The 114,136-nt window shown below is 66.7% G+C and carries 102 protein-coding genes, 2 pseudogenes and 1 riboswitch (1 of these 105 only partly in view); of the genes and pseudogenes, 62 read left to right on the forward strand and 42 right to left on the reverse strand.

What is annotated here, in order from left to right; translation table 11 throughout:
- The 9 genes from GGC47_RS00260 to GGC47_RS00300 all read right to left on the reverse strand — a co-directional run.
- A protein-coding gene (locus tag GGC47_RS00260; protein ID WP_038362052.1) for a putative FMN-dependent luciferase-like monooxygenase crosses the window boundary here: on the reverse strand, positions 1–510 show its 5' portion. Its footprint begins 537 nt before the window's first position; only the first 510 of its 1,047 coding nucleotides appear in the window; it begins with the start codon at positions 508–510; its stop codon lies beyond the left edge, outside the window.
- Between the two features lie 11 nt (positions 511–521).
- A complete protein-coding gene (locus GGC47_RS00265; protein WP_142020495.1) occupies positions 522–1,298 on the reverse strand; it encodes a VOC family protein in 777 nt (258 codons plus the stop codon).
- Positions 1,295–2,029 (reverse strand): ABC transporter ATP-binding protein, encoded by a 735-nt coding sequence (locus GGC47_RS00270; RefSeq protein WP_142020494.1) that lies wholly within the window; start codon positions 2,027–2,029, stop codon positions 1,295–1,297. Before GGC47_RS00270 ends, GGC47_RS00265 begins: the two co-directional genes overlap by 4 nt.
- A gap of 9 nt (positions 2,030–2,038) precedes the next feature.
- Positions 2,039–2,944, reverse strand: a complete 906-nt coding sequence (locus GGC47_RS00275; RefSeq protein ID WP_370954048.1) for an ABC transporter ATP-binding protein — start codon at positions 2,942–2,944, stop codon at positions 2,039–2,041.
- Positions 2,945–2,954: 10 nt separating this feature from the next.
- Positions 2,955–4,778, reverse strand: coding sequence for an ABC transporter permease (locus GGC47_RS00280; protein WP_038362045.1), 1,824 nt, complete (start codon positions 4,776–4,778; stop codon positions 2,955–2,957).
- Positions 4,779–4,870: 92 nt separating this feature from the next.
- On the reverse strand, positions 4,871–6,028 hold the full coding sequence (locus tag GGC47_RS00285) for an ABC transporter substrate-binding protein (protein ID WP_113253294.1): 1,158 nt from the start codon (positions 6,026–6,028) through the stop codon (positions 4,871–4,873).
- A 382-nt stretch (positions 6,029–6,410) separates the two neighbouring features.
- On the reverse strand, positions 6,411–9,590 hold the full coding sequence (locus GGC47_RS00290) for an efflux RND transporter permease subunit (protein ID WP_142020492.1): 3,180 nt from the start codon (positions 9,588–9,590) through the stop codon (positions 6,411–6,413).
- Between the two features lie 77 nt (positions 9,591–9,667).
- Positions 9,668–10,867 (reverse strand): efflux RND transporter periplasmic adaptor subunit, encoded by a 1,200-nt coding sequence (locus GGC47_RS00295; protein WP_142020491.1) that lies wholly within the window; start codon positions 10,865–10,867, stop codon positions 9,668–9,670.
- Positions 10,868–10,917: 50 nt separating this feature from the next.
- Positions 10,918–11,754, reverse strand: coding sequence for an alpha/beta hydrolase fold domain-containing protein (locus GGC47_RS00300; protein WP_112764159.1), 837 nt, complete (start codon positions 11,752–11,754; stop codon positions 10,918–10,920).
- Between the two features lie 108 nt (positions 11,755–11,862).
- Here GGC47_RS00300 and GGC47_RS00305 point away from each other — a divergent pair, with 108 nt between their 5' ends.
- The 3 genes from GGC47_RS00305 to GGC47_RS00315 all read left to right on the forward strand — a co-directional run bounded on the left by GGC47_RS00305 (position 11,863) and on the right by GGC47_RS00315 (position 15,371).
- On the forward strand, positions 11,863–12,876 hold the full coding sequence (locus GGC47_RS00305; RefSeq protein ID WP_081925315.1) for a LysR family transcriptional regulator: 1,014 nt from the start codon (positions 11,863–11,865) through the stop codon (positions 12,874–12,876).
- Positions 12,877–13,171: 295 nt separating this feature from the next.
- The gene (locus GGC47_RS00310; RefSeq protein ID WP_038362037.1) at positions 13,172–13,825 is read left to right on the forward strand and encodes a hydrolase; all 654 of its coding nucleotides are present in this window, start codon (positions 13,172–13,174) and stop codon (positions 13,823–13,825) included.
- A gap of 148 nt (positions 13,826–13,973) precedes the next feature.
- Positions 13,974–15,371, forward strand: coding sequence for an alginate export family protein (locus tag GGC47_RS00315; RefSeq protein WP_210245558.1), 1,398 nt, complete (start codon positions 13,974–13,976; stop codon positions 15,369–15,371).
- 206 nt (positions 15,372–15,577) lie between these two features.
- Here the strand turns inward: GGC47_RS00315 and GGC47_RS00320 are convergent, their stop codons facing one another.
- A complete protein-coding gene (locus tag GGC47_RS00320; protein ID WP_142020490.1) occupies positions 15,578–16,471 on the reverse strand; it encodes a LysR family transcriptional regulator in 894 nt (297 codons plus the stop codon).
- Between the two features lie 326 nt (positions 16,472–16,797).
- Between GGC47_RS00320 and GGC47_RS00325 the strand changes: the two genes are divergently transcribed.
- From GGC47_RS00325 to GGC47_RS00335, 3 genes are all read left to right on the forward strand, one after another.
- Positions 16,798–17,634 carry an alpha/beta fold hydrolase gene (locus tag GGC47_RS00325; RefSeq protein WP_185747810.1) on the forward strand — a complete coding sequence of 279 codons (837 nt, stop codon included), beginning with the start codon at positions 16,798–16,800 and terminating at the stop codon, positions 17,632–17,634.
- Between the two features lie 38 nt (positions 17,635–17,672).
- Complete coding sequence (locus tag GGC47_RS00330) at positions 17,673–18,407, forward strand: SDR family NAD(P)-dependent oxidoreductase (RefSeq protein WP_429066411.1); 735 nt, start codon at positions 17,673–17,675, stop codon at positions 18,405–18,407.
- Between the two features lie 95 nt (positions 18,408–18,502).
- On the forward strand, positions 18,503–19,465 hold the full coding sequence (locus GGC47_RS00335; RefSeq protein ID WP_429066413.1) for a quinone oxidoreductase family protein: 963 nt from the start codon (positions 18,503–18,505) through the stop codon (positions 19,463–19,465).
- Positions 19,466–19,549: 84 nt separating this feature from the next.
- Here GGC47_RS00335 and GGC47_RS00340 read toward each other — a convergent pair.
- A pseudogene (locus GGC47_RS00340) lies at positions 19,550–19,938 on the reverse strand (integrase core domain-containing protein); the annotation flags it as partial.
- A gap of 329 nt (positions 19,939–20,267) precedes the next feature.
- On the opposite strand from GGC47_RS00340, the gene GGC47_RS00345 reads away from it, so the two are divergent.
- The 6 genes from GGC47_RS00345 to GGC47_RS00370 all read left to right on the forward strand — a co-directional run bounded on the left by GGC47_RS00345 (position 20,268) and on the right by GGC47_RS00370 (position 27,921).
- The gene (locus GGC47_RS00345; protein WP_429066416.1) at positions 20,268–21,602 is read left to right on the forward strand and encodes an NAD(P)/FAD-dependent oxidoreductase; all 1,335 of its coding nucleotides are present in this window, start codon (positions 20,268–20,270) and stop codon (positions 21,600–21,602) included.
- 174 nt (positions 21,603–21,776) lie between these two features.
- Positions 21,777–22,652: a GNAT family N-acetyltransferase gene (locus tag GGC47_RS00350; RefSeq protein WP_429067074.1), complete on the forward strand. Its 876-nt coding sequence runs from the start codon at positions 21,777–21,779 to the stop codon at positions 22,650–22,652.
- A 458-nt stretch (positions 22,653–23,110) separates the two neighbouring features.
- Positions 23,111–23,980, forward strand: a complete 870-nt coding sequence (locus GGC47_RS00355) for a GNAT family N-acetyltransferase (RefSeq protein ID WP_429066419.1) — start codon at positions 23,111–23,113, stop codon at positions 23,978–23,980.
- A gap of 10 nt (positions 23,981–23,990) precedes the next feature.
- Entirely contained in the window at positions 23,991–25,142 is a 1,152-nt protein-coding gene (locus tag GGC47_RS00360) for an alanine racemase (RefSeq protein ID WP_429066421.1), read from the forward strand.
- A 47-nt stretch (positions 25,143–25,189) separates the two neighbouring features.
- The gene (locus GGC47_RS00365; protein ID WP_429066423.1) at positions 25,190–26,467 is read left to right on the forward strand and encodes an NAD(P)/FAD-dependent oxidoreductase; all 1,278 of its coding nucleotides are present in this window, start codon (positions 25,190–25,192) and stop codon (positions 26,465–26,467) included.
- Entirely contained in the window at positions 26,464–27,921 is a 1,458-nt protein-coding gene (locus GGC47_RS00370; RefSeq protein ID WP_429066426.1) for an aldehyde dehydrogenase family protein, read from the forward strand. The genes GGC47_RS00365 and GGC47_RS00370 overlap by 4 nt, the downstream gene beginning before the upstream one ends.
- 136 nt (positions 27,922–28,057) lie before the next feature.
- Here GGC47_RS00370 and GGC47_RS00375 read toward each other — a convergent pair whose 3' ends face one another.
- The 11 genes from GGC47_RS00375 to GGC47_RS00425 form a co-directional block, all read right to left on the reverse strand.
- The gene (locus tag GGC47_RS00375; RefSeq protein WP_038362012.1) at positions 28,058–28,936 is read right to left on the reverse strand and encodes an ABC transporter permease; all 879 of its coding nucleotides are present in this window, start codon (positions 28,934–28,936) and stop codon (positions 28,058–28,060) included.
- A gap of 29 nt (positions 28,937–28,965) precedes the next feature.
- On the reverse strand, positions 28,966–29,916 hold the full coding sequence (locus tag GGC47_RS00380) for an ABC transporter permease (protein ID WP_112764150.1): 951 nt from the start codon (positions 29,914–29,916) through the stop codon (positions 28,966–28,968).
- 72 nt (positions 29,917–29,988) lie between these two features.
- Entirely contained in the window at positions 29,989–31,656 is a 1,668-nt protein-coding gene (locus GGC47_RS00385; protein ID WP_113253279.1) for a peptide ABC transporter substrate-binding protein, read from the reverse strand.
- A 31-nt stretch (positions 31,657–31,687) separates the two neighbouring features.
- Positions 31,688–33,352, reverse strand: coding sequence for an ABC transporter ATP-binding protein (locus GGC47_RS00390; RefSeq protein WP_038362005.1), 1,665 nt, complete (start codon positions 33,350–33,352; stop codon positions 31,688–31,690).
- Between the two features lie 354 nt (positions 33,353–33,706).
- Positions 33,707–34,192: an Lrp/AsnC family transcriptional regulator gene (locus GGC47_RS00395; protein ID WP_038362002.1), complete on the reverse strand. Its 486-nt coding sequence runs from the start codon at positions 34,190–34,192 to the stop codon at positions 33,707–33,709.
- Positions 34,193–34,273: 81 nt separating this feature from the next.
- The gene (locus tag GGC47_RS00400; RefSeq protein ID WP_142020479.1) at positions 34,274–35,602 is read right to left on the reverse strand and encodes an aspartate aminotransferase family protein; all 1,329 of its coding nucleotides are present in this window, start codon (positions 35,600–35,602) and stop codon (positions 34,274–34,276) included.
- 89 nt (positions 35,603–35,691) lie between these two features.
- Positions 35,692–36,801, reverse strand: coding sequence for a phosphotransferase enzyme family protein (locus tag GGC47_RS00405; RefSeq protein ID WP_142020568.1), 1,110 nt, complete (start codon positions 36,799–36,801; stop codon positions 35,692–35,694).
- Between the two features lie 245 nt (positions 36,802–37,046).
- On the reverse strand, positions 37,047–38,321 hold the full coding sequence (locus tag GGC47_RS00410; RefSeq protein WP_142020478.1) for an alpha/beta hydrolase: 1,275 nt from the start codon (positions 38,319–38,321) through the stop codon (positions 37,047–37,049).
- A 38-nt stretch (positions 38,322–38,359) separates the two neighbouring features.
- Positions 38,360–41,458, reverse strand: coding sequence for an efflux RND transporter permease subunit (locus GGC47_RS00415; RefSeq protein ID WP_142020477.1), 3,099 nt, complete (start codon positions 41,456–41,458; stop codon positions 38,360–38,362).
- On the reverse strand, positions 41,455–42,546 hold the full coding sequence (locus GGC47_RS00420) for an efflux RND transporter periplasmic adaptor subunit (RefSeq protein ID WP_142020476.1): 1,092 nt from the start codon (positions 42,544–42,546) through the stop codon (positions 41,455–41,457). Before GGC47_RS00420 ends, GGC47_RS00415 begins: the two co-directional genes overlap by 4 nt.
- The gene (locus GGC47_RS00425) at positions 42,543–43,553 is read right to left on the reverse strand and encodes an efflux RND transporter periplasmic adaptor subunit (protein ID WP_429066433.1); all 1,011 of its coding nucleotides are present in this window, start codon (positions 43,551–43,553) and stop codon (positions 42,543–42,545) included. Before GGC47_RS00425 ends, GGC47_RS00420 begins: the two co-directional genes overlap by 4 nt.
- A 223-nt stretch (positions 43,554–43,776) precedes the next feature.
- On the opposite strand from GGC47_RS00425, the gene GGC47_RS00430 reads away from it, so the two are divergent.
- Positions 43,777–44,448, forward strand: coding sequence for a TetR/AcrR family transcriptional regulator (locus GGC47_RS00430; protein WP_142020474.1), 672 nt, complete (start codon positions 43,777–43,779; stop codon positions 44,446–44,448).
- A 23-nt stretch (positions 44,449–44,471) separates the two neighbouring features.
- Here GGC47_RS00430 and GGC47_RS00435 read toward each other — a convergent pair whose 3' ends face one another.
- Entirely contained in the window at positions 44,472–45,401 is a 930-nt protein-coding gene (locus GGC47_RS00435) for a LysR family transcriptional regulator (protein ID WP_038361990.1), read from the reverse strand.
- Positions 45,402–45,559: 158 nt separating this feature from the next.
- On the opposite strand from GGC47_RS00435, the gene GGC47_RS00440 reads away from it, so the two are divergent.
- The 7 genes from GGC47_RS00440 to copC all read left to right on the forward strand — a co-directional run bounded on the left by GGC47_RS00440 (position 45,560) and on the right by copC (position 52,697).
- Positions 45,560–47,107 (forward strand): MFS transporter, encoded by a 1,548-nt coding sequence (locus tag GGC47_RS00440; RefSeq protein WP_142020473.1) that lies wholly within the window; start codon positions 45,560–45,562, stop codon positions 47,105–47,107.
- Between the two features lie 311 nt (positions 47,108–47,418).
- Complete coding sequence (locus GGC47_RS00445) at positions 47,419–48,423, forward strand: PLP-dependent cysteine synthase family protein (RefSeq protein WP_142020472.1); 1,005 nt, start codon at positions 47,419–47,421, stop codon at positions 48,421–48,423.
- A gap of 467 nt (positions 48,424–48,890) precedes the next feature.
- A complete protein-coding gene (locus GGC47_RS00450) occupies positions 48,891–49,427 on the forward strand; it encodes an OsmC family protein (protein WP_038361988.1) in 537 nt (178 codons plus the stop codon).
- A 50-nt stretch (positions 49,428–49,477) separates the two neighbouring features.
- Positions 49,478–50,500: an ABC transporter substrate-binding protein gene (locus tag GGC47_RS00455; RefSeq protein WP_142020471.1), complete on the forward strand. Its 1,023-nt coding sequence runs from the start codon at positions 49,478–49,480 to the stop codon at positions 50,498–50,500.
- A complete protein-coding gene (locus GGC47_RS00460) occupies positions 50,487–51,506 on the forward strand; it encodes an ABC transporter permease (protein ID WP_038361986.1) in 1,020 nt (339 codons plus the stop codon). The genes GGC47_RS00455 and GGC47_RS00460 overlap by 14 nt, the downstream gene beginning before the upstream one ends.
- Positions 51,500–52,306 carry an ABC transporter ATP-binding protein gene (locus GGC47_RS00465; RefSeq protein ID WP_429066441.1) on the forward strand — a complete coding sequence of 269 codons (807 nt, stop codon included), beginning with the start codon at positions 51,500–51,502 and terminating at the stop codon, positions 52,304–52,306. Before GGC47_RS00460 ends, GGC47_RS00465 begins: the two co-directional genes overlap by 7 nt.
- Before the next feature lie 37 nt (positions 52,307–52,343).
- A complete protein-coding gene (copC, locus tag GGC47_RS00470) occupies positions 52,344–52,697 on the forward strand; it encodes a copper homeostasis periplasmic binding protein CopC (RefSeq protein ID WP_142020470.1) in 354 nt (117 codons plus the stop codon).
- On the opposite strand, the gene GGC47_RS00475 is transcribed toward copC, so the two are convergent.
- Entirely contained in the window at positions 52,687–53,115 is a 429-nt protein-coding gene (locus tag GGC47_RS00475; protein WP_429066444.1) for a hypothetical protein, read from the reverse strand. The genes copC and GGC47_RS00475 overlap by 11 nt on opposite strands.
- Between GGC47_RS00475 and GGC47_RS00480 the strand changes: the two genes are divergently transcribed.
- The 11 genes from GGC47_RS00480 to GGC47_RS00530 all read left to right on the forward strand — a co-directional run bounded on the left by GGC47_RS00480 (position 53,077) and on the right by GGC47_RS00530 (position 66,350).
- Positions 53,077–54,474, forward strand: a complete 1,398-nt coding sequence (locus tag GGC47_RS00480) for a CopD family protein (protein ID WP_429066447.1) — start codon at positions 53,077–53,079, stop codon at positions 54,472–54,474. The genes GGC47_RS00475 and GGC47_RS00480 overlap by 39 nt on opposite strands.
- 196 nt (positions 54,475–54,670) lie before the next feature.
- Positions 54,671–55,312: a TetR/AcrR family transcriptional regulator gene (locus tag GGC47_RS00485; protein ID WP_370954301.1), complete on the forward strand. Its 642-nt coding sequence runs from the start codon at positions 54,671–54,673 to the stop codon at positions 55,310–55,312.
- Between the two features lie 210 nt (positions 55,313–55,522).
- Positions 55,523–56,758 (forward strand): metal-dependent hydrolase family protein, encoded by a 1,236-nt coding sequence (locus tag GGC47_RS00490; protein WP_142020468.1) that lies wholly within the window; start codon positions 55,523–55,525, stop codon positions 56,756–56,758.
- A gap of 118 nt (positions 56,759–56,876) precedes the next feature.
- Positions 56,877–58,112, forward strand: a complete 1,236-nt coding sequence (locus tag GGC47_RS00495) for a metal-dependent hydrolase family protein (RefSeq protein WP_142020467.1) — start codon at positions 56,877–56,879, stop codon at positions 58,110–58,112.
- Positions 58,113–58,277: 165 nt separating this feature from the next.
- Positions 58,278–59,096, forward strand: a complete 819-nt coding sequence (locus GGC47_RS00500) for an ABC transporter permease (protein ID WP_142020466.1) — start codon at positions 58,278–58,280, stop codon at positions 59,094–59,096.
- Between the two features lie 21 nt (positions 59,097–59,117).
- Positions 59,118–60,176 (forward strand): ABC transporter ATP-binding protein, encoded by a 1,059-nt coding sequence (locus GGC47_RS00505; RefSeq protein ID WP_142020465.1) that lies wholly within the window; start codon positions 59,118–59,120, stop codon positions 60,174–60,176.
- A gap of 36 nt (positions 60,177–60,212) precedes the next feature.
- The gene (locus GGC47_RS00510; protein ID WP_142020464.1) at positions 60,213–61,259 is read left to right on the forward strand and encodes an ABC transporter substrate-binding protein; all 1,047 of its coding nucleotides are present in this window, start codon (positions 60,213–60,215) and stop codon (positions 61,257–61,259) included.
- A 51-nt stretch (positions 61,260–61,310) separates the two neighbouring features.
- Positions 61,311–62,198 (forward strand): ABC transporter permease, encoded by an 888-nt coding sequence (locus tag GGC47_RS00515; RefSeq protein ID WP_113253258.1) that lies wholly within the window; start codon positions 61,311–61,313, stop codon positions 62,196–62,198.
- Between the two features lie 465 nt (positions 62,199–62,663).
- Positions 62,664–63,671 (forward strand): iron ABC transporter substrate-binding protein, encoded by a 1,008-nt coding sequence (locus tag GGC47_RS00520; protein ID WP_038361967.1) that lies wholly within the window; start codon positions 62,664–62,666, stop codon positions 63,669–63,671.
- Between the two features lie 55 nt (positions 63,672–63,726).
- The gene (locus tag GGC47_RS00525) at positions 63,727–65,307 is read left to right on the forward strand and encodes an ABC transporter permease (protein WP_142020463.1); all 1,581 of its coding nucleotides are present in this window, start codon (positions 63,727–63,729) and stop codon (positions 65,305–65,307) included.
- Positions 65,304–66,350 (forward strand): ABC transporter ATP-binding protein, encoded by a 1,047-nt coding sequence (locus tag GGC47_RS00530; RefSeq protein WP_429066455.1) that lies wholly within the window; start codon positions 65,304–65,306, stop codon positions 66,348–66,350. The genes GGC47_RS00525 and GGC47_RS00530 overlap by 4 nt, the downstream gene beginning before the upstream one ends.
- Before the next feature lie 79 nt (positions 66,351–66,429).
- Here GGC47_RS00530 and GGC47_RS00535 read toward each other — a convergent pair whose 3' ends face one another.
- Positions 66,430–67,554, reverse strand: coding sequence for a trans-sulfuration enzyme family protein (locus tag GGC47_RS00535; protein ID WP_142020461.1), 1,125 nt, complete (start codon positions 67,552–67,554; stop codon positions 66,430–66,432).
- A gap of 128 nt (positions 67,555–67,682) precedes the next feature.
- On the opposite strand from GGC47_RS00535, the gene GGC47_RS00540 reads away from it, so the two are divergent.
- The 7 genes from GGC47_RS00540 to GGC47_RS00570 are packed head-to-tail and all read left to right on the forward strand — an operon-like array spanning position 67,683 to position 73,636.
- Positions 67,683–68,873, forward strand: a complete 1,191-nt coding sequence (locus tag GGC47_RS00540) for a M20 metallopeptidase family protein (RefSeq protein WP_142020460.1) — start codon at positions 67,683–67,685, stop codon at positions 68,871–68,873.
- Between the two features lie 36 nt (positions 68,874–68,909).
- Entirely contained in the window at positions 68,910–69,776 is an 867-nt protein-coding gene (locus GGC47_RS00545; RefSeq protein ID WP_038361954.1) for a transporter substrate-binding domain-containing protein, read from the forward strand.
- 19 nt (positions 69,777–69,795) lie between these two features.
- A complete protein-coding gene (locus tag GGC47_RS00550; RefSeq protein WP_142020459.1) occupies positions 69,796–70,521 on the forward strand; it encodes an ABC transporter permease in 726 nt (241 codons plus the stop codon).
- A gap of 2 nt (positions 70,522–70,523) precedes the next feature.
- Positions 70,524–71,225 (forward strand): ABC transporter permease, encoded by a 702-nt coding sequence (locus GGC47_RS00555; protein ID WP_142020458.1) that lies wholly within the window; start codon positions 70,524–70,526, stop codon positions 71,223–71,225.
- Positions 71,222–71,995 (forward strand): ABC transporter ATP-binding protein, encoded by a 774-nt coding sequence (locus GGC47_RS00560; protein ID WP_142020457.1) that lies wholly within the window; start codon positions 71,222–71,224, stop codon positions 71,993–71,995. Before GGC47_RS00555 ends, GGC47_RS00560 begins: the two co-directional genes overlap by 4 nt.
- Positions 71,996–72,005: 10 nt before the next feature.
- Complete coding sequence (locus GGC47_RS00565; protein ID WP_185747798.1) at positions 72,006–72,728, forward strand: GntR family transcriptional regulator; 723 nt, start codon at positions 72,006–72,008, stop codon at positions 72,726–72,728.
- Positions 72,725–73,636, forward strand: coding sequence for a homocysteine S-methyltransferase family protein (locus GGC47_RS00570; RefSeq protein WP_142020455.1), 912 nt, complete (start codon positions 72,725–72,727; stop codon positions 73,634–73,636). Before GGC47_RS00565 ends, GGC47_RS00570 begins: the two co-directional genes overlap by 4 nt.
- 99 nt (positions 73,637–73,735) lie before the next feature.
- On the opposite strand, the gene GGC47_RS00575 is transcribed toward GGC47_RS00570, so the two are convergent.
- The 4 genes and pseudogenes from GGC47_RS00575 to GGC47_RS00590 all read right to left on the reverse strand — a co-directional run.
- A complete protein-coding gene (locus tag GGC47_RS00575; RefSeq protein ID WP_142020454.1) occupies positions 73,736–74,275 on the reverse strand; it encodes a GNAT family N-acetyltransferase in 540 nt (179 codons plus the stop codon).
- Positions 74,276–74,290: 15 nt separating this feature from the next.
- Positions 74,291–76,660 (reverse strand): Orn/Lys/Arg family decarboxylase, encoded by a 2,370-nt coding sequence (locus GGC47_RS00580; protein ID WP_370954032.1) that lies wholly within the window; start codon positions 76,658–76,660, stop codon positions 74,291–74,293.
- 173 nt (positions 76,661–76,833) lie between these two features.
- Positions 76,834–77,322 carry a MurR/RpiR family transcriptional regulator gene (locus tag GGC47_RS00585; protein ID WP_429066465.1) on the reverse strand — a complete coding sequence of 163 codons (489 nt, stop codon included), beginning with the start codon at positions 77,320–77,322 and terminating at the stop codon, positions 76,834–76,836.
- Positions 77,323–77,507: 185 nt separating this feature from the next.
- Positions 77,508–77,603, reverse strand: a pseudogene (locus GGC47_RS00590) (hypothetical protein); the annotation flags it as partial.
- A gap of 210 nt (positions 77,604–77,813) precedes the next feature.
- Here GGC47_RS00590 and GGC47_RS00595 point away from each other — a divergent pair.
- The 5 genes from GGC47_RS00595 to GGC47_RS00615 all read left to right on the forward strand — a co-directional run bounded on the left by GGC47_RS00595 (position 77,814) and on the right by GGC47_RS00615 (position 83,073).
- Positions 77,814–78,881, forward strand: a complete 1,068-nt coding sequence (locus GGC47_RS00595) for an ABC transporter substrate-binding protein (RefSeq protein ID WP_370954030.1) — start codon at positions 77,814–77,816, stop codon at positions 78,879–78,881.
- A gap of 26 nt (positions 78,882–78,907) precedes the next feature.
- Positions 78,908–79,765: an ABC transporter permease gene (locus tag GGC47_RS00600; RefSeq protein WP_370954029.1), complete on the forward strand. Its 858-nt coding sequence runs from the start codon at positions 78,908–78,910 to the stop codon at positions 79,763–79,765.
- Positions 79,762–80,508, forward strand: a complete 747-nt coding sequence (locus GGC47_RS00605; protein ID WP_429066469.1) for an ABC transporter ATP-binding protein — start codon at positions 79,762–79,764, stop codon at positions 80,506–80,508. The genes GGC47_RS00600 and GGC47_RS00605 overlap by 4 nt, the downstream gene beginning before the upstream one ends.
- A 29-nt stretch (positions 80,509–80,537) precedes the next feature.
- Positions 80,538–81,887, forward strand: coding sequence for an LLM class flavin-dependent oxidoreductase (locus GGC47_RS00610; protein ID WP_429066472.1), 1,350 nt, complete (start codon positions 80,538–80,540; stop codon positions 81,885–81,887).
- 157 nt (positions 81,888–82,044) lie between these two features.
- The gene (locus GGC47_RS00615; protein ID WP_142020449.1) at positions 82,045–83,073 is read left to right on the forward strand and encodes an ABC transporter substrate-binding protein; all 1,029 of its coding nucleotides are present in this window, start codon (positions 82,045–82,047) and stop codon (positions 83,071–83,073) included.
- A 23-nt stretch (positions 83,074–83,096) separates the two neighbouring features.
- On the opposite strand, the gene GGC47_RS00620 is transcribed toward GGC47_RS00615, so the two are convergent.
- A complete protein-coding gene (locus GGC47_RS00620; RefSeq protein WP_142020448.1) occupies positions 83,097–84,221 on the reverse strand; it encodes a mandelate racemase/muconate lactonizing enzyme family protein in 1,125 nt (374 codons plus the stop codon).
- A 90-nt stretch (positions 84,222–84,311) separates the two neighbouring features.
- Here GGC47_RS00620 and GGC47_RS00625 point away from each other — a divergent pair, with 90 nt between their 5' ends.
- The 7 genes from GGC47_RS00625 (at position 84,312) to GGC47_RS00655 (ending at position 90,843) form a co-directional block, all read left to right on the forward strand.
- Complete coding sequence (locus GGC47_RS00625; protein WP_038362567.1) at positions 84,312–84,956, forward strand: GntR family transcriptional regulator; 645 nt, start codon at positions 84,312–84,314, stop codon at positions 84,954–84,956.
- Complete coding sequence (locus tag GGC47_RS00630; RefSeq protein ID WP_142020446.1) at positions 84,953–85,882, forward strand: alpha/beta hydrolase; 930 nt, start codon at positions 84,953–84,955, stop codon at positions 85,880–85,882. The genes GGC47_RS00625 and GGC47_RS00630 overlap by 4 nt, the downstream gene beginning before the upstream one ends.
- 22 nt (positions 85,883–85,904) lie before the next feature.
- Positions 85,905–87,125, forward strand: coding sequence for an ABC transporter substrate-binding protein (locus GGC47_RS00635; protein ID WP_142020445.1), 1,221 nt, complete (start codon positions 85,905–85,907; stop codon positions 87,123–87,125).
- Between the two features lie 67 nt (positions 87,126–87,192).
- Positions 87,193–88,092 carry a carbohydrate ABC transporter permease gene (locus GGC47_RS00640; protein WP_142020444.1) on the forward strand — a complete coding sequence of 300 codons (900 nt, stop codon included), beginning with the start codon at positions 87,193–87,195 and terminating at the stop codon, positions 88,090–88,092.
- Positions 88,089–88,925 (forward strand): carbohydrate ABC transporter permease, encoded by an 837-nt coding sequence (locus tag GGC47_RS00645; protein WP_142020443.1) that lies wholly within the window; start codon positions 88,089–88,091, stop codon positions 88,923–88,925. The genes GGC47_RS00640 and GGC47_RS00645 overlap by 4 nt, the downstream gene beginning before the upstream one ends.
- The gene (locus GGC47_RS00650; RefSeq protein WP_142020442.1) at positions 88,922–89,824 is read left to right on the forward strand and encodes a sugar phosphate isomerase/epimerase family protein; all 903 of its coding nucleotides are present in this window, start codon (positions 88,922–88,924) and stop codon (positions 89,822–89,824) included. The genes GGC47_RS00645 and GGC47_RS00650 overlap by 4 nt, the downstream gene beginning before the upstream one ends.
- Complete coding sequence (locus GGC47_RS00655; protein WP_142020441.1) at positions 89,824–90,843, forward strand: Gfo/Idh/MocA family protein; 1,020 nt, start codon at positions 89,824–89,826, stop codon at positions 90,841–90,843. Before GGC47_RS00650 ends, GGC47_RS00655 begins: the two co-directional genes overlap by 1 nt.
- 183 nt (positions 90,844–91,026) lie before the next feature.
- Here the strand turns inward: GGC47_RS00655 and GGC47_RS00660 are convergent, their stop codons facing one another.
- Complete coding sequence (locus tag GGC47_RS00660; protein ID WP_142020440.1) at positions 91,027–92,154, reverse strand: ribonucleotide-diphosphate reductase subunit beta; 1,128 nt, start codon at positions 92,152–92,154, stop codon at positions 91,027–91,029.
- 88 nt (positions 92,155–92,242) lie between these two features.
- Positions 92,243–95,158 (reverse strand): ribonucleoside-diphosphate reductase subunit alpha, encoded by a 2,916-nt coding sequence (locus tag GGC47_RS00665; protein WP_142020439.1) that lies wholly within the window; start codon positions 95,156–95,158, stop codon positions 92,243–92,245.
- A gap of 112 nt (positions 95,159–95,270) precedes the next feature.
- Positions 95,271–95,472: riboswitch (cobalamin riboswitch) on the reverse strand.
- 538 nt (positions 95,473–96,010) lie between these two features.
- Between GGC47_RS00665 and GGC47_RS00670 the strand changes: the two genes are divergently transcribed.
- The 3 genes from GGC47_RS00670 (at position 96,011) to GGC47_RS00680 (ending at position 97,090) form a co-directional block, all read left to right on the forward strand.
- Positions 96,011–96,220: a cold-shock protein gene (locus GGC47_RS00670; RefSeq protein ID WP_038361902.1), complete on the forward strand. Its 210-nt coding sequence runs from the start codon at positions 96,011–96,013 to the stop codon at positions 96,218–96,220.
- Positions 96,221–96,359: 139 nt separating this feature from the next.
- The gene (gene rpsU, locus GGC47_RS00675; protein ID WP_038361899.1) at positions 96,360–96,626 is read left to right on the forward strand and encodes a 30S ribosomal protein S21; all 267 of its coding nucleotides are present in this window, start codon (positions 96,360–96,362) and stop codon (positions 96,624–96,626) included.
- 194 nt (positions 96,627–96,820) lie between these two features.
- Positions 96,821–97,090 carry a hypothetical protein gene (locus GGC47_RS00680; protein WP_038361897.1) on the forward strand — a complete coding sequence of 90 codons (270 nt, stop codon included), beginning with the start codon at positions 96,821–96,823 and terminating at the stop codon, positions 97,088–97,090.
- A gap of 35 nt (positions 97,091–97,125) precedes the next feature.
- Here GGC47_RS00680 and GGC47_RS00685 read toward each other — a convergent pair whose 3' ends face one another.
- From GGC47_RS00685 to GGC47_RS00700, 4 genes are read right to left on the reverse strand one after another with little or no spacing between them, the layout of a single operon-like run.
- A complete protein-coding gene (locus tag GGC47_RS00685) occupies positions 97,126–97,743 on the reverse strand; it encodes a sarcosine oxidase subunit gamma (RefSeq protein ID WP_142020438.1) in 618 nt (205 codons plus the stop codon).
- Positions 97,736–100,720: a sarcosine oxidase subunit alpha family protein gene (locus tag GGC47_RS00690; protein ID WP_142020437.1), complete on the reverse strand. Its 2,985-nt coding sequence runs from the start codon at positions 100,718–100,720 to the stop codon at positions 97,736–97,738. The genes GGC47_RS00685 and GGC47_RS00690 overlap by 8 nt, the downstream gene beginning before the upstream one ends.
- Positions 100,717–100,992 carry a sarcosine oxidase subunit delta gene (locus tag GGC47_RS00695; RefSeq protein WP_133561664.1) on the reverse strand — a complete coding sequence of 92 codons (276 nt, stop codon included), beginning with the start codon at positions 100,990–100,992 and terminating at the stop codon, positions 100,717–100,719. The genes GGC47_RS00690 and GGC47_RS00695 overlap by 4 nt, the downstream gene beginning before the upstream one ends.
- 24 nt (positions 100,993–101,016) lie before the next feature.
- Positions 101,017–102,267 carry a sarcosine oxidase subunit beta family protein gene (locus GGC47_RS00700; RefSeq protein WP_113253233.1) on the reverse strand — a complete coding sequence of 417 codons (1,251 nt, stop codon included), beginning with the start codon at positions 102,265–102,267 and terminating at the stop codon, positions 101,017–101,019.
- Between the two features lie 55 nt (positions 102,268–102,322).
- Here GGC47_RS00700 and GGC47_RS00705 point away from each other — a divergent pair, with 55 nt between their 5' ends.
- From GGC47_RS00705 to GGC47_RS00735, 7 genes are all read left to right on the forward strand, one after another.
- A complete protein-coding gene (locus GGC47_RS00705; RefSeq protein ID WP_142020436.1) occupies positions 102,323–103,324 on the forward strand; it encodes a GlxA family transcriptional regulator in 1,002 nt (333 codons plus the stop codon).
- Positions 103,325–103,412: 88 nt separating this feature from the next.
- The gene (locus GGC47_RS00710) at positions 103,413–104,234 is read left to right on the forward strand and encodes a transporter substrate-binding domain-containing protein (protein WP_142020435.1); all 822 of its coding nucleotides are present in this window, start codon (positions 103,413–103,415) and stop codon (positions 104,232–104,234) included.
- A gap of 116 nt (positions 104,235–104,350) precedes the next feature.
- Complete coding sequence (locus tag GGC47_RS00715) at positions 104,351–105,091, forward strand: amino acid ABC transporter permease (protein ID WP_113253230.1); 741 nt, start codon at positions 104,351–104,353, stop codon at positions 105,089–105,091.
- Entirely contained in the window at positions 105,088–105,939 is an 852-nt protein-coding gene (locus GGC47_RS00720) for an amino acid ABC transporter permease (protein ID WP_142020434.1), read from the forward strand. The genes GGC47_RS00715 and GGC47_RS00720 overlap by 4 nt, the downstream gene beginning before the upstream one ends.
- Positions 105,940–105,941: 2 nt before the next feature.
- Positions 105,942–106,694, forward strand: coding sequence for an amino acid ABC transporter ATP-binding protein (locus GGC47_RS00725; protein WP_038361875.1), 753 nt, complete (start codon positions 105,942–105,944; stop codon positions 106,692–106,694).
- A 98-nt stretch (positions 106,695–106,792) separates the two neighbouring features.
- Positions 106,793–108,403: an FAD-dependent oxidoreductase gene (locus GGC47_RS00730; protein WP_142020433.1), complete on the forward strand. Its 1,611-nt coding sequence runs from the start codon at positions 106,793–106,795 to the stop codon at positions 108,401–108,403.
- An 8-nt stretch (positions 108,404–108,411) separates the two neighbouring features.
- Positions 108,412–109,578, forward strand: coding sequence for an NAD(P)/FAD-dependent oxidoreductase (locus GGC47_RS00735; RefSeq protein WP_112764216.1), 1,167 nt, complete (start codon positions 108,412–108,414; stop codon positions 109,576–109,578).
- Positions 109,579–109,632: 54 nt separating this feature from the next.
- Here the strand turns inward: GGC47_RS00735 and GGC47_RS00740 are convergent, their stop codons facing one another.
- Together GGC47_RS00740 and GGC47_RS00745 are read right to left on the reverse strand one after the other, a co-directional pair.
- Positions 109,633–109,920 carry a hypothetical protein gene (locus tag GGC47_RS00740; RefSeq protein WP_133561678.1) on the reverse strand — a complete coding sequence of 96 codons (288 nt, stop codon included), beginning with the start codon at positions 109,918–109,920 and terminating at the stop codon, positions 109,633–109,635.
- Between the two features lie 8 nt (positions 109,921–109,928).
- The gene (locus GGC47_RS00745; protein ID WP_038361865.1) at positions 109,929–110,195 is read right to left on the reverse strand and encodes a hypothetical protein; all 267 of its coding nucleotides are present in this window, start codon (positions 110,193–110,195) and stop codon (positions 109,929–109,931) included.
- Between the two features lie 251 nt (positions 110,196–110,446).
- Here GGC47_RS00745 and GGC47_RS00750 point away from each other — a divergent pair, with 251 nt between their 5' ends.
- Entirely contained in the window at positions 110,447–110,635 is a 189-nt protein-coding gene (locus tag GGC47_RS00750; protein ID WP_038362563.1) for a hypothetical protein, read from the forward strand.
- A 42-nt stretch (positions 110,636–110,677) separates the two neighbouring features.
- On the opposite strand, the gene yacG is transcribed toward GGC47_RS00750, so the two are convergent.
- From yacG to GGC47_RS00765, 3 genes are all read right to left on the reverse strand, one after another.
- Entirely contained in the window at positions 110,678–110,881 is a 204-nt protein-coding gene (gene yacG, locus GGC47_RS00755; protein ID WP_038361863.1) for a DNA gyrase inhibitor YacG, read from the reverse strand.
- Entirely contained in the window at positions 110,874–111,695 is an 822-nt protein-coding gene (locus GGC47_RS00760) for an SDR family NAD(P)-dependent oxidoreductase (protein ID WP_133561680.1), read from the reverse strand. Before GGC47_RS00760 ends, yacG begins: the two co-directional genes overlap by 8 nt.
- A gap of 134 nt (positions 111,696–111,829) precedes the next feature.
- Positions 111,830–112,438 carry a Maf-like protein gene (locus GGC47_RS00765; protein WP_112764098.1) on the reverse strand — a complete coding sequence of 203 codons (609 nt, stop codon included), beginning with the start codon at positions 112,436–112,438 and terminating at the stop codon, positions 111,830–111,832.
- Positions 112,439–112,758: 320 nt separating this feature from the next.
- Here GGC47_RS00765 and GGC47_RS00770 point away from each other — a divergent pair, with 320 nt between their 5' ends.
- Positions 112,759–113,142: a hypothetical protein gene (locus GGC47_RS00770; protein ID WP_133561682.1), complete on the forward strand. Its 384-nt coding sequence runs from the start codon at positions 112,759–112,761 to the stop codon at positions 113,140–113,142.
- 27 nt (positions 113,143–113,169) lie between these two features.
- On the opposite strand, the gene GGC47_RS00775 is transcribed toward GGC47_RS00770, so the two are convergent.
- Positions 113,170–114,006 carry a CDP-alcohol phosphatidyltransferase family protein gene (locus GGC47_RS00775; protein WP_038361838.1) on the reverse strand — a complete coding sequence of 279 codons (837 nt, stop codon included), beginning with the start codon at positions 114,004–114,006 and terminating at the stop codon, positions 113,170–113,172.
- Between the last annotated feature and the right edge of the window lie 130 nt (positions 114,007–114,136).

The following is a 114,136-nucleotide window of genomic DNA, read 5'->3' on the forward strand; positions in this document are numbered from 1 at the left end:
CGAGAAGGTGGCGTGCCAGGTGCGCTCCTGCAGGTTGTCGGCGGCCGGATAGAGCCGGTTCTGCGGATGGCCGAGTTCCGCCCCGCTCCAGGCACGATGCAGCATGTCGAGCTTGCGCGCGAAGACGTCGGCGCGCTCGCCCTTTTCGATGCCGAAGGCGAGGAAGGTCTCGGGTGTCGTGCCGGTGCCGAGACCCACCTCGAGGCGCCCGCCCGACAGAAGGTCGACCGTGACGGTGTCCTCCGCGATGCGCACGGGGTCCTCCATCGGCAGGATGATGATGCCGGTGCCGAGGCGGATGCGGCTGGTGCGGGCCGCGACGAAGGCCAGGAAGGGCAGCGGCGACGGCAGGCCGCCCTCGTCCCGATGGAAGTGATGCTGAGCGACCCAGGCGCTGTCGAAGCCATGGCGCTCGGCATGGACGATCTGCTCGGCCGCAAGGCGATAGCGTTCGCCGGCAGGCGCGTCGTCGAGCAGACGAGTGAAGAAGCCGATGCGTTTGCCGGCCATGGCGAGACCTTTCAAGAGATACCGGCCGAAGCCTTGCTGTAGGAAATGGCTGGATCGGTGCCGGCGAAGGAGAGGCCGAACAGACCTTCGCCCCGCCGCGCGAGATGGCTCGCCACGATGCCGCTGCCGGCACGCTCCGGCGCCAGCAGGATCAGCCGGGTCCCGCCGAGCTCGAGGCTCGTGGCCACCGCCTCCAAGCCCGGTTGCGGACCGATGGGCTGGGCCGGCTGGCCGATCAGGGCCGACCAGCGCCGCGAAGACCGATCGAGATCGTTCACGGCCAGGCTGATCGTGGCAAGGCCGGTCGCGCCATTGGCGTGACGCGGCGCTGCCGGCACTCTCAGCGCGCGCGGCGTGACGTCCGAGCAGAAGAACGGCAGGTCGGTCCCGGCCGGCCGCGCCGTGCGCCAGACCAGCGTTTCGCCGTCGGGGCGCTTGCGGCCGCCATCCTGCGGCGCCCCGTAGCCGAGCTCAACCTCGGCGGCCCGATCCAGCACGGCTTCGAGATCCTCCGGCAGCAGGGCCAGGTCGATCGGCCCCTCCCCGTCCTTCTGCAGCACGCGCCACCAGAAGAAGTCCTCCTGCGGGAGCGGGAAGGCGATGATCTCGATATAGGCGCCGTCGGCGAAGGAGATCAGCGCGTTGACGCTGCCGCGCGGATGGGTGCCGCCCGGCTCGACGGTGAAGCCGCGCTCCCGCCACGCGGCGATGGACCGGTCGAGATCGTCGGTGACGATCACCGCATGGTCGACCCTCAGGGTCTGCCGGGTCGTGTCGTTCAAGCTCATGCCGCCTCCGCGCCGCCGAGATAGGCATCCCTGATCCGGGTATCGGTCAGAAGATCGGCGGCCTTGCCTTCGAGAACGATGCGGCCGGTCTGCAGCACATAGCCGCGATGGGCGATCTGCAGCGCCAAGCTGGCATTCTGCTCGACCATGAAGACGGCAACGCCTTGCCTGTTGATGTCGCGGATCAGCTCCAGCACGCGTTCGACCCAGAGCGGCGAGAGCCCCATGGTCGGCTCGTCCATGATGATCACGCGCGGCCTGCTCATCAGCGCACGCGCCATCGCCACCATCTGCTGCTCGCCACCCGACAGGGTTCCGGCCTGCTGGTCGAGCCGCTGGGCGACGCGCGGGAACAGCCCAAGCACGCGGTCGAGATCGGCGGCGATGCCGGCCTTGTCGTCGCGCACGAAGGCGCCCATGAGCAGGTTCTCGCGCACGCTCATCGCCCCGAAGAGGCGGCGCGCCTCCGGCACGGTGCCGACGCCGAGGCGCACGATCTCCGGAGTCTTGAGCTTCAGCGTCGAGACGCCGTCGACGAGCACGTCGCCGGCGGTAGGCTTCACCAGCCCGAGGATGATCTTCATCGTCGTCGACTTGCCGCTGGCATTGCCGCCGAGCAGGCAGACCGCCTCGCCCTTCGCGACATGCAGCGAGAGGCCGAAATGGGCTTGCACCGGACCGTAATAGGTGTCGATGGCCTTGAGTTCGAGGATCGGCGTGTCATTGCTCATCGCAGCACCTCAGGCCGGGGCGGTGGCGCGTTCGGCCGCCGCCGCCGGCGAACCGGCCGGTGAGGCCGCCCCGACGCCGCCATGGCCGAGATAGGCCTCGATCACCGCCGGATCGTTCCGCACCGCCTGCGGCAGGCCTTCGGCGATGGTCTTGCCGTCGTCCAGCACCAGGACGCGGTCGGACAGCCGCATCACCATGTCGAGCTTGTGCTCGATCAGCAGGATCGTCTGGCCGCGCGCCTTCAGCCCGGCCAGGATCTCCAGCATCTCGGCCGTCTCGGTCTGATTCATCCCCGCCGTCGGCTCGTCGAGCAGCAGGAGCTTCGGGCGCGCAGCCAAGGCCCGCGCGATCTCGACGCGGCGACGGTTGGCGTAGGACAAGCTGTAGGCCGGCTGGTCGATGCGCGGCAAAAGCCTGTCACCGAAGATCGCCAGGATCTCGCGGACCTCCTCGCGCAGCGCCTCTTCCTCGCGCCTGACCGAGGCGGGCCGGACCAGCGCCAGCGCCAGTTCGGCCACCGGGCCGACGACCGGCCAGTCCGGACGCACGGCCTTCAGCCGCCGGTGGGCTCCGACGAGAACGTTGTCGGCGACGCTGAGATTGGCGAAGACCCGGCCGTGCTGGAAGGTGCGCAGCAGCCCGGCCCGTGCGATGGCTTCGGGCGGCCGGCCGGCAACGTCCGCACCGTCGAACCGGACCGTTCCCTCGTCCGGCTTGTCGAGGCCGCTGATCAGGTTGAACGCGGTCGTCTTGCCCGCGCCGTTCGGCCCGATGACGCTGACGAACTCGCCTTCCGCCACTTTAAGGTCGAGCCCGGCGACGGCGGTGAGGCCGCCGAAGCGGCGCGTCAGCCCGCTTACCTCCAGAAGAGGTTTTGCGGCGGGCAGGCTCGAAACAGGAAAATGAGCGGTCACCGGCATTTCCTCAGACGGTTCCGAGCAGGCCCTGCGGCCGGAAGCGCACCAGCAGCAGCAGCGCGATGCCGTAGAACAGGATGCGGTACTCGGCCGCGACACGGAAGATCTCGGGCAGCCCGATCAGGGCGAGCGAGCCGAGGATCGCGCCACCGACATTGCCCATGCCGCCGAGGATCGCGATGGTCAGTGCCAGAACGGAGATCTGCGTGTTGAAGGTCTCGTGGTTGATGTAGGAATACATATGCGCGGTGAAGGCGCCGCTGATCCCGGCGAAGAAGCCGCCGAAGGCGAAAGCGAGGCCCTTGTAGCGTTCGAGCCCGATGCCGAAGGAGCGCGCCGCGACATCGTCGTCGCGCACGGCCCTGAGCGTTCGGCCGAGATGCGAGCGGAGCAGGCGCAGCTGCAGCAGCGCAAGCCCCGCCATCAGGGCGAAGGCGAACCAGTAGATCGCGTTGGTGTCATAGAGGTCGCGGCCGAAGAGCGAGAGCGGCGGGATGCCGGCAACGCCGATGGGTCCGCGCGTGACGCTCTCCCAGTTCAGGATGACCAGCGCCACGATCTCGCCGATGCCGAGCGTGGCAATCGAGACGTAGTGCCCGCGCAGGCGGAAGGCCGGCGAGACGAGGAGCGTGCCGATGCCGGCGGCAGCGAAACCGCCGATCAGCAGCGTCAGCCAGACCGGCCAGCCGAGATTGGAGGCGAGCAGCGCCGAGGTGTAGCCGCCGATCGCAAGCAAGGCGGCATGGCCGAGCGAGACCTGCCCGCTTGTGCCGGCCACCAGCGTGATGCTCAGGCCCAGCAGCGCATAGAGCCAGGCATTGGTCAGCGTCTGGATGAGATAGCCGTTGTCGACGATCAGCGGCAGCGCGATCGCCAGCGCGGCCAGCGCCGCGATCAGCAGCGGCGGCAGCCTGACCGGCTTGCTCGGCGCGACGAAGGTGCCGGTCATCGGCTCGGGCGGGAGCTGGCGCCGGCTGGCGAAGAGGCCGTTCGGCCGGATGACGAGGATCGCGATCAACAGGACGAAGGCGAAGAGATTGCGATAGCTGGTGCCGAGCAGCGCCACGCCATAGCTCTCCACCAGCCCGAGCAGCAGCGAGCCGACGATCGCGCCCGGCACGTTGCCGACACCGCCCACGACCTCGGCGACGATGCCCTTCAGCGTCGCCTCGAAGCCCATCGTCGGGGTGATGACGTTATAATACATGCCGACCAGCACGCCGCCGACGCCGCCCAGAGCCGAGGCGATGGCAAAGACGATGCTGTTGACCCGGTCGACATCGACGCCCATCGCCCGAGCGGCATCCCGGTCCAGCGCCGTCGCCCGCACGGCCCAGCCCCATTTCGACAGCTTCAGGAAGCCGAACAGGGCCGCTGCGGCGCTGATGCCGATGCCGGCGATCAACAGGTCGAGCACGCCGATCGAGCCGCCGCCGATCGCGATGCGCCAGTTCGGCACCTGCATCGGGACCGCACGCGGATCGGGGCTGAACAGGATCTGGACCGTCTGGTCGAGCACGAAGCTGAGCCCGATCGTCGCCAGCAGCGGCGCGATCCGCGGCGCACCCGCCAGCGGGCGGATGCCGAAGCGCTCGATCACCACGCCGAGCGCGGCGGTGACGATCACCACGATCGCCAGCGTCAACGGAAAGGGCGTCTGCAGCACCGAGACCGCGACCCAGCCGACATAGGCGCCGACGACATAGACCGAGCCATGCGCGAAGTTGATCAGCCGGCTGACGCCGAAGATCAGAGCAAGACCCACGGCCAGCAGCCCGTAGATATTGCCGATGATCAGGCCGTTGATCGTGTGGTCGAACCAGGAGGTCATGGCGATGCTTCAGCGCGGCGGCGAACAGTGAACGGCATCGGCCACGCAGCGCCGCCGCGGCGACGCTGTGCCCCCCGAAGCCGTGCGGTCTCTCAGTTGGTGACTTTCTGGCCGTCCCACAGCGTGAAGCGGCCATTCTTCACCACGAGCTCGGCGCTCTTGGCTCCGGCGACGCGCCGTGTCGCCGGGTCGAAGCTGGCCTTGCCGTAGATCACGCTCGGCACGTCCTTCACCTTGGCCAGCGTGTCGCGGATGGTCTTGCGCTCCAGATCCGGCGCCTCGCGCAGCACCTGTCCGAACAGGATGACGGTGTCATAGGCGTAGGAATTGAACGCGTCCGGCTCCTTGTCGTATTTCGCCTTGAAGGCCTGGACGAAGGTCTGCACCTCGGGCCGCGGATCCTCCGGGAAGAAGCGCGACGAGGTGAACACGCCCTCCGCCGCATCGCCGCCGAGCTCGACGAATTTCGGCGAGTAGATCGAACTCGCCGCCGCCACCGGAACCGTGAGCCCGGTCTGCCTCGCCTGCCGCACGAGCAGCGCGGCATCCGCATAATAGGACACCAGGAACAGGCTGTCGGGCTTTGCGTCTCGGACGCGCACCAGGGTCGAGCGGAAATCCTTCTCCTCCGGCAGATAGCCTTCCGTGGCGACGACCTCGGCGCCCAGCGCCTTGGCGGCGGTGACGAGATGGTCCTTGCTGGTGCGGCCCCAGTCCGTGTTGAGGTGCAGCACCGCGATGCGCTTGAAGCCGAGCCGCTTCACCGCGAAGGCGGCGTTGAGCGGCTGCTCCTCGGCCTGGCTGACTGAATTGCTCCAGATGAAATCGCCCGTCTTGGTGAAGTCGGGATGGGAATTGGTGAAACCGAACTGCAGGAGGCCCGCCCGCTGATAGATCGGCGAGGCCGCCATCGAAGCCGGGCTGGAGAAATCGCCAAGCTCGGCGACGATGCGCTTGTCGGCAATGAACTTCTGCGCGACCGCGACCGTCTGCTTGGGGTCGCTCTGCGTGTCCTCGAAGAGGTAGCGCAGGGGCCGCCCCTTGATGCCACCAGAGCCGTTGATCTGGTCGAGCGCGAGGTCGAAACCCTGCTTCCACTGCGCGCCGTACTGAGCATTGGGACCGGTCAGCGGACCGCTCACGCCAAGATAGATCGGCTCGCCCGCGGCCTCCGCCGCCCCGGCGCTTCCAGCACCAACGGCCACTGCCAAAGCCGAGCCGCCAGCCAGAAAAAGACGACGATTGATCACAACGCGCTCCACAGCATTCAGAAAATCGAACTGCCCGAAAAGCTGCGCCCGATCGGAGCGGCGGTCAAGAAAACGTTCTTTTAAAGGAACAACCTCACGGAGAATAATGATCCAACGCCGGACGAAGCGACGCTATTTGTTAGCTAATTTCTCTCGAATGGCTTCCAAGATCAAATGCCGGCCAACAGAAAAGTTCGTTAAAACGAACCATCATCACCGTGATCGCCGCGACGAACCATTCCGACCGTATCGACCCCGCTGTGAAGCGCGCGGGGCGGCTCGACCGTGATCGCCCATCTCACCGTGCAGCGGTGTTCTCGCTGAGACGGCGCAAACGAAACCGCCTCCGGCAGGAGTGGCCGGAGGCGGGCTTCTCGTCGGCTTACTCGGCAGCCTGCAAGACAGGCGCCTCGATATCGTGCCGGGCGAGCGGGCGGTTGCCCGCCAGCTTCCTCATCAGCACGTAGAAGACCGGCGTCAGGAAGATGCCGAAGGCGGTGACACCGATCATGCCGGCGAAGACCGCGACGCCCATGGCCTGCCGCATCTCGGCACCGGCCCCGGTCGAGATCACCAGCGGCACCACGCCCATGACGAAGGCGAGCGAGGTCATCAGGATCGGACGCAGGCGCAGGCGGCTGGCCTCGATCGCGGCCTCGATTGGTGTCTTACCTTCGAATTCGAGCTCTCGCGCGAATTCGACGATCAGGATGGCGTTCTTGGCGGATAGTCCGACGAGAACCACGAGGCCGATCTGGGTGAAGACGTTGTTGTCTCCGCCCGAGAGCCAGACGCCGGTCAGAGCCGCGAGCAGGCCCATCGGGATGATCAGCAGGATCGCGATCGGCAGAGTCATGCTCTCGTACTGGGCCGCCAGCACCAGGAAGACGAGCAGGATCGCCACCGGGAAGACGATCACCGCCGAATTGCCGGCCAGGATCTCCTGATAGGTCAGCTCGGTCCATTCGAAGGCGAAACCCTTGGGCAGGGTTTCGTCGGCGATGCGCTGGACCGCGGCCTGCGCCTGTCCTGAGGAGAAGCCCGGCGCCGCGCCGGCATTGATGTCGGCCGAGAGGAAGCCGTTATAGCGCATCGCGCGCTCCGGCCCGGAATCGGCACGCACATTCAGCACGGCGCTGAGCGGGATCATGTCGCCGTTGTTCGAGCGCACCTTGAGCTGGCCAACATGCTCCGGCAGGGCGCGGAAGGGCGCATCGGCCTGGACGCGCACGGTGTAGGTCCGGCCGAAGCGGTTGAAGTCGTTGACATAGGTCGAGCCGAGATAGGTCTGCAGCGTGTCGAACACCTCCGTCACGGGCACGCCGAGCTGGCGGGCCTTGGTGCGGTCGATATCGGCATAGAGCTGCGGAACGTTGACCTGGAAGCTCGAGAACATGCCGGCGATCTCCGGTGCCTGCGCGGCTTTGCCCATGAAGGCCTTGGTCGCCTCGTCCAGCGCGGCATAGCCCAGGCCGGCGCGATCCTCGATCTGCAGCTTGAAGCCGCCGATCGTGCCGAGGCCCTGCACGGGCGGCGGCGGAAACATCGCGATGAAGGCTTCCTTGATCCCAGAGAATTCCTTGTTGAGCTGCATTGCGATCGCGTTGCCGCTCAGGGACGGGTCCTTGCGGTCGTGGAAGGGCTTCAGGCCGACGAAGACGATGCCGGAGTTGGACGAGTTGGTGAAGCCGTTGATCGAGAGGCCCGGGAAGGAGATCGCGTTCTCGACGCCCGGATGCTTCAGCGCGATCTCGTCCATGCGGCGGATGACATCCTCCGTCCGGTCGAGGGTCGCGGCATCAGGCAACTGGGCGAAGCCGACGAGATACTGCTTGTCCTGGCCCGGCACGAAGCCCGACGGCACCGCCTTGAACAGCACGCCGGTCGCGCCGAGCATGACGACATAGACCGCGAGCATCACCGCGCGATGCGAGATCACCCGGCGCACGCCGCCGCCATAGGCCTCCGACGAGCGGTTGAAGAAGCGGTTGAAGGCGCGGAAGAACCAGCCGAACAGCTTGTCCATGACCCGCGTCAGCGCGTCCTTCGGGGCATGGTGGCCCTTGAGTAGGAGCGCGGCCAGCGCCGGCGACAGGGTCAGCGAGTTGATCGCGGAGATCACCGTCGAGATCGCGATGGTCAGCGCGAACTGGCGGTAGAACTGGCCGGTGAGGCCCGAGATGAAGGCGAGCGGCACGAAGACCGCGACCAGCACCAGCGCGATCGCGATGATCGGGCCGGAGACCTCGCGCATCGCCTTGTAGGTGGCTTCGCGCGGCGAGAGCCCGTTCTCGATATTGCGCTCGACATTCTCGACCACGACGATCGCGTCGTCGACGACGATGCCGATGGCGAGAACCAGCCCGAACAGGCTGAGCGCATTGATCGAGAAGCCGAGGAGGTACATCACCGCGAAGGTGCCGACGACCGAGATCGGCACCGCGACGAGCGGGATGATCGAGGCGCGCCAGGTCTGCAGGAAGACGATGACGACGAGCACGACGAGCGCGACCGCCTCCAGCAGCGTCGAGATCACCGCCTTGATCGAGGCGCGGACGAACTGGGTGGTGTCGTAGACGATCGAATAGTCCACGCCCTCGGGCATGTTCTGCTTGATCTCGCGCATCGTCTCCTGGACGCGATCGGCGATCGCGATGGCGTTCGAGCCCGGCGCCTGGAAGACCGGCACGGCGACGGCCGACTTGCCGTTCAGCAGCGAGCGCAGGGCATAATCCGCTGCGCCGAGCTCGATGCGGGAGATGTCCTTCAGCCGGACGACCGCGCCGTCGGCTGCGGTCTTGACGATGATCTCGCCGAACTGCTCCTCGGTCTGGAGGCGGCCTTGGGCGTTCACCGAAAGCTGGAGGTCGAGGCCCGGCGCATTGGGCGAGGCGCCGATGACGCCGGCCGCGGCCTGGACGTTCTGGGCGCGGATCTCGCGCACGATGTCGCCGGGCGAAAGCCCGTGCTCGGCGACCTTCTGCGGATCGAGCCAGACGCGCATCGAATAGTCGCCCGAGCCGAAGAGCTGGACCTGGCCGACGCCGTCGATGCGGGCGAGCCGGTCCTTGACGTTCAGCACCGCGTAATTGCGCAGATAGGTCATGTCGTAGCGGCCGTTCGGCGAGGTGATGTGCACCACCATCGTCAGGTCGGGCGAGCTCTTGACCGTGGTGACGCCGAGCCGGCGCACCTCCTCGGGCAGGCGCGGCTCGGCCTGGCTGACGCGGTTCTGGACGAGCTGCTGGGCCTTGTCCGGGTCGGTGCCGAGGCGGAAGGTGACGTTCAGCGTCATGACGCCGTCCGTCGTCGCCTGGCTCGACATGTAAAGCATGCCCTCGACGCCGTTGATCTGCTCCTCGATCGGCGTCGCCACCGTCTCGGCGATCACGCGCGGGCTGGCGCCGGGATATTGCGCCCGCACGACGACCGTCGGCGGGACGACCTCGGGATATTCCGAGATCGGCAGGGCCCTGATCGAGAGCAGCCCTGCCAGAAAGATCAGGACGGAGAGGACCGCCGCGAAGATCGGCCGGTCGATGAAGAATTTCGAGAGGTTCATGGATAGCGCCCCCTTTCGAGCGGCTTATGCTTGCGGCTGCGGGCCCGTCTCGCGGCACCCGCAGCCGATCGTTGATGTCAGCGTTGCGCGAGTTCGGTCGCGGGCTTCCTGAGCTCGGTCTTCTCGGCCATCGAGACGAGCTCGGGGGCGACCGTCGCGCCGGGGCGGACGCGCTGGAGCCCGTTGACGACGATGCGCTCGCCGGGCTTCAGGCCGGCGGTGACGACGCGCAGGCCGTCATGGGCGGCGCCGAGCGAGACCTCGCGCCAGGTAGCCTTGGCGTCGTCGCCGACCACGAAGACGAACTTCTTGTTCTGGTCGGTGCCGACGGCGCGCTCGTTGATGACGAGCTGCTGCTCGGCCTTGGCCTGGCCGAGCTGGACCCGGACGAACTGGCCGGGCATCAGCTTGCCGTCGGGGTTGTCGAGCCTGGCGCGCACCCTGACCGTGCCGCTGGCGCCGTCGATGCCGTTATCGACGAAGTGCAGCTTGCCGCTGAACTGCGCGGGCTGCGCCGTCGCGGTGGAGAGCCTGACCGGGATCTGCTCCAGCGCGCGCGAACCATCCGGCAGCGAGGCCAGCGCATCGAGCACGCTGCGCTCGTCGGCATTGAAGGCGGCGTAGATGGGGTCGACCGAGAGCAGCGAGGTCAGCACCTGCCCACCCGCCGCGATCAGGTTGCCGACGGTGACGTCGAGTCGACCGATGCGGCCGCTGATCGGGGCGCGGATCTGGGTGTAATCGAGATTGAGCTGCGCCGTGCGGCGGGCGGCCTCGGCGACCTGGAGATTGGCCTGAGCCTCCCGCAGATTGTTCACGCGGGTATCGATGTCGCGCTGGGAGAGGTTGCGGGTCGCCAGCAATTGCTGGCCACGCTCGTTCTCGCTCTCGGCCAGCGCGACCCTGGCCTTCGCACCCTGCACCTGCGCCTCGGCCCGCTGCAGATCGGCCAGATAGGGAGCCTGGTCGATGCTGACGAGCAGGTCGCCCTGCTTGACGAGATTGCCCTCGCGGAAATGCACGGCTTCGACGACGCCGGCGACGCGCGAGCGCAGTTCGACGCGCTCGATCGCCTCCAGCCGGCCGGAGAATTCGGCCCAGGGCACGATCTCGCGCGCTTCGACGGTCGCGACGGAGACGGGGATGGCGGGCGGCGCTGCGGGCGCGGTATCGCCTTGCGCGCGGGTGCCGGAGAGGGTGAAGACCGCAACGGCTGTCAGGGCGACGGAGGCGGTGAAGCCGGCCAAAAGGCCACGACGGTTCGTTCCCGGAATCATGGGTTCGGTCCTTCCTTGAAAATGCTGTGGGGGTTCGAAAAAGGAGAGCGCTAGGAGGGCGCGGTCCGTTCATAGAAGGCGGCGATCTCGCCGCAGCTCTTGCAGAGGCAGGAACCTTCCTCGGCCGCATCCGCATAGGCCTGCGGCCAGCGGGTCGGCGCGTTGAACTCGACATGGCGGACGGCGATGCCGGCCTGGCCGAGACGATCGGCGTATTGCGCGGCTTCGTCGCGCATCGGATCGTCCTGGCCGCTGATCAACAGAGCCGGCGGCAGGCCGGCGAGGCGCGTCGCCTGGAGCGGGGCGGCATAGGGATGGGCGGCGCGCTCGGGCGTGCCGAGATAATCGGCCCAGCCATCGGCCCAGCGGCAGCCGACAGGGCCGGCCTGCGCGCCGCGCAGCGAAGCGGTTCCGAGGCAGGCGTCGAGCATCGGCGAGAACAGGATCTGGCCGGCGAGCGCCGGGCCGCCGCGATCGCGCGCCATCATGGCCAGCGCCGCGGCGAGATTGCCACCGGCTTCCTCGCCGGCGATGTAGAGCGGTGCGCCGCGCGTCGCCCAGCGATTGCGCCCCCTGGCGAGAGCCTCGAGCGCTGCATAGATGCGCTCCAGCGTTTCGGGGAAGCGCTGTACGGGCGCGAGCGGATAGGAGAGCGAGAACACGACAGCGCCGGCTTCCGTCAGCGCCGTGGCGACGGCCTGCCCCTCGGCCGGCGAGCCGCTGTTGAAGTGGCCGCCATGCAGATGGAGCACGAGCCCGGCATTCTCCGGCACCTCGGCAGGCACGTAGAGCCGGCCGGTGAAGCTCTCTCCACGGGCGCTCAGGGTTTCCTCCCGCCAGAAGACGGAAAGGACCGGTTGCAGTTTCTGCGCGGCGATCGCGGGCATGGCGCACCCTCGCTGTTGCGTTGCAGCACGAAATAGTGAATCGGCATTTCCGAATAAATACGCTATTTGCTTATTCATTGTTCACGTACGGAAATAATCCGAGGGCGTATGGACCAGCTTGCCGCGATGCGGGCCTTCGTGCGGGTCGTCGAGACCGGGACCTTCACGCGTGCCGCCGATCTTCTGGACATGCCGAAGCCGACCGTCACCAAGCTGATCCAGCAGTTGGAGGGGCATCTGCGCGCCAAGCTGCTCAACCGGACGACGCGGCGCGTGACCGTGACCATGGATGGCGCGGCCTATTACGAACGGGCGCTGCGGCTGCTCGACGAACTCTCGGAGCTCGACGCGAGTCTGACGCTGGCGCAGGCGCGACCGAGCGGGCGATTGCGAGTCGATTGCAGCTCGTCGCTGGCAGTCTCGGTCATCATCCCCGCGCTGCATGAGTTTCATGCGCGCTATCCCGACATCCAGCTCGATCTCGGCCTGAGCGACCGGCCGGCCGACCTGATCGGCGAGAACCTGGACTGCGCCGTGCGGGCCGGCGAGATCGTCGACCAGAGCCTGATCGCGCGGCGGATCGGCGAGATGCAACTGATCACCTGCGCCACGCCGGACTATCTGGCGCGGTTCGGCACGCCGGTCCATCCGCGCGATATCGAGGATGGCCACCAGATCGTCGCCTATCGGCCGGCGCTCGGCGGCCGGGTGCTGCCGCTGATCTACCAGAACCAGAACGAGACGATCGAGCTCAGCGGGCGCTACACGATCGCGCTCAATGACGGCATGGGCTATCTCGCCGCCGGGCTCGCCAGCCACGGCATCATGCAGTTGCCGACCTTCATGGCCCGCGTGCCGATCGCCGATGGGCGGCTCGTGCCGCTGCTGCTGGACTGGTGCGCAGCGCCGAAGCCGCTGCACATCGTCTATCCGCCGAACCGCCATCTCAGCAACAAGGTGCGCGTCTTCGTCGATTGGCTGGCGGAGCTGTTCGCGCGCGAGGAACTGGTCCTGTCGCGCAACGCCGACTCCCTGCCCGGCTGCCTGCCGGAGATTCTTCCAGCAATACCTACGCCGATGCCGCCGAAGGCCCGTCAGCTCTCTTCGAACAGCAGCGCGTAGCTTTCCTCGCCGCCAGCGACCTTGCGGATACAGTCGCGGAGCGGACCGGCGCCAATCTGACGGCCGATCTCACGGCCAGTCTGCGCGGCCGTCGACACGCCTACGCCATCGCGATCCCAACAATCCTTTGCAGATCCTCGGTCTCCCCGCTGGCGTTCGTCCTTTCAGGACACAGTTTCGCGCCCGGTGAGACTACCGAGACGCCGGATGGAACGGCAGAAATGCGCCGTGAGCCCGGCGCTACAGGGCTTCGCACGCACTCACACCACCGATGATCTCAGTAGAAGGATTGGAAATGACCTTCCGCAACGGCCTGAACTCGCTCCTTCGTCCCGAAGACTCGGTTCTCGTTCTGATCGACCATCAACCCTATCAGCTTGCCAACCTGAACAGCCACGACCCTCATATGGTCGTGAACAATACAACGGCTCTTGCGAAGCTCGCGAAAGCCTTCGATGTTCCGACCATTCTCACCAGCGTGATCGCGGCGCGCGGTGGCCTTCTCTTCAAACAGATCACCGACGTATTTCCGGGTCAGGACGTCATCGATCGCACCTGGGTGAACACCTGGGAGGACGAGAATGTCGTGAGCGTCGTCAAGGCGACCGGCCGCAAGCAGCTGATCATCGCCGGCCTGTGGACCGAAGTCTGCGTCGCAATGCCTGTCATCCAGGCCGCCGGCGAAGGCTGGGACGTGACCGTGATCACCGACGCGTCGGGCGGCATTTCGAAGGAATCTCACGAAGTGGCCATTCAGCGAATGATCGCGGCCGGCGCGAACCCGATGACGGTGATGGCGCTCGCCGGCGAATGGCAGCGCGACTGGGCACGCACGGAGCATGTCGAAGAGCTGACACAGATTCTGATCGATCACTTCGGCGGCAGCGGCATCGCCTATCTGTGGGAGCAGCAGCTGCTCAACACGCCGGCGCCGAAGGCCGCCGGCTGATCGAAGCGGGATGACGAGATCCCGCGCGATGCATTCCGCTTCAGTTGAATGCTTGTCGGGATCCGTCATCCCATCTCAACGCTCGGCCGGACGTGGGCACGCCGAGCATCGATCGCGTCGCTCCAGCGGGAGCGGCTGGCGACTGCCGGTGACGTCGATCCGGGGCTTCGTCGTCGCGATGATCGTCGGTGCGACACAGGTCGAGGCACAGGTCGGGACCGATATCGGCCGCGCCCCGACCTTGACGATCGAGCGTTACCCCGAAAGCTGGTCTTATCTGGCAGACCCCGCCCGGCGGACGGGGCGGTGGACGGAGCCGTTCAAATACATCCCCCTGAGCACGGATGGATCGGCCTATCTCACGACAGGCCTCGAAATCCGATCGCGCTACGAAGGCTATGCCAATCCCCGTTGGGGTGAAGCGCCGCACGACGGCTATGTCTGGCATCGCTTCATGCCCTATGCCGATTTCCATGTCGGGAAGCTGCGCCTGTTCGCCCAGCCCATCATCTCCGGGATTTCGGGCGTGCGCCGCGCCAAGCGACCCGTCGATACGACCGGTGCGGATATGCTGCAGGCCTTCGTCGAGGTGGAGGCGGATGTCGCGGAGGCGACCTCGCTGCGGATGTCGGCAGGTCGCAAGCTGATCTCGCTGGGCGCGGGGCGCTTCGTCGACACGCGCTACGGTCCCAATATCCCTCAGGCCTTCGACGGCTTCGACATGTCTCTGACGGCCCCGACCCGGCAGGTCACGGCCCTCGCCGTTCGTCCGGTCGACAACCGGCTCGACAGTTTCGACGATCGGACGTCGACCCAGAAATCCCTCTGGGGCGTCTATGCGACGCAATGGCTGGGAGATGGTCGAGCGAAAGGCTTCGACGTCTACTACCTGGGGCTGCGAGACCGGAACGCGGTCTACGATCAGGGAACCGGGAAAGAGCTGGTCCACACCTTCGGCACCCGCATATTCGGAGACACCGGCTCCTCATACTGGAACCTCGAGGCCGCCGTTCAGAACGGAACGTTCGCAGGCCACCGCAGGGCGGCATGGGGCATCGGCGGCGAGATCGGCTATCGCTTTGCCCAGGCTCCGCTGCAGCCCGACCTCAGGCTCGCCGCCGACGTGATTTCGGGCGACGACGATCCGGACGATCCGAAACTGGGAACGCTCAATCCCCTCTTTCCAAGGGGCAAGTACTTCGTGTCCCAGTCGCCGATCGGGCCGCGCAACCTGATCCAGCTTCGGCCTTCCATCACGATCCATCCGCGCAAGGACGTCGAGCTGTCGCTGTCGGGGTCGGCCTATTGGCGACAGAGCACCGGGGACGGCATCTACGCGATCTCGGGGGCGCTCGTACGAAGCGGCAGGGGCAGCGATGCGCGCTTCATCGGAACGCAGGCCGAGATCGCCGTCGCCTGGCAGGCCACGCCGGAGCTCAATCTGGCAGCCTCGGTCGGCGTCTTCGATCCGGGAACGTTCATTCGGGAGACCGGCCCGGCTCAGCTCATCAAGCTCGTCGGCGTCATGGCGAACTATCGATTCTGACCATGCCGTCCTTCGCTTCTCTCGAACGCATCTCCCCAAGCCGCGCCGGTGGATGAGCCCGAGGATCGACGCCCGGCTGGTCCAAAGGGTCGCGGGTCCGATGCCCGCCGAGCCTTAGCGCCCCGGCTCAGCGAGGCGAGAGTTCCGCCCGGAGATTTCGATCGGCGGTTCGGTTGACATTGCCGCCTCTTCTGCCGGGCGATGTTTCACCGATCGCGACCCCAGATTTCCGGATTCTGCGCGAAGTACTCGAGCAGCATCTCGGTCAGCACCCTGACTTTTCGCGATGGGTGCTGACCCGGCGGGCGGACCACATAGGCGGCCCCCGGAGGGACCGGATAGCGTGTCATGATCGGCACCAGCGCACCGGAGGCCACATGTCCATATGTGATGCAATCGGGGAGCCAGGCGATGCCGAGACCCGCCACCGCGGCTGCCGCGAGCGCTGTGGCGCTGTCGGCCTTGAACCGGCCCTGCGGCTGAATCGTGACGATCTTGTCGCCATCCATGAACTGCCAGGTTTCCGTTCCTTGCATCAGGGCCGGATGGGTCACGAGTTCGTCCAGAGATTCGGGCGACCCGTGCACCGCGATATAATTCGGGCTCGCGACGAGCTTCCCATGGATCGGTCCGACGCGCTTCGCGATCAGATTGGAGTCCTGAAGGTAGCCGCCCCGGATCGCGCAATCGAAACCTTCGGCGATCAGATCGACGAAGCGATCGCTGTAGGATGTATGGAGGTGGAGCTGCGGGTGCTGGCGTGCCATTTCCGCGAGCACGGGAGCGAAATGGGTCGGGCCGAAAGTCAGCGGCATGGCAACCCGGAGGCGGCCCCGCAGTTCACCGGTGGGGTGGATCGCTTCCCTGGCCGTATTGATCTCGGCGCTGGCTCTGGCCGCATGATCCCTGAACGTCGCTCCCGCTTCCGTAAGCGCGGCGCCCCGCGTCGTCCTCGCAAGAAGCTGAACGCCGATTTCTGCCTCGATGCGGAGGAGCCGACGGCTAACGATCGATTTTGCGATGCCGAGCCGTCGCGCGGCCGCCGATACCCCGCCGGCATCGGCCACTGCGACGAATGTCTGCAGATCTTCGATATCCAATTCAACGTTCCCCATTTCGCGACACAGTGTGCCTGATTATGGCACTACCTCGTCACTGAAAGGAACGGCAGATTACCTCGGACAGCGGCGGGCTCGATCTGCCTGCGATGACAGACCGTTCATGTGCGGCGACGGCGTAAGCGCCGCCTTTTTGATGAACTCGCGGAGAACCTTCGATGCCTCCCAACTCCGCTCCGCGCGTGCCGCTCAGCCGCCGCGAAGCCGTGATCTCGGCTTCGGCGCTCGCCGCGAGCTTCACCTTTTCGCCAGGCGCTGCGCATGCCGCGGGGCCGATCACCCACGATGTTCACGCAGGAAAACACCCCATGGGCTTTGTCACGACCGACGACGGCGTTCAGATTTTCTACAAGGACTGGGGTCCCAAGGACGCCCAGCCGATCGTTTTCCATCACGGCTGGCCGCTCAGCTCCGATGACTGGGACGCGCAGATGCTGTTCTTCCTGTCGAAGGGATATCGCGTCGTGGCGCATGACCGGCGCGGCCACGGACGCTCGGAGCAGGTCCCCGGCGGTCACGACATCGATCACTACGCGGCAGACGCGTTCGCGGTCGCCGAGGCGCTGAACTTGAAGAACGCGGTTCACATCGGCCATTCCACCGGTGGTGGCGAAGTGGCACGGTACGTGGCGCGGCATGGTGGACCGGCAGGTCGGGTGGCCAAGGCCGTTCTCGTCGCCGCCATTCCACCGCTCATGCTGAAAACCGGCGACAACCCCGAAGGCACGCCGATGTCGGTTTTCGATGGCTTTCGGGCGGCACTGGCCAGCAACCGCGCGCAATTCTTCCGCGACGTCCCGTCAGGCCCGTTCTACGGCTTCAACCGCAAGGGCGCGACGGTCCATGAAGGCGTGATCCAGAACTGGTGGCGGCAGGGCATGATGGGGAGCGCCAAGGCGCATTATGACGGCATCAAGGCCTTCTCGGAAACCGACCAGACCGAGGACCTCAAGGCGATCACCGTACCGACGCTGGTGCTGCACGGCGAAGACGACCAGGTCGTTCCGATCGCAGCCTCGGCTTTGAAGGCGGTCAAGCTGCTGCCGAAAGGCTCGTTGAAGACCTATCCCGGTTTCTCGCACGGGATGCTGACGGTGAACGCCGACGTGCTGAACGCCGACCTTCTGAAGTTCGTCGCGGGCTGACCTGGCTGCGGGGCGCGGCTCTACAGGAGGATGACCAAATGAGCAGGCTTAACGGCAAGACGGCGGTCGTAACGGGCGGCGCGACCGGGATCGGCTTCGCATCGGCCAAGCGGTTCATCGAGGAAGGCGCCTTCGTGTTCCTTTTCGGCCGCACCCAGTCGGCACTTGATAAAGCAGTGGCGAAACTCGGACCGAATGCGCGGGCCGTCGCCGGCTCGATCAACGAGACCGCGGATCTCGACCGACTATTCGCAGCCGTCAGAAAGGAGCGCGGCAAGGTCGATATCCTGCTCGCAAACGCCGCCATCTCGGAACCGACGCCGCTTGGGCAGATCGCCAGCGACCAGTTCGATCGAGTCTTCGGCGCGAACGTGAAAGGGTTGCTGCTCACCGTCCAGGGCGCCTTGCCGCTTATGGGCGAAGGCGGATCCATCATTCTGACCGGGTCGAGCGCGTCGGTGAAGGCGTTTCCGAATTTCAGCCTGTATGCCGCAACAAAGGCCGCGGTCCGCAGCTTCGCGCGCAGTTGGACACCGGAACTCGCCGACAGGGGAATCCGCGTGAACGTGCTCTCACCCGGCGGCACACGGACTGAAAAGGCGCTGGAGCTCATGGGCGACGAAGGTGCCGCGGCGCTTGCGAAGGCGACGCCTGTCGGGCGCATCGCTGATCCGGATGAGATCGGCGCGGTCGCGGCATTCCTCGCTTCGAGCGACAGCAGCTTCATCGCCGGGAGCGAGGTCTTCGCCGATGGTGGCATCGCCCAGGTGTAGGCCTCGCTGGCTGTTCGGGACTTCGAGACTTGTGCGGCGGCCTTGCCGATAGGTCTAACCGTTCCTCAGGCGAACGCTCGCGCAGCGGAAGAACCATGAAAGCAGCCATCTATGATCACCCCGGCCCGCCGGATGTCCTTCGTTATGTGGATGTCCCCGATCCGGTCTGTCCAAGCGATGGTGTCCTGATCCGCGTCGAGGCGGCCGCCATCGAGGGCGGCGACCTGATCAATCGCGCGTCCACGCCGCCGCCCCATCCTGCCTTTGTCCTCGGCTATGCGGCCGCCGGCGAAATCGTCGCGGTCGGAGAGAAGGTAAGGGATCGCCATATGGGCCAGAAGGTGACGAGCTTCGATCTCGCCGGGTCGCACGCGGAGCTGCGCGCCGTCGCCGCCAGCCGGACCTGGCCTGTGCCGGAGGGTCTCGACATAGCCGCCGCCGCTGCGCTGCCGATCGCGTTCGGAACCGCCCATCATTGTCTCTTCGCTCGGGGCGGCTTGAAACGCGGCGAGACTGTCCTCATCCAGGCAGGCGCCGGAGGTGTCGGGCTTGCCGCCATCCAGCTCGCGCACCAGGCGGGCGCGACTGTGCTGGCAACGGTCTCCGGGGACAGGCGGGCCGGCCGCCTCGTCGCGCTTGGCCTCGATCATGCGATCGATCATCGCTCGGCCGACGTCGTCGATACCGTCATGCGTCTGACGGAAGGGCGCGGCGTGGACCTCGTGGTGGACCCGGTCGGAACCACCCTGCAAGCTTCACTCGCCGCGCTGCGCCCCGAGGGGCGTCTGGTCTTCGTCGGCAACGCCGGCGGGTCTCAGCTCACCATTGATCTTTGGCCAGCGCTGCAGGCGAACCGGTCGCTCTTCGGCGTGTTCATGGGGACGCAGTTCGAAAAGCCGGATGTCTACAGCACTGTTTCCCGGATGCTGGAGCAGGCGGCGCTCGGGCATCTCAAGGCGATCGTGGACAGGACGTTTCCGCTCGCGGCCGCGGCCGAGGCTCACGCCTATGCCGAAGGCAACTCCATCCTCGGGCGCGTCGTCCTCGTCCCGAACTGACAATGAGTCTCATAGGTCGGATGATGATCGTGCCGACCAAACCAGCGAACTGGCCTGCCCCGATTGAATGGTCCGGCTTCGATCTCATGCATGCTCGGCTTTGCTGCCATGTTTGACGACGGCACGATAGCTGTCGGCCGATGGCTTGTCGCCGAGCGAGGAGTGCGGGCGCCTGATGTTGTAGTGCTGGCGCCAACTCTCGATGACGGTCTTCGCTTCGGCCAGGCTGTAGAAGATCTCGCCGTCCAGAAGCTCGTCGCGGAGCTTCGCGTTGAAGCTCTCACAATAGCCGTTCTCCCACGGCGAGCCCGGCTCGATGAAGGCCAACTTCGCTCCGACGACCACGATCCAGTCCGCACCGCTTTGGTGACGAACTCCGGGCCGTTGTCTGAATGCACATGTCCTGGCACGTCGCGCAGGTGGTCCGAGAGGACGTTGATGACATCGGTCGACCTGAGCCTGCGATCGATCCGCCATCGACCCGCGCGCCGGAATCGGCGCACCGTACTGCAGCAACCTCGCAGAACGTCTGAACTGCCGAGCTCCCTCCCCTTTTCAGAAGGTTCTGCTGCCTGGCCGATGCATTTCGGCGCATCCCGATACCGGCGCTTTTGCAAACTCGGAGGCGAGATCGGGCAGTCTCGGCTGGAATGCGGCGCTTCCCTTCACGGGCATTCGGGACGCGCCGGTCGTCAACATCCTTCGTGACTGTCTGCCCGCGATCATTCCGGCTCCTTTCTCGGAACGAGAAGGAGCCGGAATGATCGCATTGGCTCGAAGACGATGGATGATAGGACAAGCCATGCCAATTGAAGTCCAGCGCGTCCAGGACAGTGCCGGGTTCCCAACCAAGGTGGACGTCGTCGTCGTTGGCGCCGGCATCGTCGGATCGTCCACGGCTTACGAGTTGGCGCGCAAAGGCCGGTCCGTCGCCCTTTTCGAGAAAGGCATGGTGGCGGGGGAGCAGTCGGGCCGCAATTGGGGCTGGGTCCGCCAACAAAATCGCGATCTCCATGAACTGCCCCTGGCCGGTTACAGCCTGAAGCGCTGGGGTGAGCTCAACGCCGAGATCGGCACCGATCTCGGCTTCCGTCGCGCCGGCTGCTTCTATCCTTCGCGGGACCCGGCCGAACTGGCGCGTTGGGAGACGTGGAGCCAGAAGGCCCGGGAATACGGCTTCACCAACGAGACGCTGTCCGCGAGCCAGACGCGCGAACGCATGAAGGGCAGCACCAGCCCATGGGTCGGGGCGATCTGGTCTCCGACTGACGGCAAGGCCGAGCCCAGCCTGGCGGCTCCCGCCATCGCCACAGGCGCCAAGGCGCTGGGCGCCCATCTGCACCAGAACTGCGCCGTGCGTGGTCTCGACATCGCAAACGGGCAAGTCAAGGGCGTGTGGACGGAGCGCGGACTCGTCCAGGCCGACGCCGTCGTCCTGGCCGGCGGAGCCTGGAGCTCGCGCTTCCTGCGTCGTCACGGCATCGACCTTCCCGTGGCCAATATCGAGGGAACGGCCCTGCGCACGACCGCAGCGCCCGAGATCGTCGAAGCCGGCTGCGTATCGGGGGCGGGATACGCCCTCAGGCGCCGTCTCGACGGCGGCTATACCGTCGCCGTGCCCGGCCACGGGATCGTGAATCTCGCGCCGCAAGGCATCCGCTACGCGACGAAATTCCGCGAGATGATGCGGGCCAAGATCGCCAAAAAGCTCAAATACCGAGTCAGCAGCCGTTTCTGGAACGGCCCCGACGCCTGGGGCGGCTGGGACTTCGACAAGATGTCACCGTTCGAGCGGATCCGGGTCATGGACCCCACCCCCGATCAGAGCCTTGTCGACGAAGCCATCCGCAATCTCGTCGCCGACTTCCCGGCCCTGAAAGGCATCGGCGTCGCTGCGGCCTGGGCGGGCCTGATCGATACATCGCCCGATCTCGTGCCGGTGATCGATACGACGGACGTGATCCGGGGGCTCACGATCGCCACTGGGTTCAGCGGTCACGGTTTTGCCCTCGGCCCGGGAGCGGGCCGTCTGGCGAGCGAACTTGCGATGAACGAAAAGCCGTTCGTCGACCTCCATGCGTTCCGGATCACGCGCTTCTCCGACGGCTCCGCGATCAGGCGTCCCGAAATGATGTAGATTGATCCGGAGCAGAACGAGGCAAGCGACGGGCGCGGCGTTGTGCCGGCCATCGGGGGAGGTTATCCCGGCCAGCAGACGCAGCGCCGTCTCATCGACGGTTCCAACCAACGGCTTATCCAAGAAAGCCGAAAGAAGAATGTTACGCGGTCTGGCCTAGGGAGGGGCTGCGAGATGCAACAATCGGTAAGATTGAAATCCTTCGAGCTCTTCGCTCAGGACATCGACGGGATAGACGTGAACCTGCTGCACGCCTTGTCGACCAGTGTCGGCTGGCCGCACCGGCCCAAGGACTGGGAGATGCTGCGCCGCGCCGGCAAGGGCATCGTCGCGGTGGACGGCATCGGTCGCGTCTTCGGCAGCGCGATGTGGTTTCCGCATGGGGACGACTTCGCCACGATCGGCCTCGTGATCACATCGCCGCGCACGCAGGCGCAGGGGAACGGGCGCTGGCTCATGGAGCGGGTTTTCGCCGAATGCGGCGGCCGGCACCTCAGCCTCAACGCCACGCGCGCCGCCTATGCCCTCTATCGTTCGCTCGCCTTCGTCGACGAAGGAATCGTCCACCTCCACCAGGGCAGAGTCTCCGCGGCGCTCCCTTCGCTGCCTCGCTTGAACGGGCATTTCGAGGATCTCGCACCGGGACGATTGGCGGAGATCGCGGCTCTCGACCTCGCTGCGTTCGGAGTGGACCGACTGCCTCTGCTCGAACTCCTCGCCGAACAGGCCTCGATCCGCGTGCTGCGGCGCGACGGGGTCGCAGTCGGCTACTCCATGTGCCGCGCGTTCGGCCAGGGACATGTCATCGGCCCGCTTGTCGCGTCGAACGATGATGACGCGATCCATCTTGCAGCGGTTCATCTCGAGGCGTTCGCAGGCAGCTTCATGCGCGTGGACACGCGATCCACCGGCGCGTTCGCCGCGTTTCTCCGGCGCAACGGACTTTCCGTCACCGATACCGTCACGACCATGTCGAAGGGGCGCCGCTTCCTGAACGAGAAGCCGCGCGAGCCGATGGTCTTCGGCTTGGCCGGCCACGCCCTGGGGTAAGCTCGAGCCGTTGCGCCGCCCGCCGGCCTGGCTCGGCGGACACAACACGCTCCCGCGTCGCGCCGGAAAGGCTTCGGCCGGATCGGCCGGCAGACGCACACATAGATCTCGCGGATCGCTTCGCGCGCACGCCAGATGCCGCGGAAGGTCCGTGCCTCCCCCGCCCCTCTCCTCGATCTCGACGTGACCCGGCAGGGCCTGACCCGTGCCCCCTTGGCCGCCTCCATCGGAGCCGGGCCAAAAGGGTTGAGGGGACGTTCGGCATTCGTGCCGCAAAGCCGGAAGCTTCAGATGAAGATGCCGGAAAGGCTCCACTTTGCAGCGGGAACTGCGGCGCGCTGCGGACCATCTTCTGCCAGGTGGGAGCGCGGCATCGAAGGGAATGGCTCGCCTGGGAAAGCGAGCGCGCCGGCGATCCCCAACTGGCTGGAAACGTCTTCGAGAAGCTTGCACCCATCATGCCATCGACCATCCCCCAGGGGCTGCGGAACAGAGCCGACGACGCGATCCTGACGGCTTTCTCGTCGGAACATCTCGAAGGAGCGCTCAAGCTCTCGCAGGAAATGTCCTGGCCCTACCGCCTCGAAGACTGGGCCTTTGCCATGACGCTCGGCCAGGGCTTCGCCATGGTGCGCGGCGGCGAGGTGATCGGAACGGCCGCCTGGTTTCCCGATGGCGAGGCCTTCGCGACGATCGGCATGATCATCGTCTCCGGCAAGGCTCAGGGACACGGCTTCGGCGCCCGACTGATGGACGCGCTCCTGGCTGCGGCGGGAACGCGGACCCTTCTTCTGAATTCCACGACGCAGGGGCGGCCGCTCTACGAGCGGCGCAGCTTCCGGCCCGTCGGCATCATCCACCAGCACCAGGGCGTCCCGAAAGGTCGCCACAAGGCGCCGCCGGTCGATCTTGTCCGCCCGTTGCAGCCATCCGACTTCGACGCCGTCGCCCGCCTCGATCGCCAGGCGACCGGTTCCGAGAGGCGGACACTTCTGCGGCTGCTCGTCGAGGCCGGCGAGGCGCAGGTCCTTCTCCGCGACGGCGAGGTGGCCGGCTATGTGATCAGCCGCCGCTTCGGCCGCGGACACGTCGTCGGCCCCGTGGTCGCGCAGACGCCCCCCGAGGCGCGCCTTCTGATCGAAGCGGCGCTGGCCCGTCTCGAAGGGTGTTTCGTTCGCATCGATACCGCCGCAACCGACGAGCTGTCGCCCTGGCTCGAAGAGATCGGCCTCTCGCTGGTCAGCGATGCGCTCACCATGGTCCGCGGCACCCTGCCGCCGACCGGGCCGGCGCGTGTCTTCGCCTTGTCCAACCAGTCGTTCAATTAGGAGCATCGGAATGCCGCCATCCGACGCCGCCACGCTCGACACTCTGGAAACACCAGCGCTCGTTCTCGACGCATCCCGGCTCGACCGCAATCTCGCCCGCCTCGCGGCGCGCATGGCCGAACAGGGCGTCGCGCTGCGTCCGCACATGAAGACGGCCAAGTCCATCGACGTCGCAAGCCGGGCGTTTCCGAACGGACCCGGCCCGATCACCGTCTCCACCCTGGCTGAAGCGGAATATTTCGCGGGACATGGCTACCGCGACATCACCTATGCCGTCGGCGTCTCGCCCCATACGGCCGCACGAGCCATGCGGCTGCGCAAGGCTGGCATCGACATCAAGCTGCTGCTCGACACGCGGGAGCAGGCGGCGATCCTGGGCGAGGCCGGCCGCGCGGCGGGCGTGACGCCATCGGCCTTCATCGAGATCGACTGCGACGGCCATCGTGGCGGGCTTCTGGTCACCGACCCCAACCTCCTCGGCGTCGCCGCGGCTCTCGATGCGGCAGGCGTCACGCTCGCGGGCGTCCTGACCCATGCCGGCGAATCCTATGCGCTGCATACACCCGAAGCGCTCGAGGCAGCGGCCGAGAACGAGCGGGCCGTCGCCGTCGAGGCCGCGCAGCGGCTGCGGGCCGCCGGGTACGAATGCCCTGTCGTCAGCGTCGGCTCGACGCCCACTGCCCATTTTGCCAAGGCGCTCGACGGCGTCACGGAAATGCGAGCCGGCGTCTACATGTTCTTCGATCTCGTGATGCATGGCGTCGGGGTCTGCACCACCGACGATCTTGCGCTTTCCGTCCTCGCCACCGTGATCGGGAAGCGGCCGGAAAAGGGCTGGATCATGGTCGATGCCGGCTGGATGGCTCTGTCGCGAGACCGCGGCACGGCGGCCCAGCGCGTCGACCAGGGCTATGGGATCGTCTGCGATCTCGACGGCAGACCCTACCCCGATCTGATCGTGGCCCATGCCAGTCAGGAACATGGCACGCTGGCGCTCCGCTCCGGCTCCTCGCAGGCGCTGCCCGACCTGCCCGTCGGCGCCAAGGTCCGGATCATGCCCAACCATGCCTGCGCCACCGGTGCACAGCACGAGCGCTATCACGTCGTCTTCGGACCCGCGAGAGCGATCGCTGCCGAGTGGCCGCGCATGCGCGGCTGGTAGGCGCTGCAGCCCGCAACCCGTCTTCCACTTCGAGAAACCAGGGTCCGATGAAGCTCACATCCTACTGGTTGGATACGTCGATCCCCTTCTCGGGCGGCACCGAGGGGCCGGTTCAAGGCCGCTATGACGTCGCCGTGATCGGCGGCGGGCTGACCGGCTCTTCCGCCGCCCTGGCGCTCGCGAAGAAGGGCGCGCGGGTGATCCTGCTGGAAGCCGAGACGATCGGCCATGCCGCCTCGGGGCGCAATGGCGGCATGTGCAACAACGGCTTCGCGCAGGATTACGGCATCATGTCGCAAAGGCTCGGCCATGAAACGGCCGACCGCCTCTACCGTGCCTTCGATGCAGGGGTGGACACTGTCGAGCGCCTCGTTGCCGAGGAGGTCATCGATTGCAGCTTCGCCCGCGTCGGCAAGATCAAGCTCGCGGCCAAGCCGGAGCACTACGACAAGCTGGCGCGAGCCCAGGAACTTCTCGCCGCCCATGTCGATCCCGATACCGAGATGGTGAGCCGCGCGAACCTCGCCTCCGAGGTCGGCTCCGGGCGCTACTATGGCGGCCTGATCTATCGCAAGAGCGCCAGCATCCATATCGGCCGCTTCGTGCGCGGCCTCGCAGAAGCCGCGGCCCGGCGTAGCGTCACGATCCATGAGCGCACGCCGATGATCGGGCTGAAGCCGGCTCCTGGCGGTGGCCACGTCGTCGCGACGTCGAAGGGAGACGTCACCGCCCGGCAGGTGCTGCTGGCCAGCGGCATCTCGCAGGCCGGCCCGCTGGGCTGGGTGCGCCGCCGGATCGTGCCGGTCGGGGCGTTCCTGATCGTGACGGAGCCGTTGCCTGTCGACCTTCTCGACAAGCTGACGCCGCGCCGCCGCAACGCTGTCGATACCAGGAACCTCGTCAACTATTTCCGGACAACCCCCGACAACCGCCTGCTGTTCGGCGGCCGGGCGCGCTTCGCCGTATCCAACCCGGCGTCCGACGAGAAGAGCGGCGCGATCCTGCGCGCCGCGCTGAACGACGTCTTTCCCGCGCTGCGTGACGCGCGCATCGACTATTGCTGGGGCGGCATGGTCGACATGACGCGCGACCGCCTCCCGCGCGCCGGCGAGCGTGACGGTGTCTACTACTCGATGGGCTACAGCGGCCACGGCACGCAGATGTCGACGCTCATGGGCACCGTCATGGCCGAGGTCATGGACGGGCGTGCCGAGCTGAACCCGTGGAAGGACTTCGCCTGGCCGGCCATTCCCGGCCATTTCGGCAAGCCCTGGTTCCTGCCGCTCATCGGTGCCTATTACCGGATCAAGGACCGTTTCCAATGAGCCATGCCGTGCAGCACCTCAGGGAGAGCGGGCATCTCGGCCGCTTCTACATCGACGGCGGCTGGCGCGAGCCCGATGGTCAGGATCGAGCCTGCGTCATCAACCCCGCAACCGAGACGGCGATCGCGGAGATTCCGCTCGGCAGTTCAGGGGACGTCGAGGCCGCGGTCTCCGCGGCCCGCCGCGCTTTTTCCGGCTGGTCCCGGACAGAGCCTGCGACACGCGCCGCGCTTCTCAGCCGCGTCCATGCGCTCGTGCTGGAACGAGCGGAGCTGATCGCGCAGGCGCTCACCGCCGAAATGGGTGCGGCCATCACCTATGCGCGCCGGGCACAGGTTCCCCTCGCCGCCGAGCATCTGCGCGTGGCGCGAGACAATCTGGCGGACTTCGCCTTCGTCTCGCAGCGCGGCAGCACCGCGATCCTGCGCGAGGCGATCGGCGTCTGTTCCCTGATCACGCCGTGGAACTGGCCGCTCTATCAGATCACCGCCAAGGTCGGCCCGGCGCTGGCCGCAGGCTGCACGGTCGTCCTCAAACCCAGCGAGCTGTCGCCCCTGAGCGCGCTCCTCTTCGCCGAACTCATGGACGAGGCCGGCTGCCCGCCCGGTGTGTTCAACCTCGTCAACGGAACGGGACCGGTGGTCGGCGAGGGTCTCGCCTCGCATCCCGAGGTCGACATGGTCTCGATCACCGGCTCGACGCGGGCGGGCGTCCTCGTGGCGCAGGCGGCCGCTCCGACGGTCAAGAGGGTCGCGCAGGAACTCGGCGGCAAGTCGCCCAATATCGTGCTGCCCGATGCCGATCTCGCCCGGTGCGTACCGCTGGGCGTCGCAGCGGCCATGCGCAATCTCGGCCAGTCCTGCAGCGCGCCGACACGGATGCTGGTCCCGCGTGACCGCCTCGGCGATGTCGAGGCGCTGGCTGCGGCGGCAGCCGCCGAATTCGTCGTGGGCGATCCCCTGCTGGAGGTGACGACGCACGGCCCCATCGCGAACCGCGCCCAGTTCGAGCGCGTCCAGATGATGATCGAAGCGGGCATCGGCGAAGGCGCGAAACTCGTGACGGGCGGCCCCGGCCGCCCGGCGGGCATCGCCTCGGGCTTCTACGCTCGCCCGACGATCTTCTCCGAAGTCCGCAGCGACATGGCGATCGCACAGGAGGAGATCTTCGGACCCATCCTGGCGATCCTACCCTATGACACGGTCGAGGAGGCCGTAGAGATCGCGAACGATACGGTCTACGGCCTCGGCGCGCATGTGCAGGGAACCGAGATGGACGCGGTGCGCGAAGTCGCCTCCCGGATTCGCGCCGGACAGGTTCATCTCAACGCGCCGGACTGGGATCCGAACGCTCCTTTCGGCGGCTACAAGCGTTCGGGCAATGGCCGGGAATACGGGCGCGAGGGCATGGAGGAATATCTGGAAACGAAGGCCGTCCTCGGCTTCTACAGCTAGGATCCGGCGCGGAGACGTTCTCCGTGATGACCTTCGTTTCATAATAGCGGGCAGAACCTGAGTCCCTCTCAGCACCTGCATCCGTCGCCCGGCGCGGACCCCGGAAGGTCCGCCCGCTTGCGGATCGGCGTCGCCGTCAGCCGTGCTCGCCCTTCACGTCGAGCGCGTCACGCAGGCCATCGCCGATGAAGTTGAAGCTCGTCACTGCGATCGTGATGGCGGCGCCTGGGATGATCGCCATCCAGGGCGCGCTGGACAGGTATTGCTGGGCCCCGTTCAGCATGTTGCCCCAGCTCGGCAGTGGGGGCTGGATCCCGTAACCCAGGAAACTGATATAGGCCTCCAGCAAGATCGCCCGTGCGACGGTGAGCGACGCCGCGACGGTAATGGGCCCCATCGCGTTCGGAAGGATTTCCCGGAACATGATGTGCACGGAGCTGAGCCCGAGCATGCGGCCAGCCAGCACGAATTCGCGTTCGCGCAGCGACCGGACTTCCGCCTCCACGATACGGGCCACCTCCATCCATTTGGTGACCGCGATGATGACGACGATCATCAGCGGACTGGGCTGAAGGGCGGCCGAGAGCGCAAGCACGAGGAAGATGGACGGAAAGGCGAGGAAGCCGTCCACGGTTCGCATCAGCGCGGCACCGAGCCAGCCGCCGCGATACCCGGCGATGACGCCGACGACCGTGCCGACGACGACCGACAGAAGCATCGCCGAGAAGCCGACGAGGAGCGAGACCCGGCCGGCGACGAAGAGCCGGGCAGCCAGGTCACGCCCGAGCGGGTCCGTGCCGAGAATGTGCGAGCCCGTCAGGGGCGGCGCGAAGCGCGCCCGCAGGTCGATCTGAAGGATGTCGTAGGGCAGGAGCCACGGCCCCACGACACAGGCCACGGTGAGGGCCGTGATCATCACGAGACCGAGCAACGCCAGGGGATGCTGCGCGAAACGCCGCGCGACGCGGCTTTGCCACCAGCGGCTCGGGCGATCGCGCAGAGCGAGGGTGTTCATTGTCGTTGTTCCTCGACCAGTTGCGCCGCTCAGGCCAGTCGGATCCGCGGATCGACGAAGGCGATCACGATGTCGGCGATCAGATTTCCGAGAATGACGATGATGGCCGAGAAGATCAGGAGGCCCATCACCACCGGATAGTCGCTGTAGCTCAGGCTATCCAGGAACAGCCGCCCCATGCCCGGCCATGTGAAGACGGTCTCGGTCACGAGCGCGCCGGTCAGGATGCTGGGCAGCTGCACGCCCGCCAATGCGATCATCGGCAGCAGGGCGTTTCCGACGACATGCTTCATCAGCACGCGCCGCTCGCTCGCGCCCTTCGCACGCGCCGTCTTCACGAAATCCTGGCTGATCGCATCGAGCGTCGCGGTTCGCATGTAGCGGCTCCAGATCGCGACATGCACGAGCGACAGCACCACGCTCGGCATGATCAGATGATGCGCGTAGTCCAGCACCGACCCGTCGCCGATCGTGTACATGTTGCCCGCCGGCAGCCAGCCGAGCTTCAGCGTGAAGAAATAGATCCCGATCAGGCCGAACCAGAAGGTCGGAATCGACAGCGCGATCATGGCACCGATCGTCGCGAGATAGTCGAAGACCGAATGGCGGTGCGTGGCACCCCGGATTCCGATCCAGCTCCCGAGCGCGATCGCGATCACCGTCGACGTTCCCATCAACAGGAACGTCGCGAAGATGTGGCGCCCGATGACGGACAGCACCGCGGAACCGTCGCGGAAGGATTTTCCCCAATCGCCCTGCAGAAGCCGCCAGGCCCAGTCGAAATACTGGACCCAGAGCGGCCGGTCGAGCCCCAGCTGCTGCTTCAGGCGAGCGAGATCGTCCTGGGTCATCCCGGGATCCAGGCCGTACTGCGCCATCGGCCCACCCGGCATCAGGCTGAGGGTGGCGAAGCCGATCAGCGAGACGATCACGAGCAGCACGGCGCTCTGGAACAGGCGATGAAGCAGGAAACCACGCATCGCGCCCTCCTCAATGTCGTTGGCCGTCAGGGGCATCGCTCGCCGATGTCAGCGAGCGACGCGGGGGGCAGTTCAGCTCATCCAGTACCAATGCGCCGCATCCCAGGATTCGGTGCGCGTGTTGGGATTGGCCTGAAAGCCCTGGATCTTCTTCTTGCGACCGTAGCCGGCCTCGGTCTGGTAGATCGGCATGAAGGGCAGATCCCGCCGCACGAGTTCCTGGATCTTGTTGTAGATCGGGCGGCGCGCCTCCGGATCGAAGGTGCGGGTGCCCTGCTCGAGGAGCGCGTCCACCTCGGGGTTGACGTATTGGGCATTGTTCGAGCCGCGCCCGCCCTTGGCCGGGATGGCCTTGGAGCTGAAGCGGTTGGTGACGTCGGGATCCGCGCCGATCAGGAAGGTGATGCCGACGATCGCCGTGTCGAATTGCGACTGCTGCCAGAAATCGCCCCAGATCACCGCCGCGGGAAGGTTCGAGATCTTCATCTCGACGCCGATCTCGGCGAGGCTCTGCTTGACGAACTGCTGGAGCTGCTCGCGCAGCTGATCGCCGGCCGTCGTCGAATTCGCGAAGGACAGCTTGACGCCGTCCTTGGCGCGAATTCCGTCCGGCCCCTTCTTCCAGCCGGCATCTTCCAGCATCTTGGCCGCCTTCTTGAGGTCGAATTCCTGGACCGGCAGGTTCGGATTGTAATAGGCGGACTGCTTGGGCATGAAGGTCTCGGTCGGAGCCGGCATGCCGTAATAGAGGGCATCGATGATCGACTTGCGATCGATGGCCGTATAGATCGCCTGCCTGACGACGAGTTCCTTGAACTGCGGCCGGTCGAGATTGAAGTAGATCGACTCGATATTCGACCGGAGCACCTTCTCCACGGCGAGGTTGGGAAGTTTCTTGGCCTCCTCGAAATAGTTCGCCGGAATGTACTGCTGGCCGATCATGTCGATATCGCCGCTTTTCAGCTGCGTGTAGAGCACCGTCGAGTCGGGGATGTATTTGAAGATCAGCCGCTCGAGATAGGGCCCCTCGCCGAAATAATCGGGGTTGGCCACCAGCTCGACATGATCGCCGGCGACGCGCTTGCCGAATTTAAAGGCGCCGGTTCCGATCGGAGCACGGTTGAAGGCCGCATTGTTGACATCCGCCTCTCCGTCGAAGGCGTGCTTCGGGACGATGAAGGTCTCCGTCAGGAAGGACAGATAGGGCGCGAAGGGCTGCTCCATACGCCACTGGATCTCGGTCGGAGACACGATCGTGATGTCGCGGACCAGCGCGTGTCCAAGCGTACGCCAGCTGCGGAACTTCGGATTGACGATCAGTTCGAGCGTGAACTTGACGTCCTCGGCGGTGAACGGCTTGCCGTCATGCCAGCGCACATTGTCCCGCAGCTTCACGCGCCATTGCAGGCCGTCCTGCGAAATCCCGCCATTCTGCTGGCTGGGCACCTCGCGCGCGAGATTGGGCTGGATCACGCCTTTCGGATCGACCCGGAACAGGGCGTCGAACAGCGAGAAGTGCACGCCGTCGTCAACCTCGATCTTGACCATCAGCGGGTTGAGGACGGTCGGCTCCTGCGACATGCCCACGACGACACGGCCGGCGGGCTTCTGCGGCGGGGTCTGGCCGAAGGCCGGGCGACCCAGAAGATTCGGAGCCGCGAGGCCGAGGCCGCCGATGGCGGCCAGGCGCATGGCATCGCGACGCGACCATCCGGCCTTGGTATCAATCGGTTTCGTCATCTGTCGTTTCCCTCTTTTGGTTGCTTGGTTGTCAGCCCGCCAAGGCGATCCGGCCGCCCCCGTCTGGCCTTTCGCCGGGGATGGCGGCGACCAGTTCGCGGGTGTAGGCGGAAGTCGGGTCCAGGAAGATCTGCGAGGGCTGCCCCCGCTCGACGATCTTGCCCTTGTGCATGACCACGATCTCGTCGCAGATCTGGCTCGCGACACGCAGGTCATGCGTGATGAAGACCATCGAGACGCCGGTTTCGCGCTGGATGTCATCGAGAAGCTTCAGGATCTGGGCCTGAATCGAGACGTCGAGTGCCGAGACGGCCTCGTCGGCCACGAGCAGCTTCGGCCTGAACATCAAGGCCCGGGCGATGCCGATACGTTGCCGCTGCCCGCCGGAGAATTCGTGCGGATAGCGATCGAACGCTCCACCATCGAGACCGACGCGCTTCAAGAGCGCGCGGGCCTCGTCCCTGGCCTCGGCATAGGGCGTGCCATGCGCGACGGGACCGACCGTCAGAATCCGGCCGATCGTGGAACGCGGGTTCAGCGAAGCCGAAGGGTCCTGGAACACCATCTGGATCCGGGGCCGCAGTCGCCGGAACTCCGGTTCCGGCATCCTCGCGATGTCGGTCCCCTCGAAGACGATCCGCCCCCCGTCGCTGTCCATCAGCTTGAGCAGCAGCCGGCCGAGCGACGACTTGCCCGAGCCGCTTTCGCCGACGATGCCCAGCGTCTGCCCGGCCGCCAGATCGAAGGACACCTCGTTGACCGCCGCGACCTCGCGCAGGGTCCCCATGAACGCACTGCCGCTGCGGTAGGTTTTGAGCAGGCCCTCGACCTTCAGGACCGGCTCGCTCGCGGCGACATCGAGCGCCGGGCGGTTCTGGCCCGTCAGATGCGGGACCGCGGCGATCAGACGCTGCGTATAGGGATGGCTCGGCGTCTTGAGCACCTTGTCCGCGCTGCCCTGCTCGACGATCTGCCCCTTCTCCATCACGACGACGCTGTCGGCGATCTCCGACACGACGCCGAAATCATGGGTGATGAACATCACGCTCATGTTCTTGCGGCGCTGGATGTCCCGGATCAGCTTGAGGATCTGGGCCTGGGTCGTCACGTCCAAGGCGGTCGTCGGCTCGTCCGCGATCAGGATGGAGGGCTCCAGGGCGAGCGCCATCGCGATCATGACCCGCTGGCGCTGCCCGCCCGACAATCTGAACGGATATTGCTGATAGGTGAGCTCCGGGCTCGGCAGGCCGACTTCGGTCAGGAGTTCGAGCGTGCGTTCGCGCCGCGTCTGCGGCGTTCCGACCCCGTGCACCGCCAGAACCTCGTCAACCTGTTGGCCCACCGTCATCAGCGGATTCAAGGCGGACAACGGATCTTGGAAGATCATCGAGACGACCCTGCCCCGGATCTCGCGGAGCCTGTCGGGCGGCAGGCCGACGATATTCTGTCCTTCGAGCAGGATCTCGCCGGCCGTCACACGGATAGACCGAGGAAGAAGCCCCATGACGGCATTGGCGGAAACCGATTTGCCGGAACCGGATTCCCCGATGATGCAGAGGATTTGACCGCGTCTCAGATCGAACGAAACGTCGCTGACGGCGTGCGCCCGCTCCATATTGCGCGGCAGACTGAGCGTCAGGCCGCGAATCGCAAGCGCGACATCTTGGGCAGCCCCAGTCGTTTTGCCAGCGCTCATGGGGCTGCGGCTCCTTTCAGGACGTTGCGATCGAGACAGCTCGTAATTGCCGATCCCCCATGGTCACCCAACCGCTCCGGCAGAATTTGTCGAAAGGGCCAACCTCAACAGCAGAAAGCATCGCCAGAACGACGACCGGCAGAGTTATGCGACGCGCCCTTATCCGCCGAAGCACGCGCTGGCGGCGGTGCAGGCTCTGCTGTCGCGATTTCTCGGGAATCAGTGCGGGCAACGGGCCATCATCGCGCGTTGCAGAGGCGCACCCATCTTCGGGCCTGCCCGGTCTCGAGGCGACCACCAAGGCCGGACGCGGCACCAGGCACGGCGGCCCTGCCCCGGACCATGCTGCCGGCTTTATCCGCCGGTCAGCGCCAGCTGCATCTTTCGCGCCTCGAAGGGCTGCCTCAGGACGATCCGGTTCGAGAACTTGATGATGCCGATGTCGAGCTCAAGGAGATTGTCGAGGATCGCACTGAAATCGGCGATGCTCGGGGCGACGATTTTGAGGATGTAGTCGCATCCGCCGGTCACGTTGTAGCACTCGATAATCTCCGGGCAGCGCTCGGCCGCCGCCTCGAACAGCCGGAAACTGTCGCGCCGATGCTCGCTGATCGTGATTTCGGTGAAGGCCGTGATGAAATGCCCCAGCCGCGCAAGGTCGATCACGGCATCGAAGCCGCGGATCACGCCGGATTCCTGCAGGCGTTTCATTCGGGCGAGGCAAGGGCTCGGCGTCAGCCCGACCGCCGCGGCCAGCTCGACATTCGAGCAATGGCCATTGCGCTGAAGGTGATCGAGGATCTTAAGGTCGAACCGGTCGAGTGAAACGAGAGATCCCATGGCTCGATGATAGTCCTGGAGCGAGCGGCGTACCAGAAACAGTCCGGCGACGATGGGGCTGGTTCGGAAGACGGCCCCGGTTCAAGCGGGGCAGGAGGCGACCGCAGCCTGGAGCGAAACGAGAAAACGGTCCACGTGCTCCGCCTGGCAGACCAGCGGGGGTCGGACCTTGAGCGTGTCCTCGTTTGCCCCGGTGGTGCTGATCAGCACGCCGTCATCGCGCATCGCGTTGACGACATCGAGTGCCATGGCGCGCCGCTGCGATGCAGACATGCCGTCATGGCCGATGTCGATGCCGAAGAACAGACCGGCATGGCGAACCGCCAGAATGCCGCTCGACGCGCCCGCGATCCGCTGCAGACCCTGGCTCAGCCGCTCGCCCATGGCGACGACGCTGTCGAGGATGCGATCGCGCTGCAGGATCGTGAGAACCGCGTCGGCTGTCGCGATGCCGACGGTGTTTCCGGCGAATGTATTGGAATAGCGGGCGGTGGCGCCGAAGCGATCCATGGCCGCATGCCGGCCGACGACCCCGCCGATCGGAAAGCCGTTGCCCATCGGCTTGCCGAGGGTGACCAGATCCGGCACCACGGCGTGCCGCTCGAAGCCCCACATATGATCGCCCGTTCGCCCGAAGCCGGGCTGAACCTCGTCGGCGATGAAGAGCCCGCCCGCCTCTCGCACCGCCGCGATGGCGCCCGCAATGAACCCCGGCGGATCGATCCAGACGCCGTCGCTCGAGAAGATGCTGTCGATCAGAATGGCCGCGACGCCGATTCCGCGCCGGTCGAGATCCTTGATCGCGGCTCTCACCTGCGCCTCGAAGAATGCGGGCGCCTCCGCTTCCGCGACGCCGGCAGGCCCGGGCAGCGCGATCATGCGCACCGAGGGGCTGAGCTTGACCGCCTCGCCGAGATTCGGCGAAACCATCGCGGCGGCGGCGCTCGTGCCATGATAGGCATAGGACGAGACGATGACGCCATCCTTGCCGCTGACCAGCCGCGCGATCCTCAAGGCGAGATCGTTGGATTCGCTGCCCGTGCAGGTGAAGACGACGCGGTCGAGCTCCGTCGGGAATGTCGCGACCAGCCGCTCGGCATAATCGACCAGCCTCGGCTCGAGATAGCGGGTATTGGCGCTGATGCGCCCGGCCTGCTCGGCCATCGCCGCATTGACCTCGGGATTGCAGTGCCCGAGCGAGGGGACGTTGTTGTAGAAATCGAGATAGGCGCGGCCGTCGGGGTCGTACAGCCACATTCCCTCGCCCCGGACGAAGTGAACGGGGCGCCGATATTGAAGGCGATAGGACGAGCCGAGCACCTTGTCGCGGCGAGCGATCAGACCCGCCTCGCGCTCTGCGAGATCGGCTTCGCCGGGCATGTAGCGGTTCGGCATGAGATCGACGGACATCCGTTTGGCCTATCACATGGCAAGAGGGTTGGGAGCGGGAAGCAGCGAAACGACTGCGACGACGGCTGACGGCGCGGCCTCCCCGGGTGTCATGAGGAAGCCGCTTCGGCAACGATCGTCCGCGCGGCCTCCCTATCGAGGCGGGACAGGATCGACAGCCCATTCTCGGCTCGAGCGACGTTCTTATTGATATAGGCCGCATGCTCCGGAAAGAGGTGCGACCGCCAGGCATTGATCAGGATCAGCGCGCTCTGGCGCGCCTTCATCAACCCGACGAGTAGATCAGTCTCGAGCGGCGAGAGCGGGCAGACCGAGGCGTATCCGGCGATCAGGCTCTCCGCGCCGCCGAGCGGCAGCGCAGGGTCGCTCACCATGTGGCTGGCTGCGATGGCGAGATCCTGGATTCGCGGTCCCCGGCAGCCATCGCCGAAATCGATGAAGGCAACACCGTCCTCGGCGAGCAGCATGTTGAACGGGCTCGGATCGTTGTGCGTGACCTGCCAGTCGAGGGCGCCGATCCTGGGCTCGACCGTGGCGAGGTAGTCCCAAAGCGCTGCCTGGACCGCATCCGCCGTCCGGCCCGGCGCCAGATAACGCTGGAACGCGGCAAGCCGGGGCCAGCAGCCGATCTGCCACAGCACGGGCCTGTCGACGGCCGGCAGGCCGTGTGCGTCGCGCAGGGCAATGTCGAGATGAGCCAGCGCCTCTCCCGCATGTCGAGCCGCTTCGGGAGACATCGGCGTCTGGCGGAGGGGCTGGCCCGCGAGCCGGGTCTGAAGGTAGCCGGACAACCCATCCTGCCGGAACGTCAAGTCTCCGCGAACTGTCCGGATCACCTGCGGCGAGAGGAAACCATGGGACTTCTCGACCGCGCTGATCGCGGCGGACTGGAAGCGAAAGCTGTCGATCGCCTCGATCCGGGGCGATGCCTTCAGGATCAGCCGAAGGGAATCGGGAAGGAGGACCTCGGCGGTGCTCTCGACCTCCGACGACAGCAGCTCGATGCGCCCGCTCAGCCCGTAATGGCGCATCAGAACCTCGGCCAGAAGACCGTCGTCGAGCGCGACGGGAGCCGTGGCGAGAACGGCCGCGGCCGCGTCGAAATAGGCGTCCCGCCCGCCTGCCGGCGCCGAGCTGCGCTCAACGGCCGTCTGCCGGTCGGCCTCATCGGAAGCCGGCGAGCCGGGCGCCGTCCTCATGACGGCCTCGCAATCGTGGGCAATGCTCGACCTCGCCTGAAGGATGGTTCGCACATCCATTTTGATAAGGTCGTAACGCTCGCAAGAACTGCCGAAATCGCGGCCTCGCGAGCGCAAAATTCCGCTCCGACCCAGGCTTCGGCAGAATGTTCGGCCCGGCGACGCGCGGCCGGAGGCAACCAAGACACCGACCAGTGGAGTGCGGGACATCGGCCGCCAGCAGCACCCAATGACAGAGCTGCGGCCTAGTAGCTGATTCGGCCGTCGATGATCCGGGTTTGCATTCCAAACGGTTGTTCTCCCAGCATATTTAGGCCGGGCCGGCTGACGGCAGCCATGGGAAGCTTCGTGGCCATTCTGGTCGCGGAGCCGGCGAGATTGACCGATCCGGCGGCGATGGCCTGTACGCGGCTGGCCAGATCGGCGGGATCGGACTGCAACGACTGCCCGGATAGGCGCCGCCCCAGCAGGGCGATGATTTCGGGACTGTCGGCGAACGCATTATGGCCGAGCGCGTCGTTCGAGTTTGAGGCGCTGGTATCGATTACGGTGATGCCGAGCTGCTTGATCGCATCCGCATAGGGGGCGGGATCGGCGCCTCCAACGCGGTTGACGCCGCCCGAGAGCCAGCGCGAGACTTCGAGAGCCTTGTCACTGGTCGATGTGAAGATGGTGAAGTGCGGGCGCTTCGCCCCCATCTCGATCATCTGGCGCCGGAACACGTCGACGTCGATGTCCGGCGATGCGAGAACGACGTTATCGACCTTGGTGGGAATGCTCCCCTTGCGCATAGCGACGCCTCGCAGCGCTTCCATCGCGAGCCAGGTTCCCATGGAATGCGCGAGGATCGTGATCTCGCCGACATCCGGGCTTTTCGACGCCTCGATGATCAGGTCTTCCAGGGCGCTCCGCGAATAGGTGGTGCTCTCCTTGTCGTAGAGATAGTCGAAGACATTGGCGCGCGAGGGCCAGGTGAACAGGATCGGAGCCGCCGTGATCCCGGCATCATGCTTGAGCTGGGCGAGGCGAAAGACGGCGTCAGCATAGGTGTTGTTGAAGCCGTGGACGAAGATGAGCGCCTGCCGCTTGGCGTTGCGATTCCTGCGAAACCAGTCGAGCATCTGCCGCTCGGACTGCGCCTTGCGGACGCCGAGCACCGCGAACTCCCGCTCCGGATTCGCCTCGGCCTGCGCTGGCCACTGGATCTCCCCGGCCCTGCGGTTGCGATCGGGCGGGATCGAAACCTCGATGCTGTCGAAAGAGATCGCGTCGCCGCGCTCGCCGGAATAGAGCAGGCCCGGATCCTGCGCCGCCTGACGCGTCGTCACGGCGAGGATGTCGACCCGGCTGGTGTCTGCCGCAGCCGCCGACACCGGGCGGAGGACGCTTTCCTGCCGCGTCGCGCAGGCTGTGAGCAGCGCGAGGGCGGCGAAGAGCGAGACGGCCCGCACCAGGCGCAACCGGGCGGAAGCCGGGCGGCGCGGAGGGCGCGGATCGGCGGCGATGCGATGCTCGATCATCTCGAACCCGGCTCCATGAGGTCGCGGCGCGCGTCGGCTCAGTGCGCCGGCGCAGGCGCGGCAGTCTCCTGCCCGGAGGTCTCGGGCTCGCCCTGTCCCTTCGGCTCCTCGAAGCGGAACCAGGCGACATAGAGCGCCGGCAGGAACAGCAGCGTCAGCACCGTTCCGACGATGATCCCGCCCATCATGGCGTAGGCCATCGGGCCCCAGAACACCTCGCGCGCGATCGGGATCAGCGCCAGGCTCGCGGCCGCCGCCGTCAGCATGATCGGGCGCATGCGGTGCTCCGTCGCCTCGACCACGGCCGACCAGCCATCCCTGCCCTCCTCGCGCAGATGCTCGATCTGGATGACGAGGATGACGGAGTTGCGGATCAGGATGCCGATCAGCGCCAGCACGCCGAGGATGGCGACAAAGCCGAGCGGCGCGCCGCTGGGCACGAGCGCGGCAACCACGCCGATCAATCCCAGAGGCGCGACGATGACGACGAGGAACAGCCGCTGGAAGCTCTGGAGCTGGATCATCAGGATCGTCGCCATCGCAAACAGCATCAGCGGGACGATCGCGACGATCGGGCCCTGGCCCTTGGCGCTCTCCTCGACCGCGCCGCCGGTGACGATCTTGTAGCCGGCGGGCAAGGTCTCGCTGATCCGGGTCAGGGCCGGGGCGAGCTGCTGGACGACGGTCGCCGGCTGCAACGCCGTCGTGACGCTCGCCTTCACCGTGACGGTCGGCAGGCGGCCGCGCCGCCAGACGACCGGCTGCTCGGATTCGTAGCGGAAATTGGCAACCGCAGCGAGCGGCACGGTTTTTCCGGCGCTGGTCTGGATCTGCAGGTTCTGCAGCGTGTCGATCGAGGAGCGCTCGTTGTCGAGCGCCCGGCCGACGACATTGATCAGATAGATGCTGTCGCGCACCTGCGTCACCGTCGCGCCGCCGACGATGCTGTTCAGCGCCGTCGCGATCGTCTCGGAGGTGATGCCGAGCTGGGCCGCCTTGTCCTGCAGCACATCGACCTTCACGACGCGGCCGGGCTCGTTCCAGTCATAGACGATGTCGCCGAGATTGGGGTTCTGCCCGAGCGTGCTCGCGACGTTCTGCGCCAGCGTCCTGACCGTCTGGATGTCGGGTCCGCTGACGCGATACTGCACCGGACGGCCCACGGGCGGGCCGATGTCGAGCAGATGCACGAAGGCGTCGGTGCCGACGAATTCGCGCGCGATGATGTCGTCGAGCTTGGTGCGCAGCCGCTCCCGCGCCGCCAGATCATGGGTCACGATGACGATCTGGCCGAAATTCGGGCTGGCAGGCTGCACATCATAGGACAGCACGAAGCGCATTGCGCCCTGGCCGACATAGGACGACCAGCGCTCGATATCCGGCTCGCCGACGAGCGCGATCTTCTCGAAGCGGTCCATCTGGGCGCGGGTCTCGGTGATCGAGGCATTCTGCGCCACCGTCCAGTCGACGATCAGCTCGCGCCGGTCCGATGAGGGGAAGAACTGCTGCTGGACGAACCGCATGGCACCGACCGAGAGGGCGAACATCAGCACGGTCGCGGCGATGGTCAGCCATTTCCGGCGCACGCAGAGGCGCAGCAGCGCGTTGAAGGCGCGGGTGAAGCGGCCGGGCCCATCATGATGCTGCTTCATCGTCTTGGGCAGCAGGGTGACGCCGAGCAGTGGCGCGAAGAGCACCGCGACCACCCAGGAGACCAGCAGCGAGACCGCGATCACGACGAAGAGCGTGAAGGTGAATTCGCCGGCCGCGCTGCCGTTGAGGCCGACGGGGATGAAGCTCGCCACCGTCACCAGCGTGCCCGTCAGCATCGGGAAGGCGGTCGAGGTATAGACGTAGGTCGCAGCCTTGGTGAGCGTGTCGCCGACCTCGAGCCGCGCCACCATCATCTCGACCGCGATCATCGCGTCGTCGACCAGCAGGCCGAGCGCGATGATCAGCGCGCCGAGCGAGATGCGCTGCAGCGAGATGCCGAAGATCTCCATGAAGACGAAGGTGATGGCGAGCACGAGCGGGATCGTCAGCGCCACGACGAGCCCGGCCCGCATGCCCAGGCTGACGAAGCTGACGATCAGCACGATCGCAACCGCCTCGAACAGCGCCTTGGTGAAGCCGCCGACGGCTTCCTCGACGATGGCAGGCTGGTCGGAGACCAGATGCACGCCGATGCCGATCGGCAATTCGTTCTCGATCTTCGTCATCTCGGCCTTCAGCGCCTCGCCGAAATGCAGGAGATTGGCGTTCGGCTTCATGCCGATGGCCAGCCCGATCGCCGGCTTGCCGTCGACGCGGAAGAGCGAAGTCGGCGGGTCGACATAGCCGCGGCTGATGGTGGCGACGTCGCCCAGGCGAAAGAAACGGTCGTTGATCCGCAGGTTGATCGCCCGCAGGCTGTCCTCGGAGGTGAATTGCCCGCCGACGCGCACACTGATGCGCTCGCCCTTTGCCTCGATCGTGCCCGACGGCGCGATCGCGTTCTGCGCCCGGATGGTGTCGACCACGAGCTGCTGGGTCAGGCCCAGCGCCGCGATCTGGCGCGTCGAGAATTCGAGATAGATCACCTCGTCCTGCGCGCCGACAAGATCGACCTTGCCGACATTGGGCACGGTCAGAACCTTGGCGCGGACATCCTCGACATAGTCGCGCAATTGCCGCTGGCTGAAGCCGTCTGCGGTGAAGGCGTAGATGTTGCCGTAGACGTCGCCGAAATTGTCGTTGAAGCTCGGACCGACGACCCCATCGGGGAACTGGCTCTTGATGTCCCCGATCATGTTGCGGATCTTGACCCAGATCGCGGGGATGTCCTTGGCCTTGGTCGTGTCCTTGAGGTTGACGAAGATCGTCGTCTGCCCGGGCATGTTGAGGCTCTTGGCGTAGTCGAAGGAGTCGAGCTCCTCGAGCTTCTTCTCGATGCGGTCGGTGACCTGGCCGATCACGTCCTCCACGGTCGCGCCGGGCCAGCGCGCCTGGATGATCATCGTCTTGATGGTGAAATCGGGATCTTCCGCCCGGCCGAGGTTGAAATAGGAGAACAGCCCGGCGAGCGAGGCCACGATCATGAAATACCAGACGAGCGAGCGGTGCTGCAGCGCCCAATCGGAGAGGTTGAAGCGCTTCACCGGGCGGCTCCTTCATCGAACTTGACGCTCTGTCCTTCGGACAGGCTGTTGACGCCGGCGACGACGATGCGCGCGCCAGCCGCCAACTGCCCGACGATCCGGGCCTTGCCATTGATCCGTTCCGCCACCTCGACGGCGAAGGAGCGGACCGTTCCGGTACCCGGGTCGAGCAGCCAGACGAACGTCTTGCCGTCCCGCTCGAGAAGCGCGGCGGCCGGGATGTCGAACACCGCCTGCGCCGCTGCGGGCATCGTCGGCAGCACGGTGACGGTGGCGCCCAGCCGGAAGGCATCGACGCTCTGGTCGAGCGTGATCTTGACCCGGCGCGTGCGCGTCGCGGCATCGGCCTGCGGGCCGATCTCGCGCAGCTTGCCGGTCGCGGTGACGGACGGATCCGCCTGCAGACGGATCGCGAAGGGCTCGCCCTGGCGCAGGGAGCGCGCCGTGGCATCGGGAATATCGACGACGGCCTCCCGGATGTCGGTACGCGCGATCGTCATGACCTTCTGGCCGGCCGTGACCATCTGGCCGACCTCGGCGTTGACGCTGGTGACCACGCCGGCCTCGTCCGCCGTCAGGGCCGCATAGCCGCGCTGCTCGCGCGCCTTGTCGAGGCTGGCCTGAGCCTGCTTCACGCCGGCGCTTGCAGCCTCCAGGGACTGTTTGGCCGTATCGAGATCGGCCTGGTTCGCGATCTGCTTGGCAAACAGGGTGCTGATCCTGGCCTCGGCGGCAGAGGCGTTCGCGAGCTGCGCCTGCGCCTTGGCGAGATCAGCCTCGCTGCCGCGCACGGTAAGATCCAGCAACTGGGGATCGATCTGCGCCAGCGCCTGCCCCGGGGCGACGACGTCGCCGATATCGACCTGGCGCGAGATCAGGCGGCCGAGCACGCGAAAGCCGCGATCGGTCTGGAAACGCGGCTGGATCGTGCCCGCAAAGCCGACATCCTGGTCTTCCTGCGGCTTGACCACGACGGAGAGAACGGGGCGCGGCACCGTCTTCGTCTTGGTGGCGTCGCCCTCGGCATTGCAGCCGGCCAGCGCGCAGACGACGGCCGCGGTGGAGAGGAGAACGAGCGCGCGCCTCATTTCTTGGTCTCCTCGCGGGGCTGCGCATCCGGCAGCAGCGGCTTCACGATCTGGCCCGGCCTGAGCAATTGCGTGCCGGCCGTCACGACAATGTCGCCGGCCTCCAGCCCATCGCGGACCAGCAGCTCGCCCGTCCGGTAGCTGTCGACCGTGATCGGCCTGATCGCGGCGGCATGGCTGCGCGGGTCGACCGTCCAGACGGCGGGCTTGCCGTTCTCGGTGAAGAAGGCGCTCGCCGGCAGCGCGAAGACATTGTCGGGCTTGAACCGGCCGATTCCGGTGACGGCCGCGCCCAGGGTCATGGCGGGAGGTGGCGCGTCGATCGAAATCTTGACGCGAACGGTTCCCGTCGCGGGATCGATGGCGGGGGCGACCTCACGGACCTTGCCGGTCGCGCGCACGGCCGGGTTGGAGACGAGCGCGAGCTCGATGGTGTCGTCGGCCGGGCGCTGGGCCAGGAGCCCCTCATAGACATCGAAGACCGCATCGCGCTCGCCATCGCGGGCGATGGTGAAAACCGCCTGCGCCGCCTCGACCACCTGCCCGGCCTCGGCGTTGCGCGCGACCACGACGCCCGAGGCGTCCGCGGTCAAGGACGTATAGACGAGCTGCTCCCTGGCCGTTCCCAGATTGGAGCGGGCCGCGTCGAGCGTCGCGCGGGCGGCCTGCATCGCCTGCTGGGCATTGTCGTAATTGGTCTGCGTGGTGAAACCGTTGGCGAGCAGGGATTTCTGACGCTCGAAGGCGGCCGTCGTCTGGCGCAGGGTCGCCTCGGCCGACTGGACGCCGGCCGTCATGGAGGCGAGGTCAGCCGTCTGCTCCTGCGATTCCAGCCGCGCAAGAACCTGCCCCGCCTCGACATGATCGCCGATCTCGACGAAGCGTTCGGCGATGCGGCCGGTGAAGCGGAAGGCGAGATCGCTCTGGACGCGCGCCTTCACCTCGCCCGTCAGTGCGACCGACAGGGCGTGCTGCGACGCGGATACGCGCTCGGCCTTGACGGACATCGGCGCCCGCGCAGAGGGGTTTTTCTCCTCGCCGCAGGCAGCGAGGACCATGGCAAGACCAACCAGAAGGCCGGCGGTGGATCGTCCAGGGAAGCGAAGCGGCCATCGCATCGGCATCGGTCACCCATGTCAAAATTGAACTGAACCGTTCAGTTTTGACATTTGCTTGAGTGGGCGGCATATGTCAATCATGAACTGAACGGTTCAGTTTAGAGAAAAATCAATGACCACACGCGCCCCGCCGCGAGGCGGTGGAACTCGAGATCCTCGGAGCGCCGGCCTCGCGCCGACCCAGCGCGATCGCAAGGTCGGCTCGATCCTGGCGGCCGCCCGCGCGCTCTTTCTCGACCACGGCTTTGACACGGTCAGCATGGACATGGTCGCTCGGCAGGCGCCGGTGTCGAAAGCGACACTCTATGCGCATTTCGCCAGCAAGGAAGAGCTGTTCACCGCCGTGGTCGTCGACGAGGCCGAGCGGATGACGGATGAGATCGGGCGGATCGTAACCGGCAGAAGCGATATTGCCGCTGTGCTCAAGCGCGTCGCCGAGAAGTTCGTCGACATCTTCCTATCGGAGCAGGCCATGTTCCTGCAGCGTGCCGTCATCGGCGTGGTGCCGCGATTTCCGTCGATCGGCGCCGCCATCTTCGAGAGCGGCCCCAAAGCGCTGACGGAGCACCTGGCGGCCTTCCTCGGCGAGGCCCATCGGGCAAGCAAGCTGCATGTTCCGAACCCGACGCTGGCGGCGAAGCAGTTCCTGAGCCTCGTCAGAGGCGATCTCGACATCACGCGCCTGCTGCTGCCTGCGGCGGTGCCGAGCCGGGCCGAGCTCGAGACGCAGATCAAGGCCGGGATCGACCTGTTCCTTCACTTTTACGCACCGTTCGAGACGTAGCAGCTGCCCGGCGCGCAGGCGCCTCAACCCGGAACGACGGCCGTCGGAGGAAGCGCTTCGCAGCGGCTTGAAAACAGGCGTTCTCCGATAAAATCGACGAAGACGCGGACCTTCGGCGAGAGATTGCGGCTGGAGGGCCAGATCAGGCTGAAATGGCCGGGAGCGTCGATGTGTTCGTCGAGCAGGGTGTGCAGCTCGCCCTTCGCCAGCGGATCACGCGCCAGGAAATCCGGTATGCAGCCGATACCGAGGCCAGCGATGGTTGAGCCGCGCAGCGCCTCCATGTTGTTGCAGGTCAAGACCGTGCGTGTGCGCAGCTCCGGTTCTCCAGCCGGCAGTGTGAGTGGCCATGCTTGAATCTTGCCGCTGTTGGGAAAACGGAAGCGGACACCGAGATGCCCGTCGAGGTCGCGCGGGCACTCTGGCTTACCGTGGCGCTCCAGATAGGATGGTGCGGCACAGAGCAGCAGCTGGAATGGGCGCAGCCGCCGCGCCATCAGGCGCGAATCCGGGAGATCTCCGCTGCGAATCGCGACATCGACGCCCTCGTCGATCAGATCGACGAGGCGGTCGTTGAAATCGAGATCGACCTCGATCTCGGGATAGCGCGCCATGAACTCCGGCAGAACCGGCAAGAGCAGATGATAGCTCACGATCGGCGTGCTGATCCGCAGGCGTCCACGCGGCACATCCATCGTGTGAGCGAGCATCGCGCGGGCATCGTCGAGATCGTCGAGAATGCGCCGGCAGCGCTCGTGAAAAGCGCGCCCCTCCTCGGTCAGGCGCAGGCTGCGCGTAGAACGCTGGAACAGGCGGATGCCGAGCTGCTGTTCGAGTTTGGTCACGGCCTTGCCGACCGCGGAGGCGGAAAGCCCGAGCACGCGCCCGGCCACGACAAAACTGCCGAAATCGGCGGTCCGGACGAAGGCCGTCAGGCCGGTCAGCGAATCCATCCTTACCCCCTCGATACGTGGTTATTCGAGCGAATTCTTCCGATATGATCGGAATATGAAGCCACTTGGCTCCAATTAGATCGATAATATCCTGTTTCGACCGCAAGGCGAGCGCCAGCTGGGGTCGCTGCGCCGTTGTCGAACAAGGCATCCAATCCATGACGCAAACCATCACGCGGCCGAGCACGGCCCGACAGGCGCTCGTGCTCCTTTCCGTCTGCCTTGCCGCCGCCGCGATGCCACTCACCTTCACGGGGCCGGCTGTGGCGCTTCCTGCCATCGGCAAAACGCTGGGCGGCAGCCCGATCGCACTCAACTGGGTCACCAACGCCTTCATGCTGACCTTCGGATCGAGCCTGATGGCAGCGGGCGGGCTCGCGGATGCCTATGGCCGCAAGCGCCTCTTCCTCATCGGCGTCGGCGCATTCGGGATGATCTCCGCGGCACTCGCCGTTGCACCCGACATCCTCTGGTTCGATCTGGGGCGGGCGGCCCAGGGCATCGCCGCGGCGGCCGCCTTTTCCGGCGGCATGGCGGCACTCGCGCAGGAATTCGAGGGGCGCGCGCGCATCCGTGCCTTCAGCATCGTCGGCACGAGCTTTGGTGTCGGCCTTGCCTTCGGACCGATCGCGTCGGGATTAATGATCGATGCCTTCGGCTGGCGCAGCATCTTTGGGCTCGTGGTCGTTCTGGCCGCGCTCGCCCTGGCGCTCGGGGCACGCTTCCTGCGCGAAACGCGCGACCCGGACGCCACCGGACTCGACTGGCCGGGCGCCCTCTCCTTCACCCTGGCCCTGGCGCTCTTTACCTATGGCGTCCTGCTGGCGCCGGAGCGCGGCTGGGCCGAGCCGACCGTGATGACCCTGTTGGCGGGCTCCGCCGCGCTCTTCATCGCCTTCGGCGTGATCGAACGGCGCGTCGCTCGGCCGATGCTCGACCTCACCTTGTTCCGCTACCCCCGCTTCGTCGGGGTGCAACTGCTCGCGGCGGCGCCGGCCTATGCCTTCGTCGTGCTGCTGATCCTGCTGCCGGTGCGTTTTATCGGCATCGAGGGCCTGAGCGAGATCGCTGCCGGCCGGCTGATGATCGCACTCTCCGCACCTTTGCTGGCTCTCCCTTTCGCGGCTGGCCTGCTGACGCGCTGGTTCGCACCGGCGGCGATCTGCGGCGTCGGCTTGTTGATCTGCGCTGTCGGCTTGTTCTGGCTGAGCCGCATGCCGCTCGGAAGCGAGACAATGGGTGTCGCCATGCCAATGGCCCTGATCGGCATCGGCATCAGCCTCCCCTGGGGGCTGATGGACGGGCTTGCCGTCAGCGTCGTGCCCAAGGAGCGCGCCGGCATGGCAACCGGCATTTTCAGCACCACCCGTGTGGCCGGCGAAGGTGTGGCGCTCGCCGTGGTCAGCGCCGTGTTATCCGCCTTGACAGCGGGGCATCTGGCGGCTGGTGCGGCGGCGGCCCATGCCGGCCCGGCGGCCCAGCTGCTCGTCACCGGCGATATCGTGGCCGCGGCCGCCCTGCCGCTGATGAGCCGCGCGGCGCTCATGCAAAGCTATGGCGACGCCTTCGCGACATTGCTCCTGATGCTCTGCGCCATCACGATCCTCACCGCGATCGTCGTCTTCGCTTTCCTCGGCCGGAGGGCGGAAACGGGAACCGAGCCAGTGGTGGAGAGGGAAGAGCGCCTCTGCACATCGCAAGCCTGACCCGGCTCGCCACCCGCGGCACGCCCAGGACGACAAGGGCGCCGCAAGCCGCGAGTGGCTTGCGGCGCCCTGATCAGCAAGTTCTCGCTCTTGATTCAGCGGTCGCTAGAAATATTGAACAATCGTCGACCTCTCCATAGGTCGATATACTTATTTTGCTGAAGGTATTGATTGCCAGCCTGAATTGAACCCGAATGCTGGCCAGCACGATTGATCCGGCCGCCGGGGCTGAGGGCGACGCGGACCAGACCCATCTGCCCTTCGAAGATCGGGCGCGGTCGCACTGTTCCAGCCTGTCCTGAGAGCGCATCATGACATCGAGAAACGAGAATTTCGCGGCCCTGGTCGGCAATACGCCGCTCCTCGAACTGGGCCGCTTCGCAGAAGAGCTGAAGCTCGGCGCCCGTATCCTGGCCAAGATCGAGTATCTGAACCCCGCCGGCAGCATCAAGGACCGGACGGCCTGGGGCCTCATCCGCGAGGCCGAGGAGAGCGGCCGGTTGAAGCCCGGCCAGCAGATCGTCGACCTGACCAGCGGCAATACCGGGATCGGGCTCGCGGCGCTGGCCGCGGCACGCGGCTATCCTTCGAAATTCTACCTGCGCAACACGATCAGCGAGGACAAGCTCAAGCTGCTCGCTCATTACGGCGCCGAGATCGTCCTGATCGACAACAGCGTCTTCCTCGAACCCGGCGCCATCCACGCGATCATCGATCGGGTGCGCCGCGAGAATCCGGACGCCTATTACACCAATCAGCGCGCCAATCCGGCCAATCCGCGCGTCCATTTCGAGACGACGGGCCCCGAGATCTGGCGGGATACAGCCGGGGAAGTCGATATCTTCGTGGCGGCCGTCGGCACCGGCGGCACGATCTCCGGCACGGGGCGCTTCCTGAAGCAACAGAACCCGGAGGTGCAGGTCGTCGTCGTCGAGCCCGGCCCCGCCTCGGTGCCCTCGCTGGACGCTCCCTATCCGGACAGCATCGAGGGCGTCCACAAGGTGACGGAGGTCGAGCCCGGCTACCTGCCAGAGAATTTCGACGCTTCCGTCGTCGACGAGGTGATCGTCACCGAGACGGCGCAGGCGCGGGACTTCGCGCGGATCCTGGCGCAGCGCGAAGGCATCCTGGCCGGGACGTCGTCGGGCGCGGTGCTGTTCGCCGCCACGACGCTCGCAAGGCGGCCCGAAAATGCCGGCAAGACGATCGTCGCCATCGTCGCCGATAGCGGCGAGCGCTATCTCAGCCCGCCGAAGCTCGGGCCCGCCCTTTCGAGCGAGGTGGGGGCGCCCGCTCTGGAAGCCGCCACGGCCTGACACCCGCTCGATGCGGCGACGATGTCGATCGCCTCGCCGCTTCGCCGGATACAAAACAAATCATCGCTTCCTGTCACGCAAAACGCATATTCTGTTTCATTGCCAATAATAATAACCCGAGCAATAATCTTGAACGCGACGGCGCTTTCAGCGTCTTCGCCGCGGGATTTGCTGGAGCAGCTTGCGCCGCGTCAACAACGCTAAAAGCACCACGATGTCTCGTGGGCTCCTTTTGTTTTGGAGACGCGAATGTCCATGACGTTCAGCACTGCAGAATCGGCGGCAAGCCTGCTCTTCCACCGGCGGCTCTGACCTTCGGTACCCGAAGCCGGGCCGCCTTTGCGCGCCCGCCTCGATCCCATTCACAACCCGGGCAACGCGATCTCGTGCCAGCCGCCATGGCGGCTGCACGACCGGAAAAGCGCGCCTGCCCCGATTCCCTCATCAAGCCAGATCGGGACGCCGCCATGTCCACTCTCACGGAATATCTCGCCCAGAAGCGCGACGCCCTGCTGCGCCGCAAGGCCCATGCCCGCTCGGGGGACGCCCGCCCCCTGCGACTTCAGGCGCAAGCCCATGCCGAGGGGCGCAGCGGCGTCCGGCGCATCCGCATCCGCGATTTCCAGGTGATCAGCGACAGTCCGCCGGATTTCGCCGGTTACGATCTCGGGCCGAGCTCGCCCGAACTGCTGCTCGGCGCGCTGTCGAGCTGCCTGACTCATACCTACCTGATCCAGGCCGCCGACCAGCAGATCGCTCTGGAGGATGTCTGGGTCGAGGTTCACGGCCAGCTCGACCCGCGCGCCGGAACGCCCGGCCACGAGACCACACCGATCTATCCGCACGAGCTGTCCTACACCGTCAGGCTCACGACGGACGTGACCGAACTCGACGCCCTGAATGCGGCCGTCGAGCGCTTCTGCCCGATCCTGAACCTGCTCCGGCAGGGCGTGACGGTGCGCGGCACCGTCGAGCGCGTCCCGGCCAGCCGCGCGGCAGCCTGACCCCTCCCCGAACGACCATGCAGCCGCGTGCAGAGCGGCAAGGAGCGACCATGACCCAGCAGACGACCTTCCTCTCCCGCCGCACCTTGTTGCGCGGAGCCGCGGCGCTCGCCGCCGCGCCGCTGGCCGGCCTTGCCGGGCACCATGCCTTCGCCCAGGCCACGCCGCTGAAGCAGCGCCAGACGATCAAGCTCGCCTGGGGGCAGACGGCGGTGTGCCAGTCGCCGATCTCGGTCGCGCTGAAGCAGGGCCTGTTCGAGAAGTACAATCTCGCGGTGGAGCCGGTGAATTTCAGCGGCCCGACCGACGCCCTGCTGCAGGCAATCGCGACCGGCCATGCCGATGGCGGCATCGGCATGGCGCTGCGCTGGCTGAAGCCGCTGGAGCAGGGCTTCGATGTCGGCCTCACCGTCGGCACCCATGGCGGCTGCATGCGGCTGCTGGTGCCTGAGGCCGCCAATATCCGCAGCCTGAAGGACCTCAAGGGCAAGTCGGTCGCGGTCACCGATCCGGCGAGCCCGGTGCGGAATTTCTTCGCCATCCGTCTCGCGGAGGTCGGGCTCGACCCCGAAAAGGATGTGAGCTGGGTGCAGTATCCGCAGGACCTGTTCGGCGAAGCTCTGAAGAAGGGCGAGGTCCAGGCGCTCGCGGGCGACGATCCGCATCTCTACCTGATCCGCGAGCGCGACAAGCTCGTCGAGCTCGCCACCAATCTCGAAGGCCAGTACGCGAAATCGACCTGCTGCGTGCTCGGCCTGCGCGGCGCCCTGATCCGCGACCAGCCCGAGGTGGCCGGCGCGATCTCGCGCGCCATCGTCGAAGCGCAGGCCTGGACGGCGGCCAATCCCGACAAGACGGCCGAGATCTTCGCGCCCTTCGTTCCGGCCAAGGTCACGCCCGAGACCGTGGCCGCGATCCTGCGCAGCCACACCCATGACCATCATTCCACCGGCGCGGCGCTGCGCGAGGATGTCGCGCTGTTCACCGAGCAGCTCAAGCTCGTCAACGTGATCCGCAAGAACACCGACGCCAAGGCCTTCGCGCAAAAGATCGTGCCCCATGTCCCCGTTTGAACAGACCGGCTCCGCATCGGCCTTCGACCAGCCGCGCCTGCAGGTCGACGGCTCGGTCCTGGCACGCGGCGCATTCGCCACGGCGGCCTGGACCGCAGTGGCGGCCTCCGTCACGCTGCTCGCCAACAAGAAGGTCGGCTTTGCCGACCCGCTCTATGTCGGCGAGACCAATGCCGGTTTCATCGGCTGGGCCGTGCTGCTGGCGCTGGCGACCGCCGTTGGGGCGCTCTGGCCGCCGCTCGGCCGGCGCCTCGGCCGCGCCGCGCCTTGGCTCGTCGTGCTCGCGCTCTTCGTCGGTGTCTGGGACCTACTGACGGCCAAGCTCGGCCTGCTGCCGGTGCCCTTCTTCGCCCCGCCCTCCGCGCTGGTCGAGGTCTATGCGGAGGACTGGCCTCGGCTCGGCGAGAGCGTGCTGCATTCGCTGCGCCTGCTGGCGCTGGGCTTCCTGTTCGGCACGATCTCCGGCTTCGTCACCGGCGTCGCGATCGGCTGGTCGCGCGGGCTCGGCTACTGGGTGCATCCGGTGCTGCGCTTCCTCGGGCCGATCCCTTCGACCGCGCTCCTGCCGATGGCGTTCTTCTTCTTCCCGTCGAGCTTCTCGGCGGCGATCTTCCTGATCGCGCTCGCCACCTGGTTCCCTGTTACGGTGCTGACCTGGTCCGGCGTCGCCAGCGTCGACAAGGCCTATTACGACGTCGCCCGGACTCTCGGCGCCGGCCGCGCCTTCCTGATCTTCAAGGTCGCGATTCCCGCCGCCCTGCCGCATGTCTTCGTCGGCCTGTTCATGGGGCTCGGCGCCTCGTTCTCGGTGCTCGTCGCGGCCGAGATGATGGGGGTCAAATCCGGCCTCGGCTACTATCTGCAATGGGCGCAGGGCTGGGCGGCCTATTCCAACATGTACGGCGCGCTGATCGTGATGGCGCTGATCTTCTCAGGGCTGATCACGCTGCTCTTCTCGGCACGCGACCGGTTGCTCGGCTGGCAGAAGGATGTGGTGAAATGGTAGCCGCACAGCTCGCTGTCTCGCCCTCGACCGGCATTCCCGCGTCCAACGGCGCCGAACTCTCGATCGCCGGCGTCTCGCATGAATTCGATCTCGAAGGCCGCCCACTGCCGGTGCTCGACGATATCGATCTCGAGATCCGGGCCGGCGAATTCGTCGCCCTGCTCGGGCCGAGCGGCTGCGGCAAGTCGACCTTGCTGAGGCTGGTCGCCGGGCTCGAACAGCCCTCGCGGGGCCGGATCGCGGCGGCAGGGGAGGAGATCACCACGCCCGATCCCTCCCGCGTCGTCGTCTTCCAGGACCCGACGCTCTATCACTGGCGCACGGTCTGGAAGAACGTCGCGCTCGGGCTGGAGGCGCGCGGCCTGCTCGCCAGCCAGAAGGGCCGCGTCGACGACGCCCTGAAGACGGTCGGCCTCGCCGGTTTCGAACGCGCCTTCCCGCGCCAGCTGTCCGGCGGCATGGCCCAGCGCGCCGCGCTGGCCCGTGCCCTCGTCAACGATCCCAGCGTGCTCATCCTCGACGAGCCGCTCGGCAAGCTCGACTCGCTGACGCGGATTGCCATGCAGACCGAGATCGCCGAGCTCTGGCGCCAGCGCGGTTTCACCACCCTGCTCGTCACCCATGATGTCGAGGAGGCGCTGTTCCTGGCCCAGCGCGTCATCGTGCTGAGCGAGCGCCCGGCCCGGATCAAGGCCGAGATCGTCAACGACCTGCCCTATCCGCGCCATCGCGGCGATCCACGCCTGGCGGAATTGCGTGGGCAGGCGCTCGCCCATCTCGGGCTCGACGCGAGCTGGTAAGCCCGCATCTCCCCTTCCCCATCGCAGGATCCTATCGATGTTTCGACGTCTCGGGCTGACGCTCGCCTTTGCCCTGGCCACATCGCAGGCCTTTGCCCATGCCCATCTCAAGACCGCATCGCCCGCCGAGGGCGCAACCGTCGCCGCGCCGAAGGAGATCACTCTCGGCTTCACCGAGGAGCTTGAGGTCAAGCTGAGCAGCATCACCGTCAAGGATGCGCGTGGCGGGGTCGTCAGCGCGGCACCGGCGGAGGCCGTGCCGGGCGACCGCAAGGCGCTGAAGGTCCGGCTCAAGCCGGTCTCGCCCGGAGCCTACAGCGTCGAATGGGCTGCGACCTCGGTCGACACCCACCGCGTCACCGGGCAGTATCGGTTCACCGTCAGGCCTTGATGTGGACGCTCTGATCGGGGCGGCACTGCCGGCGGCCCGCTGGCTCCACCTCGCCGCCCTGCTGTCCGGCCTCGGCATCGAGGCCTTTCGCCTGCTGTCGCAAGGCCCGCTCGCCACCACGCCGGGCGGCCGGCAACTGCTGCATCGACTGTCCTCCTGCAGCCGGCTCTCGCTCATCCTGGCGCTCGCGGGCGGGGCGGTCTGGTTCTGGCTGCAAGGCAGCGCCATGCTGGGCCGCCCCCTCGACAACCTCGCGAGCGTTGCCGCCATCGCGGAGACACGCTTCGGCGAAGTGCTGCTGGCGCGCGCCGGCCTGCTCGTCCTTGCAGGCTTGCTCCTGCGTGGCGAAGGCGTTGCCCGAACGGGTGCGCTGCTTCTCATGACCATCGCGGCCCTGCTGCAGGGCCTGCTCGGGCATGGTGCCGCCACCGGCTTCTGGACAACAGCGGCTCTGGGGCTTCACGTCCTGGCAGCCGGCCTGTGGCTCGGCGCATTGCCTCCCCTTCTGGCGGTATGCTGGCTCCTGCCGGCCCAGGCGCCCCTGCTCGCCCGCCGTTTCACGCCGCTCGGCCTGGCCTGCGTCGCCGTTCTCGCAGCCACATCCGTCCTTCAGCTGCAGGAGCTGGTCGGCACCTTGCCGGGGCTCATGGGCACCGCATACGGCCAGCTTGCGATCGTCAAGATCGCCCTGTTCGGCGGCCTCCTGCTGCTGGCTGCTGCCAACCGCTTTCGCTTCGTACCCGCGGCGGCAACCTCAGGCTCGACGCGTGCCCTCACCCTGTCGATCGCCACCGAAACCGGATTCGGGCTGGCCATCGTGGCCGTTGCGGCGGCACTGGCCAACGAGCCACCTGCGATCCACGAACAGCCGACCTGGCCTTTCGCCCTCAGGCCGGTGCCCGCCTTCTGGGACGATGCCTATCTGCGCGATGGGCTTTTCCGCCTGCTGACTCCTGTGGCGATTGCCCTTGCGCTTTTCTCCACCGCCCTATCGCTTCGCGAACTGCGCTGGCCAGCCCTTCTCGCCGGGGCCATCGCGTTGGCCTTCGTCCAGATTCCGCCATGGCGCCCCTATGTCGTCGCCGCGGTTCCAACGAGCTTCCAACTGTCTCCGACCGGCTATGCAGCGCGCTCCATCGCGACGGGCCGGGACCTGTTCCAGCGCGATTGCGCGAGCTGCCATGGCGCGGATACGCGCGGGCGCGGCCCCGTCGCGGTCACGCAATCCGTCTGGCCGCCAGACCTCTCCGCGCCGCTGATCGCCGGGCGCCCCGGCGGCGAGCTGTTCTGGTCGATCCGTCATGGCAGCGGCCCGATGCCGCCGAGCGCGCAACTGGGCGATGCCGCGATCTGGTCGCTGATCGACTTCATCCGCCTGCGCGCCGGAGCCCGCATCTTCTCGCCCCCGGAGATGCGCTGGTCCGGAGCGGTGCGCATGCCGGGCTTCGTCGCCCGCTGCGCTGACGGCACCCTCGTCACGCCCGGCAGCGGAGCGCCATTGCGTGTATGGATCGAACGCGACGCGCGTGGGGCCGGCGCGCGGGTGCAGGTCGACGCCGCGGCCGAGTCCTGCCCCGTCGAGGATCCCGAGCCATTGGCGGCAGCCCTTGCCGAAGTCACCGCCAGCACGACGGCGCCGGCGCTGGTTCTCGTCGATGCGAATGGTTGGCTACGGCGCGCGTTCAAGGCGGACGACAGCGCCGCGTTGGATATGGTCGCGTCCGAGTTCGCCGAGATTCGTCGACGCCCGCTGGATGGAGCCAGTCTCCATCACTGATGGCCGCTCCTGGCGCCGAGTGCCAAGGCCATCTCCGGGGACAATCGACACAGATCGTTCTCTTGCCGATCCGCGCAACGGGCTCGCCGCAAAATCGGATCACCCGGCGACACAAAAACAATCTTGACTGTTTGTAAATTGTGTCTCAGCCTCGGATTTCCTTCCGATGGCTTGGATCGATGCCAGAGAGTTCGACGTGAGCGGCAACAGGCGATCACAGAAAGAACGCAGCGCCGAGACTTCAACGCGGTTGCTGACGGCGACGATCGACCTTCTTCACGATCGTGGCCTTGCCCGCACCTCGACACCGGAAATCGCACGTCGAGCGGGGGTTTCGCGCGGCGCGTTGACACATCACTTCCCCAGCCGCGAGGCGATCATCAGCGCCTCCGTCGCCGATCTGCTCAGCAGGACCGCGCGTGACCTGCATCGCTTCGCCGAAGAGTTCATCGCGCGCGGCGGCTCGAGCGACGAGATCGTCGACTACATCTGGCGGATGATGGACGACCGCCTTTTCTACGTCACGATGGAATTCCTGCCGGAGGCGCGCCACAACGACGATTTCCGGGCGCAGCTCATCCCGACCGTTCGCGAATTCCATGCCGGTCTGGACGCGATCTGGACGGCGCTCGCCGTCCGCGCCGGAACCGACCCCGACCATACGCGCACGGTGATGAACGCCACGATGTGCCTCGTGCGCGGCATGATCAGCCAGACGGTGCTGCGGCCGAACGATCCGACCTACTATGACGGCATGCTTCAGTTCTGGAAGGGCCAGGTACGCCAGCAATTTCCGATCAAGCCCGTCATGGCCGGGAAACACAGGGCGGCGTCTTGAACGCAGCGCTGACGATCGCGGGGCTGAAGCTCTCCTTCTACGGCGTACACGTGCTGCGCGGCGTTGATTTCGCCGTTCCCGAAGGGTCGTTCACCGGGCTCATCGGCCCGAACGGGGCAAGTGCCTGCCTTCCTCGCTGCTCGCGCCGCCGCCGGCGCGGCCTGATCCCGCTCCGTCGTCTCCAGCCTCTTCGCCCGAAGGAACCGCCCCGTGGCCGCAACCCTCTTCACCAATGCCCGCATCGTCGATGGCACGGCGCCCGAGCCGGCTGAGCCGGTCAGCGTCCTCGTCGAGGGCGGAACGATCCGCGAGGTCGGCAAGGCGGTGACATCCGCCAAGGCGAGGACCGTCGATCTCAAGGGCCGCACCCTGATGCCGGGGCTGATCGACGCCCATGTCCATGTCGTCGCCGGCGTCGCCGATCTCGGCGCCAATGCGCGCCTGCCGGACTCGCTCGTGACCGCGCGCTCTTTCGTGATCATGCGCGAGATGCTGCTGCGCGGCTTCACCACGGTGCGCGATGTCGGCGGCGCCGATTTCGGCCTGAAGCAGGCGACGGAAGAAGGACACTTCCCGACGCCGCGCCTCGTCATCTCCGGCAAGGCGCTGAGCCAGACCGGCGGCCATGCCGATTTCCGTGGCCGCTACGACGACCGCCCGAGCGTGATCGAGCGCCATCGCCTGGGCGCGCTCGGGCGCATCTGCGACGGCGTCCCCGATGTTCGCCGTGCGGCGCGCGAGGAGCTGAAGGGCGGCGCCGACTTCATCAAGATCATGGCCAATGGCGGCTGCGCCTCGCCCACCGACCCGATCCATTTCCTCGGCTATTCGGTCAGTGAGCTCGAAGCCATCGTCGAAGAAGCCCGGATGGCAGGAACCTATGTTTCCGCCCATGTCTATACCGACGAGGCGATCCGCCGCTGCGTCGAGGCCGGCGTGCATTCGCTGGAGCATTGCAACCTGATCCAGCCCGAGACGGCCAAGCTCGCGGCCACGAAGGGAGCCGTCGCGGTGCCGACGCTGGTGACCTATGACAAGCTGGTCTCGGACGGGCCGAAGCTCGGCTTCCCGCCGGATTCGGTCGCGAAGGTCGACGTCGTGCGCTCGGCCGGCATGGACTCGCTGCGCATCATGCAGAAGGCGGGGCTGCCCATGGCCTATGGCAGCGACCTGCTCGGCGAGATGCATCGCTACCAGTCGGAGGAGTTCGTCATTCGCGGCCGGGCCTTGCCGGCGCAGGAGGTGATCGCCTCCGCGACCTTCATCGCGGCCAGGCTTCTGAAGCTCGAAGGCAAGATCGGGACGGTGGCGCCCGGCGCCCATGCCGACCTCGTCGTCGTCGATGGCGATCCGCTGCAGGATCTGTCGCTCCTCACGCGGCAGGGGCGACACATGCCGCTGATCATGAAGGGCGGCGATTTCATCAAGCGGACGAGCCTGAACTGAGCGGGGTCGTGGCCGGCTTCTCCCGGGAGACCGGCCGTCGACACGCGCTTGAGGGCATGCGCACTATTTCAGAATACCGGCCGCATCGCTCGGCCGGCCGGCGTGACGGGAGGCGGATATGACGGCGCTGCATTTCAAGAACTTCGCCCTGCTCGAACCGGAATTCGGCGAGCTGCGGCGCGGCTACGAGCTCCTCGTCGAGGGCGACACGATCCGCGAACTGTCGGAAAAGCCGCTGAAGGCTGCGAAGGCCGACGTGATCGATTGCGGCGGGCGCACATTGATGCCCGGCCTCATCGACAGCCACGTCCATGTCTTTCTCTCCGAGATCTATATCCGCAGCATGGAAAGCATGCCGCTGACGCTGATGACGGCGCGTGCCGTCCGGCTGATGAAGGGCATGCTCGACCGCGGCTTTACCACCGTGCGCGACACCGGCGGCGCCGATTGGGGCATCAAGGAAGCGGTCGAGAAAGGCGATGTCGCCGGTCCGCGGCTCTTCATCGCCGGCGCGGCGATCGGCCCGACCGGCGGCCACAGCGACCCGCGCCGGCGCACCGATTTCGGCGGGCGCTGCCATTGCTGCAACGCCATGGCCTATACGATGAACGTGTCGGACGGCGTGTCGTCCGTGCGCAAATCGGCCCGCGAGCAGATGCGGCTCGGTGCCGACCACATCAAGATCATGATGTCGGGTGGTGTCGCCAGCCCCTATGACCCGCTGGATTCGATGCAGTTCAGCGTCGATGAGGTGAAGGCCGCGGTCGAGGAGGCGAAGGCCTTCGGCCGCTATGTCTGTGCCCATGCCTATACGCCGGAGGCGATCACCCGGGCGGCGGAATGCGGCGTGCGCGCGATCGAGCACGGCAATCTGATCGACGACGCTTCGGCCAAGCTGATGGCGCAGAACGGCATGTTCCTGACCGCCAACCTCGTCGCCTATTACGCGATGAAGGAGCGCGCCGCCGAATTCGGCATGACCGGCGACATGCTGGCCAAGAACGACCTCGTCATCGACGGAGGCCTGCGCTCGCTGGAGATCTGCAAGCGCGCCGGCGTGCCGGTCGCCTTCGGCTCGGACCTGCTCGGTCAGCTCCAGGTCGAACAGTCCCGCGAGTTCCTGCTGCGGCGGGAAGTGCTCTCGCCGATCGAGATCATCCGCTCGGCGACGACGGTCGGTGCCCAAATCCTGCGCATGGAGGGCAAGCTCGGCACGTTGAAGGCCGGCGCCTATGCCGATCTCATCCTTGTCGACGGCGATCCGCTCAAGGATCTCGGCCTGTTTCAGGAGCAGGGGAAGCATCTGGCCGCGATCATCAAGGGCGGAGTCTTCCACAAGAACACGCTGCACTGAACGACGCCTGCTTGCCTCCCTCTTGGTCACGACATGGATAAGAAACCGGCTTGACTGTTTGTAACTTGTTGCCCAGCTTCGCGGCCTTAGAGATGGATCAGGGGTACTGTCAGTGGTGAAGGCGATCGGGCGGCGCGACGGCGGCCGGCACTGCGGAACCGCCCGATGACGGGGAGCGGCTCGCTGAAATGGGGCCGCTATGCGCTCAACGGCGCGGCCGCGCTCGCGCTCGGCTTCATCCTGCTGCCGCTGATCTTCGTCACCTGGCTCGCCTTCTTCAGGCAGGAGATCCCCTCCTTTCCGCCGGAGGGCTATTCGCTGCAGTGGTTCACGGCAGCGGCGAACAACAAACCCTTCATCGACGGCTTCATCCTCAGCCTCCAGGTCGCGGTCGCTTCGACGCTGATCGGGCTCGCGCTCGGCGTGCCGGCGAGCCTCGCCCTCGTTCGCCATCGCATTCCGTTCGGGCCGGGCGTCTCGACCTTGTTGCTGCTGCCGCTGGTGATGCCGGGCATCGTGCTGGGCACCGCGACCTATGTCTTCCAGATCGAGGTCGAGATCGCGACTGAGATTCCGGTCATGGGCTCGCTCGGCGGCCTGATCGCGGCGCATACGCTCGTCGTCGTCCCCTGGGTGGTCCGGCTGGTGACGGCGAGCCTCGCAGGCTTCGATCGCTCGATCGAGGAGGCGGCGCAGAATCTGGGCGCGGGACCGTTCACGACCTTCTGGCGCGTGACGCTGCCGAGCATCCGGCCAGGCCTCGTCGCCGCCGCGCTGTTCGGCTTCGTCACCTCCTTCGGCAACCTCGAGATGAGCCTGTTCCTGGTCGGGCCGGGCCGCACGACGCTGCCGATCGCGATCCTGCAATATCTCGAATGGAAGATCGATCCGACCGTGGCGGCCGCCTCGCTGATCCAGATCGTCCTGATCGGCACGGCGATGCTCGTGACCGACCGCTATGTCAAACTGAGCCGGGTGGTGTGAACGGATGGCAGATCTTCTGTAATGGCACGCCTCTCGATCTCGCATCTCAAGAAGCGCTATGGCGAGCTGACGGTCGTCGACAATGTCGACATCGCGGTCGCCGACGGCGAATTCCTCGTCCTGCTCGGACCGTCCGGCTGCGGCAAGACCACGACCTTGCGCATGGTCGCGGGCTTCATCCCGCCGAGCGCCGGGCAGATCACCATCGGCGAGCGCGACGTCACGAATCTTCCGCCCTGGAAGCGGCATTGCGGCCTCGTCTTCCAGAGCTACGCGCTCTTTCCGCATATGAGCGTGGCGCAGAACGTCGCCTTCGGGCTGGAGATGCACAAGGTACCGGCTGCCGAACGCGGCCCGCGCGTCGCGGAGGCGTTGCGGCTGGTTCAGCTCGGCGGCTTCGACGAGCGCTATCCGCGCCAGCTGTCCGGCGGCCAGCAGCAGCGCGTGGCGCTGGCGCGCGCGCTCGCCATGGAGCCGCAGGTGCTGCTGCTCGACGAGCCGCTCTCCAATCTCGATGCGAAGCTGCGGCTGGAAGTGCGCGTCGAGATCCGCGAATTGCAGCGCAAGCTCGGCCTCACCACGATCATGGTGACGCATGACCAGGAGGAGGCGCTGACCATGGCCGATCGCCTCGTGGTGATGGACCGCGGCAAAGTCCGCCAGATCGGCACGCAGCGCGAGCTCTACGAGAAGCCGGCCGACCGCTTCGTCGCAGGCTTCATCGGCCGCAGCGCCTTTCTCGACGGCGAGGTGACGGCGCCTGGCCGCTTCCGCACGGCAGGCGGGCGCGAGATCGCCTGCGCCGCCGCGGGGGCAAGCGGCCCGGCCACGCTGGCGCTGCGGCCCGAGCGCATTGCGATCGGCAGCGGGGCGGACGGGTTGCCCAACCGCTTCGCGACGCAGATCGTGCATGCCTCCTATCTCGGCGCGCAGCTCGACGTGCAGGTCGCGCTCGACGGGCAGGAGCGCATGCTGCTGCAGATTCCGAACCGACCGGGCCTGTCCGAGCCGCGACCGGGCGACACGATCACGATAGGCTGGGCCGAAGATGCCGGGCTCGTTTATCCGCGCGAGGCATGAGCTTCGTTCGGGGTTCAAAAAGAAGGGGATAGGACCATGACCGCATTCGACAGGCGCGAACTTCTGAAGGGCGCGGGCGTTGTCGCGCTCGCCGCCGCGGCCGGCACGCCCGCTCTGGCGCAATCGGGCGGACGCGTCGTCGTCGGCACCTGGGGCGGCGACTATGCCCGGCTGCTGACCAAGAACATCGAGGACCCGATCCTCAAGGCCAAGGGCATCGAGGTGATCCAGGACCAGGCCGGCGACGCGCCGCGCCGGGCCAAGATGGTCGCGGAGAAGCGCCTGCCGCGCGGCACGGTCGACATCCAGGGCTTCTCGGCCGCGAACATGTTCGAGATGAGCGAGGCCGGGGTCACCGAGGCACTCGACTATTCCAAGCTGCCGAACGCGAAGAACCTGCTGCCCTCGATGAAATATCCCTACGGCATCGGGCAGATCTATTCCGGCAACGTCGTCATCTACAATCCCAAGCTGATTTCTCCGGCCCCGACCGGCTTCAAGGACTGGCTCGACCCGAAATGGGGTTCGAAGATCGGCTTCATCGACATCCAGTACCAGTCGATCTTCATCGCGGCCTCGCTGGCCGCGACCGGCGGCAAGGATATGAACGACCTCGACAAGGCCAAGGAGGTCCTGATGGCCGTGAAGAAGGCCGGCGGGCGCGTCTATCCGACCAACGAGGCCTTCGCCCAGGCGATGAAGAACGAGGAGGTCGGCATCAGCGCGATCTGGAAGGCGCGCGTGGTGCAGTGGCAGAATGCCGGCATCCCCTGCGAGGCGGTTTCGCCGGTCGAGGGTATCCCGATCTATGTCTCCGGCTTCGTCATCGCCAAGAACGCGCCGAACAAGGAGAACGCCTACGCTTATATGGATGCCATGCTCGCCAAGCCGCCGCAGGAGGCCTTTGCCGTCGACATGGGCTATAACGGCACGGTCTCCGGGCTTGCCGTCGATCCGGCCCTGCAGAAGCGCATCGGCTTTACGCCCGAGGAGGAGAAGCGCCTGCGGGACCTCGACTACGCCTTCCTCGCCAAGAACGATTCCGCGATGAAGGAGTGGTGGGACAAGGTCTTCAAGGCCTGACATGGCTTGTCCGCTCGATCATTGCGGCTGCCTGACTCGGGGGCGAAGCCGATGACTTCCGCCCCCGAAGCCGTCGCCGGTGCCCGCAGGAACCTCGCAGGCCTGCTCGTCCTGCCGGCGACGCTTTTCGTGGCCGTCGCGCTGATCGGCCCGCTCACGATCCTGTTCCGCTATTCGCTCAACAAATTCGTGCCCGGCCAGTTCATGGTCGATGCGCTGGTGATCGAGAACTACGTCAAGTTCTTCACCGACGCCTATTACCTCAATGTGCTGGCCCGCACCGTGCGCGTCGCGGTGATCTGCACGCTCGCCTGCCTGGTGATGGGATTTCCGCTGGCCTATGTGCTGGCCCGCACCCAAAGCCGCTTCAAGAACCTGATGGTCATCGCGGTGGTGCTGCCGCTCTTCGTCGGCAATGCGGTGCGTGCCGCCGGCTGGATGACCGCTTTCGGCAGCCGCGGCGCGCTCAACGCCTCGCTGATGGGAATGGGCCTGATCGACCAGCCGCTCGAGATCATGTTCACCGAGACGGCGGTGCTGATCGGCATCGTGGCGGTCAACCTGCCCTTCATGGTGCTGTCACTGCAGAGCGTGATCGAGGGCATTCCGCGCAATGTCGAGGAAGCGGCGTTCAGCCTCGGCGCAGGTCCCGGCGCGATGTTTCGCCGGGTGCTCTGGCCCCTGGCGTTGCCGGGCGTGCTGGCCGGCACGATCCTGACCTTCATCCTGGCGATGAATGCCTATGCCACGCCGGTCCTGCTCGGCGGCCCGAAATTCCAGATGATGGGCCCGCTGGTCTACGGGCAGTTTGCCCAGCAGAACAATTGGCCGTTCGGCGGCGCGATCTCCTTCATCCTGATGACGGCGACGATCCTGCTGACCGCGCTGGCGCATCTGATCGTCCAGGGCCGTTATCGCGCGAACCGGCCCGCGGAATGAGCCTCCATCCCTGCCGCTATGCAGGATTTGCCACCGGCAAGAAGGCCCCCGCTCTCCGAGATGGCAACGACAGCGGGGCAAGCCATTGCGCCGAATGAGCCGGAGCGGTCGCGGCTCAACCGGCAGGCGCAGCAAGCCAGATCCGCACCGGCCTCCGGTCCGGATCCGAATTCCGGTCGAATCCGGAGGGATAAACGCCCTGCCCTGCTATCGCGGCGGAGGTGCTTCGGCCTTGCGCAGAACCGCTCGATCAGATGGCTCTCTCGGGAGAGCTTCCTCCTGAAGCAGGGCTTCCAGCTTCGATTCCTCTCGGGCGGGATCGGGCGAGCCCTTGTCTTTCAACCATTCGGCAAAGAGCCATTATTTGTAATAATTATAAACTAGACGATAATAATTGACAGTTTTGGCGCATGAGAATCTAACGCCGGCCTCACCTCTTGATCTGCATCGGCAGGAGAAGGCCGCATGACGTCATACTCGTTTCTTGCTCTTCGGGTCGGCGTGCTCGCCATCTCGCTCGCCGCGGCGGCCACGGTGCGCGCCGAGGACGGCATCACGGTTTACAACGCGCAACATGCCAGCCTGACCCAGGCCTGGGCCGACGACTTCACCAAGGAGACCGGCATCAAGGTGACGATCCGCAAGGGGTCGGACACCGAGCTCGCCAACCAGATCGTCCAGGAAGGCGCGTCTTCCCCGGCCGACGTCTTCGTCACCGAGAATTCTCCGGCCATGGTGCTGGTCGAGAAGGCCGGGCTGTTCGAGACCCTGCCCAAGGACGTTCTCGATCAGGTTCCGGCCCAGTTCCGTCCCGCGAGCGGGCGCTGGATGGGTGTCGCGGCGCGCAGCACCGTCTTCGCCTATGACAAGCGCAAGCTGAAGGAGGCCGATCTGCCGAAGTCGATGCTGGACCTCGCCGACCCCAAGTGGAAGGGGCGCTGGGCCGCCTCGCCGTCGGGCGCCGACTTCCAGGCGATCGTCGGCGCGCTCCTCGTCCTCAAGGGGGAGAAGGTCACGGCCGACTGGCTCAAGGCGATGAAGGATAACTCCAGCGCCTATCGCGGCAACAGCGTCGCCATGAAAGCGGTCAATGCCGGCGAGGTCGAAGGCGCGGTGATCTATCACTACTACTACTTCGGCGACCAGGCGAAGACGGCCGAGAACAGCAACAACGTCGCGCTGCACTATTTCCGCGGGCAGGATCCCGGCGCCTTCCTGAGCACCTCGGGCGCAGGCGTGCTCGAATCCAGCAAGCACAAGAAGGAGGCGGAAACCTTCGTGAAGTGGATGAGCGGCAAGCATGGCCAGGCCGTCCTGCGCGAGGGCGACTCGTTCGAATACGCCATCGGCAACGGTGAGGCTTCGAACCCGAAGCTGGAGCCGATCGCCAAGCTCGACGCACCGAAGGTCGAGCCCTCGCAACTCGACAGCAAGAAGGTCACCGAGCTGATGACCGCCGCCGGCCTGCTCTGACCCGGTTGCGTCGGCTCATGGCGCGTGCGAGAGGCCCCGCACGCGCATTTTGCCCATGACCGTTTCACTTTCCATCGCTATGCCGGCCCTGCCGGATTTGCCGCTCAGGCGGCAACGCAATCTCGCGAGCCGGGCCATGCTCCTGCTCGCCGGGGGCGTCTCCCTCTGCGCCCTGCTGCCGCTGGGATTCATCGCCTGGATCGCGATCGAGACGGGTTGGCAGACCGCGTTCTCGCTGATCTGGCGGCCGCGCGTCGGCGAATTGCTCGTCAACACGCTGCTGCTCGAATTGTGCACGCTGCCGCCTGCGATCCTGCTGGCGGTCGCGCTGGCCTGGCTGACCGAGCGCAGCGACATGCCCGGCGCGAAATTCCTCTCCTGGCTTGCGGTCGCGCCGCTCGCCGTGCCCGCTTTCGTCCAGTCCTATGCCTGGGTCAGCCTCTTGCCGCGCTTCCACGGGCTGCCGGCCGCGGTGCTGGTTTCGGTCCTCGCCTATCTGCCTTTCCTCTATCTGCCCGTCGCCGCGCAGATCCGCCGGCTCGACCCCGAGCTCGAACATGTCGCCGCTTCGCTCGGGCAGACTCCTCCGCGCGTGTTCCTGCGGGTGGTCCTGCCGCAGCTGCGGCTTGCGATCTGCGGCGGCAGCCTGCTGGTCGGGCTGCACCTGCTCGCCGAATACGGCCTCTACGCGATGATCCGCTTCGACACCTTCACCACCGCGATCATCGATCAGTTCCAGTCGAGCTATAACGGCCCGGCGGCGAACATGCTCGCCGGCGTGCTGGTGCTGAGCTGCTTCGGGCTCATCGCACTCGAATGGCTGCTGCGGGGCAGCGCACGCTATGCCCGGCTCGGCTCGGGCGCCCCGCGCCCTGCCCCGCGCCAGCGCCTGGGAAACTGGCGGCTGCCGGCGCTTGCACTGCCGCTCGCCTTCGCAGTTCTCAGCCTCGGCGTGCCCGCGCTGACGCTCACGCATTGGCTCCTGGCCTCGGGAGACGATGTCTGGCGGCAGGGTGCGCTGGCCGCGTCCCTGGCGGAAACGCTGGGCTATGCGACTGCCGGCGCCCTGGCCACTGCGGCGGTAGCGTTGCCGATGGCGTGGCTGTCGGTGCGCGCGCCCGGCCGGGCAACCCGTTTCCTGGAAAGCTGCCACAGCTATCTGGGCGCGCTCCCGGGCGTCGTGATCGCGCTCGCTCTCGTCACCGTGACGGTGCGCGTCGCCTTGCCGCTCTACCAGACGGTGGCGACCGTGATCTTCGCCTATGTGCTGATGTTTCTGCCGCGCGCGCTCGTCGGGCTGCGGGCCGGCATCGCGCAGGTCCCGGTCGAGCTGGAACGTGCCGCGGCGGCGCTCGGCCGCAGCCCCGCCCGTGCGCTTCTTGCCGTCACGCTGCCGCTCGCGGCGCCCGGCGTCGCCGCCGCGATGGCGCTTGTCGCGATGGGCGTGGCGACAGAGCTGACCGCGACATTGCTGCTCGCCCCCAACGGCACGCGGACGCTGGCCACCGAGTTCTGGGCGCTCACCAGCGAACTCGACTATGCGAAGGCCGCGCCCTATGCCGTGCTGATGATCCTTCTCTCCTTGCCGATGACCGCGCTGCTGCACGCTCAGGCCCGCAGATCCCTCGGCTCATGACTCAGCTCGTCATCTCGGACGTCGCGAAGCGCTATGGCGCGACAGCGGCGCTGGATCGCGTATCCCTTGCCGTGGAGGCGGGCAGCCGCGTTGCCATCGTCGGGCCGTCCGGCTCGGGCAAGACGACGCTGCTGCGCGTCATCGCCGGCTTCGAAGCTCCCGACTCGGGAACGGTGACGCTCGACGGGCAGGTGTTGGCCGACGGGTTGGCGATCGCCCCCGCGCATCGACGCCGGATCGGCTATGTCGCCCAGGACGGGGCGCTGTTCCCGCATCTCGACGTCGCCGGCAATCTCGGTTTCGGCATCCCGCGAAACGAGCCGGACCGCGCGGCCCGCCTGCGCGAGCTGATGGAGCTCGTCGAGCTCGATGCCACGATGCTGACCCGCAGGCCGCACGAGCTCTCCGGAGGGCAGCAGCAGCGCGTCGCGCTGGCCCGCGCGCTCGCCCGCAAGCCGGCCCTGATGCTGCTCGACGAGCCATTCTCGGCGCTCGATACCGGACTGCGCGAGAGTGTCCGGCAAGCTGTCGCGCGCGTGCTGGCCAAGGCCGGCATCACCACCATTCTGGTCACCCACGATCAGGGCGAGGCGCTGTCCTTCGCCGATCAACTCGCGGTGATGCGGGAGGGGCGACTGGTGCAAACGGGCCGGCCAGCCGAGCTTTACTGGCGCCCTGCCGATGTCGAAACGGCTCTGTTCCTTGGCAATGCCGCCTTGTTCAAGGCCGACATCGCGGAGGGGATCGTCTCCTGCGGGCTGGGCGCGTTCGAGGCCGAGACCGGCCGCCGCCGCGGACATGGCACCATCATGCTCAGGCCGGAGCAGTTCCAACTGTCATCGGTGGGGCCTGGCCTGGAGGCGATCGTCGAGGACGTCGCCTTCCGGGGCGGGCAATATGCGGTGACGCTGCGGACAAAGCATGATGGCGCCGAAGCACGCTTCACGGCCCATGTTTCGAGCACCGAGCAGCCACTGCTCGGCAGCACCGTCTTCGTATCGGTCAAAGGCGGCCCGTTCCTGCTGCCCGACATCGTCGCGTGAAGGTCAGCGTCCGGACAGGAAGCAAACGGCGACGGCAAGCGCCGGGCACTGTCCGCCATTCGCTGCTCCGGAAACTCTGCTAGGGCCCCGCCGGACAAAGCATTTCGGCCAAATCGGCCAGGAGGTCGTCGGGATGCTCCAGCCCGACCGAGAGCCGCACCAGACCGGGAGGACAATCGGACTGCTCCCCTTCGGTGCTGCGCCTGTGTTCGATCAGGCTCTCGGGCGATCCAAGCGAGGTCGAGCGGCGGAAGATCCGCGCCCGGGCACAGAGATCGATCGCCTCTGCCGCGTCGCCGAGTTCGAAGGAGAGCATGCCGCCGAAGCCGTCCCGGAATTGTCGGCAGGCCAGTTCGTGCTGCGGATGCTGCGGCAACCCCGGATAATGCACCTTGCCGACGCGCGGATGCTGGGCAAGCCAGCCGGCGAGCGTCTGCGCGGTTGCCGACACGCGCTCCATCCTCAGCGCCAGGGAGCGCATGCCTCGCAGCAGGAGCCAGGCCTCGAAGGGCGGCAGGATGCTGCCATGCATCTCGCGCGCGGTCAGCATTTCCCGCCACCACGCATCTTCTTCCGCCGCAACAAGCACGCCGGCGACCACATCGCCATGGCCGTTGAGATATTTCGTCGCCGAGTGCAGCACGAGATCGGCGCCCAGCGTCAGCGGCCGGCAGTGGACCGGCGTGGCCGCCGTCGCATCGACCAGCAGACGCGCACCGTGCCGATGAGCGAGCGCCGCCAAGGCGGCGAGATCCGGCACGCGCCAGAGCGGGTTGCTCGGGCATTCGGCCCAAACGAGTCGCGTGACCGCGACACCCATGCTGCGGGCGACGCCCTCCAGATCGCATAGATCGACCCGCACCATGTCCAGGCCGAAGCGTTCGGCGAAGGCCCAGATCATCCGTCCGAACTCGTAGTAGAGGCCTGTGTCGACCAACACCCGGTCGCCGGGCTGCAAGCTCGCCAGCACGGCCTGCGCCGCAGCCGCTCCGGCGCCGAAGGCCGCCGCCGCCGCACCCTTCTCCAACTGGCACAGAATGCTCTCGACGAGCGCGGCACCGCTGTTGCCCGAGCGGGCGTAACCCGCCGCGATCGCGCTGCCCGGCCGGGCATGGGTCACGCCCGGATGGATCGACGGCACCAGCCCGCCAGTTGAGGGATCGGTGACATGATCGAGCTGGGCCAGGATGGTCGCGGCGTGCATGAGAACAACATTCTGAAACGGGCCCGCATTTTAGTAAGCTATTGTCGATTGTCGATCCTCGGTCCGATTGCGACGGCTAAGGATCTGTGCGAGGTTCCGGCGCCGCTTACCGTCCGTCAGAGCTTCTTATGTCTCCCGACCGTCCGAACGACCCCACTCTCGACATCGAGCGCCATGTCGCGGCGATCGAACCGCAATTGATCGCCATCCGCCGCGACATCCATGCCCATCCGGAAATCGGGTTCGAGACCGTCAGGACCGCGGAAATCGTCGCGCAGGAGCTGGAGCGGATCGGGCTCTCGCCGCGACGCGGCGTCGGGCGCACCGGCGTCGTGGCCGAGATCGCAGGCGGCGCTCCGGGCCCCTGCCTGCTGATCCGCGCCGACATGGATGCGCTGCCGATGGAGGAGCTGACGGGGCTGCCCTTCGCCAGCACCATCCCCGGGAAGATGCATGCCTGCGGCCATGACATTCACACCGCCACGCTGCTCGGTGTCGGCTCTGTCCTGCAGGCCATGGCGCCCAAGCTGCGCGGCAGCGTCAGGCTGGTGTTCCAGCCGGCCGAGGAAACGGTGGAGAGCGGCGCCGCCGCGATGGTCGCGGACGGCGCTGCCGATGGTGCCGCCATCGCGCTGGCCTTCCACAACCGGCCCGAGATGCCGGTGGGGCGCTTCGGCTATGTCCGGGGAGCCTCCACGGCATCGAGCGACGAATTCGACGTGATCGTGCGCGGAAAATCGGGCCATGCGGCGCGCCCGCATTCCGCGCTCGATCCGATCGTCGCCGCTTCCGCGATGATCATGCAGCTGCAGACGGCGATTTCGCGCGTCATGGACCCGTCGCGATCTGCGGTGCTCACCGTCGGCCACATCCAGGGCGGCTCGACGCACAACATCATCCCCGACAGCTGTCTGTTCCAGGGCACGGTCCGCTGCCGCTCGCCCGAGAGCCGCGACACGATGGAAGCCAGCTTCCGGCGGATCTGCGACGGCGTCGCCGCGGCGATGGGCGTCACCTGCGAGATCAACTACAAGCGCGGGGCGCCCGCCCTGATCAACGATGACGGCGTCGTCGATGCGGTGATCCGGTCGGTGTCCGAGCAATTCGGCGCCGACAAGGTCGAGCAGCTCGAAGGGCGCTTCGGCGCCGAGGATTTCTCCTATTTCTCGGAGCGCATTCCGTCCTGCCAATTGCTGGTCGGCTCGTCGCAGCCCGGCCGCGACGACCGGGTCCACAATTCCGACTACCAGCCGGACGAGCGCAGCATCGGCCTGGGCGTCGCCGCGCTCGCCCGCACCGCTCTCGACATCCTGTCCTGATCCCGCCCGCATTCGCTACGGCACCGGAGATTCGCCATGACGATCACCCGCTCTGACTTCCTGAAGCTCGGCCTCGGCGCCGCAGCCGGCCTCGCTCTGGGCGCAGCGCCCCGTTCCGCCACGGCCAAGGAATGGAAGCTCATCCGCGTCGCCACCGAAGGCGCGTTTCCTCCCTACAACATGCACGCTCCCGACGGCCGCCTGATCGGCTTCGAGCCCGACCTCCTGCAGGAGCTGTCGACCCGCATGGGCGTCAAGTGCGAGATGATCGCGCAGGCCTGGGACGGCATGATCGCCGGGCTCACCGACGGCAAATACGACGCCATCATGGACGCCGTTTCGATCACGCCGAAGCGCGAGGAGGTCATCGCCTTCTCCCGCCCCTACGCCTCGGCCGGCTCGGGCTTCGCGATCATGAAGGAGGGCAGCATCAAGTCGCTGCCCGGAACGGGCGCGCCACGTGTCCCCTTCACGGATGAGGCCGCCGCCAAGACGGCGATCGACGAACTGGCGAAAGCGCTGACCGGCAAGACCGTCGCGGTACAGGTCGCCACGATCCAGAACGACGTCCTCAACCGCTATTTCAAGGACGTGGTGACCGTCCGCACCTATCCGTCCGGGCCGGATACCTTCCTGGACCTGAAGAGCGGCCGCGTCGATGCGGTGATGGCCTCCCAGATCAACATCCAGGCGAGCGCGAAGAAGTCGAATGGCGAGATGATCCAGTCCGGCTATCTTTTCACGGGCGGCCTTCTGGGCGTCGGATCCGCGGTCGGCCTGCGCAAGGGCGATCCGGAGCTGAAGGAGATGTTCGACAAGGCGCTGAAGTCGACCATCGACGACGGCACGCTCAAGAAGCTGGCGCTGAAGTGGTTCGAGATGGACATCACGCCCGCGAGCTGACGCGGGCGAGCCGAACGGGATGGACGACAGCCTGACATTGCTGGGCTTCGGCCCGGAGGGCTGGGGGCACGCGCTGCTGAACGGCGGGCTGATGACGCTCGCCGTATCGGCCTGCGCCTTCGCGCTCGGGCTCGGCCTGGGCACGCTCTGCGCCTGGGCGCGGATCGCCGGCTCCGCGCCGATCCGGCGCCTCGCGCAGGGCTATGGCGTGGTGATGCGCGGCATTCCCGACCTGCTCGTCATCTACCTGTTCTATTTCGGCGGCCGGCAGATCGCCTCGGTGGTCGCCAAGCAATTCGGGCATGTCGGCCCCGTCGAGATCAGCGGCTTCGCGGCGGGCTGCCTGGCGATCGGCCTGCTCTCCGGCGCCACGCAGGCGGAAGTCCTGCGCGGCGCCTTCCATGCCATCGCGCCCGGAACGCTCGAGGCGGCGCGCGTCACCGGCATGGGCCGCTGGACGATGTTCCGGCGCATCATCGCGCCGCTGGCCCTGCGTACCGCGCTGCCCGGCCTCGGCAACCAATGGCAGTCGGTCATCAAGGAATCCGCGCTGGTCTCGGTCACCGGGCTGGTCGAGACGTTGCGCGCCGTCACGGTGGCGGCGAACTCGACCGAATTGCCCTTCCTGTTCTTCCTCGCCGGCGGCGCGATCTATCTCGCCATCACGACGATCTCCGGGTTCCTCTTCCGCATCGCCGAATGGCGCTCCATGCGGGGGCAGGCCGCGGCGAGAACCGGGAGCTAGCGATGGATCTCGCCTTCATCGCCCAGATCTTTCCCAAGCTGCTCGCCGGCCTGCCGCTGACATTGCTGCTGGCGGTCCTGTCGTTGCTCGGCGGCGGCCTGATCGCGCTCGGGCTGTCGGGCCTGCGCGCCACCTCCTGGCTCGGGGCGCGGGTCGCCGATTTCTACGTCTACATCTTCCGCGGCACGCCGCTGCTGATCCAGATCTTCCTGATCTATTACGGGCTCGCCCAGTTCTCGGCGGTGCGCCACTCGCTGCTCTGGCCGCTGCTGCGCGAGCCTTATGTCTGCGCCGTCCTCGCCCTGATGCTGAACGATGCGGCCTACACTTCGGAAATCCTGCGCGGCGGTCTTCGCGCGGTGCCTTCCGGGGCGATCGAGGCGGCTCGCGTTTCCGGCATGACGCGGCTGACCATGCTGCGCCGGATCGTGCTGCCCCTCGCCTTCCGGCAGGCGCTGCCCGCCTATGGCGCGGAGATCACGAGCATGGTCAAGGCGACCTCGCTCGCCAGCGTCGTGACGCTGATGGAGATCACCGGCATCGCGCGTGCGGAGGTCTCCGAAACCTACCGCGCCATCGAGATCTTCCTGTGCGCGGCAGCGATCTATCTCGTCCTGGTGACGGTGATCGCGCGGGCGGTGGATCTGCTCGAGCAGCATCTCTCCCCCTATCGCCGACCGACCGACGCACGGAGCGTGGCATGACGCCGATCACGGTCAAGCTGACCGACATCCGAAAGAGCTTTGGCGGCCAGGAGGTGCTGCGCGGGATCGATCTCGCCGCCCGGGACGGCGACGTGATCGCCATCATCGGTGCCAGCGGCTCGGGCAAGAGCACGCTGCTGCGCTGCATCCCCCTGCTGGAGATCCCGGACCAGGGCGAGGTCAGCGTCGGCGATGCGCAGATCCGCATCAGGGATGCGGGGCATCGCTTCTCCCGTGCGGAGCGGCAGACCGTCCGCAGGCTGCGCGGCCAGCTCGGCTTCGTCTTCCAGAGCTTCAATCTCTGGCCCCATATGACGGCGCTGCAGAACGTCATGGAGGTGCCGCTCCACGTCCAGGGGCGGCTGCGCGCGGAATGCCGCGAGGAGGCTGAGGCGATGCTCGCCAAGGTCGGGCTCGCCGACAAGTTCGACGCCTGGCCCGCCCATCTCTCCGGCGGCCAGCAGCAGCGCGTCGCGATTGCGCGCGCGCTTGCGATGCGGCCGCGCGCGCTGCTCTTCGACGAGCCGACCTCGGCTCTCGACCCGGAACTGGTCGGCGAGGTGCTGCGCGTCATCCGCGCGCTGGCCGAGGAAGGCCGCACGATGCTGATCGTGACCCATGAGATGACCTTCGCGCGCGAGGTCTCGAACCACGCCATCTATCTCCAGGATGGTCGCGTCGAGGAACAGGGCCCACCCGAGCAGGTTTTTCTCGACCCGCAATCCGAGCGCTGCCGCCGCTTCGTCGGCATGCAACGCGGCGGACAATGAGGACCGCACCGTGCCCCTGACGGACGACCAGCAACCGATCGAACGGCTCAGCCTCGCCGACATGGCGATGCGGCGCCTGCGCGACGAGATCGTCCGCGGCCGCCTGGCCCCCGACGAGGTGCTGACGGAAATCGCGCTGGCAGGGCGGCTCGGCGTCGGGCGCGGGACGGTGCGCACCGCGCTGTTCGCTCTCGAGGCCGACGAGCTGGTGGTCCGGGCGCCCTATTCGAACTGGCGCGTCCCCAGCCTCAACGCCCAGGTGATCTGGGAGATCTATACCTTGCGCGAGGCGATGGAAGGTCTGGCGGCCCGCATTCTCGCCGAGCGCGGCGAGGCGCAGCCCAAAAGCCTGATTGCCGCCGCCTTCGCGCGGCTGGCGCCGGCGGAAACCGGGTCGGTCGATGATCGCGTCGCGGCCGATCTCGGCTTCCACAGGGCGATTGTCGATGCGACGGGCCATCGCCACCTGATCAAGCGCTACAACGCCCTGTCGACGAAGATGGAGTGGCTCTACCGCTGGTCCGAGACGCATTGGCCCGCGCGCTTTCCGCTGGAAGCCGATCATCGCGGGCTGTTCGAGGGCGTGATGCACGGTAGCCCGGATGAGGCCGAGCGTGCCGTGCGTGCGCATATCGCGCCCAGCCTCGCCGCCGATCTGGAGGGGCAGCATGCCCTGGTCGCGGCGAGCGGCGCAGGGGCCGAAGACGAATTCAAGAAGAGCGATCAGGCATGACGGACAAGGTGGTCGTCCTCGACGGCGGCATGGGGCGCGAGCTGAAGCGGATGGGTGCGCCCTTCCGGCAGCCGGAATGGTCGGCGCTGGCGCTGATGGAGGCGCCGGAGACCGTGCTGGCAGCGCACCGCGCCTTCATCGAGGCGGGTGCCGAAGTCATCACCACCAACAGCTATGCGGTGGTGCCGTTCCATATCGGCGAGGAGCGCTTCGCGCAGGACGGCGCGAGGCTTGCCGCCCTGTCGGGCGAATTGGCGCGCCGCGCCGCGGACGAGGAGGCGCAGCGCAGCGGCCGCAAGATCACCGTGGCAGGATCGCTACCGCCGCTGTTCGGCTCCTACCGCCCCGATCTGTTCGATCCCGCGCGGGCCCCGGCCATGCTGGCGGTGCTGGTGGATGCCCTGCTGCCATCCGTCGACCATTTCCTCGCCGAAACACAAAGCTGCATCGCCGAGGCGCTCGCGGCTTGCGCGGCCGTGCGCCCAACCGGCAAGCCGATCTGGGTTTCCTTCACACTGCAGGACGATGGCACTGCCGGAGAGGCCCCCGCCCTCCGTTCGGGCGAAGGCGTCGCCGAGGCCGTCGCGGCGGTCCGCGCTGCCGGCGCCGCCGCCGTGCTGTTCAATTGCAGCCAGCCGGAGGTGATGGGACCGGCCGTCGCGCTCGCACATGACGTTCTTGGAGAGGGTGGAATCCCGATCGGCGTCTACGCCAACGCCTTCCCCGAGAAGACCGGGGAAGCTGCAGCAAATGAGGGGCTGAGCGACCTGCGCGAGGATATCGTGCCGCTTCGCTATCGCGACTTCGGGCGGGACTGGCACCGCCGCGGCGCCCGGATCATCGGCGGGTGCTGCGGCATCGGACCGGATTCCATTTGCGAGCTCCACCGCGCGTTCCGCGCCGATTGAGCTTCCATGCGGTGAGCGGTGTTCCACAGCACGCGCGACGGGAGAAATTCCCCACTGCTGCGCGAATGATGGCTTTCCGACCGAATTCGCGGACAGGGGCTACGGGATCGGCTGCGTGGCGCCCGCGCCGAGCGAGCGCTGCATCATGACGCTGTCGGCCCAGCGACCATAGCGATAGGCGACGCCCGGCAACAGGCCGACCCGGGTGAAGCCGAAGCGCTCGTGCAATGCCAGCGACGTGCTGTTCTCCGCGTCGATATAGCCGATCATCTGGCGGAAGCCGGCGGCGGCGCAGGCGTCGATCAGCGCCTGCATCAGCAGCCGCCCGATGCCGTGCCCGAGATGCTCGTGGTGGACGTAGATCGAGTGCTTCACCGTGAAGCGGTAGGCCGGCCGCTTGCGGAACAGCACGACATAGGCATAGCCCACGACCTCGCCGCCGCGGGTCGCCACCAGATGCGGCAGCTTGCGGTTGCGCAGGTTCTTGCGCCGGTCGCGCAGATCGTCCGGCTGCGGCGTGCCGGTATCCTCGACGCCGGCCTCGATGCCGTGGCGGATATGCCGGCGATAAATCGCCAGCATGGGCTCGACATCGTCGTCGCGCGAGGGGCGGATGATGACGGGGCGGTCGGTTTCCATGCGTCGTCGCGATCCTCAGCCCTGCGCCTGCTCGCTGACGACATAGGTATGGAGCCGCACCTGCCCGGCGGCATCGACCTCGCGGTAGATGCCCTGGATCTCGACCTCGAAGCCGGGGAAGGCATTGAAGCAGGCTTCGAACATCTTGAGATAATCGATCATCGGCTTGGCCCGCTCGGTCAGCCGCTCGCCCGGCACGATGGTAGCGATGCCGGGCGGGTAGACGACGAAGGGCGTCGTCGCGATCCGCCCGGCGATGGCGTCGATGGGGAGATAGTCGACATCGTTGCGCGTCAGGCAGCGCGCCGCGTCATGCGGTGACATCGCCATCTCCGGCAGGTGCTCGGGCGAGAACTGTCGGCTCTGCAGCCCGCTGACGTCATGGTCGCGGAAGAAGCGATGCATATCGCCGCAGAGATCGCGCAGCCGCACGTTGCCATAGCGGCCGGGCCGGCGCCGGTAGAATTCCGGAATCGCGTCTTCCAGCAGGGCGTTGTCGTCATGCAGCTTCTTGAAGGCGACGAGCCCGCTGATCAGCGTGCCGGCCTTGCTGGCCTCGACGCCGGGCGTGAGTAAGAAAAGCAGCGAGTTCAGATCGTTCTTCTCGGCGACGATCCGATTCTCGCGCAGGAACTGCGCGACGATCGGCGCGGGGATGCCATGCTCGGCATAGGCGCCGGTCTCGCGGTCGAAGCCGGGGGTCAGCAAGGTCAGCTTGTTGGGGTCCGTCATGGCGAAGCCCGGCTCCATCCGCGTGAAGCCGTGCCAGCTCGCATCCGCCGCGAGCTGCCAATAGGCAGGATTGCTGGCGAGCTGGTCGGTAGAGACCATCTCCCAGGCGACGTCGTGGACAGCACCCTCGCGCGCAGCATCGGCGATGCTGACCCGATCCGGCACGAAGGGCTCGAAGAACCAGCGCCGCTCGGGCCGGACCTCTTTCTCCTCGAATTCGCGTCGCACGGCCCGGATCTTCTTGCGCAGCTCGATGCCGAGCCGGATCGTATCGTCCCAAAGCACCTCGCCGGAGCGGCCCTTCATCATCTGCGCACCGACATCGAGCGAGGCGAACAGTGGATAGAAGGGCGAGGTCGAGGCGTATTGCATGAAGCTCTCATTGAAGCGTCGATGCTCGACCCGACGCTTCTGGCCCTTGATGTGCCTGTCCTTGATATGGATCTGCGAGGCCTGGCTGAAGCTCGCGAGCTGCTTGTGGGTCGATTGCGTCGCGATGATGCCGGGCGACTCCGGCCCCAGCCCCGTCAGCCCCATGGCGAAGCGACCGGCATAGAGCGGGTGGAACTTCATGAAGCCGGCCCAGGCCTCGTCGAAGAGGATGTACTCGCAGAGATGCCCGATCTTATCGAGGATCATCTGCGCGCTGTGGATCGTGCCGTCATAGGTGCATTGCTCGACCACGGCGACGCGGAACGGGCGCGGCTTCTTCCAGGCATCCGGATCCTTGACCAGCGGATTGGTGCGGATGCGCTCGCGCAGCGCCTCCTCGTCGAAGCTCTCCCAGCGCATCGGGCCGATCAGCCCCCAGGCATTGCGCACTGTGGGGATGTAGACCGGAATGCCGCCGGCGATCAGCAGCGCGCCGTGATGGGCGGCCTTGTGGTTGTTGCGGTCGAACAGGACGAGGTCGCCATCGGTGACCAGCGCGGCGAGCGCGACCTTGTTCGAGGTCGAGGTACCGTTGAGGACAAAATAGGTCTTCTCCGCCCCGAAGATCTGGGCCGCTTCCTTCTGCGCCTTGAGCGCCGGGCCTTCATGGGTCAGGAGGTCGCCGAGATCGAGCACGGAATTGTCGAGATCGTCGCGGAAGACCGCCTCGCCGAGATGCTCCATGAACACCCGGCCGATCGGGCTGCGGCTGTAGAACACGCCGCCATTATGGCCCGGGCAGGTCCAGAGATGGTTCCCCTCCTCGGCATAATCGACGAGAGCGCCGAAAAACGGCGTCTTCAGCGTGTCGGCATATTGCTTCAGCCGGCTGATCAGGCTCTTGGCGATGAAGGGCGGGGTTTCCTCCGAAAGAAAGATATAGCCGTCGATGAAGTCGAGCACCTCGACCGGCACGTCCTCGAAGCGCTTGCGGCGGATCAGCAGGATGATGGGGAAGTCGAGGCCGCGCCGGCGCATCAGGTTGATCAGCGCGGCCGTCTTGCCCTCCAGCCCCTTCTTGCCCCAGTCGACCACCATGCAGCCGATGGCGGCATCGGTCTGGACCGCGATCTCGGCATCTTCGAGCTTTCGCGCCTTGACGACCTCGAAGCCCGATCGCTCGATCTCCTCGACGATCTGATGGAAGCGGATCCCTTCGAGATCCTCGGCATCGAAGTTCGGCGTTGCGAACAGGAAGGTGAAGCGCCTGAAATAGTCCATACCGGCTCCGCTGAGCATGAACCCGCAGCATTGGGTGAGTTTTACGACAATTCGGCGACTGCCGCTCCGGCCAAAGCCGCAGCGGGCGGGCGCCCCGCGGGCCGGAGAACGAGTTTCCAGGATGGGCGTCTCGATGCCGCCAGAACAGTTTGCCGCGGGACCGATCCGGACGACTAGAACCGCTTGGTCGAGAGCACGTCGAAGGTCTTGCCGATCGTCGCGACGGCCTTGTCATAATCGGCCAGCGACAGGCAGGCGATCAGGGCGTCGATGATGGCGAGCTGGGCGATGCGGCTCGTCATCGCCTCGGTGCGGAACTGGGTCTCGCGCGCCATGGTGTTGAGGACGATGTCGGCATAGGCGAGCAGCGGCGACTTGCCGAAATTGGTGATGCAGATCGTCATCGCCCCGGCTTCTCGCGCGAGCCTGGTCGCGGTGACGGTCTCGTGCGTCGAGCCCGAATGCGAGATCGTGATCGTCGCGACATCGGGGCCGGTCAGCGAGGCACTGATCGCCTGCACATGCGAATCGACCACGACCTTGGATTCGACGCCGACGCGCAGGAGCCGGTAATTGGCGTCCTCCGCGATCGGGGCGGCGCTGCCGATGCCGTAGAGCTCGACGCGGCGCGCCTTGCGGATCGCCGCGACCGCGCGCTCCATCGCCCCCTGTCGAGCACCTTCATGGTGTCGTGCAGCGCCTGCAGATCGCTGCGGAAGACCTTCTCGATCACCGTCCCGGTATCGTCGGTGCGGGCGAGATCCTCGTGGATGAACTGCACCGGCTGCACCAGGTCGCGCGCCAATGCGATCTTAACCTGCTGGAAGCCGCGCGCGCCGAGCTGGCGGCAGAGCGAGATCACGCTGCCCTCGCTCGCCTCCGCCCGTTCGGCCACTTCCGTGACTGACATGGCGGTCAGGTCATTGCCGCAAGGCCCATTCATAGGGCGAACCCATGCGATGGGCCGCGCGCATCATGGTGGCGTCCGCCCGCAGGCCCAGCATCAGGCTGAACGAGGCATTCCTTCCTGGAAGGCATCACGGCGTTGGAAGGTTCTTCGTCTTTGCGTTGTATCTTAAAAAGAACATTCGTTTGACTTAACAAACGATCCTTTTGCAAGATTTGGGGAGTCCGGCGCTGGTCGCCGACGACCGTGAATTTGCAGAAGGTGACGACCATGGCCGGCACGACGGGGCACTCCAAGCACTTCGAAGCGAGCCGCCGCGCGCTGCTGAAGCTGTCGCTGCTGCTGCCGTTCATTCCCTCTGCCGCTCGCGACGCAGCGGCTCAGGGGGCGCTTCCCCAGCAGATCCCCGCCGGGACGAAGCTGGTGGCGGCCGATCAGAACGAGGCGCTGCAGACGCTGATCCGCGCCTCGGGCGTGCAGGCGAAGCTCTCGAGCAACGTAACCTATGCCAATTTCCTCGGCGGTCCGGCGATCCTCGAAGCCTTCCGGGCCGGCGCGCTCGACCTCGCCACCGTCGGCAACACGCCGCCGATCCAGGCGCATGCCGCCGGCGAGAAGATCCCGATCATCGCCGCGCGCGTCTCCTCCGAGACCGATTACTTCCTCGCCGTCCGTCCCGGCCTGAAGATCGACAGCCTGGAAGAGCTGAAGGGCAAGAGCATCGCCTATGGCGAGGGCACCGGACGCCAGCCCTTCGTGCTGAATGCGCTCAAGCTCGCCGGGCTGACACGCAAGGACGTCAAGCTCGTGCCGCTTCGGGCCGCCGACTTCCCCGATGCGATCAGGACTGGCCAGGTCGACGTCGCGGCGCTCAACGAGCCGCATTTCTCGCGCTATCTCGCCGACTTCGCCGATCGCGGCGCAAGCGCGCTGCCGAAGGCTCAGAACGACCGGCTGCCCAAGAGCCTGACCTATCTCTACGCCAGCCAGAAGGCCCTCGACGACCCGGCGAAGGCGGCGGCGATCCGTGAATTCGTGGCGGGCTGGATCGATGCCAGCCGCTGGTCGCACCAGAACGTCGATGCCTGGGTCGAGGCCTACTACGTCAAGCGCCAGAACCTGAAACCGGCCGATGCCCGCAAGATCGTCGAGTCCGAAGGCGAGTTCCAGTTTCCGCTGCTGGCCAGCCTGATCGCGAAACAGCAATCGTTGATCGACGTGATCCACGAGGCCGGCGACCTGCCGAAGCGACTCGATGCGCGCGAGGAATTCGATCTGCGCTTCGACGAGATCATCGCCGCCAAGACCAACTGACACCCTGGCCGAGACGGATGGACGCCATGAGTCTCATCACCTATGCCACCGGCTTCCAGCCCAGCGCGGAAACCGAAAGGCATCCTGTCGGAACGCAAGCAGCGCGGCCGCCGCAACTGGCGCCGTCGCGCCTGCCGCGGGGCGGCATCCTGTTCGGGCCGGTCGCATTGGTCGCGATCTGGGAACTCGCCTCGAGGATCGGCTGGCTCTCGCCAAAATTCCTGGCGGCGCCGTCGACGGCCGTCCTGACCGGCATCGAGCTCCTGAGCAACGGCACGCTGGCCGACCATTTCCTCGCCTCGGCCCAGCGGGCCTATCTCGGCCTCGGCATCGGCGTCGCGCTCGGCCTTGGGATGGCGCTCGCCGCCGGTCTCAGCCGCATCGGCGAAGCCTCGCTCGACGGGCTCGTCCAGATCAAGCGGGCCGTGCCGACGCTGGCGCTGATCCCGCTCGCCATTCTCTGGCTCGGCATCGGCGAGGCGATGAAGGTCGCGCTGATCGCCTCCAGCGTGCTCGTCCCGATCTACATCAACACCCATGCTGCGCTCACGGGCATCGATATCCGCCATGTCGAGCTTGCCCGCAGCGTCGGGTTGTCCCGCGGCGCCTTCCTGCGCGAGGTCGCGCTGCCCGGCGCCCTGCCCGGCTTCTTCACCGGCCTGAGGCTCGCCGTCACCACCTGCTGGACGGCGCTCGTCGTGCTCGAGCAGATCAACACCACCGAGGGCATCGGCTATCTGATGAACCGCGCCCGCGACTATGGCCAGACCGATGTCATCGTCGTCGGCCTTGCGATCTATGCCATCCTCGGCCTCGGCTCGGATTTCGCGGTCAGGTTCTGGGAGCGCAAGGCGCTGTCCTATCGCAAGGCGCTGGCATCATGAACGCCTCGGCCCATCCGCTCCACCTGCCGCGAGGCCATGCGCCTGCCGCCGTCAGCCTGCGCGGCGTCACGCGCCGCTTTTCAAGCCGAACCGTGCTGAGCGAGGTTTCGCTCGACTTCGCGCCGGGTGAGTTCGTCGCGCTGATCGGCAAGAGTGGCTCGGGCAAGAGCACATTGCTGCGCGCCCTGGCGGGCCTCGACGATGGCGTCGACGGCGAAGGCCGGATCAGCGTGCCGGAAGATCGCTCGGTCCTGTTTCAGGACTCCCGGCTGCTGCCCTGGAAGAACGCGCTGCAGAACGTCGTCTTCGGCCTGCGCGGGGCTGACGCGGATGAGCGCGGCCGCGCCGCGCTTGCCGATGTCGGACTCGGCGGGCGCGAGGACGCCTGGCCGAATGCGCTCTCCGGCGGCGAACAGCAGCGGGTGGCGCTGGCGCGCTCGCTGGTGCGCCAGCCGCGCCTGCTGCTGGCCGACGAGCCCTTCGGCGCACTCGACGCCCTGACGCGGATCAGGATGCATGAATTGCTCTTCCGCCTGATCCGCCAGCACCGGCCGACGGTCCTGCTGGTCACGCATGACGTCGACGAGGCGATCAAGCTCGCCGACCGCGTCCTGGTCATGGAGGCCGGCCGCATCGTCGTCGACCGCCCGGTTGCCCTGGCGCATCCGCGCCTCAAAGCCCCTCATTTCGAAGCCTTGCGCGGCGATCTGCTCGCGGCGCTCGGCGTCTCCGATGCCGTCTAGTGACCCACATCCGACAGGATCGATCCGCCATGGCACGCGAACTTCACCTCAACCTCTTCATCAACGGCCGCGGCCACCACGAAACGGCCTGGCGCCACCCCGCCTCGACGGCGAAGGCGTTGAGCGATCTCTCCTATTACCGCGATCTTGCTCTTGCGGCAGAGGCGGCGAAGCTCGACTCGATCTTCTTCGCCGACCAGCTCGCGCTCGGCGACGAGCTCGCCCATGCGGCGCGCGGGGAGCTGGAGCCGGTCACGCTGCTCGGGGCTCTTGCGGCGTTGACAAGCCAGATCGGGCTGATCGCCACGGCATCGACCACCTATAACGAGCCCTACAACCTCGCCCGCCAGTTCGCCTCGCTGGACCATCTCAGCGGTGGCCGGATCGGCTGGAACATCGTGACCTCCTGGGCGCCGGGCGCCGCCGTCAATTTCGGCCAAGAGGCTCAGGTCGGCATCGACCAGCGCTATGCACGCGCGCACGACTTCGTCGAGGCCGTCTCCAAGCTCTGGGACAGCTGGGCGAGGGACGCCATCGTCGACGACCGCGACAGCGGCACCTATGCCCGCCCCGATCGCGTCCGGCGCGCCGCGCATCGCGGCAGCCATTTCAGCGTGGCAGGGGCGCTCAACATCCCGCGTTCGCCGCAAGGCCGCCCGGTCTTCGTTCAGGCCGGCGCGTCGAAGGACGGCCGCGCCTTCGCCGCGCGCTATGCCGAAGCGATCTTCACCGCGCATCTCAACAAGGACAGCGCGATCGAATTCTATGCCGACATCAAGACCCAGGCGCGGGCATTGGGGCGGGGCCCGGATCAGATCGTCATCCTGCCCGGCCTCAGCGCCGCGATCGGCTCGACCGAGGCGGAGGCGAAACGGGTTTGGGAGGAGCTGAATGAACTCTCCCATCCGAGCGTCGGGCTCGCCAGGCTGTCGAGCCGCTTCGGCGGCCATGACTTCTCGCATCTCAAGCTCGACGACGTTCTGTCGGTGGAGGATTTTCCCGATCCGTCGCAGGTCCAGGCTTCGCGCAGCCGGGCGCAGTCGATCACCGCACTCGTCGCGCGCGAGCGGCCGACATTGCGCGGCCTGCTGCACAGCCTCGCCGGCGCGCGCGGCCACTTCACCGCGACCGGGACGCCGGAGCAGATCGCGGATATCATCGAGGACTGGTTCGTGTCCGGCGCGGCCGACGGCTTCAACGTCATGCCGCCGATCCTGCCGACGCAATTCGACATCTTTGCGAGCGAGGTCGTGCCGCTGCTGCGCAGGCGCGGGCTGTTCCGAAGCGAATATGGCGACGGGACGCTGCGCGACCGGCTGGGCCTCGACCCGGTTCAGAGCCAGTTCGACCCGGCCGAGCCGGTGAAGCGCTCCGCCTGAGCGGAGCCCCCGGGCGGGAAGCCCGTTTCCGTATCGCACGCTCACGCGCTGGTTTCGTTCTCCCGCAGCCTCGCGATTTGGAAGCAATCACCTCCCATCCGGTGACATAACGCCGATGCGCGCTCTTATGTGAGGTCGCGCGGAGGCGGAGCCCGAGATGATCGATCGTAGAACCCTGCTTGCGCTGGCGGCCGGCTCCGTCGCCGGGATCGGGCCGGGCTTCGCCGAGAGCACGGCGCTGCGCATCGGCTACGTGCCGGTCATCGGGGCGAGCGCCCTGTTCGTCCTTGCCGGCGACGGATCGGCACGCGATGCCGGCCTCGAGCTCAAGCTCACCAAGTTCGATTCCGGCCCGAATGCCATCCAGGCCTTTGCGTCCGGCACGATCGATATCCTGGTCATCGGCGTCGCGCCGGTTGCGGTCGCCCGCTCCCGCGGCCTGGACGCATCCGTGATCGCAGCCGCGGCGGTCGGCGGTACGGCCTTCGTGGCCGGCCCGGCCCTCGCCAAGGCTTTTGCCGAGAACGCCGACGATCCCGCGAAAGCCTTCGCCGCGTTCCGCGCCGCAACGGGCCGCAAGGCCAAGCTCGGCACGCTTCCGCCGGGCGGCGTGCCGACGGTCGCGCTTCACCACTGGCTCTGGACAATCGGCAAGGTCGAGCGGTCCGATGTCGAGATCGTCAATATGGGCATCGAGGTCGTTCAGCAGGCGATGCTGACCGGCGCCATCGACGGCGGCACGCTGCTCGAACCCTCGGCGACGCTGGTTTCCGAACGCGATCCGCGCATCAAGCGCATCGTCAACTCGCCGGACATGTTCCCGAACATTCCCGGCGTCGTCGTTGCCGCCTCGGGCGCCCTCGTCAAAAATCGCCCTGAGGTGGCGGAACGCTTCGTCGGGCTTTTCCATCAAGCGACCGAACGGATTCGCAAGGAGCCGGCCAAGGTCGCCCCGTTCGTGCTGGCCGTGCTCGGCGGCGACCTGGTCGCGGAATCGACGATCGCGAAGGCGCTCGTCTCGCCGGCCGTGAGCTTCGTCAACGACCCCGCCCAGATCCGCAAGGCGACCGAGGCGCTGCTCGCCTATCAGGTCGAGCTCGGCGATTTCCCCCAAGCACCGGCCCTGGACGGCTTGTTCAATCAGGCTCTCTACGAGCGCGGGGTGCGATCCTCACCAAGCCGCTGAACGATCCGAGACCCTGATCCTGCTCAAGCATGGCTCGCCGGGGAGGTTTCGTCCCGCTCCCGGATGAAATCCATGTTGAGCTTGAGGCCCAGGCCCGGCAGGTCCGGCACATGCATATGGCCGTCGATCGGCAGCGGCGCGCCGTCGAAGACCTGTGCCGTGATGTCCTCGAACATCAGCAGGCGCTCGAGAAAGAGCGCGTTCGGCACGGCCGCGACGAGATGCAGATGGAGATTTTCCATGGCATGGGGGGCGAATTTGACGTTCCAGGCCTGGGTCAGGGCGGCGCATTTCAGCATCTCGGTATAGCCGCCGGCCCGCGCGCCATCGACCTGCACGATGTCCGCAGCGTCGTGCATGAGCAGGTCCCTGACGCCGAACTTGGTGTATTCGTGCTCGCCCGTCGCCAGCGGGATATCGGTGCCGCGCTTGAAGCGGGCGAGCCCGGGAATGTCGTCGGCGAAGACCGGCTCCTCGAACAGGAAGATGTCGTATTCGCGAATGCGGTTGGCGAGCTGCACGGCCGTTGCCGCATCGAAGGAATTATTCGCATCGACCATCAGGTTGATGTCGGGGCCGACCGCCTCGCGGACCTTGCGGACGCGCTCGACGTCGCGCCTGGGATTGCGGCCGCCGTCGAAGCCGACCTTGAACTTCACGGTCGTGAAGCCGCGCGCGACCATGCCCTTGATCTCGTCGACGAGCTGGTCGTCGGAATAGGAGGTCCAGCCGCCGCTGGCATAGACCGGCACCTTGATCCGGTCCCCGCCGAGCAGCTTGTAGACGGGGAGATCGACGATCTTGCCCTTGAGATCCCAGAGCGCGATGTCGACGGCGCTGAGGGCGCAATACATCAGCCCCTTGCGGCCGACCCCGCGCAGATAGTGGAAGAATTCCTGCCAGATCGCCTCGGTTTCGAGCGGATCGCGGCCGATCAGCCTGGGCGCCATGTTGCGGTTGATCAACTCGCAGGTCGCCTCGCCGCCGACCTCGTGATAGGTGACGCCGATCCCCTCCAGTCCCTGATCCGTCGTGATGCGGACGATCACGAAGCCGATCGTCTCGACCTTGCGCGTCGCGTCCGCGAAGCCGCCGAGGACCGGGGCGGAGACGAGGTGGACGTCGATCTTCCGAATCCTGTGACCCATCAGCTTTCCTGCGGCAGTCTGCGTTGACATCATTATCGATAATGATATCGATATTCATATCGACAGACCTTGTCCAGCGAGGCACGCGCCTTGATTCCGAAGCTCAGCCGCCCGTCCGATCTGGTCTATGGCATCGTCAAACGGCGGATCATCCTGAACGAGCTGACCCCGGAGACGGTCCTGACCGAGCTCGGCCTCGCCCATGAGATCGGCTGCAGTCAGGGCCCGATCCGCGAGGCGCTGCTGCGCCTGCAGGAGGATGGGCTCGTCGTCCGCTCGGGGCGGCGGACGATCGTGACCCGGCTGACGGAAGAGGAAGCCGACGAGATGCTGGCGCTGCGCCGCCGCATCGAGACGCGCGGCGCGCTGAAGGCGGCGCTGCATGCCGATGGACGGGCGCTCGACGACCTGCGCGGCATCCTGGCAGCGATGATGGAAGCCGCCGCGGAGGGCGACGAGTACCGCGTCATCGAGGCGGACAAGGATTTCCACCTCGCTTTGTTTCGGCTCTCCGGCCTCGATGCCCTCGGGCAGATCCTGGCACGCTGCATCATGCACTCGAACCGCTACAAGCTCTGGGCGCCGGAGCATCGCCGCCCGCTGATCGAGACGGCGCGACGCCACGACATTCTCTACGAGCGCCTCGCTGCCGGCGATGGAAGCGGACTCGCCGCAGCGCTCGGCTCCCATATCGATACGATCGTCATTCAAGGCGGCGACGAGGTGGCCGCGTGAGCGCCTTCGTCGATCCGCAGATGGCTCGCATCCTCGCCGGTTTCGCGGCGGCGCCGGGCGTCGATTTCAAGACCCTGCCGATCGCGGAGGCCCGCGCCTCCGCCGATGCCGGCTCCATCGCCTGGAACGAAGGCGCGCCCGACCTACCGGCGCGCGATATCGCGGTGCGGATCGACGGCACTTCGCTGCGGGGGCGGCTCTATCACCCCAAGCCCGGAACCGCCCTGCCCGTCATCGTCTACGTTCATGGCGGCGGCTGGACCTTCGGCTCGGTCGACACCCATGACGGCACGATGCGGACCCTCGCGGCGGCGTCGGGCTGCGCCGTCTTCGGCTTCGACTATCGCCTCGCGCCGGAGCATCCCTACCCGATCCCGCTGGAGGATACGCTCGGCGCCATCGCCTTCGGGCTCAGCGGCGAACTCGGCTCCGATGTCGATGCGCGGCGCTGGGCGCTTGCCGGAGACTCCGCCGGTGCGACGCTTGCGCTCGCGGCCATGATCCATCGCCGCGATGCCGGGCTTGCCCTCCCCGCCACAGCCGCTCTGTTCTATGGCTGCTACGCCCCCGACTTCGAAACCGGCAGCCATGCGCGCTTCGGCGAGGGATACATCCTGACCACTGCGAATATGCGCTGGTACTGGCGCAACTATCTCGGCGCGGCCTTCGACGCCCCTCCGGGGCTCGCCGCGCCGCTGCATGCCGACCTCCGCGGATTGCCGCCGCTTTACCTGACAGTCGGCGGGCTCGACCCGCTGGTCGACGACACCATCCGTCTGGCGGATCGCCTCGCGGCAGCGGGCGTCGCCTTCCGCCACGACCATGTACCCGGCGTCATCCATGGCTGCCTGCGCATGAGCCGCAAGCTCGCTCCGGCGCAGGCCATGATCGACGCCGGAGCCGCCTACATCACCGAACGACTATAAAAAAATTCAGGGAGTGAACGTCATGGAACGCAGGACTTTCATGAAACTCGCGGGAGCGGCCGCGCTCTCCTTCGAGGCCGCCAGACCGGCCATCGCCCAAGGCAAGGCGACGGTGCGCTGGTGGTATCACTACGACAATCCGCAGAACACGCCGGCCAGCCTCGTCGCGAAATTCGAGGCGGAAAACCCGGACATCAAGATCCAGGCCGAGCCGATCCCCTGGGGCGGCGGCACCGACTACATCAACCGCATCTTCTCGGCCCTGGTCGCCGGCAACCAGCCCGACTGCGCCATGGTGCGCCTGTCCTATCTCTCGCGCTTCGGGCAGATGAAAGCGCTGGAGCCGCTCGACGGCTTCCTCGCCAATTGGAAAGGCCGCAGCGACATTTCCGACGACGTCTGGACAATCAACCGCTCGCCCGACGGCAAGCAGTACTACATGCCGCTGCACTATGTGGTGATCTATCTCTATTACCGGCAGGATCTGCTTCAGCAGGCCGGGCTCCAGCCGCCCAAGAGCTTCGACGACTTCCTCACCGCCGCCAAGGCGCTGACCAAGGACGGCATCTATGGCTACGGCATGCGCGGCGGCGCCGGCTGTCACGACAATTGGGGGCCGTTCGTGCTGGGCGGCGGCGCCAGCTTCGACAAGGGCGGGATGGTTACGGAGAAGGCGCTCGCGGCCAATCGCTGGTTCGTCGACCTCGCTGTGAAGCACAAGGTCGCGCCGCCCTCGGCGCCGACCGACGCCTTCCGCCAGATCGTCGATGCCTTCAAGGCCGGTCGGACCGGGATGGCGATCCACCATATCGGCTCGGTCGCGGAGATCGTCGGGGCGCTCGGCGACAAGGTCTCTGCCGTGCCGGTGCCGCGCGGGCCGGATGGCCGCGGCTGGACCTATTTCGGCGACGAGTCCAACGCCATCTTCGCAGGCAGCAAGAACAAGGAGGCGGCCTTCCGCTGGATCAGCTTCCTGTCGAGCGCCGAGAACAATGCCGAGCAGGCCAAGCTCAGCGGCCAGCTGCCGATCACCATCTCGGATGCGAAGAGCTGGACCGTGCATCCCAAGCGCTTCGTCGAGGCGAGCGACGCCTCCCTGCCGATCGCAAAGCCCCTCCCCGACCATGTGAAGACGCCGGATTTCGTCGGCCGCGTCCTGCCCACCAACCTGCAGAGGGCGCTGACCGGCGGGATGAATCCCGACGATCTCATGAAGGCGGTCGAGCAGACCTTCCACGGCTGAGGCCGGATCGCATCGCGCGGCGCCAGGCCAAACCCGGCGCCAGCCATCGATCTACAGGGACGAGGCCATGAACAAGACGACGGCGAGCAGCGCGATGCTTCGCGCGGCGACACCCTATGGTTTCCTGCTGCCGGCACTGTTGGTGACGGCGCTGGTCATCCTGTTTCCGGTCCTGCAGACGGCCTGGTACAGCCTGCACGACTACATTCTCTACGACCCCGACAATTTCCGCTTCGTCGGCTTGCGGAATTTCGCGACCGCACTCTCGGACGAGGTCTTCTGGATCGCGCTACTGAACTCTGCGATCTGGGTCGCGGGCATCGTGTCGCTCCAGCTCCTGCTGGGTCTCGTGGCAGCGCTGCTGCTCAACCAGAGCTTCTGGTGGCGCGGCATGGCGCGCGCGCTCGTCATCATCCCCTGGGCGCTGCCGAGCGTGATCATCGGCCTGATGTGGACCTGGATCTACGACTTCAATCTCGGCGTCTTCAACGACATCCTGCTGCGCCTCGGCCTGATCTCGGCCCCGCATCCCTGGCTCGCCCAGCCCTCCACGGCGCTGGCCTGCATCATGCTGGCGCTGGTCTGGCAGGGCTTTCCGTTCTTCACCGTCACCATCCTCGCGGGTTTGCAGACCGTGCCGGGAGAACTCTACGAGGCGGCCGAGATCGACGGCGCCAGCCCCTGGCGCCAGTTCGTCCACGTCACCCTGCCCTCGATCGCCGGCATCGTCACCACGGCCGTACTGCTGCGCATCATCTGGGTCGCCAATTCGCTCGACGTCATCCTGGTGATGACTGGCGGCGGGCCGGGATATGCCACGCATACGCTGCCGCTCTACGCCTTCCTGCGCGCCTATACCGGCATGGAATTCGGCTATGCCGCCTCGCTCTCGCTGATGCTGACGGCGATCCTGCTCGGCATCGTCTGGCTCTATGTCCGCCGCCAGGCCGGGGAGATGGAGCGATGATCCGGCGCCGTTCCTTCGCCCGCAATCTGATCCAGGTCGAAATCCCCGTCCTGCTGGTGCTCGCCTTCGCGCTGGCACCGTTCGTCTGGATGCTGCTGACCTCGATCAAGCCGAATGCGGACCTCTCGCAGTTCCCGGTGCGCTACCTGCCGAGCAGCACGACCTTCGAGCACTATCAAACGCTGATCCAGCGCACGAGCTTCCCGGTCAACCTGCTGAACAGCCTCGTCATCGCCTGCGGCGCCGTCGTGCTGGGGCTGGCAGCCAGCGTGCCGGCCGCCTATTCGTTCTCGCGCTTCCGCTTCGCCGGGCGACGGATGTTGATGACGAGCTTCCTCGTCATCAACATGTTCCCGATCGTGCTGCTGATCATCCCGCTCTTCGTGCTGATGCGGACGCTCGGGCTGATCGACACCTTCCTCGGCGTCATCATCGGCCATTCGACCTTCTCGATCCCGTTCTCGATCTGGATGCTGGTCAGCTACTTCAACGCGATCCCCAAAGACCTCGACGAGGCGGCGACGATCGATGGCGCGTCCCGCTTGCAGACGATCCGGCTGGTGGTGCTGCCGCTGGTGATGCCCGGCATCGTCACGACGGCGATCTACGTCTTCATCACCTCGTGGAACGAATATCTGTTCGCGATGATGCTGTCGGGCGAGACGGTCAGGCCGGTGACCGTCGCGCTGCAATTGTTCATCGGCGAATTCACGGTGCAGTGGGGCGTCCTCACCGCGGGCGGCACGATCATCGCTTTGCCCGTCACCATCCTTTTCCTTTTTGTGCAGAAGCGGCTCGTCGGCGGGCTGACGGCAGGAGCAGTCAAATCATGACCAATGCGATCGGGGTGATCTCGATGTTCTACGCGCGCCCCTTCGGGCGCGAGCATTTCCCCACCTTCCGGCGCATGAAGCAGGCCGGGGCCGATGTGGTCGAACTGCTGGTGCCGGAGCCGGGCGAGCTCGACCTTGCCGAGACGAAGGCCGCCGCCACCGATGCCGGCCTCTCGATCGTACTGGCGGCGCGGGTGAACCTGACCCGCGATCTCGCCAGCGCCGACCCGGCCGCGCATGCAGCCGGCATCGCCTATCTCGAGCAATGCGTCGACATCGCTGCCGCGTTGGGGGCGGGAATCGTCGGCGGGCCGCTCTATGGCGCGCCGCTCGTCTTCGCCGGCCGGGCGCCGCAGCCGGTCGAGCCGGCCGAGCGCCGCCGGCGGGTCGATGCCGTCGTACGCGGACTGACGCAGGCCGCGAAACGCGCCGCCGACAAGGGCGTCGTCCTCGGCGTCGAGCCCCTGAACCGGTTCGAGACCGACATGTGCAACACCTGCCGCCATGCGCTGGATTATGTCGAGGCCGTCGCCTCACCTGCCGTCGGCGTGATGCTCGACACCTTCCACATGAACATGGAGGAATACGATCTCGCCGCCTCGATCCGGCTGGCGGGATCGCGGCTGGTGCATTTCCAGGCGAACGAGAACAATCGCGGCTTCGTCGGCTCGGGCCATATCGACTGGCCGTCGATCGCACGGGCGCTTGCGGCCTCCGGCTATCAGGGCCCGATCGTGCTGGAGCCGTTCCGGCGCGACGACGAGGCGGCAGGCGTGACGCTGGCGCAATGGCGCGCGCCCACCCGGAACGAGGATGCGGAGCTCAAGGCCAGCATCGACTATCTCAAGGCGACGCTCGCCTTCGCCGACCGGCTCGCGACGACGAAGGGAATTGCGTGATGACATCCCCCTTGCGCCTCGGCTGGATCGGCTGCGGCACCCATGCCAATGAGATGCTGCTGCCGCAGGTCACACGGCACGACGTCGTCCTGCAGGCGATCTGCGACATCTCGCCCGACAACCTCGCCTCCACTGGCCGGCGCTACGGTGTCGCGCCCGAGAACCAACTGAGCGACTGGCGCGCTTTGCTCGCCCGCACGGATATCGACGCCGTCGGCCTCGCCATGGGTCCGCGACAGCATCATGAAGTCGGCCTCGCCGCGATCGCGCGGGGATTGCCGCTGTTCATCGAGAAGCCGCCGGCCGCGACCTCGCGGCAAGCGCAGGAGCTGGCGGATGCCGCCAAGGCCCGAGGCGTTCCGGTCGTCGTCGGTTTCATGAAGCGGTATTCCACCGCCAATCGCATCGCGGCCAATGTCATCCACACCCCGGAATTCGGGGAAACCGCGAGCTTCCTCGGCCAGTACATGACGGCGCCGACCTACTTCGCGGGGGATGTCGACTATACCGGCTTCTATCTGCATCACTGCGTGCATTATTTCGACCTGATCCCCCATCTGATGGGCGAGGTCGCGACGGTCGGCGCACGCCGGCACGAGCTGGAACCCGGCAAGCTGCTGCTCCATGTCGATTTCCGCTTCCGCAACGGCGGCATCGGCACGCTCGTCATGGGGACGCATCAGTCGCGCGGTACGCCGATGGAATGGTGGCAGGTGATGGGCGACCATCGCCGCGTCGAGGTGCGCAACCTGCATGAGGTTCGCTACTTCCGCAGCCCTCCCTTCAAGGTGTCGCGCCCCGACGCCAGCCTTGTCGACGGCGAAGATACGCTGGTCTGGGAGCCCAATTTCACGGTCGCCGCCAACGAGGACCACAAGGGCTATCACGCGATCCTCGGCGATTTCGTGCGGGCGGCGCGCGGCGAGACACTGGACTTTCCCGATGCGGCGGCGGGCGCACGGGCGCTCGCCCTCCTCGAACAGGCCATCGCTTCCGCCGAAGCCGATGCGCATCGGTGATCGATGCCCGGACATGAAGGGGCAATGTCCGGGGCCGACAGCTCTCCATCGCTAGGCTCAGGGCCGAATCATTTGGCCTGAGATGCGATTCACGGTGTCTGGAAAGAGCCGTGATAGGTCATTCGTTTCTGCCTGCCAGGGGTCGATGACCGGCGCGTGGTGAGCGGTATCCCTGTCACCGGCTCACTCCCAGTTCAGCGCGCCGCCGTTCTGGTATTCGATGACGCGGGTCTCGAAGAAGTTCTTCTCCTTCTTCAGGTCCATCGCCTCGCTCATCCAGGGGAACGGGTTCTCGGTCTCGCCGAAGACCGGCGGCAGGCCCAGCTGGGCGCAGCGGCGGTTGGCGATGAAGTGCATGTATTGCTCGCAGAGCGCCGCGTTCAGGCCGAGGAAGCCGCGCGGCATCGTATCGCGGCCATAGGCAGCCTCAAGCTCTGCGGCTTCCCGCAGCATGCCGCGGATCTCGTCCTGGAAGGCCTTGGTCCAGAGATGCGGGTTCTCGATCTTGATCTGGTTGATCACGTCGATGCCGAAGTTCAGATGGATCGACTCGTCGCGCAGGATGTACTGGTACTGCTCGGCGATCCCCACCATCTTGTTGCGCCGGCCGAGTGACAGGATCTGCGCGAAGCCGGTGTAGAACCACATCCCCTCGAAGATCACGTAGAAGGTGATCAGGTCACGCAGCAGCGCCTGGTCACTCTCCGGCGTTCCCGTCTTGAAGTCCGGATTCTCGATGCTCTGGGTGTGCTTCAGCGCCCAGGCCGCCTTGTCGGTGATCGAGGGCACTTCGCGGTACATGTTGAACAACTCGCCCTCGTCAAGGCCGAGGCTCTCGACGATGTACTGGAATGTATGGGTGTGGATCGCCTCCTCGAAGGCCTGCCGCAGCAGATACTGCCGGCATTCCGGGTTGGTCAGGTGTCGGTAGATCGCCAGCACGATGTTGTTGGCGACGAGAGATTCGGACGCCGCGAAGAAGCCGAGATTGCGCTTGAGCATGCGCCGCTCGTCCTCGCTGAGGCCGTCCTTCGACTTCCACAGGGCGATGTCGGCCTGCATCGAGACCTCGGTCGGCATCCAGTGGTTGTTGCAGCCGGAGAGGTACTTTTCCCAGGCCCATTTGTATTTGAGCGGCAGAAGCTGGTTCACGTCGGCGCGCGCATTGATCATGCGCTTCTCGTCGACGGTGACGCGCCCGCCATTGCGGTCGATCGCGCCGAGGCCGGTGGCGTCGGCGGCGGGAGGAGGATTGGTCAGGATGGCGGGGTTGGCCGGGGGCGCCGGCTTGGTGTCGGACCAGTCGAGCATGGGGATATTCCGTTCTTGATCTGAGGGCGCGGGCGCCGGGGGCCACCCGGGGCGCTGTCATCGCGAAGAGTTCGAGCCGAAGCAGCCGTTACTGGCAGGCTTCGCAGGTGGGATCGTCGAGCGAGCAAGCGTTGGGCACGGCCATGCCATTCTCCAGCGGGATATCGACGATGATCGGCGCGGCGGCCTTGGCCGCGACCGGCACGGTGGCCGAGACCGCATTGAGCTTGCCGTCCGTGCCCTTCAGCGTCGATTTCTCGACATGGGTCGCCGAAAGCGCGCGCAGGTAATAGGTCGTCTTCAGGCCGAGCCTCCACGCCAGGCGATAGGCCTCGTCGAGCTTTCGGCCGGACGGCTGCGCCATGTAGAGGTTCAGCGACTGGCCCTGATCGATCCATTTCTGCCGGCGCGCCGCCGCCCTGATCAGCCATTCCGTCGGAATCTCGAAGGAGGTGGCATAGAGCGCCTTGAGATCGGCCGGGACGCGATCGATCCCACTGACCTTGCCGTCGTAGTATTTGAGATCCGAGACCATCACCTCGTCCCAGAGCCCCCTCGCCTTCAGGTCATGAACGAGCCCGGCATTCACCACGGTGAAGTCGCCCGACATGTTCGCCTTAACGTAGAGCTGGCTGTAGCTCGGCTCGATCGACTGCGAGACGCCGACGATGTTGGAGATCGTCGCGGTCGGCGCGATCGCCATGGTGTTGGAGTTGCGCATGCCGGTCGTGACGACCCGCTCGCGCAGGCCCTCCCAGTCCAGCGTCGAGGAGCGGTCGAGTTCGACATCGCCGTCGCGGGCGTCCGAGAGGATGTCGAGCGAGTCGATCGGCAGGATGCCCTTCGACCAGAGCGAACCCTCGAAGCTCGGATAGCGCCCGCGCTCGGCGGCGAGATCGACCGAGGCCTGGATCGCATGGAAGCTGATCACTTCCATCGACGTATCGGCGAAGGCGACGGCGCCTTCCGAGGCCGCCGGCAGACGCAGTGTCTGGAGCGCGTCCTGGAAACCCATCAGCCCCAAGCCCACCGGGCGATGGCGCAGGTTCGAGCGGCGTGCCTCGGGGATCGTGTAGAAATTGATGTCGACGACGTTGTCGAGCATGCGCATCGCGGTGGTCACGGTGCGGGCCAGGCGAGCCTGATCGAGCCCATCGGGCGTCACATGCGCGGCGAGGTTCACCGAGCCGAGATTGCAGACCGCGACCTCGTCGGCCGAGGTGTTGAGCGTGATCTCGGTGCAGAGGTTCGAGGAATGCACCACGCCGGCATGCTGCTGCGGCGAGCGCAGATTGCAGGCATCCTTGAAGGTCATCCAGGGATGGCCGGTCTCGAACAGCATGGTCAGCATGCGCCGCCAGAGGTCGAGCGCCTTCACCCGTTTGAAGACCTTGATCTGGCCAGCGGCTGCCTTCGCCTCATAAGCCTCGTAGGCCGTCTTGAATGGCTTGCCATAGAGGTCGTGCAGGTCCGGCACCTCATCGGGCGAGAACAGCGTCCAGTCGGCGCCGGCCTCGACGCGCTGCATGAACAGGTCGGGAATCCAGTTCGCCGTGTTCATGTCATGGGTGCGGCGGCGGTCGTCGCCGGTGTTCTTCCGGAGATCGAGGAACTCCTCGATATCGACATGCCAGGTCTCGAGATAGGCGCAGACCGCGCCCTTGCGCTTGCCGCCCTGATTGACGGCGATGGCCGTATCGTTCGCGACCTTCAGGAACGGCACCACGCCCTGGCTCTCGCCATTGGTGCCCTTGATATGGGCGCCGAGACCGCGCACCGGCGTCCAGTCATTGCCGAGGCCGCCCGAGTACTTGGCGAGCAGCGCATTGTCCTTCACCGCCTTGAAGATACCGTCGAGATCGTCAGCGACGGTGGTCAGGAAGCAGGAGGAGAGCTGCGGGCGCAGCGTCCCGGAATTGAACAGCGTGGGGGTCGAGGCCATGAAATCGAAGGATGAGAGCAGATCGTAGAATTCGATCGCCCTGCCCTCGCGATCGATCTCGCGGATGGCGAGACCCATGGCGACACGCATGAAGAAGGCCTGCGGCAGCTCGAAGCGGTTGCCCCGGACATGCAGGAAATAGCGGTCGTAAAGCGTCTGGAAGCCGAGATAGTCGAATTGCAGATCGCGCTCGGGCTTGAGTGCAGCGGCGATGCGGGCGATGTCGAAGCGGCCGAGCTCGGGGTCGATCAGCTCGTTCGCGATGCCGGTCTTGAGATAGGCATGGAAGTAGTCGGCATAAAGCACTGACATCTCTTCCTGCGTCGCCTGCTCGGCGCGGCCATGGACGAAGCTCAGTGCCTCGCGACGGAGCTTGTCCAGCAGCAGGCGCGCGGAGACCTTCGCATAGTTCGGCTCGCTCTCGATCAGCGTGCGGGCGGCAAGGATCGGCGCCAGCGCCAATTCGTCGAGCAAGATGCCGTCATAGAGGTTGCGGCGCGCCTCGGTGAGGACCGGCTCGGCCGAGACGCCGTCGAGATCGGCACAAGCCTCGCGAACCACCTTGTCGAGGCGGCCGGCGTCGAGCGGGATAAGCGTCCCGTCGGCGAGCTTCATGTGCAGCAAGGGAGCTGCGGAGGCGACAGGCTTCGTCTCGGCAACCGCCCTCGCCCGCTCGCGCGCCCGCTCCTCGCGATAGAGCACATAGGCACGGGCGACCTTGTGGTGTTCGCCGCGCATCAGGGCGAGCTCGACCTGGTCCTGCACATCCTCGATATGGAAAGTGCGGCCGGTCGCGGCCCGGCGGGTCAGCCCCGCGACGACCTGCTCGGTCATCTCCGCGACGGCTTCGTGGATGCGGCGCGAAGCGGCGGCGTTCGATCCTTCGACGGCGAGGAACGCCTTGGTCAGCGCCACGGTGATCTTCGAGGGATCGAACGGCGTCACCGCGCCGTTGCGGCGAATGATCTGGTAGCCGGGCTCGCTCGCAGCGAGCTTCGACAGTGTCGGCTCTGCGGCTGACGGAGCGGCGGCAGGCCGCTCGGCTTCAATGGAAAGAGACATCGGCATCAACCCCAAATGTTGGGGGCAAAGGCCAGAGCGGTTGCGTCGAGAAGGCGCGCGGCACCACAAGGCCGCGACCTGCCAAGCGCACCACCGGGACACCCCGCCCGAGGACGTATACGAGGTCGCGGCAGGTCTCCTGGCTCACGGGTCAGCGCTCTCGTCCCGTCTTCCCAAGGCCTTGCAGCCTCAGTGACTTAATCCTGGACGTGAACTCGCCGCTTACAGTTGCGGGGGCAGCGCCGGTCTCTCACCGGCTTCCCTCTTAGCTCTCGATCTTGCGATTCGAGAGACCATCGACCACCAGATCTAGTAGCTAAGGGGCATCGCCTGTCAACAGGTCGTGATGCCGCCGTCCGGCGCCTGTGAAGATCGGGGATCACCGCGCGGCCTCCGGCCTATCCTGTTCGTGCTGTTCGGCAATGACGTCGGCTCTGCCTTCGCTTCGGCGAAACCGCGTCGAGCGATGCTTTACGCCTCAAGCGCTAGCGCCCCTTCGCCGCCCGCCATGATCGACGCACGCCCCGTTCCCGAGCTTCGCGCAATTCGCGACCGCCACGAGCTGTCTGCGATGGCTGCCGAGCCGCCCCAGCATATCGCGATGGCGCGTCTCAGGCCGGGTCACACGGTTGCTGTCGGTCGATTTGGCGCCCGGCTGATTTTCCGAAAATATTGCGAGATAAAACCTTCCATTTGACAATGTGTCTTATAAGTACCATGATAGAAACATCGATCTAGGCCGAACGAATTGGCCCCGCGCTTTCATCGCGCACTGCTGACGAACTTCCTGCTCAAATCGAAAAATGCGCTGCACCCGCGGCGCATGAACAATAGCCTTTACAGGAGGTCAGCATGGCCAGTGGCACAGTTAAGTGGTTCAACACCGACAAGGGTTTTGGTTTCATCCAGCCGGAAGACGGCGGCCAGGACGCCTTCGTCCATATCAGCGCCGTGGAGCGTGCCGGTCTGCGCACGCTGAAGGAAGGCCAGAAGGTCTCCTATGAGCTGGTGCAGGACAAGCGCTCCGGCAAGGTGTCTGCGGACAACCTGCAGGCCGAGTGAGCTAGACGCCATCCGGCGCGTCAATCGAGATCAGCGGCGACCGCGGATGTACCGGCGCCCGTTCGATTGAGCGGCGGATAGCCACGGAGGGGTCGGGATCAACCCGGCCCTTTTTGTTTGCATCAGAAGGGAAATTCGAATGCAGGTTCTCGTTCGCGACAACAACGTCGACCAGGCGCTTCGCGTCCTCAAGAAGAAGATGCAGCGTGAAGGCGTGTTTCGCGAGATGAAGGCGCGTCGCGCCTACGAGAAGCCGTCCGAGCGGCGAACCCGCGAGAAGGCCGAAGCCATCCGCCGCGCCCGCAAGGCAGCACGCAAGCAGGCTCAGCGCGAAGGATTGCTGCCGATGCCGAAGCGCGTGGAACGGCCGGCACGGCCCGGCCAGGCCCCCGCGCAGGCACGATAGGCGAGGATTTGGGCCTGGGCTTCAATCCGCAGGATTTCGCCGAGGGCCGGGCCTGCTCGCCAGGCCGAACCGGCGAGGATCGAAGCCGAGCCCCACGCAAGGTTCTGCCCGAAGCCGTTCGATCCATGCAGGAGCGTGCTGCCGGAAAACGCCGCTGACGCCCTGGCGTCCTGCGTTCGAGAAGGAGTTTGCCGATGTCGAGCAACAGAATTCCGCCGGAAGAGGCGCAATTGCGGGCCCAGAGCAGAGCGACGCTCGCAGCGCAACGCCGCGCCGAGGCCGAAACGGCCCTGGAAGCGTTGCGGGTGGAGCAGATCGCCGTCCGCGAACGCACCGCAAAACTGCGGGCCTTGCGGCTCGCCAAGGAAGCCGCCGACGCCGAGGCCGCCGCGGCGGTGCCGCCAGCCAAGACGCGAGCCAAGCCCGCCAAGACCGTTGTTCGGCGGAGAACCGCTTCTTCCTGATCTCCAACCGGAGGATGGCGCGCGAGGCGTTGCCGTCAGTCTTGGTCAGCAACCCGGCAGCCGAACTCGGCCGCCGCTGCGGCAAACCAGGACCAGAAGCTTCCTGCCATGCTGCGTGCGACCATGATCTCGAAGACGGGTCCGTCCGGCCCGTCGGCGAGCCGCCATAGCTGCACGCCGAGATAGGCCACGCTTGTCACGGCGGTCTCGCCGACGCCAAAGGCCGAAGGATGCAGGTCGAGCATCACGCCCTTTGCCAGCAGATCGCGGGTCCTGGGACCCTGAAGCCGGAAGGCGGCGCGCGCATCGCTCTGATCGCTGACAGCGGCATGGGTCGCGAATTCATCGAGCAATGGCTGGAAGCCGTCGCGCGAAGCCGCGCGCAGCAGCCATTGGTCCGGCCCCGCCCAGATCGCGTCATGGACCCCGCCCGATACGATCCTCGGCATCTCCGGCAGCGCGATGCCGAGCCGGCCTTTGACGGCCCGCGACAGGGCCATCGCCGCACCCGGTTCAGCGATCAGGGTCGCCAGGCCGAAACCATCCAGCAGCGTCGCAACGACGCCGGTCTCGCCCTTCGCGCCGAAGGAGCCGGGTTGCGCGATGCCCGCCCAGGCGCTGCGCGGGCGCCATGAGGTCGCGATCTCAGCCATGGAGGCGGTTTCCTTCCGGATCGACGAAGACGGGCGAGCAGATCTCGACGACGATGTCGCCGTTTCGGACGGGATCATAGGCGCGCACGCGCTCGCCGATGCGACCGGCGCCGTTCCGGATCAGGCCGAGGCCGATCCAGTGGTTGAGATGCGGCGAATGGGCGACCGAGGTCATGTAGCCCTCGTCGTTCTCCATCACCGCCGCCTTGCCGATGCCGATGAAGTGGGCGCCGGCCCGCAGGCGCTGGGAGGGATCGACCGGCTTGAAGCCGACGAAGGACGGCCGGTCCCGCTCGATCAGGGCCGGCCTGCCCGCCATCAGGCGGCCGATATAGTCCTTCTTCGAAGACATCATCTTGCCGAGGCCGAGATCGCGCGCCGTGGTCTGGCCGTTGAGCTCGTTGCCGGCGACATGGCCCTTCTCGATGCGCATCACCCCGAGCGCCTCGGTGCCATAGGGCGTGATGCCGAAGGGCTGGCCGGCCTGCATCAGGGCGCGCATCATCGCATCGCCATAGGCGGCCGGAACCGCCAGTTCATAGGCCAATTCGCCCGAGAAGGAGATCCGGAACAGCCGCGCCGGAATGCCGCCGCCGACCGTCACGGTGCGCGCCGCGAGATAGGGGAAGGCCTCGTTCGAGAGGTCGTGCTCGTGATCGACGACGCCGCGTAGGGTTTCGCGCGCCTTGGGCCCGGCGATGGAAGCTTGTGCCCATTGCTCGGAGACCGAGACCATGCGGACATCGAGTTCCGGCCACAGCACCTGATGGCAGAACTCCAGATGCTGCATCACCTTGCCGGCATTGGCCGTCGTGGTCGTCATCAGGAAATGGTGCTCGCCCAGACGCGAGGTGGTGCCGTCATCCATGACGAAGCCGTCCTCGCGCAGCATCAGGCCGTAGCGCGCCTTGCCGACCGGCAGGGCCTTCCAGCCATTGATGTAGACGCGCTCCAGGAACTCGGCGGCCTCCGCCCCCTGGATGTCGATCTTGCCGAGCGTCGAGACGTCGCAGAGGCCGACGCTCGCGCGCACGGCCTTGACCTCGCGATCGACCGTCGCCTGCCAGTCGTTTTCGCCGGGGCGCGGATAGTACTGCGCCCGCAGCCATGGGCCGGCCTCGACGAAGACGGCGCCCTGCTCCCGCGACCAGTCATGGGTCGGTGCCAGCCGCACCGGCCTGAATTCCTTGCCGCGATGATGGCCCGCGAGCGCGCCGATCGCGACCGGCGTATAGGGCGGCCGGAAGGTCGTGGTGCCCGTCTGCGGGATCGTCCTGCCCGTCTGCTCGGCCATGATGGCGAGGCCGGAGAGGTTCGAGGTCTTGCCCTGGTCCGTCGCCATGCCGAGCGTGGTGTAGCGCTTGAGATGCTCGACCGGCCGGAAGCCCTCGCGTGCGGCGAGTTCGACATCCCTGTCGGTGACGTCGTTCTGGTAGTCGACGAAAGCCTTGCCCTTCGTTCCCTTCACTCGCCAGAGCGGCCGCAGCGCGGTCGTCTCGGGATCGGTCGCAGGCACGGGTGCCGGCGGCGCAGGCGTCAGCCCGGCTTCGGCCGCAGCCTCGCGGCCGAGCCGCGCGCCGTCCTCCAGCGCCTGCGCCAGCGTGAAGCGCCCGGCCGCGCTGCCGGCGACAGCAAGGCCCGCCGGCAAGGAGCCCGGCACGAAACATTGCAGGCCGTCGTCCCAGGCCGGCTTGCCGTTCTGATGCGAGGTCAGATGCAGCGTCGGGTTCCAGCCATTGGAGACGGCGAGCAGGTCGCAATCGACAGCCGTCGTCGCGCCGGATGCATCGCGGATGGTGACGCTGCTGAGGTGGCGGCCGCCGCGCGTGCCTTCGACCGCGCCGCCTGCGAACAGCCTCGCACCAAGCTTGTCGGCGAGCGCCTTGCGGGCGGGATCTGAGTCGCCGCCGGCATCGACGATGGCAGCGATGCGGCTACCGGCTGCGGCGATATCGCGTGCCGTGGCCCAGCCATCGTCCCCGGCCGTGAACAGCACCGCCTCGCGGCCCGGCAATGCGCCGTAGCGGTTGACGTAGGTGCGTGCCGCTCCCGCCAGCATGACGCCCGGCGTATCATTGCCGGGGAAGACGATCGGCCGTTCCAGTGCGCCTGCGGCGAGGATCGCGCGCTTGGCATGGATGCGCCAGCCGCGCTGTCGCGGCTGATGCGGCGCCGGCTCGGGCAGGTGATCGCCGACACGCTCGACCGCGCCATAGATGCCGTGGTCGTAGAGGCCGAAGACGGTGGTGCGCGGCATGATCCGCACTTCGGGCAGGCTCTCGAGCTCGGCCAGCGTCGCCGCCAGCCATTCGGCCGCCGGCTTGCCATCGATCTCGCGCCTCTCGGCCAGCAGGCGCCCGCCGAGGCGAAAATCCTCGTCGCAGAGGATGACCCGGGCGCCGCTGCGCCCCGCTGCGAGCGCGGCGGAAAGGCCGGCCGGACCGCCGCCGATCACCAGCACGTCGCAGAAGGCGAAGGCCTTCTCGTAATGGTCAGGGTCTTCTAAGCCGGCCGCGCGGCCGAGGCCCGCCGCACGGCGGATCAGCGGCTCGTAGAGCTTTTCCCAGAAGGCCGCCGGCCACATGAAGGTCTTGTAGTAGAAGCCCGCGACCAGGGCCGGCGAGAGCAATCCGTTGATCGAGAGCAGATCGAAGGCGAGCGAGGGCCAGCGGTTCTGACTGGCCGCGTCGAGCCCCTCGAACAGCTCGACCACCGTGGCGCGCGTGTTCGGCTCGCGGCGGGCCCCGGAGCGCAACTCGACCAACGCGTTCGGTTCCTCCGGGCCGGCCGAGAGGATGCCGCGCGGGCGGTGATATTTGAAGGAGCGGCCGACGAGCCGCACGCCATTCGCCAGCAGCGCGGAAGCCAGCGTATCGCCGGCAAATCCGCGATAGGACCTGCCGTCGAAGCTGAAGCTCAGCGGCCGGCTGCGATCGACAAGGCCGCCGGAGGCGAGACGGAAGGGCTGCCCGCTCATGCCGCGGCTCCCGCCTTGCGCGCCCTGGCGGCCTCGACCGAGGCGATCGCGTGGGTGCGGGTGTCGCGGGTCACGACCAGCCAGGCATGGCAGCCGGCCCCGTGATACCAGAGCTCGCGGTGACTGCCGGCCGGATTGTCACGCAGATAGACGTACTCGGTCATCGCCGCTTCCGTCGCTGCCATCCCGTCGGGTCGCTGCGGATCGGCCGCGCCGAGATAGGTGAATTCCTGGGCGTCGCGCGCGCCGCAATGGGGGCAAGTGATGCGCATGGGGGATCCTCGGGCAGCGCGCGGTCAGTGCAGATTGGGCTGGGCGCCGGCGCCCTTTTCGTCGATCAGGCGCCCGGTGGCGAAGCGATCGAGCCGATAGGCGCTCGCGACCGGGTGCGGCTCTCCCGTCGCGATCAGATGCGCGAAGCAGAAGCCGGAGGCCGGCGTCGCCTTGAAGCCGCCATAGCACCAGCCGGAATTGAGATAGAGCCCCTCGATCGGCGTCAGGTCGATGATCGGCGAGCCGTCCATCGACATGTCCATCACGCCGCCCCAATGGCGCAGCATCCGCACCCGGCCGAGCCCCGGCCAGAGCGCCATGGCCGATTCCATCACGTCCTCGATCACCGGCAGATTGCCGCGCTGGGCGTAGGAGTTGTAGCCGTCGATGTCCCCGCCGAAGACCAGCCCGCCCTTGTCGGACTGGCTGATGTAGAAATGCCCGGCGCCGAAGGTGACGACGCCGTCGATCAGCGGCTTCAGCCCCTCCGAGACGAAGGCCTGGAGGACATGGGTCTCGATCGGCAGGCGCAGGCCCGCCATCGCGGCCACCCGCGACGAATTGCCGGCGACGGCCATGGCGATCTTCTTCGCCCGGATCGGTCCCCGCGATGTCTCGACGCCGACGGCCCGCCCGCCGGCCATGGTGATGCCGGTGACCTCGCAGTTCTGGATCATGTCGACGCCGCGGCTGTCGGCGGCCCGTGCATAGCCCCAGGCGACGGCGTCATGCCGGGCCGAGCCGCCGCGGCGCTGCAGGAGCCCGCCCCGGATCGGGAAGCGGGCGTTGTCGTAGTCGAGATAGGGCAGCATCGCCCTTACCTGCTCGCTGCCGAGCAGTTCGGCATCGACCCCGGCGAGCCGCATCGCATTGCCGCGCCGGGCGAAGGCATCCCGCTGCGCGTCGGAATGAAAGAGGTTCAGGACACCGCGCTGGCTGACCATGGCGTTGTAGTTCAGGTCCTGCTCCAGCCCTTCCCAAAGCTTCATCGAGAGCTCGTAGAAGGGCGTGTTGCCGGGCAGCAGGTAATTCGAGCGGATGATCGTGGTGTTGCGGCCGACATTGCCGGAGCCGAGATAGCCCTTCTCCAGCACCGCGACATTGGTGATGCCGTGCCGGCTGGCGAGGTAATGCGCCGTCGCCAGGCCATGCCCGCCGCCGCCGATGATGACGACGTCGTATTCGTGCTTGGGCGCGGGATCGCGCCAGGCCGGGGTCCAGCCCTTGTGACCCTGAAGGGCCTGGGCGAGCAGCGAGAAGACGGAATAGCGCATCGAGGGGTCCGGGCGGTCTTGTCATCCGGAGATTGACCGACATAGGCTCCGCGACATGCTCGATAGCGACATCCGATTGCCCGTTAGCGACGACAGCGCACCGACCCATGTCGGCTTCCTGCTGATCCCGGATTTCGCGCTGCTGCCCTATGCCTCGGCGATCGAGCCGTTGCGTGCGGCCAACCGGCTCTCCGGCCATTCGCTCTACCGCTGGAGCCACATCTCGATCGACGGAACGCCCGCCCCGGCCTCGAACGGCGTCGCCATCGCACCGGACGCCAATATCGGTGCCGAGCTTCGGCTCGACTATCTTTTCGTCTGCGCCGGAGGAAATCCGGCGCTCTTCCATCATCAGCCGACCTTCTCCTGGCTCCGGCAGCAGGCTAGGCGCGGCGTGCGGATCGGCGGCGTTTCGGGGGGGCCCTATCTGCTGGCGCGGGCCAATCTGCTGAGCGGCTACCGGTTCACCATCCACTGGGAGCACGCGGCCGCGTTCCTGGAAGAATACCCCGACCTCGATCTGCGCCGCTCGCTTTACGAAATCGACCGCGACCGGCTGACCTGCAGCGGCGGCACCGCCCCGCTCGACATGATGCATGCCGTGATCGCCCGCGAGCATGGCAGCGACCTCGCTTTGGCCGTCAGCGAATGGTTCCTGCAAACCCAGGTCCGGGAGGGCGCAGACCCCCAGCGCATGAAGCTGCGCGAGCGGCTCGGTATCGCGCATGCTCCGCTGCTGCGGGTCATCGGCCGCATGGAGCAGACGATCGAGAACCCCGAGCCCCGCGAAGCCCTCGCCCGGCTCGCCAATGTCTCGCTGCGCCAGCTCGAGCGCCTGTTCCGGCAACATCTCGGCCGTTCTCTCGGCGAGCACTACCTGGGGCTGCGCCTCGACCGCGCGCGCGACCTGCTGCGGCAGACCAGCCTTTCCGTCCTGGAAATCGCGCTCGCCTGCGGCTTCGCCAGCGCCAGCCATTTCTCCCGCAGCTATAGCGGGCGCTTCGGCCATCCGCCACGATCCGAGAGACTGCCGCAGCACCCCATCGCTCGACGCTGAATGTCAAGAAAGCGTCGCATGGGGTCAATTCCACGCATCGATCCACCGGAAGTCTAGGGCTTCAAAAAAAGACAGGGGATCGCGACCGATGAAACGTTTGACCGCTCTGGCGCTCGCTGTAGCCGCCACGCTCGCCGCCATGCCCGCCCTCGCGCAGGACACGCTCGCCAAGATCAAGGAGAAGGGCGTCCTCACCGTCGGCGTCAAGAACGACTACAAGCCCTGGGGCTTCCTCGATCCGTCGGGCAAGATCGTCGGCCTCGAGATCGATCTCGCGCAGGAGGTCGCGGACAAGCTCGGCGTCAAGCTCGAGATGGTCCCCGTCATCGCCGCCAACCGCATCGAGTTCCTGCGCCAGGGCCGCATCGACATGATCCTGGCGACGCTCGGCGACACGGCCGAGCGTCGCAAGCAGATCGGCATGATCGAGCCGAACTATTATGCCGGCGCCACCAATGTGCTCGCGCCCAAGAGCGCGGGGCTGAAGAAGTGGGAAGACCTCAAGGGCCGCAAGGTCTGCGCCGTGCAGGGCGCCTATTACAACCGCCGGGTCTCGCAGATGTATTCCCCGGACCTCGTCGTGTTCCCCTCGGTGCCGGACGGGCTCAACGCCCTGCAGGGCAACAACTGCGTCGCCTTCCTCTTCGACGACACGCTGATCGTCTCGACGCTGTCGAGCGGCGATCCGAAATGGGCCAATTACGAGATGCCGCTGACCTCCGAGGACCCGCAGCTCTGGGCGATCGGCGTGCGCCTCGACGATCTCGACGGCGGCTTCGGCAAGCTGCTCAAGGACATGTCGGTCGAGTGGCACAAGAGCGGCAAGCTGCTCGCGCTCGAGAGCAAATGGGGCATCAAGCAGAGCCCGTACCTGATCGAGACCAACAAGAAGCTGAAGGGCGGCGCGTAACCTCGGGCGTCATTCTCGGCTTGCGCCTGAGAATCTCATGACCAGAGGGCTCTGGTTTCCGAGATGGTCGGGTCAAGCCCGACCATGACGCACCAAGGCCGCCCGAGGTTTCGGACATGATCGCCGCCTTCTTCGAGCGCCTGAACGATGTTCATGGCCTCAATTTCTCGATCTTCTACGACACTTTCGACCGCTCCCGCTTCCTGACCGGGTTGTGGACCACGAGCTATATCTGCGTCGTGTCCATCCTGGCCTCGCTCGCGATCGGACTTGTCGGTGTCTGGGTCGCCGGCAGCCATTCGCGGCTCGGTCGGCTTCTGGTGCGGGCTTACGTCCAGTTCTTCCGCAACACGCCGCCGCTGGTGCAGCTCTCCTTCTTCTACTTCGCCGTCGGCGGCCTGCTGCCCACCGTGTCGGACGGTTTCGGCGGGCAGTCCCCCTTCGTCAGCGGCACCGGCTGGGCGATCATCGCCTTCTCGCTCTTCGCCGGAGCGTTCAACGTGGAGATCTTCCGCGCCGGGATCGAAGCGGTGCCCGAGACCATGGTCGAGGCGGCAGAATCGCTCGGCTACACGCGCTTCCAGCTCTGGCGCCAGATCGTGCTGCCGCTGGCCTTCCGCATCTGCCTGCCGGCGCTGAACAACAACCTCGTCAACCTCGTGAAGACCACCACCCTCGCCTACGCGATCGGCGTGCCGGAACTGCTCTATGCGGCCTCACAGATCTGGTCCGAGGTCTTCAACGTCCGCGAGATGATGAACGTGCTGCTGGTGACCTATGTGCTGCTGGTCGCGGTGCTGGTCTGGGTGATGCATCGCTGGGAGAAGGCCATGCGCATTCCGGGCTACATGCCATGAAGACCGGCGCCACCGACCTCCCCGTCCTGAAACCGTTTCGCGCAGTGCCGATCGCATCGAGCGGGCTCGCCGCGCCGGCGATCCTGAGCTTCGGTGTCGTCGCCAGCATCGCCCTGCTCTTCGCCGCCTCGCTGGCTGTCGCCCAGGCCACCGGGCCGGCCCCCCGCGACGGCGCGTTCACGATCCTGCTGCGCTGGGCGCCGCTGATCTTCCAGGGCTTCCTGTTCAATCTGCTGATCAGCTTCCTCTCGATGGCGCTGGGCACGGCTGTCGGCGTGCTGTTCGGCATCGGGCAGGTCTCGCCCTCGGCGGCTCTGCGCAAGCCCGCCTGGGCCGCGACGCAGTTCTTCCGCAACGCGCCCTGGCTCGTCCTGCTGTTCTACGCGATGTTCCTGCTGCCCTTCGAGATCAGGCTCGGCCCGTTCACCATCGCCTTTCCGGCCTGGGTCAAGGCGATCATCGGGCTCGCGCTGCCGGTCGCGGCCAATGTCTCCGAGATCGTGCGCGGCGGCATCCGCTCGATTCCCTCCGGCCAATGGGAATCGGCCGAGGCGCTCGCCTTCACGCGGCGTCAGACGATGTGGATGATCATCCTGCCGCAGGCCTTCAAGCGGATGATTCCGCCCTGGATGAACCTCTACGCCATCCTGACCATGGCCACGACACTGATCTCGGTCGTCGGCATCCAGGACGGGCTGACGGTGACGCGCGCCGCGCTCGTCGCCGAGAGCCGGCCCGATCTGATGCTGCCGATGTACCTGCTGCTTCTGCTGATGTTCTTCGCCTATTGCTACCCGATCGCCCGGCTCACCATGGCGATCGAGCGCCGCTTCAACGTGAAGGGATGACCATGGCTGCCAAGCATGAACTCGGCGAGCCGGTCGTCGTGGTCGAGGGCGTCGAAAAAGCCTTCGGCGCCTTCCCGGTGCTGAAGGACGTCAGCCTGACCATCCGCCGCGGCGAGACCGTCTGCATCATCGGCCCCTCGGGCTCGGGCAAGTCGACGCTGCTGCGCTGCATCAACGCGCTGGTGCCGATCAGCAAGGGCTCGATCACGGTCGCCGGCCGGCAGGTCAACGACCCCGCGCTCGACAAGCTGGCGCTGCGCCGCGATGTCGGCATCGTCTTCCAGCAGTACAATCTCTTCCCGCACAAGAGCGCGCTGCAGAACGTGATGATGGCGCCGGTCCATGTGCTGAAGCAGGACCGCGCCGAGGTCGAGGAGCGGGCCAGGCGCCTGCTCGCCAAGGTCGGCCTCTCGCACAAGCACGACGCCTATCCGGGCGAGCTCTCGGGCGGGCAGCAGCAGCGCGTCGCCATCGCCCGCTCGCTGGCGATGAACCCGAAGGTCATGCTGTTCGACGAAGTCACCGCCGCGCTCGACCCCGAGACCAAGAAGGAAGTGCTCGTCACCATCCGCGATCTCGCTGCGGAGGGCATGACCTGCATCCTCGTCACCCATGAGATGGGCTTCGCCCGCGAGGTCGCCGACCATGTCTATTTCACCGATGGCGGCGTGATCGTCGAGCACGCGCCGCCGGCCGAATTCTTCGGTGCGCCGCGCGAGACGCGCACCCGTGCCTTCCTTGAACAGGTTCTGTGACGCGCCATGCCGTCTCCGGGCGGGCCGATATCGCATTTTGGCCAGCCGCCACAGGCCATCGACCCAGGAATGAACGGCGTCATTCGAGAGGGGTACCCATGAACATCCCGGCCTCAGATCCCAAATCCGTCACCGGCAAGCCCCTGACCATCGACGAAAATGTCGATGTCCTCGTCGTCGGCGCCGGTCCGGCCGGCCTCGAAGCCGCGATCGGGGCGGCTGCGCGCGGGTTGGGCGTGCTGCTGGTCGACGAGAACCCCATCCCGTTCAAGACGATGGGCGATGAGGTGCCGCTGCATTTCGGGCAGGGCATGGCGGCCAGCGCCCGCAATCGCAACGCCATGATGGAGGCATTCGTGGCCTCCGAACCGCGGATCGCGGAGGCTTTCGAGGCCGGCATTGACCTGCGCCTCGGCACCGCCTGCTGGGGGCTCTACGCCAATGGCCCAGCTCTCGGCTGGATGCCCGGCCTCGTCGCGGGCCTGGCCGATGAGGAGCGCAGCTTTCTCGTCCAGGCGCGGCACATCATCCTCGCCTGCGGTCGGCGCGACATGGGTCTCGGCTTCCCCGGCTGGGAGAAGCCGGGGGTGATGGGCGCCACCGCCGCGCTTGCTCTGGCCACGCGCTACGGCGCGCTCGGTCCGCGCAAGCTCGTCGTTCTTGGCTCGAGCACGGAGGCGCTGACCACGGCGCTCGCCTTGCGGGAGGCCGGCGCCAGCATTGCGGCGGTCATCGAGCAGGCCGCGGAGATCATTGGCGATGTGGCGCTGCTGGCGGGACTGCGCGAGAGCGGAACCGAGATCCTGACCCGCCATGTCGTGCGCGAGGCAGCCGGCCGCGACGGTGTCGAGGCGGCATTGCTCGCAAAGCTCGACGAGGCCGGAAAGCCTTCGGCCGAGGAACGCAGCCTCGCCTGCGACGGCATCGTGCTCGCCGTCGGCACGACCGCGGTCATCGACCTGCTCGATGCCGCTGGCGGCAAGGTCGCGTTCCAGGCCGAGCGCGGTGGCTACGCACCGGTGCTCGATGCGGACCAGCGCACCAGCTTCGCCAACGTCTATGCGGTCGGCGACTGTGCCGGCATCTGGGCCGCGAAGACCCGCGACCGCGCCATCGCCGAGGCGGAAGCCGCGCGCGCCGTCGCCGCGCTCGCCGAGGAGGCGATCACAGCAACAGCCTCGCAACCGCCGGCGCCGGAATACGATATCAGCGCCTATCGCCTGGCCTGGGTGCGCGCGAGCGTGATCGAGGCCCGCGCGGAGTTTCATGTCTGCCAATGCGAGGAGGTGACGGCCCGCGAGATTCTCGAGGTCCGGCCGCCGCGTTATCTGGACTGGCAGAACGAGCGCCGCAATGATCGTTCGCTCGCGGCGCTGCTCGGCGACGGCCCGCCCAATCCCGACCAGGTCAAGCGCCTGACACGCGCCGGCATGGGCCCCTGCCAGGGTCGCCGCTGCCGCGAGCAGGTCGCGGCCCTGCTGGCGCTGGGCGCCGCGCAACCACTCTCGGCGATCCCCCTTGCCGGCTACCGGGCTCCGACTCGCCCGATGCCGTTGTCCATGACGCTATCCGTCCCGGAAGCGCCCGAGCAGGCCGAGCATTGGGACACCTGGTTCGGCATGCATGCGCAGTGGCGACCGTTCTGGGAGGTGCCGGAACGCTACACCGTCGCGGGCAATGACGCGACCGGCCCCGTCGCGAGCGAGTGAGAGCCATGATGAACGAGATCAAGGGAGCTTCGGTCGTCATCGTCGGCGGCGGCGTCACCGGCCTCTCCGCCGGCTGGTGGCTGGCGCGCGATGGCGTCGATGTGCTGGTGCTGGAGAAGGGCCTGATCGGCTGGGAGGCTTCCGGCCGCAATGGCGGCGGCTGCTCGCACCACCACTCGCCGCTCTTTGCCGAGGAGCAGCGGCTCTGGCCGATCCTGGACGAGATGCTCGGCTATCCCACGGAGTTCCGGGGCGAGCGCATCCGCCTCGCCTCCAGCGAACACCAGATGGCGCTTTACGGCCGCGCCTTGCGCAATGCCGAGCGGCAGGGTTTCCAATCCGAGGTGCTCGACGTCAGGCAGGCCAAGGAAATGGTGCCGCTGGCGGGCGACACCATCGTCGGCGGCTACCACTACAAATTCGGCGGCCATGCCAACCCGCACCGCACGTTGCAGGGCTATGCCTGGGCGATGCAGGATCATGGCGGGCGTCTCCTGCAGCACACGACCGTCACCGGCTTCCGCAGCGAAGGCGGGCGCGTGACCGCCGTCGAGACCGATTGCGGCGTCATCGGCTGCGACAGCCTCGTGCTCGCCGCCGGCCCGCAGACCGGGCGGCTCTCGGCGATGCTCGGGCAGGAGGTGCCGGTGCAGTCGGCCCGCTGCGAGATGATCGTGACCGAGCCCTTGCCGCTGATGCCGCTCGGCGGTGTCGATGGCTGCGGCCTCTACGGGCGCCAGACGCTCCGCGGCAACCTCGCCTATGGCGGCGGCCCGCATGAATGGCTCGCACTCGCCGAGCAAGGCACGCCTGCCAAGCCGACCACGCCGCTGATGCTGCATATGGGCAAGCGCCTCGCCGAGCTTCTGCCCAAGGCGGCTCATGCCCGGATCATCCGTTCCTGGGCCGGCGTCATCGAGAACACGCCCGATGGCCGCCCCGTCATTGACCGGCTGGATTCGCAGGCGAATGTCGTGGTCGCGACATTGTCGAGCGTCGGGTTCGGCCTGTCACCGGCGAGCGGCCACGCCATCCGCGATCTGGTCGTCGACGGCGAATGCGGCTTCGCCGACATTTCGAGCTTCAAGCTGTCGCGCTTCGCCGCGCTGGAGCCCAACTGGCGCGAATTGCAGGGCTGGCAGGTGACGGCGGCAGCGGAAGTTCTGGCTGCGTGAGACAGTGCTGGCCGGAACCTCAAGCGATTGTCGGGAGGTTATCGCCGCCGTTCGTCATGAGAGCCTGCGGTCGTGGATGTCGTCGATCCTGTCGAGAGCGGCACGATGCTCGACGAGCAGTTCCTGAAGGGGCCCCATCGCCCTGAAGGCATGCAGGTCCTGCTCTTCCTCACCCTGTTGCTGCCAGGCCAGGATAGCGGCCTCGGCCAGGGCGACCTGCTCCTCGGAAAGGCCGTCGCGGGTCGATTCGCCGCGCTCCAGCGCGAGGCGCTCGCCGATCTGGCGGCGCAACTCCTGCTCATAGGCGACGATCGCTGCGAGCTCGTCCGTATAGCGAGCCATTGCGGGCCTCAATGCACCGTCGCGATGTCGTCCTCGTCGGGATCGATCAGCTTGGCCAGGCCGAGCTGGCGGACCCCGTCCATGAACTCGGCGAAGGCTTCGGCATCGGTGGCGAAGCTGTCCTGCCAGACCGTCGAGCCGCCCTCGGCATCGACCAGTTCGAGCGTCCAGCCCTCGGTCCCCTCGAGGCGATAGATCTCGACCTGCACGGTGATGCCATCATGCGTGATGGTCTGCGAGAGAGGCGAGCGGATGATCCCGGGAAAGTCGGCCATTCCTCAAAATAGCGCATCGTGATCGTCAGGAAACCCCCTAGCCTTGACGATGAACAACCATCCGCGCGCATTGCAGGACCTGTGTCGCTCAAAGCCGGATCGGTGACGTCCGGCACTGGACGCGAGCCGCGAAGCTGCGGGAGAATAATCACGCGGCTCGATGAAAAAACCGGGCACCGACGATGCCGGCGGTGCATGATCGTATCGTGCGGAACATGATCGTTCCGATGCAGGAAGCTATGGAGCCCCCCATGCCTGAGAATGCGACGCAGCAGGATCTGGATGCCCGGATCGCCATCGCCCGGCGCAACATTGCCGAATTGACCGAGCAGGCCACCGGCGCAGCCGGCGCTGCAGTGGAGGAAACCATCGCCAACCGGATCGCCGAGCAGCAGGATCTGCTCAACGAACTCCTGAAGCGACGCGAGGCTCTCGGGTAGAGCCTGCCTGCCGGCGCCAGTCCGCAGGCGCCGGCCTATTCTTCACTCCTCCTTGTCGCGCGAGGGCGCGGCCTCGTCGCTCTGCTCGAGCGGCTCGCCGGGAATCACATAGCTGCCCTTGAGCCAGCGGCCGAGGTCGATATCGGCGCAGCGCGGCGAGCAGAAGGGGCGATAGCGTTCCACTGCCGGCTTGCCGCAGATCGGGCACGGCCGTTCGGCCGGCGGCTTCTTCTCGGTTTCAGCCATATTTAAGCGTAATGCCTCCGTCGACGACGAGCTCGATGCCCGTGACATAGCGCGCCTCGTCGCTGGCAAGGAAGAGCGCGGCGTTGGCAACGTCCCAGGCCTCGCCCATATGGCCCATCGGCACCTGCGCCGCGCGGGCAGCCCACATCGCCTCGATATCGCCGTCGCCATAGGCCTGCGCCAGCCCGGCGGAATGCTCGACCATCGGGGTCTTCATCAGCCCCGGCAGGATGGCGTTCACCCGGATTTTCTGTGGAGCATATTGCGCCGCCGTGGTGCGGGTGAGCTGGTTGAGACCGGCCTTGGTGGTGGAATAGCTCGCATAGGGCACGCCGGTGTGGCGGATCGAGGCGATGGAGGAGATGTTGATGATCGAGCCGCCCTCGCCGGTCTCCTCGAACTGGCGCAGCATCACCGGAATCACATGCTTCATCGCCAGGAAGGCCCCGGTGAGGTTGACGCGGAAGACGCGCTCCCAGGTCTCCTCGGGCAGATCGACGACGCTGCCGACCTCGGCGATGCCGACATTGTTGTCGAGGATGTCGATGCGGCCATAGCGGCCGAGCGCGCGGCCGACGAGATCGGCGACCTGGTCCGCCCTGGTGACGTCGGCCTGCACGGCGAAGGCCTGGCCGCCCTCGTTCTGGATGATGGCAGCGGTCTCCTCGGCGGCGTCGCGGTTGATGTCGGCGCAGATCACCTTGGCGCCCTCGCGGGCGAAAACCGTCGCGGTCGCCTTGCCGTTGCCCCAGCCCGGCCCGATCGACCCGGCCCCGGCCACGATCGCGACCTTGCCCCTGAGACGCCCCGTCATCGCTGCCTCCCGAAGGGTCCGCCCTGTTGGGACGGACCGATGCGACATTGTCGCGCGCCTTGTCAGGCTGGCGCGCTGCGGGCGGGAGGATCGGGGCAATGGAGACGAGAGGCAACCCCCGCGAGCCGCGGAGATCAGGCCGCGTTCATCCAGCCGAAGCGGATCGGGAAGCCCTCGCCGCCCAGCAGGTTCACCGTCTCGTAGAGCGGCAGGCCGACCACACCGGTATAGGAGCCGACGAGCTTGATGACGAAGGAGCCGGCAATGCCCTGGATGGCATAGCCGCCCGCCTTGCCGCGCCATTCGCCGGAGGCGAGATAATGCTCGATATCCTCGGTCGACAGACGCTTGAAGCGCAGCCGCGTCTCGACGATCCGGTCCCGAATCGCGCCCGAGGGCGTGACCAGCGCCACGCCGGTATAGACGCGGTGGGCACGGCCCGAGAGCAGGCGCAGGCAGGCGGCGGCCTCGTCGACGATCTCGGCCTTGGGCAGGATGCGCCGGCCGACGGCGACGACGGTGTCGGCCGCGACGATGTAGCAGCCTTCGAGGTCGGCGCGCGCCTTTGCGCCCTCCCGCGCGGCTTCCGCCTTCTCGCGGGCGAGGCGGCGGGCGAGATCGCGCGGACGCTCGGACTTGTGGGGCGTCTCGTCGAGATCGGCCGGCAGCAGCGCGTCGGGCTTAAGGCCGGCCTGTTCGAGCAAAGCGAGCCGCCGGGGCGAGGCCGAGGCCAGCACCAGCATCGGCCGCCAGCCAGGTTGTTTGGGCGGGGAAAAGAAACTCAAGGGCGGCTCGGCCACATTCCGGTTTGCAGGACGGTCGGATGACGATGACGATCGGATGTCTCAGGCTTTAGAGTATTTCGGCGCGCTAATAAATCCGAAACCCTTGCGGCGATGCGCCGGCGGGTGGGTCGTCGTTTGCGCGCCATCCGCGATCTGCACAGATAACGGGCTGGACAGCTGGTATACCAGCCATTGCCAAGCGCCTCCGGCCGCGCCACACTACGCGCCCTTCATCGATGCTCCACCGCCTCTCGGCCCTATTCTCCGGAGTTCGCCTCATGCCAACATCGCGCAAGCCATTGCGCCCCGCCGCCCCGGCTGGGGTGGAGGCGCAGGCGCTCGCCACGCGCGTCCTGGCGATGCAGGCCGAGGCCGGGCTCACCATCGCCATGCGGATGCCGATCCTGATGAAGGGCGCTCTCGGCGATTCGTCGGGCCAGCGCGAGGCGACGAAGGCCGTGGTCGAGAAAGTGTCGGCGGTGGTGGAAAGCAGCTTCGCCGCGAGCTGCGCCGCCACGATGTTCTGGTGGGGCCTGGCGCTGAACCCGCTGGCGCAGATCGATCTGAGCGAGGCCGCTGCCAAGGTGGCGAACAGCACGCTCGAGCCTTTCGCCCGCCGCACCCGCGCCAACGCGGCCCGGCTGACCGGCCGGCGTCGTTAGAGCTATCAGCCTAGCAGATACTATCCATCAGGCGGCGCTTTCCGGCGTCTCCTCCGGCAGGGTCGCTGATGCGGCATGCTCGCGCTCGAGCTTGCGGTACCGGGCGACGCTGAGCGGGATCAGCGCGAGATAGGCCACCACCACCAGCGTCAGCACCTCGAAGGTGTAGGCGAAGAGCAGCCCCGCGACCACCACGACCGCGACGAAGATCGGCAGCACCATGTCGCGCGGAATGCGCGCGCCCAGCGTCTTGCCCGCATAGCAGGGGATGCGCGAGATCGTCAGGAAGGCGATGAAGAGGATGTAGAGCCCGACGAAGGGCGCGCCGTATTCCTGCACCGGCACGCCGATCGCCTGCAGATAGACCGGCAGCATGGCGGTGATGGCGCCGGCCGGGGCCGGCATGCCGACGAAGAAGTTCTTCTGCCAGTCGGGCCGGTTGGGATCGTCGATCATCACGTTGAAGCGCGCGAGCCTGAGCGCCATGGCGCAGGCCAGCGTCAGCACGATGATCCAGCCGAAGGATTTCAGGTCGTGCAGGACGAAGATCCACAGCACATAGCCGGTGGCGACGCCGAAATTCACGAAATCCGAGAGCGAATCGAGCTCGGCGCCGAAGCGGGAGGTGCCCTTGAGCATGCGCGCGAGACGGCCGTCGATGCCGTCGAGCGCCGCCGCGATCAGGATGCAGATCGTCGCGGTCTCGAGCTTGCCCTCGACCACGAGGCGCATCGCCGTCAGGCCGAGGCAGAGCGCCAGCAGCGTGACGAGGTTCGGCGCGATCAGCCGGAACGGGATCGATTTGAAACGCGCGCGCTTCGGCTCGAGGCGCTCGGGCTCGAAGGGAGGAAAGAGGTCGCTCATGCGAGCCGAAATACGCGGTTTTGCAGGCGGAAGCTAGGCGGGGAGATAACGGCATCAACGGCGTCATGCTCGGGCCTGACCCGAGCATCTCGAACCGACGGAGCTCTGGAGTCTCCTGATCCCTTACCGC

This window comes from Allobosea sp. OAE752 (assembly GCF_050433265.1).
GTDB classification, from domain to species: Bacteria; Pseudomonadota; Alphaproteobacteria; order Rhizobiales; family Beijerinckiaceae; genus Allobosea; species Allobosea spartocytisi.

Coding starts and splice junctions, on each gene's coding strand:
- GGC47_RS00745 (WP_038361865.1), bottom strand. CDS start 110,195: ATGGCCGACTTTCCCGGGATCATCCGCTCGCCTCTCTCGCAGACCATC.
- GGC47_RS00435 (WP_038361990.1), bottom strand. CDS start 45,401: ATGGATTCGCTGACCGGCCTGACGGCCTTCGTCCGGACCGCCGATTTC.
- GGC47_RS00600 (WP_370954029.1), top strand. CDS start 78,908: ATGAGTCTCATCACCTATGCCACCGGCTTCCAGCCCAGCGCGGAAACC.
- GGC47_RS00725 (WP_038361875.1), top strand. CDS start 105,942: ATGGCTGCCAAGCATGAACTCGGCGAGCCGGTCGTCGTGGTCGAGGGC.
- GGC47_RS00385 (WP_113253279.1), bottom strand. CDS start 31,656: ATGACGAAACCGATTGATACCAAGGCCGGATGGTCGCGTCGCGATGCC.
- GGC47_RS00270 (WP_142020494.1), bottom strand. CDS start 2,029: ATGAGCAATGACACGCCGATCCTCGAACTCAAGGCCATCGACACCTAT.
- GGC47_RS00740 (WP_133561678.1), bottom strand. CDS start 109,920: ATGGCTCGCTATACGGACGAGCTCGCAGCGATCGTCGCCTATGAGCAG.
- GGC47_RS00750 (WP_038362563.1), top strand. CDS start 110,447: ATGCCTGAGAATGCGACGCAGCAGGATCTGGATGCCCGGATCGCCATC.
- GGC47_RS00555 (WP_142020458.1), top strand. CDS start 70,524: ATGGATCTCGCCTTCATCGCCCAGATCTTTCCCAAGCTGCTCGCCGGC.
- GGC47_RS00455 (WP_142020471.1), top strand. CDS start 49,478: ATGACCCAGCAGACGACCTTCCTCTCCCGCCGCACCTTGTTGCGCGGA.
- GGC47_RS00345 (WP_429066416.1), top strand. CDS start 20,268: ATGCCAATTGAAGTCCAGCGCGTCCAGGACAGTGCCGGGTTCCCAACC.
- GGC47_RS00355 (WP_429066419.1), top strand. CDS start 23,111: ATGCCATCGACCATCCCCCAGGGGCTGCGGAACAGAGCCGACGACGCG.
- GGC47_RS00705 (WP_142020436.1), top strand. CDS start 102,323: ATGCTCGATAGCGACATCCGATTGCCCGTTAGCGACGACAGCGCACCG.
- GGC47_RS00265 (WP_142020495.1), bottom strand. CDS start 1,298: ATGAGCTTGAACGACACGACCCGGCAGACCCTGAGGGTCGACCATGCG.
- GGC47_RS00440 (WP_142020473.1), top strand. CDS start 45,560: ATGACGCAAACCATCACGCGGCCGAGCACGGCCCGACAGGCGCTCGTG.
- GGC47_RS00770 (WP_133561682.1), top strand. CDS start 112,759: ATGCCAACATCGCGCAAGCCATTGCGCCCCGCCGCCCCGGCTGGGGTG.
- yacG (WP_038361863.1), bottom strand. CDS start 110,881: ATGGCTGAAACCGAGAAGAAGCCGCCGGCCGAACGGCCGTGCCCGATC.
- GGC47_RS00325 (WP_185747810.1), top strand. CDS start 16,798: ATGGGCTTTGTCACGACCGACGACGGCGTTCAGATTTTCTACAAGGAC.
- GGC47_RS00515 (WP_113253258.1), top strand. CDS start 61,311: ATGACTTCCGCCCCCGAAGCCGTCGCCGGTGCCCGCAGGAACCTCGCA.
- GGC47_RS00300 (WP_112764159.1), bottom strand. CDS start 11,754: ATGCCCGCGATCGCCGCGCAGAAACTGCAACCGGTCCTTTCCGTCTTC.
- GGC47_RS00660 (WP_142020440.1), bottom strand. CDS start 92,154: ATGCTCGACTGGTCCGACACCAAGCCGGCGCCCCCGGCCAACCCCGCC.
- GGC47_RS00735 (WP_112764216.1), top strand. CDS start 108,412: ATGAACGAGATCAAGGGAGCTTCGGTCGTCATCGTCGGCGGCGGCGTC.
- GGC47_RS00580 (WP_370954032.1), bottom strand. CDS start 76,660: ATGGACTATTTCAGGCGCTTCACCTTCCTGTTCGCAACGCCGAACTTC.
- rpsU (WP_038361899.1), top strand. CDS start 96,360: ATGCAGGTTCTCGTTCGCGACAACAACGTCGACCAGGCGCTTCGCGTC.
- GGC47_RS00410 (WP_142020478.1), bottom strand. CDS start 38,321: ATGATCGAGCATCGCATCGCCGCCGATCCGCGCCCTCCGCGCCGCCCG.
- GGC47_RS00335 (WP_429066413.1), top strand. CDS start 18,503: ATGAAAGCAGCCATCTATGATCACCCCGGCCCGCCGGATGTCCTTCGT.
- GGC47_RS00400 (WP_142020479.1), bottom strand. CDS start 35,602: ATGTCCGTCGATCTCATGCCGAACCGCTACATGCCCGGCGAAGCCGAT.
- GGC47_RS00395 (WP_038362002.1), bottom strand. CDS start 34,192: ATGGGATCTCTCGTTTCACTCGACCGGTTCGACCTTAAGATCCTCGAT.
- GGC47_RS00330 (WP_429066411.1), top strand. CDS start 17,673: ATGAGCAGGCTTAACGGCAAGACGGCGGTCGTAACGGGCGGCGCGACC.
- GGC47_RS00545 (WP_038361954.1), top strand. CDS start 68,910: ATGACGATCACCCGCTCTGACTTCCTGAAGCTCGGCCTCGGCGCCGCA.
- GGC47_RS00480 (WP_429066447.1), top strand. CDS start 53,077: ATGACCATCGCGGCCCTGCTGCAGGGCCTGCTCGGGCATGGTGCCGCC.
- GGC47_RS00425 (WP_429066433.1), bottom strand. CDS start 43,553: ATGTCCGTCAAGGCCGAGCGCGTATCCGCGTCGCAGCACGCCCTGTCG.
- GGC47_RS00700 (WP_113253233.1), bottom strand. CDS start 102,267: ATGCGCTATTCCGTCTTCTCGCTGCTCGCCCAGGCCCTTCAGGGTCAC.
- GGC47_RS00540 (WP_142020460.1), top strand. CDS start 67,683: ATGTCTCCCGACCGTCCGAACGACCCCACTCTCGACATCGAGCGCCAT.
- GGC47_RS00360 (WP_429066421.1), top strand. CDS start 23,991: ATGCCGCCATCCGACGCCGCCACGCTCGACACTCTGGAAACACCAGCG.
- GGC47_RS00690 (WP_142020437.1), bottom strand. CDS start 100,720: ATGAGCGGGCAGCCCTTCCGTCTCGCCTCCGGCGGCCTTGTCGATCGC.
- GGC47_RS00645 (WP_142020443.1), top strand. CDS start 88,089: ATGATCCGGCGCCGTTCCTTCGCCCGCAATCTGATCCAGGTCGAAATC.
- GGC47_RS00570 (WP_142020455.1), top strand. CDS start 72,725: ATGACGGACAAGGTGGTCGTCCTCGACGGCGGCATGGGGCGCGAGCTG.
- GGC47_RS00405 (WP_142020568.1), bottom strand. CDS start 36,801: ATGAGGACGGCGCCCGGCTCGCCGGCTTCCGATGAGGCCGACCGGCAG.
- GGC47_RS00765 (WP_112764098.1), bottom strand. CDS start 112,438: ATGCTGGTGCTGGCCTCGGCCTCGCCCCGGCGGCTCGCTTTGCTCGAA.
- GGC47_RS00305 (WP_081925315.1), top strand. CDS start 11,863: ATGGACCAGCTTGCCGCGATGCGGGCCTTCGTGCGGGTCGTCGAGACC.
- GGC47_RS00760 (WP_133561680.1), bottom strand. CDS start 111,695: ATGACGGGGCGTCTCAGGGGCAAGGTCGCGATCGTGGCCGGGGCCGGG.
- GGC47_RS00445 (WP_142020472.1), top strand. CDS start 47,419: ATGACATCGAGAAACGAGAATTTCGCGGCCCTGGTCGGCAATACGCCG.
- GGC47_RS00715 (WP_113253230.1), top strand. CDS start 104,351: ATGATCGCCGCCTTCTTCGAGCGCCTGAACGATGTTCATGGCCTCAAT.
- GGC47_RS00525 (WP_142020463.1), top strand. CDS start 63,727: ATGACCGTTTCACTTTCCATCGCTATGCCGGCCCTGCCGGATTTGCCG.
- GGC47_RS00375 (WP_038362012.1), bottom strand. CDS start 28,936: ATGAACACCCTCGCTCTGCGCGATCGCCCGAGCCGCTGGTGGCAAAGC.
- GGC47_RS00615 (WP_142020449.1), top strand. CDS start 82,045: ATGATCGATCGTAGAACCCTGCTTGCGCTGGCGGCCGGCTCCGTCGCC.
- GGC47_RS00535 (WP_142020461.1), bottom strand. CDS start 67,554: ATGCACGCCGCGACCATCCTGGCCCAGCTCGATCATGTCACCGATCCC.
- GGC47_RS00665 (WP_142020439.1), bottom strand. CDS start 95,158: ATGTCTCTTTCCATTGAAGCCGAGCGGCCTGCCGCCGCTCCGTCAGCC.
- GGC47_RS00500 (WP_142020466.1), top strand. CDS start 58,278: ATGACGGGGAGCGGCTCGCTGAAATGGGGCCGCTATGCGCTCAACGGC.
- GGC47_RS00310 (WP_038362037.1), top strand. CDS start 13,172: ATGACCTTCCGCAACGGCCTGAACTCGCTCCTTCGTCCCGAAGACTCG.
- GGC47_RS00365 (WP_429066423.1), top strand. CDS start 25,190: ATGAAGCTCACATCCTACTGGTTGGATACGTCGATCCCCTTCTCGGGC.
- GGC47_RS00350 (WP_429067074.1), top strand. CDS start 21,777: ATGCAACAATCGGTAAGATTGAAATCCTTCGAGCTCTTCGCTCAGGAC.
- GGC47_RS00680 (WP_038361897.1), top strand. CDS start 96,821: ATGTCGAGCAACAGAATTCCGCCGGAAGAGGCGCAATTGCGGGCCCAG.
- GGC47_RS00505 (WP_142020465.1), top strand. CDS start 59,118: ATGGCACGCCTCTCGATCTCGCATCTCAAGAAGCGCTATGGCGAGCTG.
- GGC47_RS00720 (WP_142020434.1), top strand. CDS start 105,088: ATGAAGACCGGCGCCACCGACCTCCCCGTCCTGAAACCGTTTCGCGCA.
- GGC47_RS00640 (WP_142020444.1), top strand. CDS start 87,193: ATGAACAAGACGACGGCGAGCAGCGCGATGCTTCGCGCGGCGACACCC.
- GGC47_RS00585 (WP_429066465.1), bottom strand. CDS start 77,322: ATGGAGCGCGCGGTCGCGGCGATCCGCAAGGCGCGCCGCGTCGAGCTC.
- GGC47_RS00510 (WP_142020464.1), top strand. CDS start 60,213: ATGACCGCATTCGACAGGCGCGAACTTCTGAAGGGCGCGGGCGTTGTC.
- GGC47_RS00465 (WP_429066441.1), top strand. CDS start 51,500: ATGGTAGCCGCACAGCTCGCTGTCTCGCCCTCGACCGGCATTCCCGCG.
- GGC47_RS00655 (WP_142020441.1), top strand. CDS start 89,824: ATGACATCCCCCTTGCGCCTCGGCTGGATCGGCTGCGGCACCCATGCC.
- GGC47_RS00430 (WP_142020474.1), top strand. CDS start 43,777: ATGACCACACGCGCCCCGCCGCGAGGCGGTGGAACTCGAGATCCTCGG.
- GGC47_RS00520 (WP_038361967.1), top strand. CDS start 62,664: ATGACGTCATACTCGTTTCTTGCTCTTCGGGTCGGCGTGCTCGCCATC.
- GGC47_RS00390 (WP_038362005.1), bottom strand. CDS start 33,352: ATGAGCGCTGGCAAAACGACTGGGGCTGCCCAAGATGTCGCGCTTGCG.
- GGC47_RS00575 (WP_142020454.1), bottom strand. CDS start 74,275: ATGGAAACCGACCGCCCCGTCATCATCCGCCCCTCGCGCGACGACGAT.
- GGC47_RS00670 (WP_038361902.1), top strand. CDS start 96,011: ATGGCCAGTGGCACAGTTAAGTGGTTCAACACCGACAAGGGTTTTGGT.
- GGC47_RS00550 (WP_142020459.1), top strand. CDS start 69,796: ATGGACGACAGCCTGACATTGCTGGGCTTCGGCCCGGAGGGCTGGGGG.
- GGC47_RS00460 (WP_038361986.1), top strand. CDS start 50,487: ATGTCCCCGTTTGAACAGACCGGCTCCGCATCGGCCTTCGACCAGCCG.
- GGC47_RS00290 (WP_142020492.1), bottom strand. CDS start 9,590: ATGAACCTCTCGAAATTCTTCATCGACCGGCCGATCTTCGCGGCGGTC.
- GGC47_RS00710 (WP_142020435.1), top strand. CDS start 103,413: ATGAAACGTTTGACCGCTCTGGCGCTCGCTGTAGCCGCCACGCTCGCC.
- GGC47_RS00560 (WP_142020457.1), top strand. CDS start 71,222: ATGACGCCGATCACGGTCAAGCTGACCGACATCCGAAAGAGCTTTGGC.
- GGC47_RS00620 (WP_142020448.1), bottom strand. CDS start 84,221: ATGGGTCACAGGATTCGGAAGATCGACGTCCACCTCGTCTCCGCCCCG.
- GGC47_RS00280 (WP_038362045.1), bottom strand. CDS start 4,778: ATGACCTCCTGGTTCGACCACACGATCAACGGCCTGATCATCGGCAAT.
- GGC47_RS00475 (WP_429066444.1), bottom strand. CDS start 53,115: ATGCCCGAGCAGGCCCTGCAGCAGGGCCGCGATGGTCATGAGAAGCAG.
- GGC47_RS00685 (WP_142020438.1), bottom strand. CDS start 97,743: ATGGCTGAGATCGCGACCTCATGGCGCCCGCGCAGCGCCTGGGCGGGC.
- GGC47_RS00610 (WP_429066472.1), top strand. CDS start 80,538: ATGGCACGCGAACTTCACCTCAACCTCTTCATCAACGGCCGCGGCCAC.
- GGC47_RS00450 (WP_038361988.1), top strand. CDS start 48,891: ATGTCCACTCTCACGGAATATCTCGCCCAGAAGCGCGACGCCCTGCTG.
- GGC47_RS00695 (WP_133561664.1), bottom strand. CDS start 100,992: ATGCGCATCACTTGCCCCCATTGCGGCGCGCGCGACGCCCAGGAATTC.
- GGC47_RS00605 (WP_429066469.1), top strand. CDS start 79,762: ATGAACGCCTCGGCCCATCCGCTCCACCTGCCGCGAGGCCATGCGCCT.
- GGC47_RS00370 (WP_429066426.1), top strand. CDS start 26,464: ATGAGCCATGCCGTGCAGCACCTCAGGGAGAGCGGGCATCTCGGCCGC.
- GGC47_RS00295 (WP_142020491.1), bottom strand. CDS start 10,867: ATGATTCCGGGAACGAACCGTCGTGGCCTTTTGGCCGGCTTCACCGCC.
- GGC47_RS00380 (WP_112764150.1), bottom strand. CDS start 29,916: ATGCGTGGTTTCCTGCTTCATCGCCTGTTCCAGAGCGCCGTGCTGCTC.
- GGC47_RS00730 (WP_142020433.1), top strand. CDS start 106,793: ATGAACATCCCGGCCTCAGATCCCAAATCCGTCACCGGCAAGCCCCTG.
- GGC47_RS00650 (WP_142020442.1), top strand. CDS start 88,922: ATGACCAATGCGATCGGGGTGATCTCGATGTTCTACGCGCGCCCCTTC.
- GGC47_RS00635 (WP_142020445.1), top strand. CDS start 85,905: ATGGAACGCAGGACTTTCATGAAACTCGCGGGAGCGGCCGCGCTCTCC.
- GGC47_RS00495 (WP_142020467.1), top strand. CDS start 56,877: ATGACGGCGCTGCATTTCAAGAACTTCGCCCTGCTCGAACCGGAATTC.
- GGC47_RS00775 (WP_038361838.1), bottom strand. CDS start 114,006: ATGAGCGACCTCTTTCCTCCCTTCGAGCCCGAGCGCCTCGAGCCGAAG.
- GGC47_RS00420 (WP_142020476.1), bottom strand. CDS start 42,546: ATGAGGCGCGCGCTCGTTCTCCTCTCCACCGCGGCCGTCGTCTGCGCG.
- GGC47_RS00530 (WP_429066455.1), top strand. CDS start 65,304: ATGACTCAGCTCGTCATCTCGGACGTCGCGAAGCGCTATGGCGCGACA.
- copC (WP_142020470.1), top strand. CDS start 52,344: ATGTTTCGACGTCTCGGGCTGACGCTCGCCTTTGCCCTGGCCACATCG.